Source organism: Variovorax beijingensis, from assembly GCF_003951285.1.
Classification (GTDB): Bacteria; Pseudomonadota; Gammaproteobacteria; order Burkholderiales; family Burkholderiaceae_C; genus Variovorax; species Variovorax beijingensis.
The window spans coordinates 111,195-222,284 of the sequence record NZ_RXFQ01000009.1; the positions used below are offsets into that span (position 1 = coordinate 111,195).

Sequence of the window (111,090 nt, forward strand, 5' to 3'; positions counted from 1 at the left end):
CGTGCTCGCCGATGGTGGCCGTCATGCGGCCGGGCTGGAAGGTCACGTAGCGCCGGTAGACGCGCACGCGCTTTCGGAGTGCGCGCGTCTGCTCGGCCAGGTAGTGGGTGTTGGAGGCCTCGTACAGCGCGTCGTGGAAATCCTGGTTCACGTCGTAGAAGCGCGAGTGGTCGCCCGAAGCAAGAATGCTCGTGAGCTCGTCGTGCAGCGCGCTCATGCGCGCCTTCTGCGCCTCGGTGGCGCGGCGCGCCGCGAACTTGGCGCACAGGCCTTCCATCACGGCCATCATCTGGAACATCTCGATCAGCATCGGCAGCGAGATGCGCGCCACGCACACGCCGCCCTGGCGGCTGCGCAGGTCCACCAGGCCGGTGGCGGCCAGCGCCTTGAGCGCCTCGCGCACGGGCGTGCGCGACACCTTGAAGCGCTCCGACAGCTCGGCCTCGTCGAGCCGCGTTCCGGGCTTGAGCACGCCGCTCACGATCAGGTCTTCGAGCGTGTCCTTGAGTTCGTCGGACAGCGTGGCGCCGCCCTTCACGCGCTGCCGGTCGCGGCCGCGCAGCGCCGCGGGCTGGGTGGTATCGGATTCGTCGGGTTCCATGCTGCTCATGTCTTCTTTCTTGTGGTTGTCGTCGGGAGATGCCGCCGGACCGCCTGCCATCGCCGGCTTCAGAAGGGACGGTCGCCGGCCACGGTGGTGCGGTGCATCACGCGGCGGTAGGCCGTGTCGTCATAGGGTGTGGCGCGGTGCATGGTGCAGCGGTTGTCCCAGATCAGCAGGTCGCCGGCGAGCCACTTGTGGCGATAGCTGAACTCGGGCGAGATGGCGTGGGCATTGAGCTCGGCCAGCAGCGCGGCGCTTTCCTCCGGCGGCAAGCCGTCGATCTGCTTGACCACGTCCTCGCCCACGTAGAGCGACAGGCGGCCCGTCTCGGGATGCGTGCGCACCAGCGGATGCACCACGTCGGGCGTGGCGGCAAGCTGCTCGGGCGTGAGCGGGTTGCGGTCTGCAAAGGCCTTGCCGTAGTAGTTGGCGTAGCTGTGCGTGGCCGTCAGGTGGCGGATGCGCGCCTTCATGCCGTCGTCGAGCGCATCGTACGCGGCGTGCATCGAGGCAAAGAAGGTGTCGCCCTCCACGGGGGGCACTTCGAGCGCGTAGAGCAGCGCGCCCATCGAGGGCTCAGCCTTGTACGAGAGATCGGAATGCCAGTTCCAGCCCTCCTTGTGGTTGCCGATGGGCTTGCCGTTCTCCGACACATTGGACAGCACGTACACCTCGGGATGCTCCTTCTTCAGGAACTGGGTGAGCACATGGCCCAGCAGCGGGCCGAAGCGGCGCGAGAACGCGACGTGCTGCGCCTCGTTGATGCGCTGGCCGCGGAACAGCAGCAGCGAGCGCTGGTTGAGCGCATCGCGCAGCACGGCAAAGTCGCTGTCGCTCACCGGCTCGCGCAGGTCGATGCCCTTCACTTCGGTGCCGATGAATGAGGTGAGATTCTCGAGTTGCATGGAAAGAAAAACGTCTCGGGGATTGAAGAAAAGAAGGAACAGGCCTCAGAGCCTGTAGTCGGGTTGGGTGCGCTCCAGCATGCGCAGGAACGCAGGCCATTCGCGCGTGCCGGGCGGCAGGATGTCGCCGGCAAATTCGGTGAACTGGCGCGCGGCCAGCGCACTCACTTCGGGCCGCGGAAGCACCAGCGCTTCGCCGGGCGCGATCCCGCCCTGGGCCAGCAGCTGCACCTTGGCGGCCTTCTCGAAGTAGTACATGAGGATGAAGGCCTCGGGGATCGTGCGGCCCACCGTCAGGATGCCGTGGTTGCGCAGCACCAGCGTGTTGTGCGGGCCGAGGTCGCGCACCAGCCGCCCGCGTTCTCCGGTCTCCAGCGCCACGCCTTCGTAATCGTGGAAGGCCGTGTGGCCCTGGTAGCGCATCGCGAACTGGCTCAGCGGTGCCAGGCCGCTGGGCATGGCCGCGATCGCGGTGCCGGCGTCGGAGTGGGTGTGCAGCACGCACAGCGCGTCGGGCCGTCCCGCATGGATGGCGCTGTGGATCACGAAGCCGGCCTGGTTGACCTCCGCATCGGTGTCGTCCACCTTGTTGCCGTCGAGATCGATCTTCACCAGCGACGAAGCGGTCACTTCGGAGAACAGCAGTCCGTAGGGATTGATGAGGAAGTGGTGCGCCGGCCCCGGCACGCGCGCCGAGATGTGGTTGTAGATGAGGTCGTCCATGCCGAAGTGCGCCACCAGCCGGTAGCACGCCGCGAGCTGCACGCGCAGTGCGGCTTCGGTCGCCGGATACGCCGCGGGATTTGTCTTCGTCGTCATCACCGCCACCACACCAGTTTCTGATCGATCCAGACGAGCACGCCGTAGAAGGCCATGCTCGCCACCGAAGCGACCAGCACCGCCGACCACACGCTCAGCAGGTCGACCTGCTGGGTCGATTCATAGATCATTCGCCCGAGCCCCGCATAGGCGCCGAGCATCTCGCCGACGATGGCCACGATCATGCTGCGCGGCACGCCGATGCGCAGCGCCGTGACCACCGACGGCATCGCCACCGGCAGGCGCAGCCGCCACACGATCTTGAGCGGCCCCGCGCCGAAGCTGCGCATCAGGTTCACGGCGGCCAGGTCGGCCTGCTTGAGTCCGTGCAGCGCATTGACCAGCATCGTGAAGCCGACAGCCAGCGCGACCAGCGCGATCTTCGATGCGGCGCCAAGGCCGAACCAGATCAGGAACAGCGGCGCATAGGCCACGGTCGGCACCGCGTTCACGGCCACGGCCAGCGGCATCACGACGCGCTCGAGCGGCGGCGCGAGCAGCAGCACCACCGCCACCAGCAGGCCGAGCACGCTGCCCAGCGCATAGCCGCCAAGCGCCTCGCCGAGCGTGGCCAGCAACGCCGCCATGAGACGGCCGGCGTCGGTGAAGGCATGCTGCACGATCGCGCCCAGGCTCGGCAGCACGAAGGGCGGAATCCTGAAGAGCAGGATCGCGCCTTCCCACGCCGCGAGCAGCACGATGACGCTCAGCACCACCGGCACCACGGGCGATGCACTCAGCTTTCGCTTCGCCACCATACGAGCCTCCTTTCCACGAAGGTGAGCAGCCCGTAGAGCAGCGCCCCCATCAGCCCGCAGGCAAACATCACGACCCACAGGCGCAGCACCAGGTCGGCATTCATCGCCTCCATCAGCATCACGCCCAGGCCCACGGTCTCGCCGAACCATTCGCCCACCACCGAGCCGATCAGGCTCAGGCCGATGGCCACGCGCAGGCCCACCATGATCTGCGGCAGCGCCGAGGGCACGGCCAGCTTGAAGAACATGACGAGGCGGCCGGCGCCGAAACTCTTCATCAGCGCGATGCGCTGCGGGTCGCACGACTTGAGGCCGCGCAAGGTGTTCACAGTCACCGGGAAGAAGGTGAGGAAGAACGCGGTCATCACCTTGGCGAGCAGCGAGTTGCCGAACCAGATGACGATCAGCGCGCCGAAGGCCACCACCGGCACGGTCTGCGACACCACGAACAGCGGGAACACCGAACGCTCCATCCAGCGCGAGTAGGTGAACACGGTGCCGCAGAGGCAGCCGAACACCGCGCCCATCGCAAAGCCCAGCACGGTTTCGAGCAGCGTGCGGCCGAAGCCCCGCATGAGCTGCGGCCACACCGACCACGCATCCTGCGCAATTGCACTCAGCGCCGGCAGGTAGCGAGGCGACGGCGCGAAGGCATGCACCGCGATCTCCCACACGATGGCGAGCCCGACGAAGGCCAGCACGGGCGAGCGCAGGATGCGTTGCATCGGCGAGCTCACGAGGCGCGCTCCTCCTGGGCGAAGGTCTTGCGGCTTTCCTCCTCGATCTCCGCGAGCAGGCGCTGCTTGAGGCCGATGAACTCGGGCGACAGCACGATCGACGGATCGCGCGGGCGCGGCAGGTCAACCACCGTCTCGCTCTTCACCGTGCCGGGCCGCGCCGTCATCACCAGCACCTTGTCGCCGAGCACGATGGCTTCGTCGATGTCGTGCGTGATGAAGAGCACCGTGCGGCGGTGGCGCGCCCAGATCTCGAGCAGCCAGTGCTGCATGCGGCTGCGCGTGAGCGCGTCGAGCGCGCCGAAGGGTTCGTCGAGCAGCAGCAGATCGCGCTCGAACAGGAAGGTGCGCATCAGTGCCACGCGCTGGCGCATGCCGCCCGAGAGCTGGTGCGGATAGTGGTCGGCAAAACCGGTGAGGCCGAACTCCGGCAGCATGGCGCGCGCACGCTCGCGCGCCTCCTTGCGCGGCACGCCCTCCACTTCGAGCGCGAGGATGGCGTTGTCCAGCACGGTGCGCCACGGAAACAGCAGGTCGCGCTGCGGCATGAACGACACCTTGCCCAGCAACTGGCCGTCGCGCTGCGGCGTGCCGCCGAACAGCAGCGAGCCGTCGTCGTCGGGCGGCAGCAGCCCCGCAATCATGTTGAAGAGCGTCGACTTGCCGCAACCCGAAGGGCCCACGAGCGTGACGAACTCGCTCTTCGCGATCCGCAGGTCGACGCCGGACACCGCCACCGTCTGCGCCTGGCCGTCGCCGAAGCGCTTCCACACGTTGACGAGCTCGAGCATCGGCGGTGCCGGCGTGCCGGCGGCGGCGGGCGGCATCACTTCGTGAGGCATGAACTTCATGATCGCGCGGCGGCTCAGAACTTCTTGTCGGTGGCCGGCACCTGCGTCCAGAAGCTCGGGTCGTAGGCCTTCGACAGGTCGGCCGGTGCCTTCAGCGCCTTGTAGCCCACCAGCTGGGCCTGCATCTTCTCGACCGTCGGCAGGTCGATGGCGAGGATGCCGTCGGTCGTGCCCCTGCCGGCCTTCACGAGCTTCTCGAACTCGTCGAGCATCGCTTCCTGGTGCGCGCGGTTCAGGCTGGGCGACGCGGCCATGACGATGTCGATGGCTTCCTTCTTGTTCTGCAGCGCGTACTTCCAGCCCTTGATGGTCGCGTTCATGAAGGCCTGCACCTGCTGCGGCTTCTCGTTGCGGTATTTCTCGGACACGAGCACCGTGTCCTGCTGCACGATCACGCCGTAGTCGTCGGGCTTGATGAGCGTGAGCTTGTCGCCCAGGCCCTGCGCCTTGAGCACGTTGAGCTCGTTGTAGTAGGTGGCGGCGGCGACATCGAACTGCTTCTCGACGAAGGGCGCCATCGAGCCCGACTGCGGCACGATGGTCAGGTCTCCCTGCTTCATGCCGGCCGAAGCCAGCATCGAATAGAGCGTGTACTGCGTGCCGGTGAACCACGTGGCCACCTTCTTGCCCGCGAAGTCCTTCACCTGGGTGATGCCCGAATCCTTGTAGGCGACATAGGTGAAGGGCGTGGTCTGCACGGTCACGCCGATGCACACCAGCGGCAGGCCCTTCTCGCGCGCCAGCAGCACCGTCTCCGTGCCGCCGGCGAGGCCGAAGGTGTCGTTGCCCGACGCGACGAGGGTCTCGACGTTGAGGTTGGGCCCACCCGGATTGATCGTCAGGTCGAGGCCGCCCTGGTCGTAGAAGCCCTTGGCCTTGGCCACATAGAAGCCGGCGAACTGCGCCTGTGCCAGCCATTTGAGGCGCAGCGACACCTTCTCCGCAGCGGATGCGGGCAGGCTCGCAAGAAGCGCCATCGACGCTGCGGCGAGAGTCAGGAAACGCAAGGACTTGAAAGACATGTGGAAGGCCTCATGGATACAAAAAACTCTTTAAGCAGTATCCATGCCATGCAATTTCAGACGGTTTACGGCCTCTGGGGCGGCGAATTGGCCCGGAACATGCACTCCCGCATGGCCCCTGCCCCAATTTGAATCCTCCATGAACCGAATCCATGCGCTCACCGCTCTCTCCGCCCGCGAAGCCGCCGAGCAGATGGCGCGAGGCGGCCTCCGCACCGCGGACTATGTGGATGCGCTGTTGCGGCGCAGTGCCGCAGCCGACTCCCTCGGTGGCCTGCTGCACCAGGACGCGCAGCGCCTTCGCGGCGAAGCCACGGCCCTCGACACGGCGCCCCGGCCCGCCGCGGGCACGCGCCCGCTGCATGGCGTGCCGCTCGCGTTCAAGGACAACATCGACGTGGTCGGCTTTCCCACCACCGCCGGCAGCCCGTGGATGGCGGACCACCGTCCGCGCCGGGCGGCGGGCGTGACGCAGCGCCTGCTGGCTGCGGGTGCGCTGGTGTTTGGCAAGACGAATCTGCACGAGTGGTCGCAAGGCGTCACCGGCCACAACCACGCTTTCGGCCCGTCGCGCAACCCCTTCGATCCCTCGCGCATTTCAGGCGGCTCGAGCGGTGGCAACGCAACATTGCTCGGCATGCGCGCCGTTCCCGCGGCCATCGGCACGGACACGGGCGGCTCGGTCCGGGTGCCGGCCGCGCTGTGCGGCCTGGTCGGCTTCAGGCCCACCATCGGCCGCTGGCCTGGGGACGGACTGGTGCCGATCTCGCCCACCTTCGACGCCGCAGGCGCCATGGCGCGCAACGTAGACGACTGCGTGCTGATCGACCATGCCGTCGCCGATGGCCCGCTGCGGCTGGCGCCGGCACCGCTCGCCGGCATGCGCCTGGGCGTGCCGCAGCGCTACTTCTGGGAGGAGATCGATCCGCCGGTGGCCGCGTTGGCGCAGGATGCGCTCGAGCGGCTGCGGGGCGCCGGCGCGGTGCTGGTGCCCTGCGAGCTGGGAGAAGCCGGCGCGCTGTTCCAGCAGGGCTCGATGTCGATCTCTCTCCATGAGATCCTGCCTGCGCTGCAGGCCTACTTCGCGCGCCACGAGCGTCCCTTCGATGCCCGCGCACTCGCCGATGCCGTCGTGAGCCCCGACGTCCGGCCGCTGTTCGAGCGCCTGTTCGGACCGGGCGCGATCGGCACGCCGGCCTACCGCCACGCGCTCGGCGTGCTGCGCCCGCGCATGCAGCAAGCGTATCGCCGCTGCTTCGCGCAGAACGCCATCGCCGCGCTGGTGTTCCCGACCAGCCCGCTCTGCGCGGCGCGCATCGGCGAAGACGTGGAGGTCATGCTGTGCGGCCGGCCGGTATCGGCCTTCTCCGCCTACATCCGCAACACGGGTCCGGCCGGCATGGCGGGACTGCCCGCGCTGAGCCTGCCGATGGGCCTCGCGCGCGGCGGCCTGCCCGCGGGAATGGAACTGACAGGCCCGGCCGGATCGGACAGTGCGCTGCTCGCGCTGGCGCTCGCCATCGAAGCCGTTCTTCCGCCCGCGCCGGTGGCGCCCGCCATCGCCTGAAGGCTTACATCGCTTCGCGCGAGCGGCTGTCGCAGCATGCCACGGCCCTCTGCAATCGTTGCGGCATGCACACCATGGACACCCGACCGATCTTTCCTTCCTGGTGGCGCATCGGCGCGCTTGCCTATACGGCCGCGGGCGTGGTGTGCGTTGTTTCGAGCGCGGCCTTTCCGGGCAGCGAGATGGCCATGCTGGCGGCGATCGCCGGGGCCTTGCCCTGGTCGCTCGCCCTGCTGACGCTCGACCTGGCGCCGGGCGTGGCGCAGACCGCGCTGCTCCTGCTGGCCGGAAGCTGGGCCGTCAACGCGGGGCTCTTCTGGTGGCTGGCGCTGCGGCGACCGGCGCACCGGCTGCCGGCCCGGGACGACTGACGAAGCATCGCCGAAGGCCTTTCGGTGCGATCATTTCGCCATTCGTTCATCGCGCCCGATGCGCGCCCCCGTACTCCGAAGGTTTCCCATGCTTCCTGATACGCAAGTCAACAAACCGCTGATCGGAATTGCCGGCGGCCGGCAATCGCTCGACACGCCGGCGCTGCTGCTCGATCTTGGCGCCATGACGCGCAACATCGAACGCATGGCCGCCTTTGCCAAGGCGCGCGGCATCGGCCTGCGGCCGCACGTGAAGACGCACAAGTCGGTGGAGATCGCGCGCCGCCAGGTGGCCGCCGGCGCCATCGGCGTGAGCTGCGTCACGCTGGGCGAGGCCGAGGTCATGGTCAAGGCCGGCATTCCGGACGTGCTGATCACCTCCCCGGCCGTCACACCGAGCAAGATCGCGCGCGTGGTCAAGCTGGCCAGGCTGGCCGGCCCCGGCGGAATGATGGTGGTGGTGGACGACCCGCGCAATGCCGCGGACCTGGCCGCAGCCACGCTCGGCCTGCCGCATCCGCTCGAGGTGCTGGTCGACTACGGCGCCGGCTACAACCGCACGGGCGCGGCCAGCGAAGCGCAGGTGCTCGAACTCGCGCGCTGCATCGCGGCCGAGCCGCGCCTGAAGCTGCGCGGATTGCAGGCCTACGCCGGCAACCTGCAGCACATCGTCGACCGCCAGCAGCGCAGCGCCGCCGCGGCCAGCCTGCGCGAAACCATCGCGCGCATCGTCGCGGACGCCAGGCGCAGCGGCATTCACTTCGAGATCGTCACGGGCGCGGGCACCGGCACGCACGACCTCGATGCACAGCGCGACGCCTTCACCGAACTGCAGGCCGGCTCCTATGTGTTCATGGATGCGGAATATGCACAGGTGCTGCAGGACAGCCCGGGGCAGCCTTCACCGTTCGAGGTGTCGCTGTTCGTGCAGACGGCGGTGGTGAGCACCAACGCGGCGGAATGGGTCACCGTGGACGGCGGCACCAAGTGCTTTGCGACCGACTGCGGCGTGCCGCTGGTGGCACGCGGCGCCGATCCGGCGAGCCGCTACGCCTTCTTCGGCGACGAGCACGGCAAGCTGTTTTGCGCCGGGCAGCGGCCCGCGCTCGGCGGCCGGGTGGAGTTCATCACGCCGCATTGCGACCCGACCGTCAACCTGCACGATGCCTACCACGTGGTCGACGGCGACACGCTGGTTGCCATCTGGCCGGTGGACGCGCGCGGCAGGCACTGAAAAAACCCGCATCGGGGCCTGCGGCCGGTTCCCCGCGGCCGTCAGGCGCGCGGCAAGGCTGCAAGAAAGGTCGATACGACGATGGCGGCCGCACGGTCCAGCTGGAGGACATCGGCCACCTCGAAGGAGTGCAGCGCACTGCGTACGCCCCCACCGGCCGGCTCGCGGATTTCCACAAGCACTTCCGCCGCCAATTCGCGGTCGCTGCGCGGCTGGCCGTCGGGAAGCATCACCCACTCGTCCACCTGGTCGAACGGAATGCTGCGGAAGACCGCGACGACGGGCAAGTACCTGTAGCGATCCTCGCCCACCAGCACGGGCAAGCTGAGGTTGCAGAAAAAAGTGGTCGACATGCAGAGCGCCGTCGCAATCAAAAGGATTAATTGTTAGGGAATGTGACCAAGACATCCACCTTTCCCGGCCCTTTTTCCTTTGCGAGACGTGATCTTCCTCACACAATGTGAAGCTTTGTGGTGGAGATCGAACACCCTACAAGGATACTTAATTCTTACATATCGCACGCCGAGTGTGTCGGTTTGCCTGTTTTCTGCACCAAGAAGGCAAAAAAAGAGGCCGGAACCCGGCCTTTGGGGCACTGCCGGGCCGCTCAGGCCGGTGCGTTGAATCTCGGCGGCCGCCGCTCGATGTTGGCCTGCACGGCCTCCGTCTGGTTCGCGCTTCCGATCAAGGCCTGCTGTTCCACCGATTCGGCAATCAGCAGATCGGCCGCGCTGTGCGACAGCGCCGCGTTGAGCAGGCGCTTGCCCGCCCGGATGGCGTCGGGGCTCTTGCCCGCGATGCCGTGCGCCATCTGAAGCGCCTCTGCCAGCGGATCGGCCACCAGCCGCGTGGCAAAGCCGAGCTGCAGCGCTTCCTCGCCCGAGAAGATGCGGCCCGTGAAGGTGAGCTCGCGCACCACGTCGCTGCGGGCGAGTTCGCGCATCAGCACCATGCCGCCCATGTCGGGCACCAGGCCCCACTTGATTTCCATCACCGACAGTTTGGTGTCGGGCGCCACGATGCGGATGTCGGCCCCCAGGGCCACCTGGAAGCCGCCACCGAAAGCCACGCCGTGTACGGCGGCAATGACGGGCACCGGCACCTCGCGCCAGGCCATCGCGACGTACTGGGCTGCATTCGAAATGCCGTGCGTGCGCGCGGACAGGTCGGTGCCGCCCGCGGCCGTGCCCAGCACCGCGCTGGCGGCGCCCTGCCCCATGCGCTCGAAGGAGGCCATGTCCAGGCCCGCGCAAAAAGCCTTGCCCTGGCCCGAGATGACCACCGCGCGCACCGCGGCGTCGCCGTGCAGGGCTTCGCCCGCTTCGATCAGCGCGTCGAACATCGCGGGATCGAGCGCGTTCATCTTGTCCGCGCGTGCAAGCTGCAGTTCCACCACGCCGTCGGGGTGGCGGGTCCATTCGATTCGCTCGGCCATGGCAGTGTCTCCTTCGATTCTTGCGCCAGTATCGCCCGGTACGGGCGCTCGGCGATGATGGCGCCTGTCGCCTACCCAACACCCCTGGACCCATGCCCCTGGACCGCCGGATCTTTCTGCAATCGGGTGCCGCCGCCGTGGTGGCGCTGCTCCATTCCCCTGGCGCCAGCGCACCCGGCGGCCCGGGCCGGCCCGTGCTCGGCTTCACCGCGGTGCCGGCGTCGCTGCGCGATGCGGTGGTGGTGCCGCCGGAATACGAATGGCAGCTGCTCTATCCCTGGGGTACGCCCACCGGCATCGCCGGGCATCCCATGCCGGCCTTCGCGCCCGACGGCAGCAACAGCGCCGCCGACCAGGCGCTGCAGGCCGGCATGCACCACGACGGCATGCACTTCTTTCCGCTCGCGTCGCCGGACCGCGGCCTGCTCGTGATGAACCACGAATACACCGACGAGCAACTGCTCCATGCGGGCGGCAGCAAGGAATGGACTGCCGAGAAGGTGCGCAAGTCGCTGCATGCGATGGGCGTCTCGGTCATCGAGGTCCGCCGCACGCGCGATGGCTGGCGCCAGGTGAGGCCCTCGCCCCACGCACGGCGCGTGCACGGGCAGACACCCATGCGCATCGCAGGCCCCGCCGCGGGCGCGGCGCCGATGCGCACCGCCGCCAATCCGGCCGGCGACGAAGTGCTCGGCACCTTCGCCAACTGCGCGATGGGCGTCACGCCCTGGGGCACCTACCTGACCTGCGAGGAAAACTTCCATGGCTACTTCGGCGGCCCGAAGGAATCGGCGAAGGACATCACGCCCGCGCAGCGCCGCTACGGCACGGTGCCGGGCTCGCAATGGGTGGAGTACTGGCGCTTCGAGGAACGCTTCGACATGAGCCGGCATCCGAACGAGCCCCACCGCTTCGGCTGGGTGGTGGAAATCGATCCCTTCGACCCCGCGGCCAAGCCGGTCAAGCGCACCGCGCTCGGGCGCAAGCGCCAGGAAAGCGCGACCTGCACGCTGGCCAGGGACGGACGCGTCGTCGTCTACATGGGCGACGACGCGAGGTTCGAATACATCTACAAGTTCGTGAGCCACGGCAAGGTCTCGATGGCCGGCGACGGCTCCCGGGCCTGCGCCAACAGCCGACTGCTCGACGAAGGCACGCTCTACGCCGCACGCTTCGATGCCGACGGCCGCGGCCGATGGCTCGAACTCGTGCATGGCCGCAACGGGCTCGACGCGGACAGCGGCTTCGCCGACCAGGCCGAGGTGCTGATCCACGCCAGGCTGGCCGCCGACGCGGTGGGCGCCACCAAGATGGACCGCCCCGAATGGATCGCGGTGCATCCGCAGACGGGCGAGGTGTATGTCACGCTCACCAACAACAGCCAGCGCGGCGAGCCGGGCAAGCCCGCGCCCGATGCGGCCAACCCGCGTGCCGGCAACCGCTTCGGCGGCATCCTGCGCTGGCGCGAGGACGGCAGCGACGCCGGCAGCGCGGGCTTCGGCTGGGACCACTTCGCGCTCGCTGGCGACCCCTCGCAGGCGGGCAGCGGCGCGCACTATCCATCGGACGATGCCGACGTTTTCGGCAGCCCCGACGGCCTGCACTTCGACGGCGGCGGCCTGCTCTGGATCCAGACCGACATGAGCGGCCAGTTCATCGGCAAGCCGCCCCATGCCTCGCTCGGCAACAACCAGATGCTGTGCGCCGATCCGGCCACGGGGCGCATCAAGCGCTTTCTCACGGCACCCAGCGGCAGCGAGGTCACGGGCTGCGTGGTGACGCCGGACCGGCGCACGCTGTTCGTCAACATCCAGCACCCGGGCGAATCGCGCGACGACGGCAGCGCCACACCCAACAGCGCATGGCCCGATGGCGCGGCACCCGGCAGCGCGCGGCCGCGATCGGCCACGCTGGCGATCCGCCGGCGCGACGGCGCTATCGTTGGCACCTGAAGCCAAGGAAGCACAGGAAAGGAGACCTTGCATGAGCATCCGCATCGTTCGCCTCGGCACGCCGCGCACGGCCGGCGAAGGCCTGCGCATCGGCACCGTGCGCCGCCCGCCGCGCGGCGTTCCGAAGACCGAGTTCGCATCGCAGGACTGGTATGACGTGTGGTATCCCAATCTCGCGCCTTCCGCAGAAACCATGAAGCTGGGCCAGGAGGCGGAAACCCCCGCACAGTGGAACGCCTTCATGCGCAAGTACAAGTCCGAGATGGCCGAGGCCGATGCGAGCCGCAGCATCGACCTGCTGGCTGCCCTGTCGCACACCGCGGCGTTCTCGGTCGGCTGCTACTGCGAAGACGAGTCGCGCTGCCACCGCTCGCTGCTGCGCGGCCTGCTGGCCGAGCGCGGGGCGGACATCGCGAACTGATTCGTTCAGACCGGCGGCAGGGCCACGAAGGCCGGCAGCTTTTCCGCATCGGCGGCAAAGGCTGCGAGCGACGGGCAGTCGGCGGGTGCGACAAATTCGGGGACCATCATTTGCGTGAACCCCCACGCGACGGCGCTGGTCAGGCCGGCCTGCCCGATGGCGGTTTCACCGGCCGGTACCGGCAGCTTCGCAATCTCGCCCTCGAGCCCCGCGTAGGCGACGGCCAGCTGGCCCCGCACCCGGTCGACCCACGGCGCATGCTGCTTCTCGGGCGGGCGCAGCTTGCGCTCGTAGACGATCTGCACCGTTTTCTCGCAGGCCGCGAGCGCGAGCCCCAGCACCCGCAGCGCATGCAGCCGCTGGGTGCCACCGGCCGGCATGAGGCTGCGGCCCGCGATGGTTTCCGCGTGGTCGATGATCAGCGTGGAATCCATCAGCAGCGTGCCGTCGTCGCAGACCAGCGTCGGCGCCTTGACCACGGGATTGATCGCCTGGAACTGTTCGAAGGTGCTGAAGACCGAGATCGACCGGTGTTCGAACGCAAGCCCCAGCAGGCGCAGCGAAATGGCCGTGCGGCGCACGTAGGGGGAATCGAGCATGCCGATGAGTTGCATCTTGTTTTTTCCTGAGGGATGAGGCGCAACGATAACGCCTGTCAGCGCTGCGCCTTGTCCTTCTGGTTCTGCGCCTCGATGCGTTCGCGCGCGGCCTGCCAGTCGTCGTCGCTCCACTGCCGCAGCTCGTAGAAGTTGCCGCCCGTGGCCAGCGCGTTGCCGCCGTCCATCATGATGCTCTGGCCGGTGAGCCAGTCGCACTGGCCCGGCGCCATGAGAAAGGCCGCGAGGTTCTGCAGCTCGCTCATGCGGCCGGTGCGCGCCATCGGGTTGGTCTTCTTGCTGCGCGCGCCCGGCTCCTCGCCGGGATTGAGGCGCTTGCTCATGCCTTCGGTCGGAATCTCGCCCGGCCCGACGGCATTGAGGCGGATGCCATGGCGCGCCCACTCCACCGCGAGCGACTTGGTCATGACCTCGATACCGGCCTTGCTCATGGCCGACGGCACCACGTAGGGGCTGCCGTTGTCGACCCAGGTGACGATGATGCTCATCACGCTGCGCATTGCATCGCCCTGCTTCCACTTGCCCGCCTTGGCCTCGGCCACCCAGCGCTTGCCCACCGCCTGCGTGACGTAGAAGCTGCCGTGGAAGACGATGTTCGCAATGGCGTCGAAGGCGCGCGGCGAGAGGCTCTCGGTCGGCGCGACGAAGTTGCCGGCGGCATTGTTGACGAGCCCGGTGAGCCCGCCGCTCTGGAACAGGCTCTCGACCATCTCGTCGACGCTCTGCGCCACGCGGATGTCCACGCCGAAGGTATCGATGCGGCGCCCCGGAAACTGCTGGCGCCACTCGGCCGCGGTTTCCTCGCAGACCGACTGGCGCCGGCCGCAGATGGCCACGTCGGCGCCCAGGCCCAGAAAGCGCTCGGCCATCGCGCGGCCCAGGCCGGTGCCGCCGCCGGTCACGAGAATGCGCTGGCCGCTCATGAGGGAAGGTTCGAACATGGTGGTCTCCTTGGTCGTTGCGGCAGCGCCAAGGCAGGGAGCGCCGCCAACGCACATGCTACGCGCGCTGCCGGTGCCGCGGCTTGCGAAATCCGGCTCCCGGCACCGAGTGAGAATGGCAGCCGACCTGTTTCCTGGAATCCGCCCATGCCAACTTCCACAGCTCCCCCCTTCCAGCCGCTTGCCGGCGTGCGCGTGCTGAGCCTTGCGCTCAACCTTCCGGGCCCCGCGGCGCTGCTGCGCTGCCGGGCCATGGGCGCCGCCTGCGTGAAGCTCGAGCCGCCCGCCGGCGACCCGATGGCGCACTACAACAAGACCGCGTACGCCGCGCTGCACGAAGGCATCGCCGTCCGCACCGCCGATCTCAAGAGCGAGGCCGGGCGGCAGCAGCTGCACGCCGAACTCGCGCAGACCGACGTGCTGCTGACCTCGTTCCGCCCTTCTGCGCTGGCCAAGCTCGGACTCGACTGGGCCGCGCTGCAGGAGCGGCATCCGCGGCTGTCGCAGGTGGCGATCGTCGGTGCGCCCGGCGCGCGCGCCGAGGAGCCGGGGCACGACCTGACCTACCTCGCCGAAAGCGGCCTCGTCACCGGCACCGAGTTGCCGGCCACGCTCTTTGCCGACATGGGCGGCGCGCTGCTCGCGAGCGAAGCCGTGCTGCAGGCCACCCTGCATGCGCGGTCCTCGGCCGGCGCGAACGGGCTGTACCTCGAGGTGGCGCTCAATGCCTCGGCCGACTGGCTGGCACTGCCGCGCACCTGGGGCCTCACGCAGCCCATGGGCACGGTCGGCGGCGCGCATGCGGGCTACCGCGTCTATTCCTGCGCCGACGGCCGCGTGGCGGTGGCGGCGCTGGAGCCGCATTTCGCGGCCCGGCTCTGCGAGGCCGCGGGCGTGTCGCCGCCCGACATGATGGCGCCGGCCACGCACACCGCGCTGGCCGCCTGGCTCGCAACGCGCACGCGCGCCGAGCTCGACGCCATGGGCCGCGAGCGCGACGTGCCGCTGCTCACGCTGGCCGCCTGACGGGGCGGCTGGCCGGCGCGGCCTGCGTCCTCAGGACGCCGGCAGGCGCAGCTCGCCGAGCTTGCGGTCGAGCTTGATGAGCCAGATGCGCGTCGGCCGCTCCAGGTCGGAGCCGCGCGTGATGCGCGCGCCGGTGGCGCCGGCGGGGCAGCCGCTGAGCAGGCCGCTGGTGTCGGCCGTGCAGTCCTCGACGCTGCCGGCCACGGTCTTGCCGTCGGCATCGAGCAGCACCGTACCCAGGCCGAAGTCGTTGTCGTTCACCAGCGCCAGGGTCTGGTCGTCCACGATCGTCAGGCCCTCGGCCTTCTCGGCCAGCCAGCCCAGTGCGTTCAGGTCGAGCAGCTCGGTCTTGCGCATCGCCACCACGCTCGAATAGTCGGCGCCATTCGACGGCGCCTGCGTGATGCTGCTGATCTCCAGGTCGTAGTCGAAGGCCTTGATGTCCGTCGCATTGGCCGGAAGCTCGACCAGCATCAGCTTGTTGAACACCTTGCCGTCGCCCTTGCGCGCGCCCTGCTCGATCACGATGAAGCGGCCGTTGCCCAGGCTCACCACGTCGCCGAGCTTGGCGTTGCCGGTGCGGTCCTTGTCGTACTGGCTGCCGTCGATCGGGTAGGCGTAGAGCTTCGAGGTCTCGGTGGCCGGATCGAAGGCCAGCCAGCGCGTGAATTTCGCGATGTGGCGCACGTCGGTGTTGCTGCCGCCCGGCGGCCTGGCCTTGATCGACTTGCCGCTGGCGTCGCGCGGGTCGATCGGGCTCTGCAGGAAGCCGTGCAGCACGCCGCTCGCCGCATCGATCGTCAAACCTTCCATGCCGCGGTTGGGCCGGCGCCGCGCCAGCACCAGCGGCAGGTCGGCGGCGCCGCTGCCGGGTGCATATTTCTTCTCGACCACGCCGGTCGCCATGTTGATGCGCGCGATGAAGGGGCCGTACTCGTCGCTGGTCCACAGCACGTTGCGCGCCTTGTCGAGCACCAGCGTCTCCGGGTCGAGGCCATTGGCGTCGAAGTTGGCCTTGGCGGCATCGAACACGTAGCGGTCGGTCAGCGGCGTCTCGCCGGTCGAGCCCACGCCCGACTGCGGCGGCAGGCCGCTGATCTTCTTGCCGGCATCGAGCCTGAGCGGCAGGCTCGAGGCGAGCACGGCGCCCGTCTTGCCAACGCGCACGATGCCGAAGCTCGGCGCGAACGACGGCGCCGGGAACACCTTGCTGATGCTGGTGGCGCCATTGCCGCCGGGCACGGGCGCGGTCGGGCCGTCACCGTTCGGGCCGCGGTCCGTGATGGCATAGAACTCGAGCGTGCCGTCGTCCGCCTTGCCCTTGAACGCGAGCCCCGAGCCGTAGGCCGGCAGGAAGCCCTGGGGAAAGTCGGCCTTGATGCTGGCGTTGTCGCCTTCATAGGGCACGTTGAAACTGGCGTCGGCCTGCAGCTGGTAGCGCGTCACGCCGATGCCGATGGCGCCGAGCTGGTTGGTCTGCGTGGCGGTTTCGGTCACGGGGGCGGCCAGGCGCGAGGCCAGGGTGTCCTCGAAGTGCTCGCGCGCCAGCATGCGGCGGGCAGCATCGACGGTGCGCGTGGCGTACGGCGCGGGCAGCGTGGCGAGCACGGCATTGAGCGCGGTGTCGAAGGCGTCGGCCGAGGCGCCGAAGTCGAGCGTGCCCGCCGTCAGCGCGGCCTTGAGCGCAGGCGCCAGCCGGATGCCGTTCGAGGGGTCGCGGTCCTCGTCGAAGCTCTGCAGCGCGAGCAGGCGGTTGACGACCGCATCGGCCTTCACGTCAGTGCCGCCGGCCAGGGTCAGCGGCGTGATCGCCGTGCCGCAGGCCGCGCTGCCGAGCGCGAGCGCGCCGACGCTGAAGGCCACGGTCTCGCCGTCCTTGCAGGTGAATTCGCCATTCGCGTTGGTGCTGGCCGCGGCGCTGCCGCCCGCGGCGTAGTCGAGGCCCTCGACGGCCGCGTCGAGGAAGGTGCCGGTCTTCGATTGCACGGCCGGCGGATTGGTGGTGCCGCCACCGCCCGCCACGGGAAATGCCCACCCTCCTCCTCCACCACCGCCGCTGCCGCCACCGCAGGCGGCCACCAGCGCACCGGCACCCGCGAGCGCCAGCCAGCCCATCCTCGATCCTCTTGTCTTCTTCGCCATCACTTGTCCTTGTTTTGCGCCTGCGCAACAGGCACAGGCCCTGGCGATTAGCGCCGTGGCATGTGACAAGCCAATGAAACCAGGAAGACGGGGTGTGCGTGCTCAGCGGCCGGCGCCGTCGCGCTGCCGGTCCTCGCGCTTGATCGCGAGGTAGGTGTCCAGTTCGATCTCGTGCAGCTGCCGCGGATACCGCTCGGCCGCGGCGAACCAGGAGCGCTCCCGCCGCTCGGCCGGCGCGCCGGCTTCCGAAGAGAGATAGGCGTCGAGCGTGAGGAAGTAGCGCATCGCATTGCGCTCCACCAGCCCGCGCGTGCCGCGGATGTAGTCGGGCTGCCCGTCGGCCTCCTTGCCCACCACGGTGAAGCCCACCTTGTTGCGGCCGAAGGTGGCCAGGTACGCCTGGGTGGCCATGCGAACCATCATGTTGTGGTCGTAGCTGTAGCCGAAATGCAGGAAGCTCCTCTGCGCGTCGAGCGCCACCGCCTCGAGCATGACGCGGTAGTTGCTGGTTCCCAGCGGTCCGTTGGGCGCGTTCATCTCGACCGACAGGTACTCCGGCGTCGCGCTGGCCACGCGATAGGCAAAGGGCAGCTGGAACGCCTGCTCGACCGGCTTGTCGTAGCGCCGCACCACGAACAGCGTCAGCATCTCGCCCCCTTGCGGCGCGGCGCCGGTGCGGCAGCGGCGATTGTTGACGTGCAGCGTGAGCAGCTCGCACCAGCGGGAGGGTTCCTTGAGCGCAGCGCTGATCTCCGGCAGCGAGTGGTCCACCACCGCGTAGATGTCGCCCTGCAGCCCGTTCGGCGTCTCCACCGAGTCGAGCTGGATGGGCCGCCCGAAACCGCTCTGCGCAAGCTTTGCACCCATGCGCTGATGCGTGGCGCGCAACGCCTGCGCCGCGGCCGAGGCCGGTGCGGGCACGGAGTCGGGCGACGCCCCCAGGACATGCGCAGAAGCCGCGAGCAGGACGGCGCCCGCCAGTGTGCGCAACCATGAAGCCGGCAAGTGGAACGGACTGCTCATGGACCACACCATACACAAGAGACGGCCGCCGCCCCGGCAAGGGAGAATCGCGGCCATGTGTCCTCCGATTTCCCGTACGCCATGAAGCGCCACGGCCGGCTCGTCCGCTGGGAGGTCGACCGGGGGTTCGGTTTCATCCGGAGTCCCGAAGTCCCGGCCGATGTGTTCGTGCACCTGCGCGACTTTGTCGACCGGCAACTGAAGCCGGAGGTCGGCATGGAACTGGGCTTCGACGAGATCCACGTGGGCGGCAAGGGGCCGCGCGCGATGGCGGTCCACGCCGTAGGTGCCGCTCAGCCGCGGGCGCGACGGCCTTCCATGTCGCCGCAGGTACGTCGCACCCCAGCCGGTCCGGGCCGGCGCCACGAGCCGGCAACCCCCTCCTCTTCCTCGTCGATGCTGCCCATCGGCGTGCTGCTCCTCGGCTATGCGGGGCTGCTCGGGTATGGCCTGTGGACCGCACGCCTGCCGCCCATCGCCCTGGGCGTGCTGCTGCTGGTCAGCCTGCTGACCTTCGCCGTCTACGGCTTCGACAAGAGCGCCGCGCAGGCCGGCCGCTGGCGCACCGCGGAGAGCACGCTGCACCTGCTGTCGCTGGCGGGTGGCTGGCCGGGCGCGTGGTGTGCGCAGCGGCTCTTTCGCCACAAGTCGCGCAAGGCGAGCTTCATGGCGGTGTACTGGGCCACCGTGCTGCTGAATATCGCCGCCGTGGCGGCCTGGGTCGGCAAGCTGCTGCCGGCGAGCCTGCTCGCGGGCTGAACTCAGCGCGGCTTGCGGATGCTTCCGCGCACCGGGCCGGCCGATGCCTTGCGCGGCGGCGCCGAACCGTTGTCCCGCGGCGGCAGGCCGGTGTGCTGCGTGAGGATGCGGCCCTTCGAGGGCTTCACGGGCGCCAGCCGGACCGGCGCCGACGCCTTGGCTGCCACCGGCGCGGAGGTCGAGTTCTTGCGCCGCGCGCTCGTGTAGCCACCATCGGTCAGCGGCTGCCACGTCGGGATCAGGTGGTGCTTGCCATTGCCGATCAGGTCGGCGCGGCCCATGCTCTTCAAGGCCTCGCGCAGCAGCGGCCAGTTGTTGGCATCGTGGTAGCGCAGGAAGGCCTTGTGCAGGCGGCGGCGCTTGTCGCCGCGCACGATGTCCACCGTCTCGCTCTCGCGCGTGATCTTGCGCAGCGGGTTCTTGTTGGTGTGGTACATCGTGGTGGCCGTGGCCATCGGGCTCGGGTAGAACGTTTGCACCTGGTCGGCGCGGAAGCCGTTCTTCTTGAGCCAGATCGCGAGGTTCATCATGTCCTCGTCGCTGGTGCCCGGATGCGCGGCAATGAAGTACGGAATCAGGTACTGCTTCTTGCCCGCCTCGGCCGAGAACTTCTCGAACATCTGCTTGAACTTGTCGTAGCTGCCGATGCCGGGCTTCATCATCTTGGTGAGCGGGCCCTGCTCGGTGTGCTCGGGCGCGATCTTCAGATAGCCGCCGACGTGGTGCTGCACCAGTTCCTTCACGTATTCGGGCGACTGCACGGCCAGGTCGTAGCGCAGGCCGGAGCCGATCAGGATCTTCTTGATGCCCTTGAGCGCACGCGCGCGGCGGTAGATCTTGATCAGCGGATCGTGGTTGGTGCCCAGGTTCGGGCAGATGCCGGGGTACACGCAGCTGGGCTTGCGGCACGCCGACTCGATCTCGGGGCTCTTGCATCCCAGGCGGTACATGTTGGCCGTGGGCCCGCCGAGGTCGGAGATGGTGCCGGTGAAGCCGCTCACGCTGTCGCGGATGGCCTCGACCTCCTTGATGATCGATTCTTCCGAGCGGCTCTGGATGATGCGGCCCTCATGCTCGGTGATCGAGCAGAAGGTGCAGCCGCCGAAGCAGCCGCGCATGATGTTCACGCTGAAGCGGATCATTTCCCACGCGGGGATCTTGGTGGCGCCGTCGTGGCTGCCGTTCTCGTCGGCGTAGCGCGGATGCGGGCTGCGCGCATACGGCAGGTCGAACACGTGGTCCATCTCGGCCGTGGTGAGCGGAATGGGCGGCGGGTTGATCCACACATCGCGCGCGGTGGCGCCCTCGCCGTGCGCCTGCACCAGCGCGCGGGCGTTGCCAGGGTTGGTCTCCAGGTGCAGCACGCGGTTGGCGTGGGCATAGAGCACCGGGTCGGCGCGCACCTGTTCGTACGACGGCAGGCGGATCACGCTGCGGTCGCGCGGCGGCACCTTGATTCTTGCGCGCTGCTGGAGCGCGGGGTTCGGCATGAAGGTCAGCGGCTTGATGGCCGGGTTCACCGGATTCGCCGCCGCAGCACCTGCCTCGGCGGCCTGCGCCACGGCCTGGGCCTCGTCTTCCTTCGCGCAGGTGGCGCCGTTGGCCTTGGCCTGCTCGGACACCATCAGGTACGGGTTGACGTGGGCCTCGACGCGGCCGGGTTCGTCCACGCTGGTGGAGTTGATCTCGAACCAGTCCGCGGGCGTGTCGCGCCGAACGAAGGCGGTGCCGCGCACGTCGGTGATCTCGTGCACCGGTTCGCGGGCCGCCAGCCGGTGCGCGATCTCGACGATGGCGCGCTCGGCGTTGCCGTACAGCAGCAGGTCGCACTTGGCATCGACCACGATCGAGCGGCGGACCTTGTCCTGCCAGTAATCGTAGTGGGCGATGCGGCGCAGCGACCCTTCGATGCCGCCGAGGATGATCGGCACGTCGTTCCAGGCTTCCTTGCAGCGCTGCGAATACACGATGGCCGCGCGGTCGGGCCTGGCGCCGCCGACATCGCCGGGCGTGTAGGCGTCGTCGCTGCGGATCTTCCGGTCCGCCGTGTAGCGGTTGATCATCGAATCCATGTTGCCGGCGGTCACGCCGAAGAACAGGTTCGGCTTGCCCAGCGCCTTGAAGGGCTCGGCACTCTGCCAGTCGGGCTGGGCAATGATGCCCACGCGGAAGCCCTGCGCCTCGAGCATGCGGCCGATCACGGCCATGCCGAAGCTCGGGTGGTCGACGTAGGCGTCGCCCGTCACCACGATGATGTCGCAGCTGTCCCAGCCGAGCGCGTCCATTTCCTTGCGCGTGGTCGGCAGGAATTTGGCCGTGCCGAAACGGGCCGCCCAGTACTTGCGGTAGCTGGTCAGCGGCTTGGCGGCACGCGCAAAGAAGGAGACGTCGACGGGGGCGTTCATCAGTGGGGAAGTTGGCAGCGGACGGCTTGGCGGGCACGGCGCGGCAGTGGGCAACCCGCGATTTTAGGGTTTTCCACCACTTCTGTCGCGCTGGCGGCTGTTGACGCGCCTGAAGCAAGGCCTTTAAATAGTTGCTTCAGTCAATCAATAACATGACAACAGCAACCATTTCAGGCAATTTGCCCGCACCCGACGCCGCCGCGGTCAAGGCGGTCCGGCGCTTCAACCGCTTCTACACGAGCCGCATCGGCGTGCTCGACCCCTACCTTGGCAGCGACATGTCGCTCACCGATGTCAGGGTGCTTTACGAGCTGGCCCACCGGGAAACGCCCGTGGCCAGCGAGATCGGCCGCGACCTGCGGCTCGACGCCGGCTACATGAGCCGCATCCTGCGCCGCTTCGAGGCCGCCGGCTGGCTCACGCGCTCGCCCCATCCGCGCGACGCTCGGCAAAGCGTGCTGCACCTCACCGAAGCCGGCCACGCAGCCTTTGCGCCGCTGCAACAGAAATCGCGCGACGAGGCCGCCGCCCTGCTTGCGCCGATGCCTGCGCACGACCGCCAGCAGGTGATCGATGCCATGGCCCGCATCGAGCGCGTGCTCGATCCGGCTGCGGCCCCTGCGGCGCGCACGCGCACCATCGTGCTGCGCGGCCCGCTGCCCGGCGACATGGGCTGGGTGGTGCAGCAGCACGGCGAGCTCTATGCACGCGAGTACGGCTGGAACAGCGAGTTCGAAGCGCTGGTGGCCGACATCGTGGCCCAGTTCGTGCGCAAGTTCCAGCCCGCGTGGGAGAAGTGCTGGATCGCCGAGCTCGACGGCGAACGCGTGGGCGCGGTCTTCGTGGTGCGCAAGTCGGCCTCCACGGCCCAGCTGCGCCTGCTGCTGCTCTCGCCATCGGCGCGCGGCCTGGGCCTGGGCGCGCGCCTGACGGACGAATGCATTGCCTTCGCGCGCGCCAAGGGCTATCGCAAGATGGTGCTCTGGACCAACAGCTGCCTCGCGGCCGCGCGCGCCATCTACGCCAAGCGGGGCTTCAGGCTCGACAAGGCCGAGCCCTATGAAGGCTTCGGCCAGCAGCTCGTGGGCGAGACCTGGTCGCTCAAGCTGCAGTAGACGAAGCGGTGCGCCGCCCCCTGAGCCACAGCTTCCTGAGCAGGGGCGCGAGCCACACCAGCAGCACCACGGCCGCCAGCGAAGCGGCAATCGGCCGCGACACGAAGCCGGCCAGGTTGCCGTCCGACTTGATCATCGAGGTGATGAAGTTCTCCTCGAGCATGCCGCCGAGCACCACGCCGAGGATCGCCGGCGCAACCGGAAAGCCGTTCTCCTCGAGCAGGTAGGCCACGATGCCGGCCGCAAGCATCACGCCCACGTCGAACAGCGAGTTGTTGATGGCGAACGCACCGACGATGCAGAACAGCAGGATGAGCGGCATCAGCACGTTGCGCGGCACCCGCAGGATGCGCTTGGCCACCTTGATGCACAGGATGCCCATCGGAACCATGATGATGTTGGCAATGATGAACAGCATGAACACCGCATAGATGTTCTGCGGGTTGGTGGTGAAAAGCGTCGGCCCCGGATTGAGGTTCTTCATGTAGAGCACGCCGATCACGATGGCCGTGATCGAGTCGCCCGGAATGCCGAACACCAGCGCCGGGATCCACGCGCCGGCGAGCGCGCTGTTGTTGGCCGAACCCGACTCGACAATGCCTTCGACATGTCCGGTGCCGAACTTCTCGGGCTCCTTGGAGAACTTCTTGCTCGTGGCATACGACATCCACGCCGCGATGTCGGCACCCGCTCCGGGCAGCGCACCCACTGCGGTGCCCAGCACGCTGCCGCGCAGTATCTGCACCGGGTATTTCTTGGCCAGCGCCCACTGCCCCGCAAGCACGCGGCCCACTTTCTCGACCACGATCTCGCCCGGCGGCAGCGTGTCGACTGCGAAGCGGATCACCTCCGAGACGGCGAACATGCCGATCATCATCGGGATCATGCCGATGCCGCCGGTCATCTCGGCATTGCCGAAGGTGAAGCGTGGAAAGCCCGCCGGATTGCCGAGCCCCACGCACGCCACCAGCAGGCCGAGCAGCAGCGTGACCATTCCCTTCAGCGGCCGGTCGGAGGTGATGAACACCGCGCAGGTCAGGCCCAGCAGCACGAGCCAGAAGTACTCGAAGGAACTGAAGTTGAGTGCGAAGTCGGCCAGCGCGGGCGCCGCCACGATCAGCACCACCGTGCCGAAAAGGCCGCCCACGGCCGAGAACACGAGCCCCGCGCCCAGTGCCGTCTCGGCCATGCCCTTGCGCGTCATCGCGAAGGCTTCGTCGGTGTAGGCGGCAGATGCGGGCGTGCCCGGAATGCGCAGCAGGCAGCCCGGAATGTCGCCGGAAAAGATGGCCATGGCAGTGGCCGTCACCATGGCTGCAATGGCCGGAATCGGCTGCATGAAGAAGGTGACCGGCACCAGCAGCGCCACCGCCATGGTGGCGGACAGCCCCGGCACCGCGCCGACGAACAGGCCATAGAGCGAGGCCAGCACCATCACGAGGATGGTGTAGGGCTCGAAGACCATCGAGAAAGCCTGCAAGAGTGCTGCGGACATGGATGGATGTTTCCGGTTACCAGGCGATGGGCGTCAGGACGCCCCAGGGAAGCGGTACGCGCAGCAGCTTGTAGAACGCGGTATGGATCACCAGCGTGGCAATCAGCGCGATCAGCAGTGCGCGGCCCGGCGGCACGCGCATGGCGAGCATCAGCGCCAGCAGCGAGACGGCCGCAGTCGGCAGGAAGCCGAGCCGCTCGGAGGCGAACATGTAGAACAGCACCGCTCCGATGACCAGTGCGGCGGCCAGCACGTGGCGCGGCGAAGCCGCCCAGTCGCCGAGCCGCACCCAGGCCGCGGCGCGGCGCTCGCGCCAGCCCTTGGCCAGCAGCATCGCGCCGCAGATGCACAAGCCGATGGCCAGCAGCCCCGGAAACAGCGCCGGCCCCACCTGCTGGCCCGGTATGCCGGGATAGCCCTGCACCACGGCAAGCACCACGATACCGAGCGCCAGCAGGATCGCGCCGAAGATCGCGTCGTTGAATTTCATCGCACCGCACCTCCGCCGGGCGCGGTCGCGCGCCGTCCGGCGCTCACTTGACGATACCCACGGCCTTCATCGTTGCGCCGAGCTCGGCATCGGACTTGGCCATGTAGGCGGCGAAGTCGTCGGGGCCCGCATAGATCACGCCAAAGCCGCGCGAGGCCATGAAGTCGGTGTACTCCTTGCTTGCCACCACTTTCTTGAGCGCGCCCGCGAGCTTGTCGCGCACGTCGGCGGGCAGCCCCTTGGGCGCGACGATGCCGCGCCAGGCCGCCATCGACCAGTCGCTGCCGACGGCAGCCTTGAGCGTGGGCACGCTGGGATACAGCGCCGAGGGCTTGTCGCTCATGATTGCAAGGCTCTTGACCTTGCCCGCATCGATCAGCGAACGCGCCTCGGGCAGCGAGACCGGCGCGATGTCCACACCGCCCGCCACCACGTCCTGCAGGCCCGGCGCGGCGCCATTGCTCGGCACCCACGGCACGGCCGCGGGGTCGATCTTCTGGTCGCGCAAGAGGCCCGCGATGGCCAGGTGCCAGATGCCGCCCTGCCCCGTGCCGGAGGCCTTGAGCTTGCCGGGACTGGCCTTGATGGCCGCCAGCAGTTCGGCCACGGTCTTGTAGGGCGCGTCGGCGCGCACCTGGATGCCGGCCGGGTCGAGATTGGCCAGGCCGATCGGCGTGTACGAGGCACTGGTCAGCGGCGTCAGCCCCTGCCAGTGCATCATGCCGATCTCGACCGTGGCCATGCCGATGGTGTAGCCGTCAGGCGGCGCGGCGGCAATGGCCGCATGGCCCACCACGCCGTTGCCGCCGGTACGGTTCACCACCGTCATCGGCTGGCCGAGTTCCTTTTCGAGCAGGCTTGCGATGATGCGCGCCGTGGCATCGGTGCCGCCGCCCGCGCCCCATGGAACGATCAGCGTGACGGGACGGCTGGGATACGCCTGGGCAGCCGCGGGCGCCGCCGCGGCCAACATGGCAAGCCCTGCTGCGAGGCCTGCGGCATGGGCCACGAAGGAGCGGCGCGAAAAGAAGCCGGCTGAACGAACACGCATGGTTTTGTCTCCTGGCGGAAGTCATTGGTATGACGATTGAACGGCAAACAGGTTTTTCTCACAGTTCGCTCGCCAGAGACATTAGGGTGAACCATCGTGCGCCGCATGCGGCGAGGTGGTTTCGCTACTGCATGAACCAGCCATGGCTCACCACCAGCGACTGGCCGGTCAGCGCATTGGTCGGGAAGGCCGCGAACAGCAGCGCCACGCGCGCCACGTCGTCGGTGGTGGTGAATTCGCCATCGACCGTTTCCTTCAGCATCACGTTCTTGACGACCTGTTCCTCGGTGATGCCGAGCGTCTTCGCCTGCTCGGGAATCTGCTTCTCGACCAGCGGCGTGCGCACGAAGCCCGGGCAGATCACGTTGGCGCGCACGCCGTGCTTCGCGCCTTCCTTCGCCACCGTCTTGGCCAGGCCGATGAGCCCGTGCTTGGCTGTGACGTAGGGCGCCTTCAGCAGCGAAGCTTCCTTGGAGTGCACCGATCCCATGTAGATCACACTGCCGCCGCGGCCCTGGGCATACATGTGCTTGAGACAGGCCTTGGTGGTGAGAAAGGCGCCGTCGAGGTGGATCGCGAGCATCTTCTTCCAGTCGGCAAAACTGAATTCCTCGACCGGATGAACAATCTGCACGCCCGCGTTGCTGACCAGGATGTCGATGCCGCCGAAGGCCTTGGCGGCCTCCTCGACCGAGGCATCGACCTGCTCTTCGCTGGTCACGTCCACCGCCACGCCCATGGCCTGTGCGCCCGTCGCCTGGAGCTCGGCCGCGGTGGCGTCGGCGGCCTGCTTGTTGAGGTCGGCAATGACGACCTTGGCACCCTCGCGCGCGAACAGAATGGCAATCTCCTTGCCGATGCCGCTGGCCGAACCGGTGATGTAGGCGACCTTGTCCTTGAGTTGCATGGTGAATGTCCTTGAGGTTGAAAAAAGGAAAACGGGATTGCAGTAATCAGGCGAGCGCTGCCTGCATTCAGCGCGACAGCCCGGGACGCTTGACGCGCCCGACGCCGGGCTCGCCGAGGTCGAAGGTGGTCACGCCGTTCACGGTGGCGTCGCTGCGCAGCGTCTCGGGGTGCGCCAGCGTGCGCCGCATGTCGCGTGCGCCGGCCTCCCAATGCTCTTCGACGGCGGCGCGCGAGAACTCGTAGTCCTTCGATTCGACCTCGTAGGGCTTGTCGCGGTAGATCAGGTGAAAGATGTCGATCGGGTGGTGCGTGAGCTCGGCCTGCACCGCCAGCACCGAAGGGTCATTGCGCAGGTGCGCCGGCAGCTTGGAGATCAGGTCCGCAATGGCCTGCTGCAGGTTCAGGTTGGCGGCCAATGCATCGGTGTTCATGCGGGTGCGGCTCGAATAGGTGATGTCCTTCTGCCGCTCCATCACGCCCGACAGCGTGCGCGGCATCTCGCCGCGCGCATTGAAAAGATCGACCTGCAGCACCACCAGCGGCTCGGAGCGCGGATGGATGTCGAGCACGTACTGCAGCGGCGTGTTCGAGACGATGCCGCCGTCCCAGTAGTCGTCGCCGTCGATGCTGACCGGCGCAAAGCCCGGCGGCAGCGCGCCGCTGGCCATGATGTGCTCGGGGCCGATGCGCTGGCGCGTGTTGTCGAAGTACACCGAGTTGCCGGTGCGCACGTCGACCGCGCCCACGCTGAAGCGCGCCTCGCAGGCGTTGATGCGGTCGAAGTCGATCAGGCGCTCGAGCGTGAGCCTGAGCGGCGTCGTGTCGTAGTAGCTCAGGAGCGGCGCCGCGGCGCCCATCAGCAGCGTGGGCGAATAACGCGGCTCGAAGAAGCCCGGAATGCCCACCAGCATCGCCATGCTGGCGCTCCACTGATTCTGCGTCGCGCGGTCGCCCAGCCATGACGGCAGGCGCTGCGCCGGTCCGGAAGACACCAGGTGCCAGAACTCGCGCAGCCGTTCGACCCGCTTGTCGGGCGCGTTGCCCGCGATCAGCGCCGCGTTGATGGCGCCGATGGAGACGCCGGCAATCCAGTGCGGCTGCAGGTCGGTCTCGCTGAGCGCGGCATACACGCCGGCCTGGTAGGCGCCGAGCGCGCCGCCGCCCTGCAGCACCAGCGCCTTGCGCGCGGCGCGCATGTCCTCGCGGCGGGCCTCGAAAGTGTTGAGGGTTTTCCTGCTTGCGGCACTTGGCTTCCTGGGCGTCTTCGTCGTCATATGGCGTCATTTGACACCAGCCCGGCTGCCGCAAGCTGACCACGGCGCCTTACATCTTGGGCAGCATCTGTCCCCGGATCTCGCCGGCCGGGTTGGCGGCGGTGTGGATGTTGGCGTACCACTTGCCGGCGCTCAGGTCGGCCGCCTGCGCCGGCGTGAGCGTGGCCTGGCCCTCGATCGGGCTGGCGGCATTGGCAAAGGGCAGCACCACGCCGGCATTGGCGCCCGCGGCCGCAGGGCCGTGGAAGTGCGCGCCCGTGGCCGGGCCGCTCAGGCCGCTGTAGGTGATCTTGTACTTCAGGACATTGGTGTCCCGGTTGAGCCAGGCCTCCGCCAAGCCGCTGCCGCGCGTCATGTTGGGCGGCACTTCGCTGGCGGCGTTCATCGCGCCACTGAAGCTCGCGGTGTTCGACCTGGACATCATTCCGCAGCCGGCCAGCGCGGCACTGGCCACGCCGGCGATGAGGGTTGCGCGCAAAAAGCTGCCATATCGGGTCATGAGCTTTGTCTCCTGAGTTATGAACACCGTTAAAGCATAGGCAGGCCTTGCCATTCGCCTTGTCGGCCACCACCGCGACTTTGCCGGCCGGCTGCATGCTGAAAGAGAATGCGGCAATGAGCCTTGCCGACCTTCCCCCCGCCCGCGACATCGTCGACTTCTGGCGCAATGCCGGACCCGAACGATGGTTTGCCAAGAACGAAGCCTTCGACGCCGAATTCGGCGGGCGCTTTCTCGCCGCCCACGAAGCCGCCGCGCGCGGCGACCTCGACCATTGGGCGCACGACGCCGAGGGCGCCCTGGCGTTGCTGGTGCTGCTCGACCAGTTTCCGCGCAACACCTGGCGCGGAAATGCCCGCATGCTGGCGACCGACGCCAAGGCGCTGGCCATCGCCCGCCAGGCGATCGAATCCGGCCTCGACCTGAAGGCCGGCGAAGACCTGCGGCGCTTCTTCTACCTGCCCTTCATGCACTCGGAATCGCTGGACGACCAGCAGCGCTCGGTCGAGCTCAACGCCGCGCTCGATGCCAACACCCAGCGCTTCGCGGTGCTGCACCGCGACATCATTGCGCGCTTCGGCCGCTTTCCGCACCGCAACAGGCTGCTCGGACGCGCCAGCAGCGCCGAGGAGCAGCGCTTCCTCGACGAGGGCGGCTTCGCGGGATAGCCAGGGCCTGAACAGGCCCTACCGCTGCGGCAGCGGGTCCGAGCGCGTCGGCGAAGGATTCGCATCGCCGCGGCCCTCCAGGTCCTTGAGCGAGCCATAGGTCTTGGCATACACCCAGGTGAATTCGGCCCCGAGCAGGAAGATCTGCGCCGAGTAGTACACCCACACCAGCACCACCACCAGCGAACCCGCGGCGCCGTAGCCCGAGGCCACGCTGCTCTTGCCGATGTACAGGCCGATGAGGTGCTTGCCGATGGTGAACAGCAGCGCCGTGACCGCCGCGCCCACCCACACGTCGCGCCACTGCACCTTGGTGCGCGGCATGATCTTGTAGATCATCGCGAAGATGACCGTCACCATCGCAAAGCTGAAGACGAAGTTCACCGCCTGCGCCAGCGTGGCCCAGCCGCCGAACACCGGCGCCCACCACTTGCTGAGCGCCGCCAGCGCCGCACTGGCCACCAGCGACACCATCAGCAGGAAGCCGATGGCCATGATCATGCTGAACGACAGCAGCCGCACGCGCAAAAGGTTGAACAGGCCCTTGCTCTTGGTGCGCGCCGGTGCCCGCCAGATGCGGTCGAGCGCGTCCTGCAGTTCGCCGAAGACGGTGGTCGCGCCGATCACCAGCAGGCCGATGCCGGCCACCGTGGCCACGATGCCTTCGGCCGGCTTGTTGACCGCCTGCAGCATGCCCTGCACCGCGGCCGCGCCCTGCTCGCCCATGAGGCCGGAAAGCTGCGCGAAGATCTCGCCGCGCGCGGCTTCCTGGCCGAACACCAGGCCGGCCACCGAGATCACGATCAAGAGCAGCGGCGCAATCGAGAACACCGTGTAGTAAGCCAGTGCGGCGCCCATGCTCGGCGCGTAGTCGTTGGACCAGGAGGCGACGGCCTGCTTGCAGAGATCGAAGAGCGCGCGGATTTGCATGGCGGTGGAGTCTCCCTTTGAGTGATGCAGGGGCATGTCAGCCCGGTGCCCGGCATGTTGCAGGCCTGGCTACGATAATCGCTCCCACATGCATCCGTCTCCTTCAGGCGCGGCAGCGCCGCCAGCCCCTGCACAACCGAAGTCGCCACGCGACCTTTTTGTTTCCTTCACCTGGCTTGCGCTGCAAGGCTTCGGTGGCGTGCTGGCCATCGTCCAGCGCGAGATGGTGGAGAAAAAGCGCTGGCTCACGCCCGAGCAGTTCCTGGAAGACTGGGCCGTGGCCCAGGTGATGCCGGGGCCGAACGTGATCAACCTCGCGCTGATGATCGGCGACCGCTACTTCGGCCTGCGTGGCGCCATTGCCGCGGTGGCCGGCATGCTAGCGATACCGCTCGTGGTGATCCTGGTGCTGGCCGTGCTCTATGCCCACTACGCCGCCAACCCGCAGGTGGCCGCCGCACTGCGCGGCATGGGCGCCGTGTCGGGCGGGCTGATCGCCGCCACCGGCATCAAGCTGATTCCGCAGCTGCGCAAGCACCCGCTGGGCTTTGCCACCTGCCTGGCATTCGTCGCGCTGGTGTTCGGCGCCATCGCGCTGTTCAAGATGCCGCTCGGCTGGGTGCTGCTGGCCGTGGGCGGCGTGGCCTGTGCGTGGACCTGGCGCAGGATTGCCGCATGAGCCAACTGACCATCGCCATGCAATGGCACGACTGGCTCGCGCTCTTCGGCCAGTACCTGCTGCTGTCGCTGCTGTCGATCAGCGGCGCCATCACCACCGTCCCGGACATGCACCGCTACCTCGTCGCGCAGCACGGCTGGCTCACCGAGGCACAGTTCAGTTCCTCGGTGGCCATCGCCCAGGCCGCGCCGGGGCCGAACGTGCTCTTCGTCGCGCTGATGGGCTGGAACGTCGGGCTCAACGCGGGCGGCGGCATCGGCGCGGGGCCGGGTGCCTGGCTGCTGGGCCTGTTCGGGCTCATGGTCACCATGCTCGGCATCATGCTGCCGAGCACCACCCTCACCTACCTGGCCACGCGCTGGGGCCACCGCAACCGCGACCGCCGCGGCGTGCGCGCCTTCAAGCAGGGCATGGCGCCGGTGGTGGTGGGCCTGCTGATCGCCACCGGCTGGGTGCTGGCGGCGGGTAACCATGCCGGCGACGCGCCTGCATGGCATCTGTGGCTGCTGACCGCGGTGGCCGCGCTTATCGTCTGGCGCACGCGCATCCACCTGCTCTGGCTGCTGGGCGCGGGTGCGCTGCTCGGTGCCGTGGGCTTCGTCTGATCCTCGTTCTCTTCCTCAGGAAACAAACTCATGTCGCAACTCCGCTCGCTCGGCCGCTCCGGCCTCCTGGTTTCACCGCTTGCCTTCGGCGGCAACGTGTTCGGCTGGACGGCGGACGAGGCCACGTCGTTCCGCCTGCTCGATGCCTGGGTGGACGCGGGGTTCAACTTCATCGACACCGCCGATGTCTATTCGGCCTGGGTGCCGGGCCACACCGGCGGCGAATCCGAGACCATCATCGGCAAGTGGCTCAAGCAAAGCGGCAAGCGCAACCGCGTGGTGCTGGCCACCAAGGTCGGCAAGCCGATGGGCGAAGGCAAGTCGGGCCTCGCGCCGGCCTACATCCGCGAAGCGGTGGAAGCCTCGCTCAAGCGCCTGCAGACGGACTTCATCGACCTGTACCAGTCGCACGACGACGATGCCGCCACCCCGCTCGAAGATTCGCTGCAGGCCTTCGACGAACTGATCAAGGCCGGCAAGGTGCGCGCCATCGGCGCCTCCAACTACAGCGCGCCGCGGCTGGCGGAGGCGCTCGACGTCTCGGAGCGGCTGGGCATTGCGCGCTACGAGAGCCTGCAGCCGCTGTACAACCTCTACGACCGGGCGGTGTTCGAAGACGAACTGGAGCCGCTGTGCCTGAAGCGCGAAGTGGGCGTGATCAATTTCTATGCGCTGGCGGCCGGCTTCCTGACCGGCAAGTACCGCACCGAGGCCGACGCCTCCAAGAGCGCACGCGGCGCCACCACCACCAAGAAGTACCTGAACCCGCGGGGCCTGCGCATTCTCGAGGCGCTCGACAAGGTGGCCCAGCAGTACAACGCCAAGCCGGGCCAGGTGGCCATTGCGTGGCAGATCGCGCGCCCCTCCATCACGGCGCCGATCGCCAGCGCAAGCTCCATCGCCCAATTGGAAGAGTTGGTGGTTGCCACCCAGTTGAAGCTCGACGCCGGCACTATCCAGATGCTGGACCGGGCCAGCGCCGAAACACCGCTGTGAAACTGAGCGTGGTCTAGCCGTCGACCGGATTCAGCGGCGTCGAGAGAATGCGCTGGTAGAAGGCCACGTCGAGCCAGCGGCCGAACTTGAAGCCGGCCTGCCGCACGGTGCCGGCATGCTCGAAACCCAGGCGCTCGTGCAGCCCGATGCTGCCGGCGTTCGCGGCATCGATGGCGCCGACCATGACGTGCACGTCGCGTGCCACGGCTTCGGCAATGATCGCCTCCATGAGCGTGCGGCCGAGGCCCGCACCGCGGTGGCCCGCCTCGACATACACCGAGTGCTCCACCGTGTACTTGTAGGCCGGGAAGGCGCGAAACGTGCCGTAGCTCGCAAAACCCAGCAGCTTGCCGCTGTCGTCTTCCGCACCGACCACGGGAAAACCGTTGGCGCGCTTGGTGGCGAACCACGCCACCATGCTCTCGGGCGTGCGCGGCCTGTAGTCGTAGAGCGCGGTCGAGTTGGCAATGGCCTCGTTGAGGATGGCAAGAATGGCGCCCGCGTGGGCTTCCTCGGTACAGGGGACCAGGCGCATGTTCGTTCCTTTCAGGCTGTCCAATTTCAATCTGTCCAATATAGGAGAATAATAATCTCATATGAGAAACAATTCATCTCCGCCGGCCGAGCCTTCCGGCATCGACTCGCTCATTGCCAGCCGGCTGCTCGCGCTGCGCCAGGCCAAGGCGCTGAGCCTGGCCGAGCTGGCCGAGCTTTCCGGCGTCAGCAAGGCCATGATCTCGAAGGTGGAGCGCGCGGAAAGCAGCCCGACGGCAGTGCTGCTGGGCCGGCTGGCCGCCGGCCTGGGCGTGCCGCTCGCGCAGCTGCTGACGGAGGACAAGGGCTCGCCGCGCCGGCTGCGCACCCGGGCCGAACAGGAGGTCTGGCGCGATCCCGAGGCAGGCTACCTGCGGCGCCAGGTCGCCGAGCGCGGCGCGAGCGGGGGCGTGGAGATGGTCGAGATCGAATTGCCGCGCTCGGCGCAGGTCGCCTATCCGCGCTGGAGCGGCACGCCATACCGGCAGTGCCTGTGGATGCTCGAAGGCGCACTGCGGGTGGACTATGGCGACGAGCGCTTCGAACTCGCATCCGGCGACTGCCTGGATTTCGGCGTCGACCGCCCGCTGGTCTTCAAGGCGCTCGGGCGCGCGGGCTGCCGCTACCTGCTGGTCGCCTCCCCGGCATAGCCGCGCGAAAGTAGTAGGCAAGTTCCCACAGCGACTGGAGACACCGGCCTGTGCCCGCCGGGGGACCGCCCGGGATACTGCAAGGCATCCAAAGCTTCCGGGGGAACAAGCATGTCCTTTGCGCTCTACATGATCGGTTTTCTGATCTTCCTCGCCGGCGTTGCCTGGGGCGCCTCGGTGGCCGGCGTACCGACGCTCTACATCGGCATCGGTGCGCTGATCATCCTGGGCATCGGCATCTTCAGCGCGGTGGCCCGCACGCGCAGCAAAGACCCTTCCTGATTCGAGCCAGCCGCGCCCCGATCCAGGGGCCGGCGGCCCTGCGTCAGGCGCTGCGCTGCCGCATGGCCTCGTAGAGGCACACGCCGCTGGCCACGGAAACGTTCAGGCTCTCGACCGCGCCCGCCATGGGAATGCTCACGAGTTCGTCGCAGGTCTTGCGGGTGAGCTGGCGCATGCCCTCGCCTTCGGCACCGAGCACCAGCGCCAGGGGCCGCTTGAGATCGCTCTGGTAGAGGGTGCCGGGCGCATCGTCGCTGGTGCCGACGCACCAGATGCTGCGCTCCTTGAGTTCGTTCAGCGTGCGCGCCAGGTTGGTCACCATGAAGTAGGGCACCGTCTCGGCCGCGCCGCTCGCCACCTTGGCGACGGTGGCGTTGATGCCGGCCGCATGGTCCTTGGGCGCGATCACCGCATGGGCCCCGGCGCCGTCGGCCACGCGCAGGCAGGCGCCCAGATTGTGCGGATCGGTCACGCCGTCGAGCACCAGCAGGAGCGGCACGGTGCCGGCCTCCTCGAGGCCTTCGAGCAGCTCGTCGAGCGAACGGATCTGCGCAATGGGCTCGACCCGTGCGACCACGCCCTGGTGGCCATGGCTGCCGCTGAGCTTGGCCAGCCGCAGCCCGTCGGCCTCGACCAGCCGCACGCCGGCTTCTTGCGCGCGTGCGATGAACTGTTTCATGCGCGCATCGCGCCGGCTGGTGTCGAACATCACTTCGAGCACCGATTTCGGTGCGGTCTTGATGCGCACGCCCACGGCATGGAAGCCGAAGATCACTTTGGGGGAAGACATCCCCCGATTATCGAGGTCTGTGCGCCCCGTCCTTCAGGCAATCGGCAATCCGCTGTGCGCGCGGGTGCGTTCGTCGTGCAGCTCCTGCACGGCCAGCGCATTCGGATGCACCCGTGCGCTGTTGCCGGCGCTTTCCAGGTACTGGCAGGCGGCATGGCCTTCGGCGGCCTTTTCGTAGCGCGCGACCCAGGCATCTCGCAGCGGCAGCTTCTCGGGCGACACGGGCCACACGCCCGGCCGCGGCCGCAGGTGCTCGCCGATGCCGATGCGCCAGGGCTTGGCGCTCAGGCGGGCGCGAAAGCAGTTCTGGTTGCGGCACATGCGCGCATAGACCTTGTCGACACCCAGCGCATGGAAGCAGTCGGCCACCGCCATGTCGGCCGGGCTGAAGACGTCGTGCATCGCCAGCACCCGGAGGCCGGCCGGCGTGCGGTAGATGCGCAGGTGCCAGTCGGGGTGCTGGTGGACGAAGCGCCCGATGCGCTCGGCCGCGCGCTTCTCGGGCGCGGGGTTGCCGCTGGCCTCGCCGCGCTTCCTGGCCAAGCCGATGCGGTAGGCGACGGCAAAGACCACGATGGCCGCGATCAGCCCGCCCAGCCAGGTCCTGGCGGTCCAGCCGCCGACGATGCCCGCGATCAACGCAGGCACCAGCGCAAAGCCGAACACGCTGCCGCGCAGGGGTTCGTCGAAATCGATGTCGACGAACAGCACGTCGGGCGTGTTGAGGCAGCGCGCGCCGTAGCTGTTGCGGGTGATGACGGTATCGCCCTGCCGCTCGACGATCTCTTCTCGGATGGGCACGCCTTCGGCCCCGTTGTAGGCCAGCTTGCGCTCGCGGCGGTTGAGCTGTTCGCCCGCGGCGATGCGCTCGAACGCCTCTCGCGTGCGCTGGTCGGCGTGCGCCTGCGCGGCGACCGGGCTCTCGTCGGACCAGCCGTAGCGCCGCACCGTGATCTGCTTGCCGGCGACGTGTTCCTGGATGCGGCCTTCGGCCCAGAACTGGGGAACGATCATGCCTGCAGCGAAGCCACCAGCACCGGCGTCGACTCGTTGAGCGCCATGCGCCCCGCCTCGATGGTGATGCGGCGCTCGCACTGGGCCGCAATGCCGCGATCGTGGGTGACCAGCACGAGCGTGGTGCCGAGTTCGCGGTTGAGGTCGAACATCAGCCGCATGACCTGCTCGCCGGTCGCGAAGTCGAGGCTGCCGGTGGGCTCGTCGGCCAGAAGCAGGGCCGGCTGCACCACGAAGGCCCTGGCCAGCGCCACGCGCTGCTGCTCGCCGCCCGAAAGCACCTTGGGATAGTGGCCAAGCCGCTGGCCGAGGCCGACGCGCCCGAGCATCTCGGTGGCGGCCTTGCGCGCGTCCTTGCGGTCGGCCAGTTCGAGCGGCAGCATCACGTTCTCGAGCGCGCTCAGGTTGCCCAGCAGCTGGAAGCTCTGGAACACGAAGCCCACGCGCTGGGCGCGCAGCGCGGCGCGCTCGTCCTCGTCGATGGCGAAAATGTCGTCGCCCGCGAGCTTGACGGTGCCGCGCGTGGGCGTGTCGAGCCCGGCAATGATCGACAGCAAGGTGCTCTTGCCCGAACCCGAGGCACCGACGATGGCGGCGGTTTCCCGCGCGCCCAGGGTGAAATCGATGTTCTGCAAAATGTCGAGCGTACCGGTCGAGTCGGTCACGGACTTGAACACATGCTCGACAGCGACAATGGCATCAGACGGGGGTTGGGACATGGAAAGGCTTTTCGTTTTGAAACGACGTGACTTTATCTTGAGCGCTGCCGCACTTGGCAGCGCAGGGGCATGGACGGCGGGCCACGCCCAGACCGCACAGGCCGCGGCGCCTCGCAAGCCCGTGATCCTGGTGCTTGGCGATTCGCTGAGCGCCGAATACGGCCTGAAGCGCGGCGAAGGCTGGGTGCCCCTGCTCGAGAAGCGGCTCGCCCAGCAGAAAATCCCGGCCGCGGTGGTCAATGCCAGCATCAGCGGCGACACCAGTTCGGGTGGACGCGCCCGCTTTGCCTCGCTGCTGGCGCAGCACAAGCCCAGCCACGTGGTGGTCGAGCTGGGCGCCAACGATGCGCTGCGCGGCCTGCCGCTGCAGAACACCGAGGAAAACCTGCTGCAGATCACCAAGGCGGCGCAGGCGGCCGGCGCCAAGGTGCTGATCGTCGGCATCCAGGTGCCGCCCAATTACGGCGGCGACTACACGCGGCGCTTCGAGGCCGTGTTCGGCAAGGTGGCCAGCACCACCAAGGCGGCGCTGGTGCCCTTCCTGCTCAAGGGCGTGGCCGACGCGCCCGACGCGCTTGCGCTGTTCCAGGCCGACCGCATCCATCCCACGGCCGCCGCGCAGCCGCAACTGCTCGACAACGTCTGGCCGGAGCTGCGCAAGCTGCTCGCGGCCAAGTAGGCCTGCCGAAACAAAAAAGCCGCTCCAGGCCCGAGGGCCCGCAGCGGCTTTTTTGTCGAGAGCCTTGATTTGGGATCAGCCGTTCTTGGTCGGCAGATCGGGAACCGTCGGCGGATCGCGTTCGAGCGAGGCCACGTCGGTTTCCGGGTCACCCGGGGCCAGGCCTTCGCTGCTCGGGGAGAGCTTGCGATTGGCCTTTTCGCGGAGCTTCTCTTCCTTTTTCTTCTTCTTGGCCAGCTCCTTCTGGCGCTTTTCGTAGCCGTAATTGGGTGTTGCCACTGTTCTCTCCTTGAACGAGGCAGTCAAAGCGACTGCGTGTCATCCAACTGTAAGCGATAACGGTGCACCCGCAGCCGGTGGAGCGGCCGGGCCCTGCGGCCAGAAAACTTCTCTTACATCCGCGCGAGCGCCTGCTGCAGGTCGGCCCGCAGGTCTTCCACGTCTTCCAGTCCGACCGAGAAGCGCACCAGCGTGCCCTTGTGGGGCCACCGCGCCACGCTCGCGTCGCGCATCAGGCCGATATCGTAGGGCACCACCAGGCTCACCGGGCCGCCCCACGAATAGCCGAGGCGGAACAGGTTCAGGCTGTCGCAGAAGCGGTCGACCTGCTCGGTGCTGAAGCTTTCGTCGAACACGACCGAGAACAGGCCCGCGGCCAGGTCCGTGCCGCCGCACAGCGCACGCCAGTTGGCATGGCCAGGCGATCCTTCGAGCGCCGGATGGAGCACCTGCGCGATCTCTTCGCGGCCGGCAAGCCAGCGCGCCAGCTCGCGCGCCGAACGGTCGTGCGCGGCATAGCGCAGCCCGATGCTCGGCAGCGACCGCAGCAGCGTTTCCACGTCGCCGACGCCGACGCCGAAACCCGTGCGCATGTGCGTGAGCTTGAGCGCGCGGTGCAGCCGCTCGTCGCGCGTGACGACGCTGCCCATCAGCACGTCGCCGCCGCCGCTCGGATATTTGGTGAGCGCGTGCACCGAGATGTCGACGCCCTGGCCGCCGCCGTTGAAGTCGAAGGGCGCGAACGCCAGGCCCGCGCCCCAGGTGTTGTCCAGCGCCGTCACCACGCCGCGCGCGCGGCAGGCTTTCACGAGCGCCGGCAGGTCCGGAAACTCCATCGTCACCGAGCCCGCCGCCTCGAGCCAGACCAGCCGCGTGCGGTCCGAGAGCTTGGCGGCCAGGTCGGCGGGATTCATCGCGTCGTACAGGCGGTGCGTGATGCCGAAGTTGGCCAGCTCGCCAGTCGCCAGCGCCTTGTTGGGGCCGTAGGCGTTGTCGGGAATCAGCACCTCGTCGCCGCTCTTCAGGAAGGCAAAGGAAACCAGCGAAATGGCGGCCAGGCCGCTCGGCACCAGCAGGCACTCGGTGCCGCCCTCGAGCGTGGCCAGGCGCTCCTCGAGCGTGAAGGTGGTCGGCGTGCCGTGCAGGCCGTAGGTGTAGCCGGCCTTGGTCTTCCAGTCGCGCGCGCGCATCGCTGCCACGTCGGCAAAGAACACGGTCGAGGCCTTGTAGATGCCAGGCTGCGGCGCGGCGAAGTTGGCGGGCGGCGTGTAGGGGTGGTGGATCAGGGTCGTGGAAGGCTTGCTCATGGCCCGATGCTAGCGCGGCAATCCGCCGCACAATGCGCCGATGGGCAACAGCCGGTTTTTCTCCAGGGCCGCGGCATGCCGCAGCTGACAAGACTCCCCGCCCCCTGCCTGCGTACCTACGTGCGGCTGATGTGGGCCTCGGCCCCCGCGGGCGCGGCCGCCGGGCAGCCGGGCGCGCGCGAACATGTGCTGCCCACCGGGGGCATGCACCTGGTGTTCCGGCTCTCGGGTCCGCCGCTGAAGCTGTTCGGCGGCCCGGGCGACGTGCGCGGCCAGACCTGCGGCCATGCGATCGTCGGCGGTGCGCGTGCCGCCTCCTACATGCGCGACGTTTCGGTGGCCACGCGCTCCGTCGGCGCGCAACTCCAGCCCGGGGCCGCCCGCGCGCTGCTCGGCGCGCCCGAAGACGTGCTGGCCGGCCAGCACACGCCGCTCGATGCGCTGTGGGGTGCGCAGCAGGCCCATGCCGCGCTCGAACGGATCCATGCGGCGGGCAGCCTCGAGGCGCAGCTGGCCGTCTTCGAAGCCTTGCTCGCCCGGCGCGCCATCGATTCGCAGAGCGCCGGCCTGCGCGGCCTGCACCCGGCCATTGCCGCAGCGCTCGGTCCGCTCGCGCGAGAGAACCCGCCGATCGCCGCGCTGGTGGCACGCAGCGGCTACAGCCACCGCCGCTTCATCGCTCTTTTTCGCAGCGGCATCGGCCTCGGTCCGAAGGAATATGGTCGCGTGATGCGTTTCGATCGCGCGCTGGCGCTGGCCGGCGACCCGGGGCAAAGCTGGGCCGACATCGCGCTCGCCGCGGGCTACAGCGACCAGGCGCACCTGAGCCGCGAGTTCTCGGCGCTGGCGGGCGTGTCGCCACAGGCCTGGCGGCAGTCCGGGGCCGTGTCGCCTCGGCATGTGCCGGCGGCCACGGGTCAAATTCCTTCAAGACGCTAGCGGTGCGGCGCCGCAGAATCGGCGCCAGGACATGGCTTCCTTCCTCTCGAAAGACGACCCTCATGGCAATCCACGAACTGTTTCCGTATCTCTGCGTCGACGATGCCGGCGCGGCCATCGACTTCTATTGCAAGGTCTTCGAAGTCAAGGAGATCTTCCGGCTCACCGAGCCGAGCGGCCGCATCGGCCATGCGGAACTCGACTTCCACAACGGCGCGATCCTGATGATCTCGGACGAGTTCGCCGAATACAACATCCGCAGCGCCAGGACGCTGGGCGGCACCGCGGTGACGCTGCACCTGCACGTGGACGATGCCGACGCCGTGGTGGCGCGTGCCGTGGCAGCCGGCGCCACGCTCGACATGGCGCCGCAGGACCAGTTCTACGGCGAGCGATCGGGCGTGTTCCGCGATCCCTTCGGCCATCGCTGGAACGTGGGCCACAGCATCGAGAAGCTGACGCCGGAAGAAATGCAGCGGCGCTATACCGCGATGTTCGATTCCGAAGGCGCCTAGGCGGCCGTCCGGAATATCAGCCCGCGGGCTTCGAGACTTGCCCGCGCACCGGCAGGCGCCGAGGCTCGCCCCTTCTCTTCGCCGCACCGACTTCCTTCGAGATGGACGAGACCACGGTGGCCCATTCCTCCGGACTGAGCAGCAGTGCCGTATGCGAATGCAACAGCGTGTCTTCCTTGTCCAGATGCGCGGACATCAAGTGCCGGTGCTGCTGCAGCAGCGCGTCGGCCGCCGCGGCCGCGCCCGTGTCGCCGGATCCGGCGCGCTCCAGGAGGAGCTTTGACTGTGCAAGGAGGCCGCTGCAGCGCTCGCTCTCCGAATCGAGCTGGTCGAGAAGCCCGTCGGCCTCGCTCGACCTGCCGCGCAGCATGTTCAGCATGACAACGCCCTTGGGACGGTGCGTTGTTTCTTCGAAGGCCTGAAGGCGCTCGATGACGTCGATGGCAGCCCTTGCCCGTTGCCGGACGCTCGCCTCAACCCCCGCCTTCATCGCCGTTTCGAGGCGGGCCAGCAACTCCCGGGTGCGAACGTGCTCGGCGCGCAAGATGGCCCACGCGCATTCAGCCGCCAACATGCTTCACTCCTTCGGAGCCGCGAACGGCCCCAAGCCTTGCCTGTGAACCTAAGCCTTTAACGCTATGGTTCTACGCCGTTGCGGCGGCCGCTGCAAGCCGCGCCGGCGCATATGCGCGCTGCACCTACAGCGCGGCGGCCCGAATGCCGATGAGGCGCTGCCGCAGGCGCAGCGAGGTCAGACCGACCACTTCTCCAGCAGCTTCTCGGCGCCGAGCGAGTCGTAGCCTTCGAAGGGCTGATGGATCCACGGGTTGGTCGGCAGGTACTCGACCGAGTAGTCGGGCGTGAAGGTGGAGAGCGCCTTGGTCCAGATCACCGCGCTGCGCAGTTCGGTGATCGGCTTGTAGTTGTTGCGCAGCATGTCCATCACCGCATGCAGCGTGTGGCCCGAGTCGGCCAGGTCGTCCACCAGCAGCACCCTGCCGGCGATCTCGCCCTTGGGCGTGGTGATGAAGCGCGCGATGTCCAGGTGCCCTTGCACCGTGCCGGCGTCGGCCCGGTACGAGCTGGTCGACATGATCGCCAGCGGCTTGTCGAAGATGCGCGAAAGCACATCGCCCGGCCGCATGCCGCCGCGCGCGAGGCACAGGATGGTGTCGAAGTGCCAGCCCGACTGGTGGATCTTGATCGCGAGCTTCTCGATCAGGTTGTTGTACTCGTCGTAGCTGACGTAGAGATGCTTGCCGTCTTCGGTCAACATGGTGGGGGTTCGCTCCTGTTCAGTCCGCGAGATAGGGGTGGCGCATCATGATCGTGTGGTCGCGATCAGGGCTCGTGGAAACCATGTGGATCGGCACGCCGGTGATCTGCTCGATGCGCTGCAGATAGAGCCGTGCGTTCACGGGCAGCTTGTCGTACTGCGTGACGCCGACGGTGCTCTCGCTCCAGCCTTCGAGGGTCTCGTAGATGGGCGTGCAGCGCTCGATCTCGTCGGCGCCCATGGGCAGGATGTCGGTGATCTCGCCATCGAGCTCGTAGCCGGTGCACAGCTCGAGCTTCTCGAGCCCGTCGAGCACGTCGAGCTTGGTGATGCACAGGCCCGACAGGCCGTTGACCTGCGCCGAGCGCTTGAGCAGCGCGGCATCGAACCAGCCGCAGCGGCGGCTGCGGCCCGTGGTGACGCCCTTTTCGGCGCCCACGGTGCTCATGTGGTAGCCCGGCGTGCCCGGCGTGCCCCAGTCGAGTTCCGTCGGGAACGGACCGCCGCCCACGCGCGTGCAATAGGCCTTGGTGATGCCCAGGATGTAGTGCAGCATGCCCGGGCCCACGCCCGAGCCCGCAGCGGCATTGCCGGCCACGCAGTTGCTCGAGGTGACGTAGGGGTAGGTGCCGTGGTCGACGTCGAGCAGCGTGCCCTGCGCGCCTTCGAACAGCAGGTTGGCGCCGGCCTTGTGCGCGTCGTTCAGCTCGCGCGACACGTCGGCCATCATCGGCTTGAGCAGTACGGCATGGCGCATCGCCTCGTCGAACACCAGGTCGAAGTCGATGGCAGGAGCGCCGAGCACCTGCGTCAGCACATGGTTGTGCAGGTCGAGCAGCACGCGCAGCTTGGTCGCAAAACGCTCCGGGTGCTTCAGGTCCTGCACGCGCAGCGCACGGCGCGCGATCTTGTCTTCGTAGGCCGGGCCGATGCCGCGGCCGGTGGTGCCGATCTTCTCGACGCCGCCCTTTTCGCGATACGTTTCCCGCGCGATGTCGAGCGCCGCGTGGAAAGGCAGGATCAGCGGGCAGGCCTCGCTGATGCGCAGGCGCGAACGCACTTCGACGCCGGCCTTCTCGAGCCCTTCGATTTCCTCGAACAGCTTGGCAGCCGAAAGCACCACGCCATTGCCGATGTAGCACTTGACGCCGGGCCGCATGATCCCGCTGGGAATGAGGTGCAACGCAGTCTTCACGCCGTTGATGACCAGCGTGTGGCCCGCGTTGTGGCCGCCCTGGAAGCGGACCACGCCCTGGGCGCTTTCCGTCAGCCAGTCGACCAGCTTGCCTTTGCCTTCATCGCCCCATTGGGTGCCGACGACGACCACGTTTCTTCCGGTGGTTACGCTCATGCTCGTTCCATTACTTCAAAAATTCAGATGGCTCGGACTTGCCACTGCCCTGCGTGCTCGACGAGCTCGCGGTCGCAATGGAATTCATCGATCTCGCTGCCGTGGCCCGGCAGTGCGCAGACCACGATCTCGCCGGCCCTGCGCAGCCCGGCAATGGCATCTCGCAGGCCGGCCGCGTCGCTCCAGGGCGCGCGGATGGCGGCACGCAGCGGACGCGCCGGCAGCACGCCGACCAGTTCGCGCACGTCGAGGCTGAAGCCGACCGCCGGCCGGTTGCGGCCGAACACGGCGCCGACTTCGTCATAGCGCCCGCCGCGCACCAGCGCATCGGCCGCGCCCGGCACGTAGATACCGAAGCGCATGCCGCTGTAGTAGGCATAGCCGCGCAGGTCGGCCAGGTCGAAGCTGATCTGCCGCGCCGGATCTGCGCCGAGGCTTGCGGCCAGTTGCTTCAATCCGGCCAGCGCCGCGCTCACGGCCGGCGTGCCCTTGAGGGCCTTGGCGGCCTCGTCGAGCACCGCCGCATCGCCATACAGCTGGACCAGCGCGCGCAGGCCGTCGCGCGACGACGCCGGAAAGTTGCGCGTCAGCGCATGCAGCTCGCTCGCGTCCTTGGCAACCAGCGCCGCGTGCACGCGCGCCAGCATGGCGGCGTCGACCGGCACGCCCGCAAACAGCGCCCGCACGATGCGCGCATCCGCCAGGTCGACGATCACGCCGTCCTTCAGGCCCGACGCATGCAGGCAATCGAGCGCCAGCAGCAGCACTTCGGTGTCGGCCTCGAGGCCCGCATGGCCATAGATTTCGGCCCCGAACTGCAACGGCTCGCGCGTGGCGTGCGGCCTGTCGGGGCGGGTGTGCAGCACCGGCCCGCAGTAGCACAGCCGTGCCACGCCTTCGCGGTTCAGCAGGTGGGCGTCGATGCGTGCCACCTGGGGCGTGGTGTCGGCCCGCAGGCCCATGCTGCGGCCGGAGAGTTGGTCGACCAGCTTGAAGGTTTGGAGGTCGAGCGCCTCGCCGGTGCCGGACAGCAGCGACTCGAGGTGCTCGAGCAGCGGCGGCATTACCAGCTCGTAGCCATAGCCACGGGCGGTATCGAGCAGCTGGCGTCGAAGTTCTTCGATGTGGCGCGCCTCGGAAGGCAGCACATCGGCAATGTGATCCGGGAGGACCCAGGCGGACATGGGGATCGGGGGCGTGGTTAAACCGGGATTCTACCGGGCCGCGCTACCCCAGCAGCCAAAGAAGGGCCAAACCCAGCAAGATGCTGCAGAGTCCGAAGAAGCGCAGCTGGCCGTCGCGCAGCTGCATGAGCTGCCCGAAACCGCGCCGCCACCCGCCCGGCGAGACGAAAGGCAGGATGCCCTCGATCACCAGGACGAGCGCCAGCGCACTCCAGAAGATCTCGGCGCTCACGGGCGGCCCGGCGCCGGATCAGCGGCGTGGAGGAGCGTTGCCTGCGGGCGTGCCGGCGCTCTGCATGGCGCGGAAGAAGTCCGACGACGGGTCGAGCACCATCACGTCGCTCTTCTTGTTGAAGCTTTGCTTGTAGGCGTCCAGGCTGCGGTAGAACTGCGCAAACTGCGGATCGCGGCCGAAGGCCTCGCTGTAGGCAGCGGCGGCCTGGGCATCGCCCTCGCCCTTGATCTTCTGGGCATCGCGGTAGGCGTTCGCCACGATCACTTCGCGCTGGCGGTCGGCGTCGGCGCGGATCTTTTCACCTTCCGCAAAGCCGGTCGAACGCAATTCATTGGCCACGCGCTTGCGCTCCGCCTCCATCCGGCGATAGACCGATTCGGTGATGGCTTCCACATAGTCGACACGCGTGATGCGCACGTCGATGACGTCAACGCCCCAGGGCTTGGCACCCTTCACCACGGCCAGCACCTCGCGCTGCACGTCGGCCATCAGCGCCTCGCGGCGCACCGAGATCAGGTCGCGCACGGTGCGCTTGTTGATGTTTTCCTGGAAGGCGTTGCGCACCACGCGGTTGAGCTGCATGGCACCCGCGTTTTCGTCGAGACCCACGTTGCGGATGTAGGCCTGCGGATCGGTGATGCGCCAGCGCACGTACCAATCGATCACCACGCGCTGCTTCTCGGCCGTGAGCATGGGCTCGGTGTCGAGGCTGGAGAGCGTGAGCAGCCGCTTGTCGATGTACGACACGTTCTGGAACGGCGGCGGCAGCTTGAAGTTCAGGCCGGGCTCGGTGATGACCTGCTTGATCTGGCCGAGGGCATACACCACGCCGAACTGGCGCTGGTCGACGACGAAGAGCGTCGAGCTCAGCAGCACCAGCAGCACGAGGATCGACGAAGCGATGAATCCGATTCTGTTCATGTTCTTACTGGCCTTTTCAACGCACGTCGCGATCGCGCGAACGGCCATCGCGGGCGCGGCTTTCGCTCGATGGCGGCGCCACCGGAATCACCGACGACTGGGCTGGCGCGGTACCCGCCACGCTGGGACTGGCCGCATCGACCGGCGTTGCGGCCGGATTGTTGCCGCTCAGCTGCATGAGCTTGTCCAGCGGCAGGTACAGCAGGTTGGAGCCTTGCTTGGTATCGACCAGCACCTTGGTGGTGCTGGCGTAGATCTGCTGCATGGCGTCGGTATACATGCGGTCGCGCGTCACCTGCGGCGCCTTCTGGTACTCGGCCAGCACCGCACCAAAGCGCCCGGCATCACCTTGCGCCTGCGCAACGATGCGCGCCTTGTAGGCCTCGGACTCTTCCTTGAGGCGCGACGAAGTACCGGTTGCACGCGGAATCACGTCGTTTGCATAGGCCTGGGCCTCGTTCTTGGCGCGCTCGCGCTCCTGTCCGGCCTTGAGCACATCGTCGAAGGCGGCCTGCACCTGCTCGGGTGGCCGCACGCCGCCTTGCTGCAGGTTGATGCCGACGACCTCGACCCCGACCTTGTAGCGATCGAGGATGGTCTGCATCAACGTACGCACGCGCGGCGCGATCTGGTCGCGCTCCTCGGCAAGGGCCGCGTCCATCTTCATCTTGCCGACCACTTCGCGCACGGCGGTTTCCGCCACCTGCACCACGGTTTCGGTGGGTGATTTGCTTTCGTACAGATAGGCGCGCGCATCGCTCAGGCGGTATTGCACGGCGAACTTGATCTCGACGATGTTCTCGTCTTCGGTCAGCATGGCCGATTCGCGCAGGCCGGTCGAACGCACGATGGCATCGCGGCCGACGTCAGTCGAGCGGATCTGCGTGACCACCACCACTTCGTGGCGCTGGATGGGGTATGGCAGGCGCCAGTTGAAGCCCGCGCCCACGGTCGACTTGTAGCGCCCGAACTGGGTCACCACGGCCTGCTGGCCTTCATTCACGATGAAGAAGCCGGTACCGAGCCAGATGAGAACGGCAACCGCCGCCACCAGTCCGAGGCCGAAGCCGGCATTCTTCATGTCAGGACGGTAGCCGTTGCCGCCGCCGCCGTTGTTGCCGCCGCTGGGGCGATTGCCGCCGCCCTTGCCGCCGAAGAAGCCCCCCAGCTTGCGATTGAGGTCGCGCCAGAGTTCGTCGAGGTCGGGCGGCCCCTGGTTCGGGCCCTGGCCGCGGGGGCGGTTGCCGTTGCCGTTGTTGTTGCCCGAGGGCGGTGGCGTCGGTGCGCCCGGCGGGTCGCCGTCGGGAGGCCGGTTGCCGGTCGGGCGGTCGCCGTTGGACGACGGCTCGTCACCACGGCCCCATCGGCCATCGTTCAGGTTGAACATGCCCAGAAACCCTCTCCACGCTGGCTTTGCATTCATTCGCTTCGTTCTCTTGTCAGTGGCGGGATTGTGCCCAATCAATTGGCGGTATCGTGCAATTCAGTGTCGGCCTCTGGGGTCATCGTATCGCCCAGGGAGCCCGACCGGCGGGCCAGTTCGGCTCGCAGAAGTGGCAGCCCCTCGCCGCTGCGGGCGCTGAGGAAGATACGCGGAACCCGCACGCCGTCGATTTCCATGTCGTCCTGCAGATGCAGCGGGTGCTGCGCAGTTTCAAGGGCATCGAGCTTGTTGAACACCAGAAGCTGCGGAACTGTGTCGGCACCGATGTCGCGAAGAACGGACTGCACCTCGGCCATCTGCTCCGGGTAATGCGGATTGGAGGCGTCCACCACGTGCAGCAGCAAGTCGGCATCGACGGCCTCCTGCAGCGTGGCCTTGAAGGCATCGACCAGCCCGTGCGGAAGGTCGCGAATGAAGCCGACGGTATCGGAAATCGAAACCTGCCTGCGGGCATCGCCCAGGTAGAGGTTGCGCGTGGTGGTGTCGAGCGTGGCAAAGAGCTGGTCGGCCGCGTACGCGCGAGCCTTGACCAGGGCATTGAACAGGGACGACTTGCCGGCGTTGGTATAGCCCACGAGCGAGATGTTGAAGGTCTCGCGGCGCTCGCGCTGGCGGCGCTGCGTGCCGCGCTGCTTCTGCACCTTGGCCAGGCGCTCGCGCGTGCGCTTGATCGATTCGCTGATCATCCGGCGATCGAGCTCGATCTGCTTTTCGCCGGGACCGCCGCGCACGCCCGCACCGCCCGTCTGGCGCTCCAGGTGGGACCAGCGGCGCACCAGGCGCGTGCTCAGGTACTGCAGGCGAGCCAGCTCGACCTGCAGCTTGCCCTCATGGGAGCGGGCACGCTGGGCGAAGATTTCGAGGATGAGGAAGGTCCGGTCGTACACCGCCACGTCGAGCTGGCGCTCGAGGTTGCGCTGCTGCGCCGGGCTTAGCGACTGGTCGAAGATGACCTCGCTGGCCTGATGCATGGCGGCCAGTTCCTTGATTTCGTCGGCCTTGCCGCTGCCGACGAACAGGGCCGCGTCGGGCGCCTTGCGCTTGCAGACGAGGCGCGCGACAGGCGCAAGGCCCGCGGTCTGCGCGAGCAGGCCGAGTTCCTCGAGTTCGCTGTCGAAATGGGGCAGCCCGAAATCGACGCCGACGAGAACGGCGGCGCCTTCCTGGCGGGAGTTCAGTTCAGACAAGCGGGATCAATATGGAAAAAGCGCGGCGGGGTTACCGCCGCGCTCCGCGCGATCAGGCTGCGGCGTCGTCGTTCTCGGCAGCCGAGAAGTTGACGGCACGACCCGGCACGATGGTGGAGATGGCGTGCTTGTAGACCATTTGCGTCACCGTGTTGCGAAGCAACACGACGTACTGGTCGAAAGACTCGATCTGGCCCTGCAGCTTGATACCGTTCACCAGATAAATGGAGACCGGCACATGCTCGCGACGCAGGGTGTTCAGAAACGGGTCTTGTAGAAGTTGCCCTTTATTGCTCACGATATTCTCCGTGTTCAAGAGTAGTTGTTGGAGAGATGACCTTAACACAGGGTTTCTGCGCTGCAGCAATCGGGGCCAAAAGCCTTTGAAAAATAACGTCTCTCAAAAGGCGGAACTTTCGACCCGGCCACGGCTCATCGGCCGCCATCGGCAGCCAAGCGCGCTCAATCGTCCTTGTCCGCAAAGGGATTTTGCGAGCTTTTGAACTGGATGCGCAAGGGCGTGCCCACAAGATCGAACTCCTTGCGGAAGCGCCCCTCGAGAAAGCGCTTGTAGGCCTCGGTGACGTGCTCCAGCGAATTGCCGTGGATGATGATCACCGGCGGATTCATGCCGCCCTGATGCGCATATCGCAGCTTGGGCCGGAACATGCCCGCGCGCTTGGGCGACTGGAACTGCACCGCCTCCAGCAGCAGCCGGGTCAGCACGGGCGTGGACATCTTCCGCGTGGCCGACTTGTGGGCCTGCGCAATGGCCTGCCACACCGGACCGAGGCCCTGGCGCTTGATGGCCGAGATGAAATGCAGCGATGCGAACTTGAGGAACGGCAACCGGGTCTCGATCTGGCGCTGGATCTGCTCGCGCTGGTAGCTGTCGACCGCGTCCCACTTGTTGATGGCAATCACCACCGCGCGGCCGCTTTCGAGGATGTAGCCGGCAATGTGCGCGTCCTGGTCGGTCACGCCCTGCGTCGCATCGAGCAGCAGCAGCACGACGTTGGCCGACTCGATGGCCTGCAGCGTCTTGACCACCGAGAACTTCTCGATCGCCTCGAACACCTTGCCCTTGCGGCGCAGGCCGGCCGTGTCGATCAGTTCGAAGCGCTGCCCGTTGCGCTCGAACGGCACCGAGATGGCGTCGCGCGTGGTGCCCGGCAAGTCGAACGCCACCAGGCGCTCTTCGCCGAGCCAGGTGTTGATCAGCGTGGACTTGCCAACGTTCGGCCGTCCGGCCACCGCCAGCTTGATGGGCTTGTTGACGTCGTCCTCGTCCACCTCGTCGTCCGGGTCGGGCAGGTTCAGCGGTGCGAGCGCCAGCTCGACCAGGTCGCGCATGCCCTGCCCATGCGCCGCGGACACGCCATGCACGTCGCCGAAGCCGAGTTCGTAGAAATCGACCAGCTTGGTGCCGTCGTGCATGCCTTCGGCCTTGTTGGCCGCCAGCACGCAGGGCTTGCCGAGCCGGCGCAGCTCGTTCGCAATGTCGTGGTCCTGCGCCGAAAGGCCTTCGCGGGCATCGACCACGAAGATCACGACGTCGGCCTCGGCCACGGCCTGCCGCGTCTGCTTGGCCATTTCCTTGTAGATGCCGCTGCCCGCATCGGGCTCGAAGCCGCCGGTGTCGATCACGATGAACTCGTGCTTGCCCAGGCGGCCATTGCCATAGTGGCGGTCGCGCGTGAGCCCGGCAAAGTCGGCGACGATGGCGTCGCGCGTCTGCGTCAGGCGGTTGAAAAGGGTCGACTTGCCGACGTTGGGCCGCCCGACCAGGGCCACGACCGGCTTCATGGCCGGCCTTTCAGGGGCGCGGTTTTCATGGTCGGGCCTTGCAGAGAGTTATTCAGGGCGATATCCAAACACACCGCCGTTGGCGGTCACCACGACCACCGTGTTGCCGGCCATCACCGGGGTGACGCCAATGGCGGAGCCATCGGGCGTGACGCGATTGAGCAGCGCACCATCCTCGCGTGAAACGAAGTGCAGCGTTCCGGTGCTTTCGCCGATCACCAGCGAACGGCCCACCGCCAGCGGCCCGGTCAGGACGCGGTTCTTGAAACGGGTCGATTGCCAGGCGCGCTCGCCGTCGGAACGGCGCCAGGCCGTGACGCTGCCATCGGCCTCGGTGCCGTAGACGAAACCCTCGTCGCCGCTGACGCCCTCGGCGCCCACGGCAGGCTTGCTCCAGAGCAGCTGGCCGCGCAGCGTGTCGACGCAGCCGACATTGGCGTAGTAGGCACGGGCGCACACGGTGTCGCCGACGCGGCTCACGCTGCCGGTCAGGTCGACCAGGCGCTCCACGTCGTTGGTGCCGCGCGGCGCCGCAATGGGGGCTTCCCAGCGCGAGGTGCCATTGGCCGGGTTGATGCCGACCAGCCGGCCACCGATGCCCGAGATCAGCGTATCGCCCACGGCGGTCAGCACGCCCGACTTCTTGAGCACGAGGTTCTCGGCTGTGCGCTGCTGCAGCCAGAGGCGGCGGCCGCTCTGGCCATCCCAGGCGCTGATGCTGCGGTCGGCGGTCTGAACGAAGACGCGGCGGCCGGCCACCAGCGGCGCGGTGAAGGCCTGGGCCGAGAGCCGCTGCTTCCACAGGACCTTGCCGCCTTCGATGGCCACGAGTTCGTTGTCGGTGGTGACCACCGCGGCCAGCGAGCCGTCGCTGCCGACGCCGGCAGCCAGCTTGGCGCCTGCATTCGCGCGCCAGGTTTCACGGCCGGCACGCGCGTCGATGGCGACCACGGTGCCGTCGGTGCCGGCCACGGTGACGATGTCGCCGCTGACGTCGGCGGCCAGCGGGAAGCCCACGGCCGGGATGCGCACGCTCCAGGCCTGGCGCACGCCGAACAACGCGGGGTTGGCGGGCAGTTCGGCCGGCTTGGGCTTGCTGGTGCCCGAACAGGCAGCCAGCATTGCGGCCAGAACAATGGCCGAACCTGCACGCAGGGCGGACGACTCAGGCATGAAACGCTTGAAATTCATAGTGCGATCAGGAATTTTTGGGGGCTGCCGGCGTGACCGTGATCACAGGTGCCAGGCTCTTCGGATCGACGCCGGCGGCGTTGAGCTTGAATTCGACGAGGCGCCGGTAGTCGGACGCCGGACCGAGGCCGGTCCAGGCCTTGCGGTATTCGGCCTGCGCTTCGGCGCGCTTGCCCTGGGCCATGTAGATGTCGCCCTTGCGGTCGGCCACGAGCGGCTCGAACTCCTTGGGCACGTCGCCGGAGAGCTGCTTGAGCGCATCGTCGTATGACTTGTTGTCGAGCAGTTCAGCCGCCAGCCGAAGCTTGGCAACGGCCTTGTAGCCCGGATCGACAGCGCTTTGCGCAACCCAGCCGAGCGCCGCCTGCGAGGCCTCGCGGTTGCCCTTCTCGTACAGCGCCTTGGCGGCCAGCAGGCCCGCCTGCTGTGCATAGGCGGTGCCGGCGAAGCGTTCCTTCATGTCGCCCAGCACGCGCTGGATGCGCTCCACGTCGCCGGACTGCGTGCTGCGCTCCACCTCGTCGTAGAGGGCAGCGGCCTGCGCCGCCTTGTTGCGCTGGAAATATTGCCAGCCGTTCCAGGCCACGAAGGCCCCGGCCGCAAGCAACACCACCCAGGTGATCAGGGTGCCGTAGGTGTTCCAGAAATGCTTGAGCTGGTCGAGCTGTTCCTGTTCGTCGAGATCGAGATGGGTTGCCATGCGTGTCAGATGTTGGGAGCCGGCGATTGTAGGGTGGCGGCCCAGGTGGCCACCTCGGAGAGCGGCCGCGCCACCTGTTCACCGCCGCCCTCGCGCAGCGATTTGACGGTGACTTCGCCGCGCGAGAGCTCGTCTTCGCCAAAGATCAGCGCATAGCGCGCTCCGCTCGCGTCGGCCTTCTTGAACTGCGCCTTCATGCTGCCGCCGCCCGCATGCTGCAGCACGGCCACACCGGCGGCGCGCAACTGCTCGAGCACGGCCATGACCTGCGGCAGCGCGGTGGCCGAGGGCACGACGGCGTAGGCCGCGGGCGCCGCGGCGGGCACCGGCAGGCGGAGTTCCTGGATCAGCAGCAGCAGCCGCTCGATGCCCAGGCCGAAGCCGACGGCCGGCGCAGGCTTGCCGCCCATCTGGCCGATGAGGCCGTCATAGCGCCCTCCTCCGCAGACGGTACCCTGCGAGCCGAGCTGGTCGGTGACCCATTCGAAGACGGTCAGGTTGTAATAGTCCATTCCGCGCACCAGGCGCGGATTGACGCGGTAGGCCAGCCCTGCGGCGTCGAGCACGGCGCGCACCGCATCGAAGTGCGCGCGCGACTCCTCGCCGAGGAAGTCCATCAGCTGGGGAGCGGCCTCCACCACTGCCTGCATGGCGGGATTCTTGGTATCGAGGATACGCAGCGGATTGCTGTGCAGGCGCCGCTGCGCATCGGCATCGAGCACGTCGGCATGCGCCTCGAAATGGCGGATCAGCGCTTCACGGTGCGCCTGGCGCTCGGCCGGCTGGCCCAGGCTGTTGATCTCCAGGCGCACATGCTCGCCTTCGACCAGCCCGAGCTCGCGCCATAGGGCCCGCACCATGAGGATCAGCTCGGCGTCCACGTCCGGACCGGGAAAGCCCAGCGCCTCGACGTCGAGCTGGTGGAACTGGCGGTAGCGGCCCTTCTGGGGACGCTCGTGGCGGAACATCGGCCCCATCGTCCACAGGCGCAGCGGGCCGTTGTAGAGCGCGTTGTGCTCGACCATGGCGCGCACGATGCCGGCGGTGGCCTCGGGGCGGAGCGTGAGCTTGTCGCCGTTCATCGCATCGGTGAAGGAGTACATCTCCTTCTCGACGATATCGGTCACCTCGCCAAGTCCGCGTACGAACAGCGCCGTGGGTTCGACCACCGGCGTCAGCATGTACTGGTAGCCGTAGCGGGCGAGGAGGCCGCGCACCGTCTGCTCGAACCACGACCAGAGGGCCGAATCGGGCAGGCGGTCGATGCGCGGCACGCTCGCCGGCAATATGTCGTTCATGCCTTTGACGGCATTGATCTTGTCAGCCATGGGAGAAAGTGGTCAGGCGACGTCGGCAGCCTGCTGCTGGCCGAAGCGCTTTTGAATGTAGTTTTCGACGAGCTGGTGAAACTCGTTGGCGATATTGTCGCCGCGCAGCGTGAGCGCCTTTTCGCCGTCGATGAAGACCGGGGCGGCGGGCGCCTCGCCGGTGCCGGGCAGGCTGATGCCGATGTCGGCATGCTTGCTCTCGCCCGGGCCGTTGACGATGCAGCCCATCACGGCCACCTTCAGCGTCTCGACGCCCGGGTACTTCTTGCGCCAGACCGGCATCTGCAGGCGCAGGTAGTCGTCGATCTGCTTGGCCAGTTCCTGGAAGGTGGTGCTGGTCGTGCGGCCGCAGCCCGGGCAGGCGGTGACGCTCGGCACGAATACGCGCAGGCCCAGCGCCTGCAGGATCTCGTTGGCAATCAACACTTCCTGCGTGCGCGACTCGCCCGGCTGCGGCGTGAGCGACACGCGAATGGTGTCGCCGATGCCCTCTTGCAGCAGGATGGAAAGCGCCGTGGCCGATGCCACCGTGCCCTTGGTGCCCATGCCGGCTTCGGTGAGCCCCAGGTGCAGCGGATAGTCGCAGCGCTTGGCGAGTTCGCGGTAGACCGAGATCAGGTCCTGCACGCCGCTCACCTTGCACGACAGGATGACCTGGTTGCCGGCCATGCCCATCGATTCGGCCAGCTTGGCGGATTCGATGGCCGAGGTGATGAGCGCCTCGTACATCACCTGCTTCGCATCCCAGGGCTCGGCGCGCTGGCTGTTGGTGTCCATCAGGCTGGCCAGCAGTTCCTGGTCGAGGCTGCCCCAGTTGACGCCGATGCGCACCGGCTTGTTCCAGCGCATGGCCGCATCGATCATCTGGCCGAACTGGCGGTCGCGCTTGTCGCCCTTGCCCACGTTGCCGGGATTGATGCGGTACTTGCTCAGCGCTTCGGCGCAGGCTGGATAGTCGGTGAGCAGGCGGTGGCCGTTGTAGTGGAAATCGCCGATCAGCGGCACGTCGATGCCCATGCGGTCGAGCTGCTCGCGGATGTAGGGCACCTGGGCCGCCGCCTCCGGCGTGTTGACCGTGATGCGCACCATCTCCGACCCGGCAATCGCGAGCTCCTTCACCTGGATGGCCGTGCCGACGGCATCGACGGTGTCGGTGTTGGTCATGGACTGCACCCGCACGGGTGCATCGCCGCCCACCGTCACGGTGCGCGGTCCCCAGACCACCTGGGCCTGGCGCGAACGGCGCGCCCTGGGCGCTGCCGATTCGATGGGTTGGGGAGTGCAGTCGGTCACGATTTCACCTCGAAACGCGCCACGCCGCCGCCGCGCGTGACAGGCTTCAGATCGTAGGGCTTTCCGTGCACCTGCACATCGACCGCCGATGCACGCCCCACCACCACCGACAGCGGCAGCGTTCCCGACAATGCCACCGTTTCGCCGGCCTGCAGGCTGCGGCGCAGCAGTTGCTTGCCGCCAGCTTCCGTGACGGTGATCCAGCATTCCTCGCGCGCGACGAAGACCAGCTGCTGGCTGCTGGCAGGTGCCGCAGCAACAGCAGCAGGCGAAGCCGCCGCCGCAGCGGTCGCGCTGCCCGCCGGCAGGGCTGCCGCGGAAGGCGCGCCCGGCGCCGCGGGTGCAGCCGATGTTGGGGGTGCAACCGGCGACACCGGCGCGCTCTCGACCACGACGGACGGCCCGCCCGAAGCCGGCGCAGCCGCCGGCGCCTCGGCCGCTGCACTGGTGTCGCCACCGCCACGCGACGTCCAGCGCGACACCGAGGCCCCGATCTGGTCGAACACCGATTGGGGCAGCCAGAACAGCACGGCCGCGCCGACCAGCAGCAGACCCACGACCGTCAGCAGCGCGCGCGACGGCAGCCCGCTGGAGCGCCCGCCGTTCCAGCGCGGCGTTCCGGAAACGATGTTGCTCTTGAGCGTGCGGTCGGCCAGTGCCAGCGCCGCGCGCTGTGCGCCCGGCAGCTTCGCGAGCACCGGACCGGGATCGATGCGCAGCGCTCGGCAGACACTGCTGGCCAGGGCCCGCGCAAAGACCGGATCAGGCAGCGAAGCGATGTCGTCCGCCTCGAGCGCAATGAGCTTCTGCGGCGGCACCTTGAGCGCCGCGGCCACCATTTCGATGTGCAGACCGTGCGCTTCGCGCGCTTCGCGGAGCATGTCGCCGGCTGTCTTGTGCGTGATGTCGCCTTCCTCGATCGGCAGTGCCGCGGAAGTGCCGAACTCCGAAACCCGTTCAGTCATTGAAATTCCCGCGCTCGTACGCTATTGCCTCCCGGGACTGCGGAAAGCGCCGTTGCAGTTGCCCTCCCAACTGCGCCACTGCTTCGCGGTTGTTGAGCCGTCTTTCGATCTTGATGCCGAGCCAGAGCGTCTCGGCGCTGGCCGAAGGGCTGTTGTTGACGCGGCGGATGTAGAACTGCGCACGCGACCACTCTTCGCGCTGCGCCAGCAGCGAAGCCAGGTTGAATCCGACCACCGGGTTTCCGGCGTCGATCTCGTAGGCCTTCATGAGGCTGCGCTCGGCCTCGGCACGCTGGCCCGCCCTGAGCTGGCAGACGCCCTGCGTCATGAGCGTCTTGGCACGGTCGGTATAGCTCGGCACCGCCAGTGCCTCGGTGAACTGCTGGGCCGCATCGCCATAGCGGTTCTGCTGGCACAGCAGCCAGCCGTAGTTGTGCCGCACATTGGGATCGCGCGGGTTGATGGCAATGGCGCGGCGGAAGCTGTCTTCCGCCAGGCCCGCATTTTCGAGCCGCATGTAGACCAGGCCGCGCAGGTTGTAGGCGTCCGCATAGTTGGGATCGGCAACCAGCGCCTGCTTGATCTCGTCGAGCGCGACAGTGGTCTGGCCGTGCTCGAAGTAGCCGGCGGCGAGTTCCATGCGCAGGCGCGCGCGGCGTTGCCGGCTGCTTTCGTCGGATTCGGTCACCATCTCGGCGCCCTGGCCCGAACTGGTGTCGGCCAGGCTGGTGGTGGTGGTTCGGGTGTTGACGCAGCCCGCGAGCAGAAACGCCACGGCGACGCCGGCAAAGCCTGCAGCCACCAGTCGCTGCGCGCTCGCGGTCGTCATCGGAAAGGCCATCCTCATTAGGTCAATGCTCCTGGGGGGTGGTCTTGCGAACCGGGTGCAGAACAACGGTGCGCTCGGAGACACGGCGCTGGGCCATGCGTTCGGCCGCGCGGGTACGGTCCTTGACGTCGCCGGCCAGCTGTCCGCAGGCCGCATCGATGTCGTCGCCGCGCGTCTTGCGCACGGTGGTCACGAGGCCGGCCTCGCTCAGCGCCTTGGCAAAGGCCAGCACCTGCGGCTGCGGCGAACGCAGCAGCCCCGAGGCCGGAAACGGATTGAACGGAATCAGGTTGAACTTGCACGACACGCCATGGGCGCGAACGAGTTCAACCAGCTGCCGCGCGTGCTCGGGCTGGTCGTTGACGCCATCGAGCATGCAGTACTCGAAGGTGATGAAGTCGCGCGGCGCATGCGCCAGGTAGCGCTTGCAGGCCTCGAGCAGTTCGGCGATCGGATACTTGCGGTTGAGCGGCACGAGGTCGTCCCGCAGCGCATCGTTGGGCGCATGCAGCGATACGGCCATGGCCACCGGGCAATCGGCGCCCAGGCGGTCGATCATCGGCACCACGCCGGAGGTCGACACGGTCACGCGGCGGCGCGACAGGCCGTAGGCGTTGTCGTCGAGCATGGTGCGCAGCGCCGGCACCAGCGCCGTGTAGTTCTGCAGCGGCTCGCCCATGCCCATCATCACCACGTTGGAGATGACGCGCTCGTCGCGTTTCAGGTGCTTGCGCAGGAAGTGTTCGGCAAACCAGAGCTGGGCGACGATTTCGCCGGTGCTCAGGTTGCGGCTGAAGCCCTGGTGCCCCGTGGAGCAGAAGCGGCAACCCACCGCACAGCCGGCCTGGGACGACACGCACAGGGTGCCGCGGTCGTCCTCGGGAATGAATACGGCTTCGACGGCATTGCCGTCGCCGACGTCGAACAGCCACTTGATCGTGCCGTCCTTGGATTCGTGCTGCGTGACGACCGGCAAGGCCTCGACGCGAGCGGTGGTGGCGAGCTTTTCGCGCAGCGACTTGGCCAGATCGGTCATCTGGGCGAAGTCGCTGGCGCCACGCTGGTGGATCCAGCGGAACAGCTGCGTGGCGCGGAATCGCTTCTCGCCGAGCTTTTCGCAGAACGCAGCCAGCCCCTCGAGATCGAATTCGAGCAGGTTGGCCGTGGTCATGAAATCAGCTGGCGTGCGGCTTCAGCGCGCGTAGACGTTGAGGCCGGCGAAGAAGAACGCCACTTCGTTGGCGGCGGTTTCGGGAGCATCCGAACCGTGCACGGCGTTGGCATCGATGCTGTCGGCGAAGTCGGCGCGGATGGTGCCCGGGGCCGCCTTCTTGGGGTCCGTGGCGCCCATCAGGTCGCGGTTCTTGGCGATGGCGTTCTCGCCTTCGAGCACTTGCACGAACACCGGGCCGGAGATCATGAAATCGACCAGGTCCTTGAAGAACGGACGCTCCTTGTGGACCGAGTAGAACTGCTCGGCTTCGTTGCGCGAGAGATGCACGAGCTTGGCGGCAACGATCTTGAGGCCGGCAGCTTCGAAGCGGGAGACGATCTTGCCGATGACGTTCTTGGCGACGGCGTCGGGCTTGATGATGGAAAGAGTACGTTCGATAGCCATTGAAGTGCTTCCTGAGCTTTGATTTTGAAGTGATTTGTCACAACTGCAACGAATATGTTGCATCGTAAGTCGACAAAGCCTCTGATTTTAACCGGCGCAGTCCCCGGGATTGGTGAAAACCCCGCGAAAGGCTGCGCTGGGGAACTGGCTTTCAGCGCCCGCGGCGCCGGTTTCCGCCGGGGCCGCCCTGGCCGCCAAAGCCGCCGCCGGCCGGGCCGCCTCCGCGCCGTCCCGGACCCTGACGCTGCTCCTTGCGCTGGCGCGAGAAGCTGTCGGCGCCGATGTAGCCGAGCGAGGTCTTCATCGGATCGGGCTGGTTCGCCCCGCTCGGCGGACGCTCCTCGCCCTGGCGGTTGCCGCGGTTGTTGCTGTTGCCGCGGCGCCCTTGCGGCGGCATGCCGGCGTTGCCACCGCCACCGCCGCGGTTGCCACGCCCCCCGCGCTCGCCGCGCGGCGGCCGGCCGTCGCCGAGCGGATTGGGAATGGGCGCCTCGCGGCCGTCATCGCGCATGTCGCGCGGCTGCTGTTGCTGTCCGCCGCCGGCGTTGCGGTTGCCGCGCCGCTTCTTGTTGCGTCCGTTGCGCCCGCCGCCGGCACCTTCCTGGCCCGGCCCGCGTTGCTGCTGCGGACGCGGCGCGCCGCCGCCCGAGGCCTGGAACAGCGCATTGATGTCGCGCTCGTCGAGCTCCATCCAGGCGCCGCGCTTCAGGCCGCGCGGCAGCACCATGGCGCCGTAGCGGATGCGGATCAGCCGGCTGACCGCATGGCCCACCGATTCGAACAGGCGCCGCACTTCGCGGTTGCGGCCTTCGGAGATGGTGACGCGGTACCAGTGGTTGGAGCCCTCGCCGCCGCCCTCCTCGATGGTGCCGAACTGGGCCATGCCATCGTCGAGGCGAACGCCTTCGAGCAGCTTCTTCTTTTCCTCGGCATTGAGCGCACCCAGCACGCGCACGGCGTACTCGCGCTCCAGGCCGAAGCGCGGATGCATCAGCTGGTTGGCCAGGTCGCCGGAACTGCTGAACAGCAGCAGGCCTTCGGTGTTCAGGTCGAGCCGGCCGACCGATTGCCACTTGCCCTGCTGCAGGCGCGGCAGCTTGCGGAATACCGTGGGGCGGTTCTGCGGATCGTCGTGCGTCACGACCTCGCCCACCGGCTTGTGGTAGGCGATCACGCGCGGCGGAGGCGGCGCAATGCGATAGCGGATCGGCTTGCCGTTGATCTTGACCTGGTCGCCGTACTGGATGCGCTGGCCGATGTGGGCCGGCTCGTTGTTGACCGAGATGCGGCCCTGGAGAATGAGCGCTTCCATTTCGAGCCGCGAGCCCAGGCCCGCCTGCGCCAGCACCTTGTGCAGCTTGGGCGAGTCGGCCTCCGGCAGCAGCACGCGCTTGAGGGGCGGGACTTCGGGGCTCTCTTCATCGGCGTCGAACTGGCCCGAGATGACGTCCGCGAAACGGATCGGCTCGGGCGGCAGTGCGTTGCGCTGCTCGCGCTCGGCGGCGCGGCGCGCGCGGTCGAGGTCGTCCTCTTCCTCGTCGGGTTCTTCTTCCTCTTCTTCGTCGTCGTAGGCAGGTGCGCGCGCAGCATCCTCTTCGGCGCGATCTTCCACGCGACGTTCCTGGGGTTCGACGCGTTCGACTGGCGTGGACGGCGCGGCGGCGGCGGCGGTGGCGGGTTCGTCGACGACGACGGGTGCGGCGGCAGGCGCCGCATCGGCCACCTGGGCCACGGGTTCGGAAGTGTCAGTTGCCGCAGCAGGCACCGCTGCGGACTCGCTCTCCCCGGCCGCCGGTTCCACGGCCTTCTTTCGGCGGGGGGCGCGCGGCTTCTTTGGAGCCTCGCCCTCGGCTGCGGCTGCCGTGGGCAGGCCCGCTTCGGCGTCGGCAGACGGGCCGGAGACGGCCGCCTTCGCCTTCTTTTTCTTGGGTTCGGGCTGGGCCGGCACGATTGCCGCGTCGTCGATGTCGGAGGAGCTCATGAGGTTTTTCCGGGGGGAACAGCGTGGGGATCGGTCTCGTCGGGCGACGGGGCTTCGGTTTCGAGCTCGACGGATTGCTCGACTTCCGTGGGGGCCGGGATGTCGGCGGGCTCGTCGGGAGAGGCCGCGTCCTCGGCGAACTGCGCAGCGGCGGCTTCGGCGGCAGCCAGGGCGGGAGCTGCATCTGCTTCGGAGTCCGACATGGCCGAGGCATCGGCATCGGATTCGTTCGGCACGTCCATCGGCAACCCTGGCTGGTTGCCCGAGGCCTGATCGAGCGCGTCGACCAGCGCCGCCTGCTGGGCCGGCGTCTCGATCAACGGCAGCTGGTCGAGCGATGCAAGGCCGAGATCGTCGAGGAACTGCCGCGTGGTGGCGTACAGCGCCGGCCGGCCGACGGTTTCACGGTGGCCGATGACCTCGACCCAGCCGCGGTCCTCGAGCTGCTTGAGGATGAGGGAGTTGATGGTGACGCCGCGGATGTCTTCCATGTCGCCGCGCGTGACCGGCTGACGGTAGGCAATGATGGCCAGCGTTTCGAGGGCGGCGCGGGTGTAGCGCGGCGGCTTCTCGGGATGCAGGCGGTCGAGGTGGTCGCGCATCTCGGGCCGGCTCTGGAAGCGCCACCCGCTGCCGACGCTCACCAGTTCCAGGCCGCGCTGCGCCCAGTCTTCCTGCAGTTCGAGCAACAGCACCTTGATCGTGTCCACGCCCAGTTCGTCGTCGAACAGCACGCGCATGTCGCGCACCGGCAGCGGCTGGCTCGAACAGATCAAGGCGGTTTCGAGAATGCGCTTGGCATCCGCCGTATTCATGGTTTGCGTTATCCGGGAAAAGGCGTCTCGGGGACGCTTGTTCAGAAGGATGGAAGGAAGGCGCTGCCGGCACGCGGCGAGTGCAACGCAAGGCCGGCATCGGGGTGGCCGGCGCGGCCCTCGGGCCGTCAGGCGCGATTGTAATCCAGCCCCAGGGCCTGGAACGCCTGAACCAGATCGGCCGGCGGAAGTGAACGCAGTTCCAGAGCGGCTTGTGTGACGGGGTGCACGAATGCGAGCCTGAAGGCGTGCAGCGCCTGCCGCCCCAGCCCCGCGGCCGGAGCCCCGCCGTAGAGCGCATCGCCGATCAGCGGATGCCCGATGGACGCCATGTGAACGCGGATCTGGTGGGTCCGGCCCGTTTCGAGCGTGCACCGCACGGCACAAGCCTGCGCGTTGCTGTCCAGACGCTCGATGAGCGTGCGTGCCGTCTTGCCCGCATGGCGCTCGAGGTCGACCACGGCCATGCGCAAACGGTTGCGCGGATCGCGGCCGATGGGCGCGTCGACCTGCCGGGCTGCCGCGCCGGCCCAGGGCTTGTGTCCGAGCGCGAGGTACTGCCGCTTGACCTCGCGCGCGGCGATCAGCGCCACCATGGCATCCATCGCGGCCCGGGTGCGCGCCACGACCATGAGCCCGCTGGTGTCGCGGTCGAGCCGGTGGACGATGCCCGCGCGCGGCAGCAGCGCGGCCTTGGGGTCGAGCGCGAGCAGGCCATTCAGCAGCGTGCCGCTCCAATGGCCCGGCGCCGGGTGCACCACCAGGCCGGCCGGCTTGTCGACGATGCGCAAGTGCTCGTCCTCGTGCACCGTGACGATGTCCATCGCCTCGGGCCGGAAGGCCTGGCTCTGGGGCGTCGGCCGCAGTTCGATGCGCCCGGTCTGCCCGACGCGCACCGTGGCGGAAGCCTTCAGCAGCGTACGCCCCTGCAGTTCCACGGCGCCGGCTTCGATCAGCTGTTGCAGATAGTTGCGAGAAAATTCCGGCACCAGGGCGGCCAGCGCGCGGTCCAGCCGCTGGCCATGCTCGGCCTGGCCCACCGTGAAAGGCCGCAGTTCGCTGGATTCGACCGGGTCGGCGCCCTCGTCGGCCTCGGCGGAGTCGGGGGCCATGTCCAGGGGGTCGGTCGATATAATTGAGGGCAACTGTTTCACGAAAGCCGTATGTGATGTTTCGCGCCAAATTATCGGTCCCCTCCTGGATCGCGCTCAGCGCGGCAGCGCTGCTTGCAGCCGGCTGCTCCTCCACCTCCGTCGACAAGACCGCCAACTGGAGCCCCAACCGCATCTACGCCGAAGCCAAGGACGAAGCGGGTTCCGGCGCCTACGACAAGGCCGTGCCGCTGTACGAGAAGCTCGAGGGCCGCGCCGCCGGCACGCCGCTCGCGCAGCAAGCCCAGCTCGAGAAGGCCTACGCCCAGTACAAGTCCGGCGAAAAGGCCAATGCCGTCGCCACCATCGACCGCTTCCTGAAGCTGCATCCGGCCAGCCCGGCGATCGACTACGCGCTCTACCTCAAGGGCGTGATCAACTTCAACGACGACCTCGGCATGTTCGCGTTCCTGACGCGCCAGGACCTGTCCGAGCGCGACCAGAAGGCCGCCAAGGAATCGTTCGAGTCCTTCAAGGAACTGGCAACGCGCTTCCCCGAGTCGCGCTACGCGCCCGACGCGCGCCAGCGCATGAACTACATCGTGAACTCGCTCGCGCAGTACGAGGTGCATGTGGCACGCTACTACTACTCGCGCGGCGCCTACCTTGCGGCCATCAACCGCGCGCAGCTTGCGCTGTCCGACTATCGCGAAGTGCCCGCGCTCGAAGAAGCCCTGTACATCATCGTCCGCTCCTACGATGCGCTCGGCATGAAGGACCTGCGCGACGACGCCCAGCGCGTGCTGACCACCAACTACCCGCACAGCGAGTATCTGGCGCGCGGCTTCAAGGGCAAGGACGACCCATGGTGGAAAGTCTGGTAATCCGCTGAAACGACAAGAAGCCCTTCGGGGCTTTTTCTTCGTCTGCGGAGCCTGCTGCGGCAACGGCTCCGCGGCCCTTCAGGCCGAGAGCGAATTCCTGAGTTCGCCGATCGCCGCCTCGAAGTCCGCTTCGCTCTCCAGCCTGCGCATCGGCGGCAGCGCAGCCAGGAGCCGCCGGCCATAGCCCATGGCGACCAGGCGGGTGTCGCAGATCGCAAGCACGCCGCAGTCCGTTTCGCGGCGAATCAGCCGCCCTGCCCCCTGCTTCAGCGCCACGGCCGCCTCGGGCAGCGAATAGTCGCTGAATGAACTGCGCCCCTGGGCTTCGAGCCGCTGCGAGCGCGCCTCCACCAGCGGATCGTTGGGCGGCGGGAACGGCAGCTTGTCGATCACCACCAGCTGCAATGCATCGCCGGGCGCATCGAAGCCCTCCCAGAACGATGCGGATGCCACCAGCACGCAGCCGGCGCGCCCGGCGTCCGCGCCTTCGCGGAAACGGTCCATGAGCACGCGCTTGGGCAGCTCGCCCTGCACCAGCACCTCGGGCCGCAGGTCCGACTCGAGCCGTTCGAACTGCTGCTTCATCTCGTCGCCGATCGCACGCAGCGCGCGCAGCGTGGTCGTCAGCACCAGGGTCCGGCCGCCGAGCTCGGCGGCACCGCGCGCGGCCAGCTGCGCGACCCGTGCGCTGTGGGCGGCGTCGTTGGGCTTGGGAAAGGCACGCGGCACATAGAGCCCGGCCTGCGCGGCATAGTCGAAGGGGCTCTGCACCCGAAGCACCTGCGCGTCGCCCAGGCCGCACGGCTCGGTGAACCAGCGCAGCGTGGGTTCGTCGCCCAGCGTCGCGGAAGTGAAGACCCAGGCGCGTCCGTTGTCTTCAGGCACCGCGCGGCCAGCCTCCTCGTCATCGTCCTCAGGGGCCGTGCCGCTGCCGATCTTGAGCACGCGCGTACGCATGGCCTCGGCAATGTCGAGCGGCGATTCGACCAGGCGCAGCTGCGTGCCCACGTCGACCCAGCGCACCGAGTCGGTTTCGCAGGGCAGCGCGAAGCGTGCCGCGCGCTTGGCGAGCTGCTGCGCCCGTTCATAGAGGCGCACGAAATCGGGCGATATCTCGCTGACGGTGTCGAGCCCTTCGGCGGCCATTTCGAAGGCCTGCTGCAGAGCTTCGAGTGCGTCCTGCCAGACCTGCGCATCGATGCCTTCCGGCGACGGCCCCACCCAGCGCAGCTTGGTGCCGGGCCACTGCTTGCCGACCGCAAGGCGCAGCTCGCGCGCGGCGCGCTCGACGGCCGCCACCAGCTGCTGCCAGTCGACCAGTCCCCGCGCATGCTGCAAGCCGGCACCGAGCAGGTCGCGCGCGAAGTCCAGGGCCTGTCCGCTGCCGAGCTGCGCGCCCAGGAACTGCACGCCGGTTTCGTTGAGCTGGTGCGCCTCGTCGAACACGACCACGCTCACGGTCGGAAGCAGTTCCGCCATGCCGGTCTCGCGCACCGCGAGGTCGGCGAAGAACAGGTGATGGTTGATGACCACCACGTCGGCCGCCAGCGCTTCGCGCCGCGCCAGGTTGACGTGGCAGGGCTTGAACTGCGGGCACTGCGCGCCCAGGCAGTTCTCGCGCGTGGAGGTGATGAGCGGAATGAGCGGCGAGCGCTCGTCCAGGCCGGGCAGCTCGGCCAGGTCGCCGGTTCGCGTGGCCTTGGACCATTGCTCGATCTTGGCGAGCGTGCGCAGGCTGCCGCGTTCGGGCAGCGATGCATCGTGGCGCGCCAGGTCGAGCCGGTGCAGGCACAGATAGCTCGCACGCCCCTTGAGCAGCGCCGTGCGCACCGGCAGCTCGAGCGCCTCGACCAGGCGCGGCAGGTCGCGGCCGAACAGTTGGTCCTGCAGGGTCTTGGTGGCGGTCGACAGCAGCACGCGCTCGCCGCTCAGCAATGCCGGCACGAGGTAGGAAAAGGTCTTGCCCACGCCGGTGCCGGCCTCGACCACCAGCACGCCGCCGTCCTCGATCGTTCGGGCGACGGCCAGTGCCATTTCGGTCTGTCCCGAGCGCTCGCGGAACTGCTCGGCGGCACGCGACAGGACGCCGCCCTGCGCGAAGGCGTCGCGCACCTTGTCCTCGAGTGTTTCGCTCACGCGGGTTCTTTCGGATCGAGCACGTTCTCGAGCCGCGTGATCTGGTCGCGCAGCGCAAGCCGGCGCTTCTTCAGGCGACGCAGCAGCAGCTCGTCCTGCGGCGAAGCTTCGGCCAGGCGGTCGATGGTGGCGTCGAGGTCGGCGTGTTCGATGCGCAGCTCGATCAATTGGCGGGAAAGGGAGTGAAGATTGGAGTCCAACGTTGGCGCTGCGAACGTATTCCGCCCGCAGCTCGTGTTCACTCGATAATACGTCCTGGTACGAATCCACGAGAAGACACAAGGCGCGCCATTGGCGCATTTGCGCTCATGACACAAGGCTTTCGGCTTGCCGCCGCCACCGGTCTCCACAAGGGAGACCGCCCTTATCAGCAGGACCAGGTCCTGATGATGAGCCATCCGCGCGTGCCCGGCTGCATGCTGGGCATCATTGCCGACGGCATGGGCGGGCGCAGCGGCGGGCGCAAGGCCTCCGACCAGGTGCTGATGACGGCGCGCCAGCTGTTCACGCGCTACCACCCCGACCGCGACAGTTCCGCGGCCGTGCTGCGGCAGCTGCTGGAAGACGCGCACACGGTCATCAAGCTCACGGCCCTGTCGAGCGAGCAGGAGCCGCACAGCACGCTGGCGGCCTTTCTGATGAACCCCAGGGGCGACTGCGCCTGGATCCATGCCGGCGACTCCCGCATCTACCACTTCCAGAACGGCGAGCTCGTCACACGCACGCGCGACCATTCCTATGTCCAGGTGCTCATCGACCGCGGCGAAATCACCGAGGCCGAGGCCAATGTCCATCCCAAGGGCAACATCCTCCTCGGATGCCTGGGCATGACCACCACGCCCCCGCCCGTCGAGCCGCATTACATTCCCGCGATGCAGCCTGGCGACCTGCTCATGGCCTGCAGCGACGGGCTCTGGCACTACTTCAGCCCCGAAGAGCTGGCCAGCGTCCTGTACGCGGAGCCGCCGCGCGAAGCGGTGGAAATCCTGGTGGGAGAAGCGCGCCGCCGTGCGCGCGGCACGGGCGACAACATCTCGATCGTGGTGCTGAAGCTCGAAGCGCTTCCGCAAGATTGACCGCGCCGGGCGCTCGCCCGGCGAGGTGGCTCAGCGGCTGGGCGCTGAAGCCGGCGATGCCGGCGGCGTCGGCAAGGGTGCCCCGCGCGGCTTGGTGCGCTCGGCGTTCTGCCGTTCGCGGCTGGCCCGGTGCTCGGCCGCCTTTTGCTGCTTGCTTTCGAAGCGTTCGACCGCCGCGGGCGCCTCGGCGCGCCGCTGGGCGGCCTTGGCCTGCTCGTCGGCCTGCGCCTTCTGCTTGGCCTCGAACTGGCGCCGGCGCTCGTCGGCCTCGGCCGCCGTTGCGGCGCGGCTCGCAGCATGGTCGGCCGCGCGCTGCTCGCGGTCTTTCTGCGCCTGGCGAGACTCGTCCTGCTTCTCGGGCGTGTCCTGCGGGCGCCGCGTGGCGGCCTTCTGGTCGAGCTTCTCGAGTTCGGCCGCACCGCGCCGCTGGCGCTCGATGTCGTTGATGGCCGATTCCTGGCGCTTGATGTGATCGGTCTCGGCGCGCCGGCGCCGGCGGCTGTCGCGCAGGCAGTCTTCGACCGCGAACTTCTGGTAGCAGGCGGCGCGCTCCTTGTCGAAGCGCGCCTCGATGGCGGCGCGCTCGGCGGCCAGCCGGCTGCGTTCCGCTTCGAAGTCTGCATTGCCTGCGGCCGCGTTGGACTGCGCCCACAGCGGCAGGCTGCCCAAGGCCATCAGCACGGCGAGAACGATATTTTTCATGTCAGTCGCGTGTCCACGATGCGGCGTTCCAGGGAGAGGAACTCGCTCGATTGCATTTCGGTGAGCCTGGAAACCGTCCGCGGGAATTCATGCGCGAGCGGCCCCTCGGTGTACAACGCCTCCGGCGGTACCTCGGCCGACATGATGAGCTTGACGCGCCGGTCGTACAAGACGTCGACCAGCCAGGTGAAACGGCGTGCTTCGGAGGCCATGCGCACCGGCATGTGCGGCACGTCGGACAGCAGCACCGTGTGGAACTGGCTCGCGATCTCGAGGTAGTCGTTCTGCGAGCGCGGTCCGCCGCAGAGCGTCTTGAAGTCGAACCAGACCACGCCGCCGGCCTTGCGCCTGGCGCGGATCTCGCGCTGCTCGATGTGCAGGACCGGGTTTTCGTCGGCAGTTTCGGCCAATCTGTCGAAGGCCTTGCGCATCTCCTTTTCGGCCGAGGCATCGTTCGGCGTCAGGTACATGCGCAGTTGCTCGAGCGTGCGGCGCCGGTAGTCGGTGCCGTTGTCCACGCTCAGCACCTCGAGCTTCTCGTTGAGCAGCGCGATCGCGGGCAGGATGCGGTCGCGGTGCAACCCGCCGGGGTAAAGGTCGTCGGGCCTGAAATTGGAGGTGGTGACAAAGCCCACGCCGTTCTCGAACAGCGCCACCAGCAGGCGATGAAGAATCATCGCGTCGGTGATGTCCGCCACGTGGAACTCGTCGAAGCAGATCAGCTTGTAGCGCTTGGAGATGCGCAGCCCGAGCTCGTCGAGCGGGTTGACCGTACCCTGCAGCTCGCGCAGTTCGCGGTGCACCTCGCGCATGAACTCGTGAAAGTGCAGCCGCGTCTTGCGCCGCAGCGGCACCGCATTGAAGAACAGGTCCATCAGGAAGCTCTTGCCCCGCCCGACGCCACCGTACATGTAGACGCCGCGCGGCAGCTCGGGCCGGTTGATGAACTTCTTCAGCGCGTTGGAGCGCTGGGCCTTGTAGTCGCCCCACTCCCGCGCGCAGCGATCCAGCGCTTCCACGGCGCGCAGTTGCGCGGGATCGCTCTGGAACCCGCGCACCGCGAGTTCCGCCTCATAGGCCTGTTTGACGCTGGTGGTCAATGGATCAGAAGTTCAGCGTACGCTTGTCCACGGCAAGTGCCGCTTCCTTGGTGGCTTCCGACAGCGACGGGTGCGCATGGCAGATGCGCGCGATGTCTTCGGCGCTGGCCTTGAACTCCATCGCCACCACGGCTTCGGAGATCAGCTCGCTGGCCTGCGGGCCCACGATGTGCACGCCAAGGATCTCGTCCGTGGCCGCGTCGGCCAGGAACTTGACCATGCCGGTCGTGTCGCCCAGCGCGCGTGCGCGGCCGTTCGCGAGGAACGGGAAGGTGCCGGCCTTGTAGGCGCGGCCCGCGGCCTTGAGCTGCTGCTCGGTCTGGCCGACCCACGCGATCTCGGGGTTGGTGTAGATCACCCACGGCACGGTATTGAAGTTGACGTGGCCGTGCTGGCCCGCAATGCGCTCCGCCACGGCAACGCCCTCTTCCTCGGCCTTGTGCGCGAGCATCGGGCCGCGCACCACGTCGCCGATGGCCCAGACGTTGGGCAGGCTGGTCTTGCAGTCGTCGTCCACGGCGATGGCGCCGCGCTCGTCGAGCTTCAGGCCCACGGCTTCGGCGTTCAGGCCGATGGTGTTGGGCACGCGGCCGATCGAGACGATCAGCTTGTCGACTTCCAGCGTCTGGGCTTCGCCCTTGGCGTTGGTCCAGGCAACGCTCACGCCCTTCTTGGACGACTTGATCTCGCCGACCTTCACGCCGAGTTCGATCTTGAGCTTCTGCTTGTCGAAGGCCTTCTTGGCTTCCTTGGCGATCTGCTCGTCGACCGCGCCGAGGAAGGTCGGCAGTGCTTCGAGCACCGTGACTTCGGCGCCGAGGCGGCGCCAGACCGAACCCATTTCAAGCCCGATGACGCCCGAGCCGATCAGGCCCAGCTTCTTGGGCACCGCGCCGATGCGCAGCGCGCCGTCGTTCGAGAGGATGTTCTCCTCGTCGAACGGCGCACCCGGCAGCGCGCGGGCGTTGGAGCCCGTGGCCACGATGATGTGCTTGCCCTCGATCGACTCTTCGGCGGCGCCCGCCACCTTGATCTCGTAGCCGGCTTCGCTCGCCTTCACGAACGAGCCGCGGCCATGGAAGAAGGTGATCTTGTTCTTCTTGAACAGGTACAGGATGCCGTCGTTGTTCTGCTTCACGACCTGGTCCTTGCGGGCCAGCATCTTGTCGAGGTCCAGCCCCAGGCCTTCGACCTTGATGCCGTGGTCGGCAAAGTGGTGACCGGCCTGGTCGAAGTGCTCCGACGATTGCAGCAGCGCCTTCGACGGAATGCAGCCGACGTTGGTGCAGGTGCCGCCCGGTGCGGGGCCGCCCTTGCCGTTCTTCCACTCGTCGATGCAGGCCACGTTGAAGCCGAGCTGCGCCGCACGGATCGCAGCGATGTAGCCGCCGGGGCCACCGCCGATGACGATGACGTCGAATTGTTTGTTTGCCATCTGATTCTTTCTCCTCAGATGTCGAACAGCAGGCGCGACGGGTCTTCGAGCGCTTCCTTCATGGCCACCAGGCCCAGCACGGCTTCGCGGCCGTCGATGATGCGGTGGTCGTAGCTCATGGCAAGGTAGTTCATCGGGCGGATGACGATCTGGCCGTTCTCGACCACGGCGCGGTCCTTGGTGGCGTGCACGCCCAGGATGGCCGACTGGGGCGGGTTGATGATCGGCGTCGAGAGCATCGAGCCGAAGGTGCCGCCGTTCGAGATGGAGAAGGTGCCGCCGGTCATCTCTTCGATGCCCAGCTTGCCGTCCTGCGCCTTCTTGCCGTATTCGGCGATCTTCTTCTCGATGTCGGCAAAGCTCATCTGGTCGGCGTTGCGCAGGATGGGCACCACCAGGCCGCGCGGCGAACCGACGGCAATGCCGATGTCGAAGTAGCCGTGGTACAGGATGTCGTTGCCGTCGACCGAGGCGTTGATCACCGGGTACTTCTTGAGCGCATGCACCGCGGCCTTCACGAAGAAGCTCATGAAGCCGAGCTTCACGCCGTGCTCCTTGGTGAAGCTGTCCTGGAAGCGCTTGCGCAGTTCCATGACGGGCGCCATGTTGACTTCATTGAAGGTCGTCAGGATGGCGTTGGTCGATTGCGACTGGATCAGGCGCTCGGCGATGCGGGCGCGCAGGCGGCTCATCGGCACGCGCTGTTCGGGGCGCTCGCCCAGGTCGGGCGCACCCGCGGGCGCGGCGACTTGCGGCAGCGCCGGCTTGGCAGCCGGTGCGGCCACGGCGGCCGCGGGCTTGGCACCCGAGGCCACGGCGCCGAGCACGTCGCCCTTGGTGACGCGGCCGTCCTTGCCGCTGCCGGCCACGTCGCTGGTCTTCAGGTTGTTGTCGGCCAGCAGCTTGGCGGCGGCGGGCATGGCAACGTCGGACTTCGAACCGCCGGTGGCGGCAGCAGCCGCTGCGGGCGCAGCTGCCGGGGCCGGCGCGGCGGCAGGTGCTGCTGCGGGCGCAGCGGCGCTTGCCTTGCCTTCGGTGTCGATCTTTGCGATCAGTTGATCGGCCACCACGGTGGCGCCATCGGGCTGCACGATTTCGGCCAGTACGCCAGCCGAGGGCGCAGGCACCTCGAGCACGACCTTGTCGGTCTCGATCTCGATCAGGATTTCATCGACGGCGACGGCTTCGCCGGCCTTCTTCTTCCAGGTGAGCATGGTGGCTTCGGCCACGGATTCGGAAAGCTGGGGGACTTTGACTTCTACGATAGACATTTGGAGTGAGCTCCGTTTTGTTCTTCAGGTGTTCGTGTGAAAAAGAGGCTTGGAATTACTTGGTCAGCACGAAGCCCTTGAGCTTGCCAAATGCGCCATCGACCAGCGCCTTCTGCTGTTCCTGGTGCAGGTGCGAGTAGCCGACTGCAGGCGATGCCGAAGCGGCACGGCCGGAGTAGCCGAGCTTCTGGCCTTCCTGCATGTTCTCGTGGATGTAGTGCTGCACGAAGAACCAGGCGCCCTGGTTCTGCGGCTCGTCCTGGCACCACACCACGTCGGCGAGGTTCGGGTACTTCTTGATCTCGGCCGCGAAAGCCTTGTGCGGGAACGGATAGAGCTGCTCGACGCGAATGATCGCCACGTCGTCGCTGCCCTGTTCTTCGCGCTTCTTGGCCAGGTCGTAGTAGACCTTGCCCGAGCAGGCGATCAGGCGCTTGACCTTCTCGGCCTTCAGGCCCTTGCTGTCCGGAATGACCGTCTGGAAGCCGCCCTTGGTGAACTCGGACAGCGGCGAGGTCGCATCCTTGTTACGCAGCAGCGACTTCGGCGTCATGATGATCAGCGGCTTGCGCAGGTTGCGCACCATCTGGCGGCGCAGCACATGGAAGATCTGGCTGGCCGTGGTGGGCTGCACCACCTGCATGTTGGTGTCGGCGCTCAGCTGCATGAAGCGCTCCAGGCGGGCCGAACTGTGCTCGGGGCCCTGGCCTTCGTAGCCGTGCGGCAGCATCATCGTGAGGCCGTTGACGCGGCCCCACTTCACTTCGCCCGAGGCGATGAACTGGTCGATCACCACCTGCGCGCCGTTCACGAAGTCGCCGAACTGGGCTTCCCAGATCACGAGCGTGTTCGGGTCGTTCGAGGCGTAGCCGTATTCGAACGCGAGCACCGCTTCTTCCGACAGGATCGAGTCGATGACGACGAAGGGCGCCTGGTTCTCGGCGACGTTCTGCAGCGGCGTGTAGGTGCCTTCGTCGAACTTCTCGCGGTTCTGGTCGTGCAGCACGGCGTGGCGGTGCGTGAACGTGCCGCGGCCCGAGTCTTCGCCCGACAGGCGCACCGGGTAGCCGCTGGCCACCAGCGAGGCAAAGGCCATGTGCTCGCCCATGCCCCAGTCGACGTTGACGTCGCCGCGGCCCATGGCGGCGCGGTCGTCCAGCACCTTCTTCACGAGCGGGTGCACCGTGAAGCCGGCCGGCACCGTGGTGATCTTCTCGGCCAGGCGCTTCCACTCGCTGGACGGAATGGCGGTGTCGCCGGCGTCGGTCCACTTCTTGTTGAGGTAGGGATTCCAGTCGACGGCGTACTTGCTCTTGAAGTTCGTGAGCACCGGGTCGACCGTGTTGCGGCCTTCGTCGAAGGCGGCGCGCTGGGCCTTGACCATGTCGTCGCCGAGCGTGGCGCCCAGGCCCTGCGTCGCCAGCTTGTCGGCGTACAGCTTGCGCGTGCCGGGGTGCTGGGCGATCTTCTTGTACATGAGCGGCTGCGTGAGCGAGGGGGTGTCCTGCTCGTTGTGGCCCAGCTTGCGGAAGCAGATGATGTCGACCACCACGTCCTTCTGGAACTCCATGCGGAATTCAAGGGCGAGCTGGGTGGCGAGCACCACGGCTTCGGGATCGTCGCCGTTCACGTGCAGCACCGGCGCCTCGATCATCTTGACGATGTCCGAGCAGTACAGCGTCGAGCGGCTGTCGCGCGGGTCGCTGGTGGTGAAGCCGATCTGGTTGTTGATGACGATGTGCACCGTGCCGCCCGTGAAGTAGCCACGGGTTTCGGCCAGCGCCAGCGTTTCCATGACGACACCCTGGCCCGCGAAGGCGGCGTCGCCGTGCACGAGCACGGGCAGCACCTGCTTGCCCTGCGGGTCGGCACGGCGGTCCATGCGGGCGCGCACCGAGCCTTCGACCACGGGGTTCACGATCTCGAGGTGCGAGGGGTTGAACGCCAGGCTCAGGTGCACCGGGCCGCCGGGCGTGGTCACGTCCGAGCTGAAGCCCTGGTGGTACTTGACGTCGCCGCTCGGCAGGTCTTCGGGTGCGGTGTGGTCGAACTCGGCGAACAGGTCGGCCGGCATCTTGCCGAGCGAGTTGACCAGCACGTTGAGGCGGCCGCGGTGGGCCATGCCGATCACGATTTCCTGCACGCCCTTGATGCCGGCCTGATTGATCAGCTCGTCCATCGAGACGATGAAGCTTTCGCCGCCTTCGAGCGAGAAGCGCTTCTGGCCCACGTACTTGGTGTGCAGGAAGCGCTCGAGGCCTTCGGCCGCGGTCAGGCGGTTGAGCACGTGCTTCTTCTGCTCCGCATTGAGCTGCGGGTTGGTGCGTGCGCTTTCGAGCTTCTGCTGCCACCAGCGCTTGTGGTTCTGGTCGGTGGTGTACATGTACTCGGCGCCGATGGTGCCGCAGTACGTTTCGCGCAAGGCATTGAGCAGGTCGCGCAGCGACATGGTCTCCTTGCCGAAGAAGGTGTTGCTGGTGTTGAACACCGTCTCGAGGTCGGCATCGGTGAAGCCGTAGAACGAGGGCTCCAGTTCCGGAATGGCCGGGCGCTCGGCGCGCTTGAGGGGGTCCAGGTCGGCCCAGCGGGCGCCGACGTTGCGGTAGGCGGCAATCAGCTGCTGGACGGCGGTGCGCTTGCGGCCGAGCTCGGAATCCGCGCCGCTGGCCTGCACGACCTTGGTGGTGCCCTGCTTCGCGCGTTCGGCAAAAGCGTTGATGACTGGCTGATGCGGGACGTCTCGCGTGTTGGAACCATCGACCGCGGGCACGTTCTGCAGGGCGTCGAAATACGAGCGCCAGTTGTCAGGCACGCTGCCGGGATTGGAGAGGTAGTTTTCGTACATCTCTTCGACATAGGGCGCATTGCCGCCGAAGAGGTACGTGTTGCCCTGATACGCGGCATATGCCGTGGGCTTTGAGGAATCGCTCATGATCCGCTGACCTTCGCTTCCCTGAAGGAAGCACTAGCTGGTTAAGAAACCTTCCGCGACACGGCTGAACCGGTTGGCGGATGCGACTGTGGCTGGGGAAGGGCCTGAGTACCTTCGCATTGTGCCACGTCAAACATATGACGGCTCGGCGCGGCTTCGCAAGGCACGGTTTCGCTCATTCAGGCGGAAGAAACCAGCTGCCTGATCTGCTGCAGGGTGGCGGGGTCGTCGATGGTGGTCAGGTCGCCCGGATCGCGCTGCTCGCACACGGCCTGGATGGCGCGCCGCAGCAGCTTGCCGCTGCGGGTCTTGGGCAGGCCCGAGACGAAGCGCACCCGGGCGGGCCGCGCCAGCGCGCCGAGCTGGTCGGCCACCACCTTCATGATCTCGCCTTCGAGCTTGCGCGCCGCGTCGGCATCGGTCACGGCGATGCCGTCCTTCGGCACGACGAAAGCCATCGCCACCTGACCCTTGAGCGCATCGGCCACGCCGACCACCGCGACCTCCGCCACGTTGGCGTGGCCCGAGATGCTCTCCTCGATCTCGCGGGTGCCCAGGCGGTGGCCGGCCACGTTGATCACGTCGTCGGTGCGCCCGAGGATGTAGAAATAGCCGTCCTCGTCGCGAATGCCCCAGTCGAAGGTCGAATAGACCATCTTGCCCGGCACGCTCTTCCAGTAGGTGCCGACGAAGCGCGCGTCGTCCTTCCACACGGTCTGCATGAAGCCGGGCGGGGTCGGGCCTTCGACCACGACCACGCCCTTTTCATTGGGGGCGGTCAATTCTTCGCCGGTCGATTCGTGCAGTATCTTGATGCGGTAGCCGTACATCGGAACACCGGGGCTGCCGAACTTGCTGGGCTTGGCCTCGACACCGTTGGCAATGGTGATCATCGGCCAGCCCGATTCGGTCTGCCAGTAGTTGTCGATGATCGGCACGCCCAGGCCCTCGCTGATCCAGCGCGCGGTGGGTTCGTCGAGCGGCTCGCCCGCCAGGAACAGCGCGCGCAGGCTCGACAGGTCGTATTTCTTCAGCAACGCCGGGTCCTGCTTCTTGAGCACGCGCACCGCGGTGGGCGCGCTGAACATCACCGTCACCTTGTATTTCTCGACCAGGCGCCACCAGATGCCGCCATCGGGCTGCCTGTCGATGCCCTGCGTGGGCAGGCCCTCGTACATGAGGGTGGCCATGCCGGCGATCAGCGGGCCATAGACGATGTAGCTGTGGCCCACCACCCAGCCGATGTCGCTGGTCGAGAAATAGGTTTCGCCGGCGCGGCCGTCGAAAATGTGCTTCATGCTCGCGGCCAGCGCCACGGCATAGCCGCCCACGTCGCGCTGCACGCCCTTGGGCTTGCCGGTGGTGCCGCTGGTGTAGATGGTGTAGCTGATGTCGGTGGCGGCCAGCCAGGCGCAGGGCACCTGGGCGTCGAGGTGCTTGCGTCGAAGTTCGCCTGCCAGGTGGTCGCGGCCGGCCGTCAGGTCCATCGGTGCCAGGCCGCGGTCGGTGAGCAGCACCGCGGCCGGCTTGTACTTCGACAGCCGGATCGCCTCGTCGAGCAGCGGCTTGTACGCAATGACCTTGCCGCCGCGCGAGCCGGCATCGGCGCTCACGACCACCTTGGGTTCGGCGTCCTCGATGCGCGTGGCCAGCGAGCCGCTCGCGAATCCGCCGAACACCACGCAGTGGATGGCGCCGATGCGCGCACAGGCCAGCATCGCGAAGGCGGCCTCGGGAATCATCGGCATGTAGATGAGCACGCGGTCGCCCTTCCCCACGCCCAGCTCCACCAGGCTGGCGGCGGTGCGCTGCACCTCGGCGTGCAGCTCCTTGAAACTGTAGGTCTTCTCGACGCCGGTTTCGGTGGAAACGAATATCAGGGCGGGCTGGTCGCCGCGCGCAGCCAGGTGCCGGTCGACCGCGTTGTGGCACAGGTTGGTGGTGCCGCCCACGAACCAGCGCGCAAACGGCGGCTGGCTGGCGTCGAGGATCTGCTCTGCGGGGGCCTGCCAGTCGATCAGCTGCGCCTGCTCGGCCCAGAAGGCCTCGGGCGCATCGACGGACTGGCGATAGAACTCTTCGTAGCGGCTCATCTGGATATGTCTCCGTTCATTCGTTCGGCTCTGGCGGCATCGCCAAAACTGAATTCATAATTATGGAGACCGATCTTGCAGCAAGCTGACGGCCGGAACAATCCGGCCGAGCCCTTGTGGCGCGCCGCCGGTTTCGGCTATCGGATCAGGGTGAGCAGCTCGGAAAACGCGGGGTGCTCCGCCGTGCGCAGCCATTCGAAGCCGACCATCTCGGTCGTCACGAGTTCGGCCCCGGCACCGGCCAGCCGGTCGAAGGCGGCGTCGCGGTTGCGCTCGGTGCGCGAGCTGCAGGCGTCGGTGACGACCCAGACTTCGAATTCGTCCTCCAGCAGGTCGAGCGCGGTCTGCAGCAGGCAGACATGGGCTTCGCAGCCGGCAATCACGATGGAATTGCGCTCTTCGGCTCCCGCCGCGGGCTTCTGCAGGTGCTTGGGCAGGCTGCGTGCATTGCCCTGCGGTGCCTTCGCCGGCACGCGCAGCCATTCGCCGAGGCCCTCTTCCACACCGCTGAAATGCATCTTCGACAGGGTGCGCTGGCACAAGGCGCGGATGTCAGGCACGTTCTCGCCCAGCTTGGAGGGGTTGTGCTCGGTGCCCCACACCGGAACCTGGAACAGCTGGGCCATCTTGCCGAGCCGCACCGCGTTCTGCGCGACCGCTTCGCCCTCGAAGATCGACGGCATCAGCCGCGCCTGGTAGTCGACCAGGACGAGTTGGGAGAGCGAGGCATCGAGCAGCATGAACCGGTTCTTTCATTCAGATGGAATTGATGGGGCCAGACCGTACCACCGAAAGGGCGCGTATCTCTCTAGACTCCGGACGAATGCGGATCTTCTTTTCGGCCCGGCGCCATTTGCCGATTCTGGCCCTTGGCGCGGCGCTCGGGGTGACCGGGTGCGGCGGCTTGCGCACCGCCAAGGCGCCGCTGGACCGCACGCTCGAAAAGAGCAGTTGTACGCCGAATGCCGACACGCTGATCGTGATGCTGCCTGGCGCGTACTCGCACCCGGACGAATTCGAGCGCGAAGGCTTCGTCAAGGCACTGGACGACAACAGGCTCGCGGTGGACGTGATGCGGGTCGACGCGCACCTTGGCTACTACAACGGCAAGACCATCCTCGAGCGCCTGCACCGGGACGTGATCGCGCCGGCGCGCGGCCAGGGCTACAAGGCCATCTGGATCGTCGGCATCTCGGTCGGCGGCTTCGGCGGACTGCTCTACGCGCAGACCCATCCCGGCGAACTCGCGGGCCTCGTGGCCATCGCGCCCTACCTCGGGGAACGCGCGCTCGGCGCCGACATCGCCAATGCCGGCGGCCTCGCCCGCTGGACCGGGCCATTGGGCGATCCGCCGGGCAGCGACCCGCGAACGCCGAACGAGACCCAGCTGTGGCAGTGGCTGCGCGGCCATGTCGGCGCCACCGCCACCTTCGGCGCACGGCCGCCGCTCTACCTGGGCTATGGCATCGATGACCGCTTTGCGTTCAGCCATCGGCTGCTGGCGGCCGCACTGCCTGCGGGCCGCGTCTTCACGACCGAAGGCGGCCACGACTGGCCCGAGTGGACGCGGCTCTGGCGCCGCATGCTGCCGACATTGCCGCTGCCGGGCTGCCCCGGCTGAAGGCGCGCCCCCTCAGTTCGGCCGCAGGCGCAGCAGCTTGCCGTCCGATTCGTCGGTCAGCACGTAGAGCAGGCCGTCCGGCCCCTGCTTCACATCGCGAATGCGGGCCCGGTCGTCGGCCAGCAGCCTGTGCTCGGCCACCACCTTGCCGTCCTTCAGCTCGATGCGGTCGAGATAGCCGAACTTGAGCGATCCGACGAACAGGTTGCCCTTCCATGCCGCACCGTAGCGGTCGCTGGCGAGGAAAGCCATGCCCGAGGGCGCGATCGACGGCACCCAGTAGTGCAGCGGCTGCTCCATGCCGCCCCTTTCGGTGATGCCCTCGCCGATCTTTCCGCCGCCGTAGTTCTCGCCGTAGGTGATCACCGGCCAGCCGTAGTTGCGGCCGGCCTGCGGAATATTGATCTCGTCGCCGCCCTGCGGGCCGTGCTCGGTCATCCAGAAGCGGCCATCGGGCGCGAGCGCCGCGCCCTGCCCGTTGCGGTGGCCATAGCTCCAGATCTCGGGCAGCGCGCCCACCCGTCCGACGAAGGGATTGTCCCGGGGCGCCGAGCCGTCCTTGGCGATGCGCACCACCTTGCCAATGTGGTTGTCGAGCTTCTGCGCATCTTCCTTGCGGCCGAACCGGTCGCCCAGCGTGAGAAACAGCGTGCCGTCGCGCGCCTCGACGATGCGGCAGCCGAAATGGTGGCGGCTGGCCACCTTGGGCTGCTGGCTGAAGATGATTTTCAGGTTCTCGAGCCGCGTGCCGTCGGCCGAAAGCTGCGTGCTGGCCAGTGCCGTGCTGTTGCCCGAACCGCCGCCGGCTGCGGGTTCAGAGAAGCAGAAATACAGCGTGCGGTTCTTGTCGAAGCCCGAATCGGCCAGCACGTCGAGCAAGCCGCCCTGGCCGCCGGCCGCGATGGCCGGCAGGCCGGCGATGGGCGCGCCGGTCTTGCCGTCCGCAGCGATCAGCCGCAACCGGCCGGCCCGCTCGGTGACCACGAAACGCCCCCCCGGCAGAAAGGCCACGCCCCACGGGTTCTCGAGGCCGGCCGAAATGGTTTCCGGCCGTATCTGCGCCATGGCGGCACCCCAGACGGCCAGACCCGCCACGACGGCAGCCCTTCCTAGGAGGCGCCCAGCTTCCTGAATTCGCAGGTTCATGTCTTTTCCGGTTAGTTGATGCGATCTTGACGCGAAATGGGGTGTGAATCCAGGCTGTTCGCCTCTTCAATGCGAGTACAAAAGTTCACTTCCAGCCAATCGCTTATGGTTCATAAAGATCGGCCGTTACATTTTTTCTTCGATCGAATCAAAAAAAATCAAACAAATCAAAGACTTGAAGAAACATTCACCAATTCGGATGAGGTTGACATAACCGTGCGTCATCAATATCCTACGCGCCATGCGTTTTTTCGTCCTACCCGCGTCTCTCCTGTTTGCCGTCGCCGTCCAGGCCGCCCCCCAACAGGACCGAACCGACGACGAACTGGCCCGGTTGCTGGCCGACAAGGGCATCATCGGACAACTCAGGCAGGTCCGCCAAACCGTCGCTGAACGAACTTCCGACCTCGTGGTGACCGCCATCGGCTTCCTCGGCGTGCCCTATCGCCGCGGCGGCAACTCCGCCGAATCCGGCTTCGACTGCAGCGGTTTCGTTCGCGCGATGTACAACCAGACGCTCGGCCACGTGCTGCCGCGCCGCGCCGAAGAACAGGCGGCCGCCACAGAGAAGATCGACCGCAGCCAGCTCAAGCCCGGCGACCTCGTCTTCTTCAACACCATGCGCCGCGCCTTCAGCCATGTCGGCATCTATGTCGGCGAAGGCAAGTTCATCCACTCGCCGCGCACGGGCGCCCAGGTGCGCGTGGAAGACATGAACGGCAGCTACTGGAGCCGCCGCTTCGACGGCGCACGCCGCGTGCTCGGCGGCGCCCAGAACGACGAGATCAAGGCCGCGGCAACTGCTGCAACCCACACCGGCAACTGAGCCTCCTGCGAATCCGGCGTCCTCAATCAGGACAAAAAAAACCCGCCGCGGCGGGTTTTTTTGTGGCCGGTCGAACCCCGGTCAGGCCGCCTTCTTGGCCGGCGGCAGATCGGTACAGGTCCCGTGCGCCACCTCGGCCGCCATGCCGATGCTTTCGCCCAGCGTGGGGTGCGGGTGGATGGTCTTGCCGATGTCGATCTCGTCGGCGCCCATCTCGATGGCCAGCGCAATCTCCCCGATCATGTCGCCGGCATGCGTGCCGACGATGCCGCCGCCCAGGATCCGGTGCGTCTCGGCGTCGAACAGCAGCTTGGTAAAACCCTCATCGCGGCCGTTGGCGATGGCGCGGCCCGAAGCGGTCCACGGGAAATGGCCCTTCTTGATCTTGATGCCTTCGGCCTTGGCCTGGTCTTCGGTGAGGCCCACCCACGCCACCTCGGGGTCGGTGTAGGCCACGCTCGGGATCACGCGGGCATTGAAGGCGGCGCTCGAGAGTTCCTTGTCGCCCTTCTGCTCGCCGGCGATCACCTCGGCCGCCACATGCGCCTCGTGCACCGCCTTGTGGGCCAGCATCGGCTGGCCGACGATGTCGCCGATGGCGAAGATGTGCGGCACGTTGGTGCGCATCTGGATGTCGACCGGAATGAAGCCCCGGTCGCTCACCGCGACGCCGGCCTTCTCGGCGCCGATCTTCTTGCCGTTCGGGCTGCGGCCCACGGCCTGCAGCACCAGGTCGTAGACCTGCGGTTCCTTGGGTGCCTGCTCGCCCTCGAAGGTCACCTTGATGCCCTCCTTCGTGGCCTCGGCGCCCACCGTCTTGGTCTTGAGCATGATGTTGTCGAAGCGCGGCGCGTTCATCTTCTGCCAGACCTTGACCAGGTCGCGGTCGGCGCCCTGCATCAGGCCGTCGAGCATCTCGACCACGTCCAGGCGCGCGCCCAGCGTGGAATACACCGTGCCCATTTCGAGGCCGATGATGCCGCCGCCCAGGATCAGCATGCGCTTGGGGTCGGTGCCCATCTCGAGCGCGCCGGTGGAATCGACCACGCGCGGGTCCTTCGGCATGAACGGCAGGCTCACGGCCTGCGAGCCGGCCGCGATGATCGCGTTGCGGAACTTGACGGTCTGCTTCTTGCCGGTGGTGTCCCAGCTGGTGCCCGAGGTTTCTTCCACCTCGAGGTGGTACGGGTCGATGAAATTGCCGACGCCGCGCAGCACCGTCACCTTGCGCATCTTGGCCATGGCCGTGAGGCCGCCGGTGAGCTTGCCCACCACCTTGTTCTTGTGGCCGAGCAGCTTGGCGCGGTCGACCGTGGGCGCGGCAAAGCTCACGCCGAGGTCGGCGAAGTGCTTCACTTCGTCCATGACCGAGGCCACGTGCAGCAACGCCTTCGAAGGAATGCAGCCGACGTTCAGGCACACGCCGCCGAGCGTGGCGTAGCGCTCGATCAGCACCACCTTGAGGCCCAGGTCGGCCGCGCGGAACGCGGCCGAATAGCCCCCGGGGCCGGCGCCGAGCACGATCACGTCGCACTCGACGTCGACCTTGCCGCCGTAGCTGGAGGCCGCGGGCGCTGCTGCCGGGGCTGCCGCTGGAGCAGCAGCCTTGGGTGCGGGAGCCGCCGCGGCGGGTGCAGGCGCGGCCGCCGCCGGTGCGGGCGCAGCGGCGCCGTCCACCTCCAGCGTCAGCACCACGGAGCCTTCCTTGACCTTGTCGCCCACCTTGACGGCGAGCGCCTTCACCACGCCGGCCGCCGACGACGGAATCTCCATCGAGGCCTTGTCCGATTCGACCGTGATCAGCGACTGCTCGGCCTTGACCGTGTCGCCGACGTTGACCAGCACCTCGATCACCGCGACTTCGTCGAAGTCGCCGATGTCGGGCACCTTGATTTGTTGTTCGCTCATTTGGACACTTTCAGTTTGAGTGTGAGAACGTCGACCGGTGGGGCCGAATTGCGATCGAATTCGCAGGCGGCGGCGATGCCCGCCTCCGCCACGTCGCGCGAGGTGCGCGACTTGATGTCATAGGCCGCGTGCATGGCGCCGAGCGCAAAGCTGCGTCCCGAGCCGATGCTCCAGAACTGCTTGAACTCGAACACCTCTCGGTAGCTGTAGATGCCGTAGATGCCGCTCTGGTTGGCCATCAGCATCGTGAACTGGCTCGACTCGTAGGGCTCGTGCTCGTCTTCCTTGGTCTGCATGAAGAACGAGTCCTTCAGCACCGGATGCAGCAGCGTGAAGGTCCGGAAGATCTCGTGCTTGCTGCCGAACAGCAGCGCCTCGCGCGGCTGCGCGGCCAGCGCATGCTGCAGCACCAGGAAGTGCGCAGCGGCGCCGGCCACGGCAAACAGGCTCTGGCCCGCCGCGTCCTCGACGGTGAAGATCTTCTGGTTTGCCTCGGCGCGATGCGAAAGCCGCGTGTCGCCGAAGGTCACCAGCGAATCCGCCGCCATCGTGACCTGGCCGCCTTTGCGGACGGCCACTACAGTCGTCATAGCAGGATGCGACGGTAATCCGCGAGCACCTGGCCCAGGTAGGCGTTGAAGCGCGCAGCCAGGGCACCATCGATCACGCGGTGGTCGTACGACAGCGACAGCGGCAGCGTCAGGCGCGGCACGAACTGCTTGCCGTCCCACACCGGCTTCATCTGGCCCTTGGAAAGGCCGAGGATGGCCACTTCGGGGGCGTTGATGATGGGCGTGAAGTGCGTGCCGCCAATGCCGCCGAGCGAGCTGATCGACATGCAGCCGCCCTGCATGTCGGCCGAGCCGAGCTTGCCGTCGCGCGCCTTCTTGGCGAGTTCGCCCATTTCCTGGCTGATCTGCAGGATGCCCTTCTTGTCGGCATCCTTGAGCACCGGCACCACGAGCCCATTGGGCGTGTCGGCCGCGAAGCCGATGTGGAAGTACTGCTTGTAGACCAGCTGGTCGCCATCGAGGCTGGCGTTGAAGTCGGGGAATTTCTTCAGTGCCGCAACCACCGCCTTGATCACGAAGGCCAGCATCGTGACCTTGATGCCCGACTTCTCGTTCTCCTTGTTGGTGGAGACGCGGAAGGCCTCGAGCTCGGTGATGTCGGCTTCGTCGTTGTTGGTGACGTGCGGAATCATCACCCAGTTGCGGTGCAGGTTGGCGCCGCTGAGCTTCTTGATGCGCGAGAGATCCTTGCGCTCGACCGCGCCGAACTTCGTGAAGTCGACCTTGGGCCAGGGAATGAGGCCCAATGCAGCGCCGTCCGCGCCTCCGCCACCGGCCGGCGCCTTGGCGGCCGAGGCCTTGGTGCTGGCCTGGCCGCTCATCACGGCCTTGGTGAAGCCCTGGACGTCTTCCTGCGTGATGCGGCCCTTGGGACCGGAGCCCTTGACCTCTTCGAGCGGCACGCCGAGCTCGCGTGCGAACTTGCGAACCGAGGGCGAGGCATGCGGCAGGTTGCCGGTGGGCGCGACCGTCGGCTCGTGCGGCGCGGCTGCGGCAGCCGGGCTTGCAACAGGTACCGGCGATGCGGCGGCTGGCGCGGGTGCGCTGGCGGTTGCCGCAGCAGCTGCCTGCGCAGGCGCGGGTGCCGCGGCACCTGCCGCACCTTCCACTATCGCGATCAGGTCGCCGATGTTGACCGTGTCGCCCACCTTGACCTTGAGCTCCTTGAGCACGCCGGCCGCCGACGATGGAATCTCCATCGAGGCCTTGTCCGACTCCACCGTGATCAGCGACTGGTCGGCCGCGATCGTGTCGCCGGGCTTCACCAGCAGCTCGATGACCGCGACGTCCTTGAAGTCGCCGATGTCGGGCACCTTGACCTCGACCGGACCCGAGGCCGCAGGCGCGGCAGCCGGTGCAGGCGCCGCGGCTGCGGGTGCAGGAGCAGCCGCCGCAGGGGCGGGAGCCGCTGCCGGCGCCGGCGCCGGTGCCGGCGCGGCAGCGGCACCTTCGGCCTCGAGCACGAGCACCACCGAGCCCTCCTTCACCTTGCTGCCGACCTCGACCTTCAATTCCTTGACCACACCGGCGGTCGACGACGGGATCTCCATCGACGCCTTGTCCGATTCCACGGTGATGAGCGACTGCTCGGCCTTGACCGTGTCGCCCACCTTCACAAGCACCTCGATCACCGCGACTTCATCGAAATCGCCGATGTCCGGCACCTTGACTTCCACTGCTGCCATATTGTTCGTCTCCCGCCGTGAGGCGCCGTTCGTTCGTTGGTTGTTGATTGATGTTCAGGCGTAAAGCGGGTTGACCTTGTCGACATTGATGCCGTACTTCTTGATCGCCTCGACCACCTTGGCTACCGGCACCGTGCCATCTTCGCTCAATGCCTTGAGCGCGGCCACCACGATGTAGTGGCGGTTGATCTCGAAGTGCTCGCGCAGCTTGTTGCGGAAGTCGCTGCGGCCGAAGCCGTCGGTGCCCAGCACCTTGTAGGTGCGGCCCTTCGGGATGAAGGGGCGGATCTGTTCGGCATACGCCTTCATGTAGTCGGTCGATGCCACCACCGGACCGGCCGTGGGTGCGAGCTGCTCGGCCACGAAGGGCACGCGCGGCGCCTGGTCCGGGTGCAGCAGGCTCCAGCGGTCTGCGTCCTGGCCGTCGCGCGTCAGCTCGTTGAAGCTCGGGCAGCTCCACACCGAGGCCGAAACGCCCCAGTCCTTTTCGAGCAGTTCCTGCGCCGCGAAGCTTTCGCGCAGGATCGTGCCGCTGCCCAGCAGTTGCACGGTCGGCGACTTGGCCTTCAGCGCCGGGCCCTGCCTGGACAGGTACATGCCCTTGATGATCTGCTCCTCGGTGCCGGGCTGCAGGCCTGGCATCGCGTAGTTCTCGTTGAGCAGCGTGAGGTAGTAGTAGACGTTGTCCTGCTTCTCGACCATGCGCTTCAGGCCGTGGTGCAGGATCACGCCCACTTCGTGCGCGAAGGTCGGGTCGTAGCTCACGCAGTTCGGAATGGTGTTGGCCAGGATGTGGCTGTGGCCATCTTCATGCTGCAGGCCTTCGCCGTTGAGCGTGGTGCGCCCCGACGTGCCGCCCAGCAGGAAGCCGCGCGCCTGCATGTCGCCGGCCGCCCAGGCCAGGTCGCCGATGCGCTGGAAGCCGAACATCGAGTAGTACACGTAGAACGGCACCATGATGCGGTTGTTCGTGCTGTACGACGTGGCCGCCGCGATCCAGCTCGACATGCCGCCGGCCTCGTTGATGCCTTCCTGCAGGATCTGGCCGGCCTTGTCTTCCTTGTAGTACATGACCTGGTCCTTGTCGACCGGGGTGTACTGCTGGCCTGCCGGGTTGTAGATGCCGATCTGGCGGAACAACCCTTCCATGCCGAAGGTGCGCGCCTCGTCCACCAGGATGGGCACCACGCGCGGACCCAGCGCCTTGTCGCGCAGCAACTGCGTGAGGAAGCGCACGTAGGCTTGCGTGGTCGAGATCTCGCGGCCTTCGGCCGTCGGCTCCATCACCGACTTGAAGGTGTCCAGCGAGGGCACCGTGAAGCTCTCGTCGGCCTTGGTGCGGCGGTGCGGCAGGTAGCCGCCCAGCGCCTTGCGGCGCTCGTGCAGGTACTTCATTTCCGGCGTGTCGTCGGCCGGCTTGTAGAACGGCAGGTCGGCGATCTTGCTGTCGGGGATCGGGATGTTGAAGCGGTCGCGGAAGGCCATGATGTCCTCGTCGCTGAGCTTCTTGGTCTGGTGGACGTTGTTCTTGCCCTCGCCGATCTTGCCCATGCCGAACCCCTTGACCGTCTTGATCAGGAGCACCGTGGGCTGGCCCTTGTGCTTCACGGCCGCGTCGAAGGCCGCGTAGACCTTCTGCGAATCGTGACCACCGCGGCGCAGCTGCCAGATGTCGTCGTCGCTCATCTTGGACACCATCTCGAGCGTGCGCGGATCGCGGCCGAAGAAATGCTTGCGGACGTAGGCGCCGTCGTTGGCCTTGAAGGCCTGGTAGTCGCCGTCGTTGGTCTCCATCATGATCTTGCGCAGCGCACCTTCCTTGTCGCGCGCGATCAGCGGGTCCCAGTTGCTGCCCCAGATCAGCTTGATGACGTTCCAGCCCGAACCGCGGAATTCGCCTTCGAGCTCCTGGATGATCTTGCCGTTGCCGCGCACCGGGCCATCCAGGCGCTGCAGGTTGCAGTTGATGACGAAGATCAGGTTGTCCAGGCCTTCGCGCGCGGCCAGGCCGATGGCGCCCAGCGATTCGACCTCGTCCATTTCGCCGTCGCCGCAGAACACCCAGACCTTGCGGTTCTCGGTGTTGGCAATGCCGCGGGCGTGCAGGTACTTGAGGAAGCGCGCCTGGTAGATCGCCATCAGCGGGCCGAGGCCCATCGAGACGGTCGGGAACTGCCAGAACTCGGGCATCAGCTTGGGGTGCGGGTAGCTGGAGAGGCCCTTGCCGTCGACTTCCTGGCGGAAGTTGAGCAGCTGCTCTTCGCTCAGGCGGCCTTCGAGGTAGGCGCGGGCATAGATGCCGGGCGAGACGTGCCCCTGGATGTAGAGACAGTCGCCGCCGTGGTTTTCGCTCTCGGCGTGCCAGAAGTGGTTGAAACCGGCACCGAACATGTTCGCCAGCGAGGCGAAGGAGCCGATGTGGCCGCCGAGGTCGCCGCCTTCGGCCGGATGGTGGCGGTTGGCCTTGACCACCATTGCCATGGCGTTCCAGCGCATGTAGGCGCGCAGGCGCTCCTCGATCTCGAGGTTGCCGGGGCAGCGCTCTTCCTGGTCGGGCTCGATGGTGTTGACGTAGGCCGTGTTGGCGGAGAACGGCTTGTCGATGCTGTGCTGCCGCGCATGTTCGAGCAGCTGCTCGAGAAGGAAGTGGGCCCGTTCAGGTCCCTCGCTTTGAATGACGGAGGACAGTGCATCCATCCATTCACGGGTTTCCTGGGCGTCCGCGTCATTCGCGGCCGAGCCGAACAGGTTCTCGGGATTTGCCGACATGCTTGTCTCTCCTTTAGGGCTGTGGCTGTAATTTAGTGCGCTCTTCGATCACCGCGCGGGAGTTTCTCATAGAAATACTTCCATTTCAAATAGTGCATGTTGATTTCTTAATGTGATATTTCAGAAACAATGTCGCCCGCGCCGGAATCAATGGCACTGCGGCCCTTCTCTCCTTGGTGCAGGGGCCATCCCCTAAACTCGCAGGATGCCCTTTTCCTCTCCGCTGTCGGTTGCCCGCAGCGCCGTGAATGCGTCTCCGCTCTCGTGGTGGCGCCGCTGGTGGCGCCAGCAAACGCCAGTGCTGCAAGACGCGGTCGCCATGCTGGCGCCGATTGCGGCGGTCCTGCTGTTCCTGGCGGCCATCGTTTCGGCGTTCTGGTATCTGCGCACCGAGGAAGTCGAGCGCGAGCAGGAATCCGTGCGGCGCGACGTCGAATACGCGCAGCAGCGCATGCGCCTGCGCCTGCTCGAGCGCCAGGAACAGCTGATGCGCATCGCGCGGGACGCCTCCAACCGCGAGATCGACCCGGTCGAATTCGCGAGCCGCGCCGAATCGCTGGTGAGCCAGTTCCCCGAGCTGCAGACCGTCACCTGGATCGACGACCGGCGCCGCTTCAAGGCCGGCTATTCGGCGCCGAGCGTGCATCCCGCGCAGCAGCACCTGATCGGCGATGTGCTGCGCCCGGGGGACGTGGAGAGCAACTACGCGCTGGCCCGCGAACTGCGCCAGCCGGTTTTCTCCCAGCCGGTGGCGGGCGGCGATCCCGCGGCGATGCTGCAGCTGCACATTCCGCTTTTCGACCAGGGCCTGTTCGCGGGCGTGGTGCTGGGCGAGTTCTCGGTCGATGGACTGCTGCGCTACGGCATGCCGTCGGAAGTGCAGGCGCGCTATGCGGTCTCGCTGCTCGACGCCAAGGGCAACGTCCTCGCGGGCAACACGGCCAGCCTGAGGGAAGGCGGCACGCGGCTCCTCCCCTGGCCCGAAAGAACCAATGAGTACGAGGTGCCGGTTTCGCCCGTGGGCAACGCGCTGGTGTTGCGCGCCCAGGCCTACCGCACTTCGCAGGGGGTGGTCGGCAACGGCCTGTTCTGGCTGGTCTGCGCGCTCAGCGTGCTGACCAGCTGGATGCTGATCGGCACCTGGCGGCACACCCGGCGGCGCCAGCAGGCCCAGCAGCGGCTGGTCGCCGAGACCAACTTCCGGCGCGCGATGGAAAACTCCATGCTCACCGGCATGCGCGTGCTCGACCTGCAAGGCCGCATCACCTACGTGAACGCCGCCTTCTGCGCGATGACGGGCTGGAGCGAAGCCGAGCTGGTGGGCCAGTCGCCGCCCTTCCCCTATTGGCTGGAGTCGGACCGCGAAGTGATGAACGAGCGGCTCGAGGAAGAACTGCACGGTCGTGCCCTGCCCGGTGGCTTCCAGGTGCGCGTGAAGCGCAAGAACGGCAGCGTGTTCAACGCCCGGCTCTATGTGTCGCCGCTGATCGACGCGCGCGGCCATCAGACCGGCTGGATGACGTCGATGACCGACATCACCGAGCCCACGCGCATCCGCGAGCAGCTGTCGGCTTCTTACGAGCGCTTCACCACGGTGCTGGAGGCGCTCGATGCCGCCGTGTCGGTCGCGCCCATCGGCAGCGAGGAACTGCTGTTCGCGAACAAGCTGTACCGGCTCTGGTTCGGCTCCGACACCGTGGGCCACCTGGGCATGGTGGCGCAGGCCGGCGTGCCCACCTCCAATGCGCACGACGAGGGCCTGGACGACGTCGACCCCTACGCCGGCCTGCCGATCGACACCCTGACCGCCGCCCAGACCGCCAACAACGAGATCTTCGTGCCGCACCTGGGCAAGTGGCTCGAAGTGCGCTCGCGCTATCTCACCTGGGTCGACGGCCGGCTGGCCCAGCTGGTGATCGCCACCGACATCACGCCGCGGCGCGACGCCGAGGAGCAGGCCGCCGCGCAGGCCGACCGCGCGCAGGCCGCGAGCCGCCTGATCACGATGGGCGAGATGGCGTCCAGCGTGGCGCACGAACTCAACCAGCCGCTGACGGCCATCACCAACTACTGCAACGGAATGATGTCGCGCCTCAAGGGGCAGGCCATCGACACCGAGGCGCTGCTCGCGGCGCTGGAGAAAACCTCCAAGCAGGCGCAGCGCGCGGGGCAAATCATCCAGCGCATCCGTTCGTTCGTGAAGCGCAGCGAGCCCAACCGCACGGCCGCCGACGTGTCCACCATGGTCAGCGAAGCGGTCGAACTCGCAGGCATCGAGCTGCGGCGGCGCAACGTGCGGCTCAACCACTACGTGGCCGCGCGGCTGCCGGTGGTGCAGGTGGACCCGATCCTGATCGAGCAGGTGATGGTCAACCTGCTGAAGAACGCGGCCGAGTCCATCGACATTGCCGAGCGTCCGCTCGCGCGCCGCAGCGTCGAGCTGCGCGTGCTGCCCAAGGTGATCGAAGGCCACAACGCCATCGAATTCTCGGTGCAGGACACCGGCAAGGGCCTGGCCCCCGAGGTGATGGACCGCCTGTACGAAGCCTTCTTCTCCACCAAGCCGGAAGGCATGGGCATCGGGCTGAACCTCTGCCGCACCATCGTGGAGTCCCACCGCGGCCGGATGCAGGCGGAGAACATCTACAATGGCCCGGATGTGATCGGATGCCGTTTTTCCTTCTGGATTCCGGTGTTGGACGCTCCCAGTTCCGTAGCAAGCGACGAGGCAAAGGTACCTGCATGAGTTTGATTCCGAAGAAGGGCACTGTCTATGTCGTCGACGACGACGAAGCCGTGCGAGATTCGTTGCAATGGCTGCTCGAGGGCAAGGACTACAGGGTTCGCTGCTTCGATTCGGCCGAGTCCTTTCTCTCCCGATACGACCCGCGCGAAGTCGCCTGTCTGATCGTCGACATCCGCATGGCCGGAATGACCGGCCTCGAGTTGCAGGATCGGCTGATCGAACGGCGCTCCCCGCTGCCGATCGTGGTGATCACCGGCCACGGCGACGTGCCGATGGCGGTCGACAGCATGAAGAAGGGCGCCATGGATTTCATCCAGAAGCCCTTCAACGACGAAGAGCTCGTCACGCTGGTCGAGCGCATGCTCGAGCACGCGCGCGGCGCCTTCACCCAGCACCAGCAGTCGGCCAGCCGCGATGCGCTGCTGTCCAAGCTCACCGGCCGCGAGGCCCAGGTGCTCGAGCGCATCGTCGCCGGCCGCCTGAACAAGCAGATTGCCGACGACCTGGGCATCAGCATCAAGACGGTCGAGGCGCATCGCGCGAACATCATGGAAAAGCTCAACGCCAACACCGTGGCCGATCTGCTCAAGATCGCGCTCGGGCAGGCGGCGCCAGCGGCCAAGGCCTAAGAGCCAGCTATCTCTCCGATAGCGACGAATGTCCCCCACGCCTGCGCAAGCGGGCGTTTTTACTTGGAAAATCGAAACCGATGACCGCCCAACTGATCGACGGCAACGCCCTCGCCAAAACCATTCGCGCCGAGGTCGCCGGCCGCACCGCCGCACTGAAGGCCCGGGGCGTGGACCCGGCCCTCTCCATCATCCTCGTGGGCAGCGACCCGGCCAGCCAGGTCTACACGAAGCACAAGGTCAACGACAGCACCGAAACCGGCCTCGCGGCCACGCTCGAGACCTACCCGGCCGACATGAGCGAGGCCGCGCTGCTCGACCGCATCCGCGCCCTCAACGACGACCCCAAGGTGCACGGCATCCTGGTCCAGCTGCCGCTGCCAAAGCACATGGACAGCCAGAAGGTCATCGAGACGATCTCGCCGGCCAAGGACGTGGACGGCTTCCACGTGGCCAGCGCCGGCGCGCTCATGACCGGCGCACCGGGCTTCTGGCCCTGCACGCCGTACGGCTGCATGAAGATGCTCGAATCCATCGGCTACGACCTGCGCGGCAAGCATGCGGTGGTCATCGGCCGCAGCAACATCGTCGGCAAACCCATGGCCATGATGCTGCTGGCCAAGAACGCCACCGTCACCATCTGCCACAGCGCCACGCAAGACCTGGCCGCCCTCACGCGCCAGGCCGACGTGATCGTTGCCGCGGTGGGCAAGCGCAACATCCTGACGGCCGGCATGGTGAAGCCCGGCGCTGTCGTGATCGACGTGGGAATGAACCGCAAGGAAGACGGCAAGCTCGCGGGCGACGTCGACTTCGACGGCGTCAAGGAAGTGGCCGGCTGGATCACCCCCGTGCCCGGCGGCGTCGGCCCCATGACGCGCGCCATGCTGCTCGTCAACACCCTTGAAGCGGCCGAACGCGCCGCCAAGTGATTCACATGGCCATGACGAACAACCCCCTCCTCGACTTCACCGATCTCCCGCTGTTCGATCGCATCGAGCCCGAACATGTTGCGCCCGCGGTCGACATCCTGCTGGCCGAAGCCGAGGCGGCGCTGCAGACGGTGACGGCGGCCGACTTTCCGGCCGACTGGAACGCGATCTCCAAGGTGCTCGACGTGGCCTCCGAACGCTTCAGCCGTGCCTGGGGTGCCGTGGGCCATCTCAACGCCGTGGCCGACACGCCGGAGTTGCGCGCCGCCTACAACGAGGCCATGCCGCGCGTGACCGCCTTCTGGACCCGGCTGGGTTCCGACGAGCGCCTCTACGCCAAGTACAAGGCCATCGACGCGGCCACCCTCAACCCCGAGCAGCGCCAGGCGCACAAGAATGCCGTGCGCAACTTCGTGCTGGGCGGCGCGGAACTGCAGGGCGATGCGAAGAAGCGCTTTGCCGACATCCAGGAGCGCCAGGCCGAACTGAGCCAGAAGTTCAGCGAGAACGCGCTCGATGCCACCGACGCCTTCTCGTACTACGCGGCGCCGGGGGAGCTCGAGGGCGTGCCCGAAGACGTGGTGAGCGCGGCCCGCGCAGCGGCCGAAGCCGAAGGCAAGCAGGGCTGCAAGCTCACGCTCAAGATGCCCTGCTACCTGCCCGTGATGCAGTTCGCCAGGAGCAGCGCACTGCGCGAAACGCTCTACCGCGCGTATGTCACCCGCGCCAGCGAGCTCGGCGATCCGGCCTTCGACAACACGGCCTTGATCAACGAGATCCTCGCGCTGCGCGAAGAAGAAGCCAGGCTGCTCGGCTACCGGAATTTCGGCGAACTCTCGGTCGTGCCCAAGATGGCCGAGTCGCCCGAGCAGGTGATCAAGTTCCTGCGCGATCTCGCGGCCAAGGCCAAGCCTTACGGCGAACGCGACCTGGCCGACCTGCGCGTCTTCGCCTCGGAGCAGCTGGGCATCACCGATCCGCAGGCCTGGGACTGGAGCTACATCGGCGAGAAGCTCAAGGAAGCGCGCTACGCCTTCAGCGAGCAGGAGGTGAAGCAGTACTTCCCGGCGCCCAAGGTCATGGCCGGCCTGTTCAAGATCGTCGAGACGCTGTTCGAGGTTTCGATTCGCCGCGACAGCGCGCCCACCTGGCACCCGAGCGTCGAGGTCTACCGCATCGAGCGGACCGGCCAGAAGGTCGGCCAGTTCTACCTCGATCCTTCCGCCCGTGCCGCCAAGCGCGGCGGCGCCTGGATGGACGACGTACGCGCGCGCTGGCTGCGCCCTGACGACGGCGTGCTGCAAACACCCGTCGCACAGCTCGTGTGCAACTTTGCGAGCGGCGTCGACGGCAAGCCGCCGCTGCTCACGCACGACGACGTGACCACCCTCTTCCACGAATTCGGCCACGGCCTGCACCACATGCTCACGCAGGTGAACGAGCGCGACGTGTCGGGCATCAGCGGCGTCGAGTGGGACGCGGTCGAGCTGCCGAGCCAGTTCATGGAAAACTTCTGCTGGGAGTGGGATGTGCTCAGGCACATGACGGCCCACGTCGATACCGGCGAGCCGCTGCCGCGCGCGCTGTTCGACAAGATGACCGCCGCCAAGAACTTCCAGAGCGGCCTGCAGACACTGCGCCAGATCGAGTTCTCGCTGTTCGACATGCTGCTGCACACCGAATACCAGGCCGCCGCCGCGCAGCCGGACGGCGTGCTCGCGCTGCTGGGCAAGGTCCGCACCGAGGTGGCCGTGATGCCTTCGCCTCCTTTCAGCCGCACGCCGAACACCTTCAGCCACATCTTCTCTGGCGGCTACGCGGCCGGCTACTACAGCTACAAGTGGGCCGAGGTGCTGAGCGCCGACGCCTATGCCGCCTTCGAGGAAACCGTGGGCGCCGACGGCCAGCCGAACATCGAAACCGGCCGCAGGTACCGCCAGGCGATCCTCGAAGCCGGCGGCAGCCGCAGCGCCATGGATTCGTTCAAGGCCTTTCGCGGCCGCGAGCCCCAGCTTGATGCGCTGCTGCGACACCAGGGCATGGCGCAGGCCCAGCCCGCTTGATGCAGGCCTGAAGCTTGCGATACTCGGGCGATGCATCCGACCCACAAGAAATCCTCCTTGCATCGCCTGTCCGGCGCCGCCCTGCTGCTGATTGCCGCAGGAGCAATGGCACAGCCGATCTACCGCAACGTCGACAAGAACGGCAAGGTCACCTTCTCGGACCGCGCGCCCACCGCGAGCACGGAACCGGCCGCAGCGCCGCAGGCCGGCATCACGCCTCCCGCCAATGCCGGGCTGCCCTACGAACTGCGGCAAGTGGCGCAGCGCTACCCCGTGACGCTCTACAGCAGCGAGGAATGCGCGCCCTGCGGCACGGCCCGTTCGCTGCTCGTCACGCGCGGCATTCCCTTCGAGGAGCGCACCGTCAAGAGCAACCAGGACGTCGAGGCGCTGCAGCGCCTGAGCAACCAGGCCTCGCTGCCGCTGCTGACGATCGGCTCGCAGCAGCTCAAGGGCTACTCGGACGCCGAATGGTCGCAATACCTCGACGCCGCGGGCTATCCGAAGAGCAACAGCCTGCCCGCCGGCTACCGCAATCCGCCGGCGCGGCCGCTGGTTGCGCTGCAGCCGGCGCCCGCTGCGCGCGAGCCCGCGCAACCGGCACCTGCACCGCAGCCGCCCGCGCCCGCCCCCAGCGGTCCGAGCCCGAGCAACCCGGCCGGCATCAAGTTCTGACCCAGCCGGCCGCCAGCCAAGGCTGGCAGCCCTTTTTCTTCAGTCGAAATGCATCGTCTGCACGCCCGCGGGCGTGCCCAGCAGGCACACGTCGGCCTTCTGATGCGCAAACACGCCGACCGTGACCACGCCCGGCCACTGGCTCACCTCGGATTCGAAGGCGAGCGGATCGCTGATCCGCAGCCCCGTCACGTCGACGATATGCTGGCCGTTGTCCGTCACGAGCGGCAATCCGTCCTTCTCGCGCACCTGTGCGATGCCGCCCATGGCCTCGAACTGCCGCATCACGCGGCGCGCCGCCATCGGAATCACCTCCACCGGCAGCGGAAAGGCGCCGAGCGTGTCGACCAGCTTGGACGCATCTGCAATGCAGACGAAGCGTCGCGACTGCGCCGCCACGATCTTTTCGCGTGTGAGCGCCGCGCCGCCCCCCTTCACCATGAAACCATGGTGGTCGATCTCGTCCGCGCCGTCGATGTAGACCCCGAGTTCGTCGACCTCGTTGCTGTCGAACACCGGAATGCCCAGGGCGCGCAGGCGCTCGGTCGAGGCCACCGAGCTGGACACCGCGCCCTTGATCTGGTCCTTGATGGTGGCCAGCGCGTCGATGAACTTGTTCACCGTGGAGCCCGTGCCCACGCCAACGATTTCACCCTTGGCCACGTAGGCCAGCGCGGCGCGGCCGACCTGGGCCTTGAGTTCGTCCTGGGAGATGGTGCCCGCGCCGTTCGCGGCGCCGGCGGCGGAAGAAGGGGAAACGGGTGCAGTCATCGCGGAGAATCCTTGGCTCATTGAAGTCGAGAATTATCCGATGCCCCTGCTCCCCTCTTCGCTCTACGGCCTGGCCCGGCCCTTTCTGTTCGGCTTCGACCCGGAGCATGCCCACGAACTCACGCTCGACGGGCTGGCCCGCACGCAGAACACGCCGCTGGCCTGCGCCTACGCCGCGCCGCGCGTCGATGATCCGGTCACGCTTGCGGGGCTGGAATTTCCCAACCGCGTGGGCCTGGCCGCGGGTCTCGACAAGAACGCCCGCTGCATCGACGCCTTTGCCGCCATGGGCTTCGGCTTTGTCGAAGTCGGCACGGTCACGCCCAAGGCGCAGCCGGGCAACCCCAAGCCGCGCATGTTCCGCCTGCCCCAGCGCGACGCGCTCATCAATCGGCTCGGGTTCAACAACGAAGGGCTCGATGCCTTTCTTGCCAACGTGCAGAAGGCGCGCTTCCGCAAGAGCGGCAGCGGCGGCAGCAAGAAGCCGATGCTGCTCGGGCTCAACATCGGAAAGAACGCCGCCACGCCCATAGAAAGGGCGGTGGACGACTACCTGGCCTGCCTGGACGGCGTGTACCCGCATGCCGACTACGTGACCATCAACATCTCTAGCCCCAACACCGCCAACCTGCGGACGCTGCAGAGCGACGAGGCGCTCGACGCCCTGCTGGGCGCCATCGCCGAGCGCCGCCAAGCGCTGGCCGAGCGCAGCCATCGGCGCGTGCCGCTGTTCGTGAAGATCGCTCCCGACCTGGACGAGGATCAGGTCGCGGTGATCGCCGCCACGCTGCAGCGCCACGGCATGGACGGCGTGATCGCCACCAACACCACGCTGGCGCGCGATGCGGTCGCCGGCCTGTTACATGCCAACGAAGCGGGCGGGCTCTCGGGCGCTCCCGTGCGCGAGGCGAGCAACCGCGTGGTCTCGCAGCTGCGCGCGGCGCTGGGGCCGGATTTTCCGATCATCGGGGTGGGCGGAATCCTGAGCGCGGCCGATGCCAGGGCCAAGATTGCCGCGGGTGCGGACGTGGTGCAGATCTACACCGGCCTCATCTACCGCGGCCCGGCGCTCGTGCGCGAAGCGGCACAGGCGTTGCTGCAAAGCCGCAGCGCCGCCTGAGCCTTCGCTCTCTTCTTCCTCAGCGCATGCGCCAGAGCACTGGCGCAATGAACGCGGCCCAGCGGAGCAGCCGCTTGGGACGGATCACCACCACGGCCACCGCAGCGGCTACGCCGGTGGCCACGGGGTGCTCCCGCGCAATGCGCAATGCCGCGGCTGCCGCCGATTCGTCAGCCGGAGGTGCCTCGGAAGAAGCACCCGTTGCACCGGCGGGCCGCGCCGGGCCTGCGCCCTGCATCGTGGCAATTCGTTCGCGCTGGCGCTCCATGCGGGCGAGCAGTTCCTCGCGCGTGGCGGGCCGCCGGGGGCGCGGCGCTTCTTCGTCCTCGTCGGGATCCTTGCCGAGGCCGAAGCTGTCCTGCACCCAGGCCCAGTCGCGTTCGAATTCGCGGCGTGCCGGAGTGAAGCTGTTGGAGGCATTGCGAAGGGTCAGGAACAGCCCCAGCGCAGCGCCCAGCCAGAGCAGCATCCACACGCCGGCCACCGACCACGCCGCCGCGATGCGGTGCGGCGTTTCCCAGAAATGCACCACCACCGCCATGGAGAGCAAGGCCACCGCCACCGTGGTCAGGCCGAGCACGGCCACCACCAGCACCAGCATCAGCTTGAGACGCTGCTTCTCGTCCTCCCACGCCATGCGCAGGAGTTGCACGCGGTCCTCGGCCGCCAGCGCGCCTTCGGCCGCAGCGATCCTCAGCCGCCGCAAACGGGCATCGAGCCCGAACAGGGACAGCAATCTCATGCGCCGACTCCGGCTCGGCGAGGAACGGCGCGGCGGCTTGCGTTCAGGTCAGCGGCGGCCAAGCAGCAGGCCCACCAGCACGCCGACGGCCAGCGCAGCGCCGGCGATCTGCCACGGTTCGTCGTGGGCGTAGGCGTTGGCAGAGTTGGCCGCTTCGCGGGCCTTCTTGGCGGCCAGCTTGCTCTTTTCCGCGGCAAGCTCGCGCGCAATGGCGAGCTTGGTGTCGATGCGCTGGCGCAGCGCCTTGATGTGGGGAACCGAATCCAGGTCCTTGCTGGCCAGCACGCCGCGCACGTCGCTTGCGATGTCTTCGGCTGCCGCTTCGATATTGTTGGATGCACTCATTGGAATCTTTCCTCCGTGATGACACCGGCACCGCGCCGGCGGCTTCACGCCAGCAAATGGCGTGGTGTCATGTTACAGGCACAAAAGCCCCTCATGCACAGCAGTTATGCAGACTTCTGCACGCGATGGGCTCCGCATTGCGTCCGCGGTCAGCCCGCCGCGAGCAGGCGCTCGACGTGCCGCCCGATCGCCAGGCTGCTCGTGAGCCCGGGCGACTCGATGCCGAAGAGATTGACCAGCCCGCGCACGCCGTGCGAATCGGGTCCGTCGATCATGAAGTCGCGCGCCGGCTCGTCCGGGCCCGAGATCTTGGGCCGCATGCCCGCGTAGCCGGGAATCAACGCCCCGTCGGGCAAGGCAGGCCAGTACTTGCGCACCTCGGCGTAGAAGCCATTGCCGCGCGCCGGGTCCACCACCAGGTCATCGGCCGATTGCACCCATTCCACGTCCGGCCCGAACTTGGCTTGGCCGCCCAGGTCGATCGTCAGGTGCACACCCAGTCCGCCGGGTTCGGGCACCGGATAGACGAGGCGGCTGAAGGGCGCGCGGCCCGACAGCGTGAAATAGCTGCCCTTGGCAAAGTAGGCGGTGGGCACGGCCGCGGGCGGCAAGCCTTCGAAGCGGCGGGCCAACTCGGGCGCGAGCAGGCCGGCCGCGTTGACCACGGTGTTGCAGCGCAGCGCCGTTCCGTCCTCAGCCACCAGGACGATAGCGTCCCGGCCGCATTCGGCACGGGCAATGGGCGATTTCAGCGCCAGCATGCCGCCCGCGTTCTCCAGGTCGCCGAGGAGGCTCAGCATCGAGGCATGGCTGTCGACGATGCCGGTGCTCGGCGAATGCAATGCCGCCACGCAATGAAGCTGCGGCTCCATGTCCATGGCCTGCTGCGAAGTCAGCAGCACGAGGTCCCCGACACCGTTGGCGGCCGCCTTGGCACGGATGACTTCGAGCTGGGCCACCTGCTCGGCAGAGGTGGCGACGATCAGCTTGCCGCAGCGCCGGTGGGGCACGCCGCGCTCCGCCGCATAGGCATAAAGCGCCTCCTTGCCCTCGACGCAAAGCCTGGCCTTGAGCGAGCCCTGCGGGTAGTAGATGCCCGCGTGAATCACCTCGCTGTTACGCGAACTGGTGCCGGTGCCAATGGCACCTTCGGCTTCCAGCACCACCACCTCCCGGCCTGCGAGCGCCAAGGCGCGCGCCACTGCCAGCCCCACCACACCGCCGCCGATGACGGCGCAATCGAGTTCATCCATCGTGCGAGCTTATCGCGGCTCGCCGGATTTCATCAGGACGTGGTGGGGGGCGGCTCGGGATCGGTCGGTTCGTCCGGCGGCGTGCTCGGCCCTTCGTCGGGCTCCACGGGCAGATCCGGCGTGATCGGGGACGGAAGATCGGGATGGGTGGCCATGGTGCTCTCCTTTGCCCCCGGTTCTATGCCGTTGCTTCAGGATTGCAGCCGGCGCGCGGCGGCAGTTGGCGTCAGCACGAGCCGACAGTGCGTGCGCGCAAAACAAAAAGCGACTTGGGCAAACCAAGTCGCTGATCATCTGGAGGAAATTGGTGGGCGGTGGAGGCTTCGAACCTCCGACCCCAGCAGTGTGAATGCTGTGCTCTACCCCTGAGCTAACCGCCCTTTCAACCCCTTGGCACCGCTGCTGCAGTGCCTTGGAATTAATCGCGTTGCGCGAAGCCTTCGATTATGCCACAGGATTTCAGCCGTTTTGGCGAAACAGCGTGCGCCCGTTGCTGGATTTGTCGAGCTGCGACAACACGGCTTCGTGCGCCGCGAGCTCCTGCTCGGCGGCCATGATCACCGGCAGGTCGAACTGGCTCAGGTCGATGGCCAACACCGTGGTGCCCTGCGCCGGCTCGTTCGAGGCCACGTCGATCAGCAGGGCGTCCTGGCCGCGCGTGAGATTGATGTACACGTCGGCCAGCAGCTGCGCGTCGAGCTTGGCGCCGTGGAAGGTGCGGTTCGAGCGGTCGACGCCGAAGCGGTCGCACAGGGCGTCAAGCGAATTGCGCTTGCCCGGGTAGACCTGCTTGGCCATGGCCAGCGTGTCGGTCACCTCGCCGACGAAGCTGCGCAGCGGCGGCAGGCCGGCCAGCTCGAGCTCCTTGTTGAGGAAGCCGACGTCGAAGGCCGCGTTGTGGATGATCAGTTCGGCGCCGCGCAGGTATTCGACGATGTCGTTGGCCAGCGTGGCGAACTTCGGCTTGTCGCGCAGGAAGTCGGTCGTCAGGCCGTGCACCTTGAGCGCGTCTTCGTGGCTCTCGCGCTCGGGGTTGAAGTAGATGTGCAGGTCGTTGCCGGTGAGCTTGCGGGCGAACAGCTCCACGCAGCCCAGCTCGATGATGCGGTCGCCGTTCTCGGCGGACAGGCCGGTGGTTTCAGTGTCGAGGACGATCTGGCGCGACATGCGGTGGCCCTTTCAATGGTTCTCTTTGGCGTGGTTGATCGAGTACTTGGGAATCTCGATCGTCACGTCTTCCTGCGCCAGGATCGCCTGGCAGCTCAGGCGCGATTGTGGCTCCAGGCCCCAGGCGCGGTCGAGCAGGTCTTCCTCGCCCTCCTCGGCCTCGTTCAGCGAATTGAAGCCCTGGCGCACGACCACGTGGCAGGTGGTGCAGGCGCAGCTCATCTCGCAGGCGTGCTCGATATTGATGTGGTTGTCCAGCAGCGCCTCGCAGATCGAGGTGCCGGCCGGCGCCGTGATTTCTGCACCCTGCGGGCAGTACTCGGGATGCGGAAATATCTTGATGGTGGGCATGTGGTTCTCAGAGGGATTCGAGCTTGCGGCCCGACAACGCACGCGCAATGCCTGCGTTCATGCGCTGGGCGGCAAAGGCTTCGGTGTCGTTGGCAAGCGCCTTGGTGGCGCCTTCGATGGCCGCGGCATCGTTGCCCTTGGCGGCTTCGCGCAACTTCGCCATCGACGCATCGATGGCTGCGCGATCTTCTTCGCCCAGCAGATCGCCGTCGGCGTCGAGCGCGCTCTGCGTGGCCAGCAGCATGCGCTCCGCATCGACGCGCGCCTCCACCAGCGCGCGCGCCTGCATGTCCTGCTGCGCGGTGGAAAAGCTCTCCTGCAGCATGCGCGCGATCTGGTCGTCCGAGAGCCCGTACGAAGGCTTGACCGTCACGCTGGCCTCCACGCCGCTGCCCTGCTCCTTGGCGCCGACGCTCAGCAAGCCATCGGCATCGACGGTGAAGGTCACGCGGATGCGCGCCGCGCCCGCCGCCATGGGCGGGATGCCGCGCAGCGTGAAGCGCGCCAGGCTGCGGCAGTCGGCGACCAGGTCGCGTTCGCCCTGCACCACGTGCAGCGCAAGCGCCGTCTGGCCGTCCTGGTAGGTGGTGAAGTCCTGCGCCATCGCGGTGGGGATGGTCTGGTTGCGCGGCACGATGCGCTCGACCAGCCCGCCCATGGTCTCGATGCCCAGCGACAGCGGGATCACGTCGAGCAGCAGCAGATCGCCCGCGCCGTTGTTGCCGGCCAGCTGGTTGGCCTGGATGGCGGCGCCGAGCGCCACGACTTCGTCGGGGTTCAGGTTGACGAGCGGTTCGCGGCCGAAGAATTCAGCGACGGCGCGGCGGATCTGCGGCATGCGTGTGGAGCCGCCGACCAGCACGATGCCCTGCAGGTCGTCGGGCTTGAGCTTCGCGTCGCGCAGCGCCTTGCGAACCGCTGCGATCGTGCGGTCGGTGAGCGGTTGGGTGGCGGCATCGAAATGCGCGCGCGCCAGGTCGAACCGGGCGCTGCCACCGGCAAGCTCGGCGTGGAACGCCACGGAATCGGCGTCGGTCAGCGCCTCCTTGGCCGCACGCGCCGCCACCAGCACGGCGGCCTTGTCGGCGTCGCCGTCCACCTGCAGGCCGGTTTGCGCGAGCACGAAATCGGCGAGCGCGTGGTCGTAGTCGTCGCCGCCCAGGGCCGAGTCGCCGCCGGTGGCAATGACCTCGAACACGCCCTGCGTGAGCCGCAGGATCGAGATGTCGAAGGTACCGCCGCCCAGGTCGTAGACCGCGTAGACGCCTTCGCTCGCGTTGTCCAGGCCGTAGGCGATGGCCGCGGCCGTGGGCTCGCTGATGAGGCGCAGCACGTTGAGGCCGGCGAGCTGCGCGGCGTCCTTGGTGGCCTGGCGCTGGCCTTCGTCGAAGTAGGCCGGCACGGTGATGACGGCGCCGTAGAGCTCGTCGTCGAAGGTGTCTTCGGCGCGATAGCGCAAGGTGGCCAGGATCTCGGCGCTGATCTCCACCGGCGACTTGATGCCCGCGGCCGTCTGCACCTTGACCATGCCGCCCTCGTCCACCAGCCGGTAGGACATCGACGCGCGGTTGGCGATGTCGGCCAGCCCGCGGCCCATGAGCCGCTTGACCGAGGTGATGGTGTTCGCGGCATCCTGCGCACGCGCGGCCAATGCATCGAAGCCGATCTGGCGCCGCTCGTGGTCGAGATAGCGCACGGCCGAAGGCAGGATCACGCGGCCCTGGTCATCAGGCAGGCATTCGGCCACGCCGTTGCGCACCGCGGCCACCAGCGAATGCGTGGTGCCCAGGTCGATGCCCACGGCAATGCGGCGCTGATGCGGATCGGGCGCCTGGCCGGGTTCGGAAATTTGAAGAAGAGCCATAACGGACTATTGTCCCAACTGATCGAATTTGGCTTCGACGTCCTGTCCGAAGCGCTCAATGAACATGAGGGCTCTCACCTGCTGCGCGGCGGCCGGGTAGTCGCCCTTCTCGTCGATCAGCCAGTCGAGCGACGACAGCGCGCGGGCACGGCCGGCCTCGACTTCGGCCTGCAGCTGCTCGACCGCGGCAATGTCGCCGGCCTCGTCGAGCGCCTCGCGCCATTCCATCTGCTGCATCAGGAAATCGGGCGGCATGGCGGTGTTGTTCTCGGCATTCAGCGGTGCACCGTTGAGTTCGCAGATGTAGCTGGCCCGCCGGATCGGGTCCTTGAGCCGCTGGTAGGCCTCGTTGATGCGCACCGACCATTGCATGGCCACGCGCTGCGCCGCGGCACCCTGCGCGGCAAAGCGGTCCGGATGGGCCTCGCGCTGCAGTTCCTTCCAGCGCGCGTCGAGCGCGGCGCGGTCCTGCGCGAAGGTCGCGGGGACGGCGAACAGTTGAAAGTCGGTGTCGTTCAGGTTCATGGCAAGAAAAAACCGCCAGCACATGACATGGTGGCGGCTGTGGTCGCTGTCAGCGACGGCGCGTCAGATGCGGAAACTCTCTCCGCAGCCGCAGCGATCGCGCTCGTTCGGATTGATGAACTTGAAGCCCTCGTTCAGGCCTTCGCGCACGAAGTCGAGCTGCGTGCCGTCGATGTAGGCCAGGCTCTTGGGGTCGACCAGCACCTTCACGCCGTGGTCTTCGAACACCACGTCTTCAGGCGCGAATTCATCCACGTACTCGAGCTTGTAGGCCAGGCCGGAGCAGCCAGTGGTCTTCACGCCCAGCCGCACACCCACGCCCTTGCCCCGTTTGCCGAGGTAGCGGGTGACGTGGCGCGCAGCGGCTTCGGTCAGCGTAACGGCCATGTCAGTGGACTGCCGAGGGTTCGGCTTCTGCCGCCTTGGCGCCGTGCTTGGCCTTGTAGTCGCTCACGGCAGCCTTGATGGCGTCTTCGGCCAGGATCGAGCAGTGGATCTTGACGGGCGGCAGCGCCAGTTCTTCGGCGATCTGCGCGTTCTTGAGCGCCGCCGCTTCGTCGAGCGTCTTGCCCTTGACCCATTCGGTCACGAGCGAGGACGAGGCAATGGCCGAGCCACAGCCATAGGTCTTGAAGCGCGCGTCTTCGATCACGCCGGTTTCGGGGTTGACCTTGATCTGCAGCTTCATGACGTCGCCGCAGGCCGGCGCGCCGACCATGCCGGTGCCGACCGAGTCGTCGCCCTTTTCGAAGGAGCCGACGTTGCGGGGATTTTCGTAGTGGTCGATGACCTTGGATGAATATGCCATGGTGTACCTCTCAAACTTTGTTCAATGCGTCAGTGGGCGGACCACTGGATCGTGCTGATGTCGACGCCGTCCTGGAACATCTCCCACAGCGGGCTCAACTCGCGCAGCTTGGCGACGTTGTGCTTGATGGTCGAGATGGCATAGTCGATTTCTTCCTCGGTCGTGAAACGGCCGATGGTCATGCGCAGGCTGCTGTGGGCCAGCTCGTCGCTGCGGCCCAGGGCGCGCAGCACGTAGCTGGGCTCGAGGCTTGCCGAGGTGCAGGCCGAGCCCGACGACACCGCCAGGCCCTTGATGCCCATGATCAGCGACTCGCCTTCGACGTAGTTGAAGCTCATGTTCAGGTTGTGCGGCACCCGCTGTTCGAGGTCGCCGTTGATGAACACCTGGTCCACATCCTTCAGCCCGTCGAGCAGGCGCTTCTGCAGGCGGGCGGCCTGGGCGATGTCTTCCTTCATTTCGAGCTTCGCGATGCGGAAGGCCTCGCCCATGCCCACGATCTGATGCGTCGGCAAGGTACCCGAGCGCATGCCGCGCTCGTGGCCGCCGCCGTGCATCTGTGCCTCGAGCCGCACGCGGGGCTTGCGGCGCACGTACAGCGCGCCGATGCCCTTGGGGCCGTAGGTCTTGTGCGAGGCCAGGCTCATCAGGTCGATGGGCAGCTTGGCGATGTCGATTTCGACCTTGCCGGTGGCCTGGGCCGCATCGACGTGGAAGATCACGCCCTTTTCGCGGCAGGCATTGCCGAGCGCGACCACGTCCTGGATGACGCCGATCTCGTTGTTGACGTACATCACGCTCGCAAGGATGGTGTCGGGGCGGATCGCCGCCTTGAACTTGTCCAGGTCGAGCAGGCCGTTTTCCTCGACGTCCATGTAGGTGACTTCGAAGCCTTGGCGCTCGAGTTCGCGCATGGTGTCGAGCACGGCCTTGTGCTCGGTCTTCACCGTGATGAGATGCTTGCCCTTGCCCTTGTAGAACTGGGCCGCGCCCTTGAGCGCGAGGTTGTTCGACTCGGTGGCGCCGGAGGTCCAGACGATCTCGCGCGGGTCGGCTCCAATCAGCTCGGCCACGTAGCCGCGCGCCTTCTCGACCGCTTCTTCAGCCTCCCAGCCCCAGGCGTGGCTGCGCGACGCCGGGTTGCCGAAGTGCTCGCGCAACCAGGGGATCATGGCGTCGACCACACGCGGGTCGACCGGCGTGGTGGCGCCGTAATCGAGATAGATCGGGAAATGAGGAGTGACGTCCATGGCTGGCTCGGGCTGGCGTGGGGTTGTTTCTTTGATCTGGGCTTCTCGTGGCAGCGCCCGCAGGCGCTCCACGGCTTCAGGACTTCGCGAAGGCGTTGCCGAGGGCAAACACCGAATTCGGCGCGTTCACGCGAATCGGCTTGACCACCGGCTGCGCGGAAATCGCGCGCTTGACGACTGGCTTGTTCTCGATCTGCACGCCCTTGGCGATCTGGTCGTCGACCAGCTTCTGCAGCGTGACGGAATCGAGGAACTCGACCATGCGCTGGTTCAGCGAGGCCCAGAGCTCGTGCGTCATGCAGCGGCCGGCTTCGCCCAGGCAGTTTTCCTTGCCGCCGCATTGCGTGGCATCGATGGGCTCATCGACGGAAACAATGATGTCTGCGACGGTGATATCCGCAGCCTTGCGGCCGAGGCTGTAGCCGCCGCCGGGGCCGCGGGTCGACTCGACCAGCTCGTGGCGGCGCAGTTTGCCGAACAGCTGTTCGAGATACGACAACGAAATCTGCTGCCGCTGGCTGATCGCAGCCAGCGTGACCGGACCGGTGTTCTGACGCAGCGCCAGATCGATCATTGCTGTGACCGCAAAACGGCCTTTGGTAGTGAGACGCATCGCAAGCTCCTTCAAGTGCTTACCGTTGAAATGACACCGTGGCCCAAGGCCGCGGTGACTTCGTCTCCGCCCTGCCCGACCCCTGGCACTGGTGAACCAGCCGGTGGGATCGGTTCTTCATCGCGAAGTTCTTTTTTTGTTGTTGAGTATTTCGCTCAAGTATAGCAGAAGACCTTGAGGTCTGCTCGGGTAAACCCCAGCGGGAATCGCTTGAAGAAACCGGAACCCCGTCCTAGGACGGCAGAACGGCGATATTGTCCCCGCCGGAGGCGCCAAAAGCCTGCTCCCGCAGCAGCGCCAGCTGGTCGCGCACCCGGGCCGCCTTCTCGAATTCAAGGTTGCGGGCGTGCTCCATCATGAGCTTTTCGAGCCGCTTGATCTCGCGGGCGATGTCCTTTTCGCTCATGTCCTCGACCTTCGCGCGTTCCAGGTCGAGCTTGGCCATTTCCTTGCCCGTCTTTTCGCTGTAGACGCCGTCGATCAGGTCGCGCACCTGCTTGACGATGCTGCGCGGGGTAATGCCATTGGCCTCGTTGTAGGCAATCTGCCGGGCACGGCGGCGCTCGGTCTCGCCGATGGCCTTCTTCATCGAGTCGGTCATCCGGTCGGCATAGAGGATGGCCTTGCCGTTCAGGTTGCGCGCCGCGCGGCCGATGGTCTGGATCAACGAGCGCTCGGCGCGCAGGAAGCCCTCCTTGTCGGCATCGAGGATGGCCACCAGCGACACCTCGGGAATGTCCAGGCCCTCGCGCAGCAGGTTGATGCCCACCAGCACGTCGAAGCTGCCCAGACGCAGGTCGCGCAGGATTTCGACCCGCTCGACGGTGTCGACGTCGCTGTGAAGGTAGCGCACCTTCACGCCGTTGTCGCCCAGGTAGTCGGTCAGCTGCTCGGCCATGCGCTTGGTCAGCGTGGTGATGAGCACGCGCTCGTTCTTGTCGACGCGGATGCGGATCTCGCCCAGCACGTCGTCCACCTGGTGGGTTGCGGGGCGCACCTCCACCTCGGGGTCGATCAGGCCGGTCGGCCGCACCAGCTGCTCGACCACGTTGCCGGCATGGTCCTTCTCGTACTGCGCCGGCGTGGCGGAGACGAAGATGCACTGGCGCATGCGCGTCTCGAACTCCTCCAGCTTGAGCGGGCGGTTGTCCAGCGCGCTCGGCAGCCGGAAGCCGTATTCGACCAGCGTGGTCTTGCGCGCCCGGTCGCCGTTGTACATGGCGCTGAGCTGGCCGACCATCTGATGGCTCTCGTCGAGGAACATCAGCGCGTCCTTCGGCAGGTAGTCGGTCAGCGTGGCCGGCGGTTCGCCCGGCGCGGCCCCCGAGAGGTGGCGCGTGTAGTTCTCGATGCCCTTGCAGTGGCCGATCTCGGCCAGCATCTCCAGGTCGAAGCGGGTGCGCTGCTCCAGGCGCTGCGCCTCCACCAGCTTGCCCTGCGAGACGAATTCCTTGAGCCGCTCGGCCAGCTCGATCTTGATGGTCTCGACCGCGTTCAGCACCTTGTCGCGCGGCGTCACGTAGTGGCTCGACGGGTACACGGTGAAGCGCGGGATCTTCTGGCGGATGCGGCCCGTGAGCGGGTCGAACAGCTGCAGCGTCTCGATCTCGTCGTCGAACAGCTCGATGCGGATGGCCAGCTCGCTGTGCTCGGCCGGGAACACGTCGATGGTGTCGCCGCGCACGCGGAAGGTGCCGCGCGAGAAGTCCTGCTCGTTGCGGGTGTACTGCATGCGGATCAGCCGCCCGATCACGTCGCGCTGGCCGATCTTGTCGCCCACCCGCATGATGAAACGCATCTGCGTGTAGTCCTCGGGCGTGCCGATGCCGTAGATGGCGCTCACCGTGGCCACGATGACCGTGTCGCGCCGCTCCAGCACGCTCTTGGTGGCCGACAGCCGCATCTGCTCGATGTGCTCGTTGATCGACGAGTCCTTCTCGATGAACAGGTCGCGCTGGGGCACGTAGGCCTCCGGCTGGTAGTAGTCGTAGTAGCTCACGAAATACTCGACCGCGTTCTTCGGGAAGAACTCGCGGAATTCGCTGTAGAGCTGCGCCGCCAGCGTCTTGTTGGGCGCGAACACGATGGCCGGGCGGCCCAGCCGCGCGATCACGTTGGCCATGGTGAAGGTCTTGCCCGAGCCCGTGACGCCCAGCAGCGTCTGGAACACCTCGCCGTCGAGCACGCCCTCGACCAGCCCGTCGATGGCCTTCGGCTGGTCCCCGGCCGGCGGATAGGGCTGGAAAAGTTCGAAAGGCGAACCGGGGTATTTGATGAATTCGCCCTGCTTGGCCGGACCGATCGGGTCCAGTTTCTTCAGGTCTGCTATGGCTTCGTTGTTCTCTGGCATGGCTGTTCCCGACAGGTGGCGGTGGCGCCGGTAAAATTCAAGGCAACCGGAAAGCGTAGCGCAAGTCCGGTTGCCAGCGAAGCTTTCATCCCAAAGGACTTTCTCCATGTCTATGTTCACCGCGGTCGAAATGGCACCGCGCGACCCGATCCTCGGCCTCAACGAGCAGTTTGCAGCCGACACCAACCCCAACAAGGTCAACCTCGGCGTCGGCGTCTACTACGACGACAACGGCAAGCTGCCGCTGCTGCAGTGCGTGCAGGCCGCCGAACAGAACATGATGAAGGCGCCCACGGCGCGCGGCTACCTGCCGATCGACGGCATCGTGGCGTATGACAACGCGGTCAAGGCACTGGTCTTCGGTGCCGACAGCGAGCCGGTGCAGTCGGGCCGCGTGGCCACCATCCAGGCCATCGGCGGCACCGGCGGCCTGAAGGTCGGCGCCGACTTCCTCAAGAAGCTCAACCCCCAGGCCAAGGTGCTGATCAGCGACCCGAGCTGGGAAAACCACCGCGCCCTCTTCACCAACGCGGGCTTCGAGGTCGAAAGCTACCCCTACTACGACGCCGCCAAGCGCGGCATCAACTTCGACGGCATGCTGGCCACGCTCAACGCGGCGCCCGCCGGCACCGTCGTCGTGCTGCACGCCTGCTGCCACAACCCGACCGGCTACGACATCACGCCCGAGCAGTGGGACCAGGTCGTCGCCGCGGTCAAGGCCAGGGGCCTGGTGCCCTTCCTCGACATGGCCTACCAGGGCTTCGGCTACGGCCTGAAGGAAGACGGCGCGGCCGTCGCCAAGTTCGTCGATGCGGGCCTGACCTTCTTCGTCTCGACTTCATTCTCGAAGAGCTTCAGCCTCTACGGCGAGCGCGTGGGTGCCCTCTCGGTGCTGTGCGAGAACAAGGAAGAAGCCGGCCGCGTGCTGTCGCAGCTCAAGATCGCGATCCGCACCAACTACAGCAACCCGCCGATCCACGGCGGCGCCGTGGTGGCCGCGGTGCTCGGCAACCCCGAACTGCGCGCCCTGTGGGAAAAGGAACTCGGCGAAATGCGCGTGCGCATCAAGGCCATGCGCCAGAAGCTGGTCGATGGCCTGAAGGCCGCCGGCGTGAAGGAAGACATGAGCTTCATCACCACGCAGATCGGCATGTTCAGCTACTCGGGCCTCAGCAAGGACCAGATGGTGCGCCTGCGCAACGAGTTCGGCGTGTACGGCACCGACACCGGCCGCATGTGCGTGGCCGCGCTCAACAGCAAGAACATCGACTACGTCTGCGCGTCGATCGCCAAGGTCATCTAGGCGGCAACAAGATGTGAGGGAGTCTGCGTTTTACGATTCCTTCACATTCTTGGCTTAAAAACGGCCCTCTCGGCAGGGCCGATGTAGGGGTTAGGCCCCCTGCAAGTCAGCGAATGCGCTGATATATTGCATTGCAACATTCCACTCCAAGACCAGCGATGCTCTATCAACTCTACGAAGCCCAGCGTTCCCTCATGGAGCCGTTTTCGGACTTCGCGCAAGCGGCTTCCAAGCTCTATGGCCAAGGCGCGGTGTGGGGCCAGTTGCCCATGGCCCAGCGCATGGCGGCGGGCTACGACCTGCTCTACCGCCTGGGCAAGGACTACGAGAAGCCCGAGTTCAACATCAAGTCCGTGAAGGTCGAGGGCGAAGACGTGGTCATCCAGGAGGCCGTCGAGCTCGACAAGCCGTTCTGCGAGCTGCGCCGCTTCAAGCGCTTCACCGACGAACCGCACATCCTCAAGACGCTCAAGAGCCAGCCCGTGGTGCTGATCGTGGCGCCGTTGTCGGGCCACTACGCCACGCTGCTGCGCGACACCGTGCGCACCATGCTGCAGGACCACAAGGTCTACATCACCGACTGGAAGAACGCGCGCCTCGTGCCCATGTCGGAGGGCGAGTTCCACCTCGACGACTACATCAACTACGTGCAGGAGTTCATCCGCCGCCTGCAGGCCGAATACGGCAACTGCCACGTGGTGAGCGTGTGCCAGCCGACCGTGCCGGTGCTGGCGGCCGTGTCGCTGATGGCCAGCCGCGGCGAGCCGCTGCCCCTCACGATGACGATGATGGGCGGCCCGATCGACGCGCGCAAGTCGCCCACCGCGGTGAACAACCTCGCGATGAACAAGAGCTTCGAGTGGTTCGAGAACAACGTGATCTACCGCGTGCCCCAGGGCTTCCCGGGTGAAGGCCGCCGCGTGTACCCGGGCTTCCTGCAGCACACGGGCTTCGTGGCCATGAATCCCGACCGCCACGCGTCGAGCCACTACGACTACTTCAAGGACCTCATCAAGGGCGACGACGCGAGCGCCGAGGCCCACCGCAAGTTCTATGACGAGTACAACGCCGTGCTCGACATGGACGCCGACTACTACCTGGACACCATCCGCACCGTGTTCCAGGAATTCGAACTCGTGAACGGCACCTGGGACGTCAAGAACCCCAAGGGCCAGATCGAGCGCGTGCGCCCGCAGGACATCCATTCGACCGCCCTGCTGACCGTCGAGGGCGAACTCGACGACATTTCGGGCTCGGGCCAGACCGAGGCCGCGCACAGCCTGTGCACCGGCATTGCCGATTCGCAGCGCGAGCACTACGAAGTCAAGGGCGCGGGCCACTACGGCATCTTCAGCGGCCGCCGCTGGCGCGAACTGGTCTACCCCAAGGTGCAAAAGTTCATCGCGGCCCACGACCAGCCCCAGCGCCGCGCCGGCGCGCGCGAAAGCCTGCCGGCCGAAGACCGGATCAAGCCGGGCCGGAACACGGCGGCCGCTGCAGCCAGAAAGAATGTCGCAGCCAGGAAAGCCGTGGCGGCCGCCCCAGCCAAGAAGCCCGCGGCACGCAGGAAGTGAACGCACTGGCCGCACGCATCCACGATGCACTGCCGCAGACGCAGTGCACACGTTGCGGCTACCCCGACTGCGCCGGCTATGCCCAGGCCGTGGCCGACGGCCAGGCGGACATCAACCAGTGCCCGCCCGGCGGCGCCGAAGGCGTGGCCAGGCTGGCGCGGCTCACCGGCCGCGAGCCGCTCCCGCTCGACCCGCAGTTCGGCACCGAAGGGCCCCGCGCCATGGCGGTCATCGACGAAGCCTGGTGCATCGGCTGTACGCTCTGCCTCGATGCCTGCCCCACCGACGCCATCGTGGGCATCAACAAGCGCATGCACACCGTGATCGAAGCGCACTGCACGGGCTGCGAGCTCTGCATTCCGGTCTGCCCTGTCGATTGCATCTCGCTCGAGGTCGAGACACCGGGCCGCAGCGGATGGCAGGCCTGGTCGCAGGTGCAGGCGGAGGCCGCACTGCAGCGCTACAAGCTGCATGGCGAGCATCGCCGCGCGGACAGGCGCAAGAGCGAGCGCGACGCGCCCGCCATTGCCGAACCGCAGGCCGCCGACACGCGCAAGCGATCCATCGTCGAGGCTGCGCTGGCGCGTGCCCGTGCTGCCTCACCACAACAACGTCCGCCCGCCGCCAAGCCATGACCCTCGACACCCTGCTGATTTACGTCGTTGCCTCGCTCGCCCTGGCCGTGATCCCCGGCCCGACGATGCTGCTGGCGCTGTCCAACGGCATCGACGGCGGCATGCGCCGCGCGAGCTGGGGCATTGCCGGCGCGTCGCTCGGGAGCATCACGCTGATCGCGGTGGTTGCGCTCGGGCTCGGTTCGCTGCTGGCCGCATCCGAACTGCTCTTCAATGCGATCCGCGCCGCGGGTGTCGCCTACCTGGTCTGGCTCGGCGTCAAGCTGTGGCGCAGCGAAGAGGCCGACCTCGGCGCGGCGCTGGCCAAATCCGCCATCGAGGTTCGCCCGCATGGCCGCGTCGCGCTCATGCGCAGCCTGCTCGTGGCGCTGTCGAATCCCAAGACGGTGCTGTTCTTCGCCGCTTTCCTGCCGCAGTTCATCGACATCGCCAAGCCGCAGGGCACGCAGTACCTGCTGCTCGGCTCGATCTTCGTGGCGCTCGACACCTGCGTGATGCTGGCCTATGCGGCGGCCGGAACGCAGGCCGTGCGCTGGCTCTCGCGCCGCGGCCTCAAGATGCTGAACCGCAGCTGCGCCGCCGGCATGTGGCTGCTGGCCGCAACGCTCGCCTTCTGGCGCCGCCCGGGCACCTGAACGGCGCGGGGCTCAGCCCTCTTGGCTCTCTTTCGCCTTCTGCGGGCGCTGGAAGAGCAGCAGCAAAACACCGGCCAGCACCACCGCCACCGCATACCACTCGAAGCTTGTCACGGTCTCGTTGGCAATCCACACGCCCAGCAGCATGGCGATCACCGGATTGACGAAGGTGTAGCTCGCGGCCAAGGCGGCGGGCGCCTTCGCGAGCAGCACCATGTAGGCGTTGAAGGCAATCAGCGAGCCGAACACCACGAGGTAGAGCCAGGCGGCAGCGGCCACGGGTTGCGGCGGCCACGCCAGCTGCTCGCCGGAGAGGGCCGCGAGCACCAGCAGCACCACGCCGCCGCAGATCATTTCGCTCGCGAAGCCCATCGCGCCGGGCGCGAGCGGCAGGCTGCGCTGGCTCAGCACGCTGCCCATCGACCAGCAGATGCAGGCAATCGAGATCGCCGCCAAGCCCGCGGGCGACGACTGGAAGCCGCTGCCCTGCGTCAGCATCAGCACGCCGATGAGCCCGAGTGCAATGCCCGCCGCCTCCAGCCGCGTCGGCTTCACGCCCCAGATCAGGTTGAGCAGCGCAATCAGCAGCGGCACCACCGCGATGAAGGCCACCACCAGCCCGGAGCCGATCGACACTTCGGCATGGGCCGTGCCGCCCATGCCGCCACCCAGCATCAACGTGCCGACCACGAGGGCATTGCGCCACTGCAGGCGCGAAGGCCAGGCCACACCGCGCCAGCGCATCCAGGCGGCGAGCAGCACACCCGCGAACAGGAAGCGCGAGCCCATCTGAAGAAACGGCGCAAAGCTGATGAGCGCGTACTTGATCGCAAGATAGGTCGAGCCCCAGACCACCCAGGTGGCGGCCAGGCAGAGCCACAGCAGCGGCGGCAGTGCGGTGCGCGCGGGACCGGACGCGGCTTGGGCGGGGGATGCGAGCGTGGGCATGTCGGTGTTGTCTTGTTGGTATGGAAACGCCGTCCATGGTATGAAAGCAATCTTCTCGCAACCATGCATATCTCATGGTTCTTTGCGTTTCATATCGTCGATTTGAAGGAGTTGCATGGACTTCAGCTTGAACCCTGCGCTGGATGCGCACGACACCCGCATCCTGGCCGAACTGCAGGCCGATGCGCGGCTCACCATGGCCGAGCTCGGCCGCCGCGTGCACCTGAGCCAGCCGGCCGTGACGGAGCGCGTGAAGAAGCTCGAGGCCGCGGGCGTGATCAGCGGATACCGCGCGACCGTGAACCTCGGCAAGCTCGGCTACGGCATCCGCGCGATCATCCGCGTGGGCCGCGCCGACTATGCGCGCGTGGTGGAACTGGTGCAAGAGACGCCCGAATGCGTCAATGCCTAC

The 111,090-nt window shown here is 67.3% G+C and carries 109 protein-coding genes and 1 tRNA gene (2 of these 110 running past the window's edge); 32 read left to right on the forward strand and 78 right to left on the reverse strand.

The window, feature by feature from the left end; translation table 11 throughout:
* The 7 genes in view from EJO66_RS17390 to EJO66_RS17420 are tightly spaced (at most 59 nt apart) and all read right to left on the reverse strand, a layout consistent with a single transcriptional unit that may run on beyond the window.
* Positions 1-610 carry the 5' portion of a GntR family transcriptional regulator gene (locus EJO66_RS17390; protein WP_240648596.1) on the reverse strand. Its footprint begins 137 nt before the window's first position, so 610 of the gene's 747 nt are visible here — the first part of the coding sequence; the start codon lies at positions 608-610; its stop codon lies beyond the left edge, outside the window.
* A gap of 59 nt (positions 611-669) precedes the next feature.
* The gene (locus EJO66_RS17395; protein WP_124957718.1) at positions 670-1,509 is read right to left on the reverse strand and encodes a TauD/TfdA dioxygenase family protein; all 840 of its coding nucleotides are present in this window, start codon (positions 1,507-1,509) and stop codon (positions 670-672) included.
* Positions 1,510-1,554: 45 nt separating this feature from the next.
* Positions 1,555-2,328, reverse strand: coding sequence for a class II aldolase/adducin family protein (locus tag EJO66_RS17400; protein ID WP_125965686.1), 774 nt, complete (start codon positions 2,326-2,328; stop codon positions 1,555-1,557).
* Positions 2,328-3,086 (reverse strand): ABC transporter permease, encoded by a 759-nt coding sequence (locus EJO66_RS17405; protein ID WP_124957716.1) that lies wholly within the window; start codon positions 3,084-3,086, stop codon positions 2,328-2,330. Before EJO66_RS17405 ends, EJO66_RS17400 begins: the two co-directional genes overlap by 1 nt.
* Positions 3,065-3,811, reverse strand: a complete 747-nt coding sequence (locus EJO66_RS17410) for an ABC transporter permease (protein ID WP_240648597.1) — start codon at positions 3,809-3,811, stop codon at positions 3,065-3,067. The genes EJO66_RS17405 and EJO66_RS17410 overlap by 22 nt, the downstream gene beginning before the upstream one ends.
* Positions 3,812-3,819: 8 nt before the next feature.
* The gene (locus EJO66_RS17415) at positions 3,820-4,674 is read right to left on the reverse strand and encodes an ABC transporter ATP-binding protein (RefSeq protein ID WP_124957714.1); all 855 of its coding nucleotides are present in this window, start codon (positions 4,672-4,674) and stop codon (positions 3,820-3,822) included.
* Positions 4,675-4,688: 14 nt separating this feature from the next.
* Entirely contained in the window at positions 4,689-5,696 is a 1,008-nt protein-coding gene (locus EJO66_RS17420) for an ABC transporter substrate-binding protein (RefSeq protein ID WP_124957713.1), read from the reverse strand.
* Between the two features lie 139 nt (positions 5,697-5,835).
* Here EJO66_RS17420 and EJO66_RS17425 point away from each other — a divergent pair, with 139 nt between their 5' ends.
* From EJO66_RS17425 to EJO66_RS17435, 3 genes are all read left to right on the forward strand, one after another.
* Positions 5,836-7,263: an amidase family protein gene (locus EJO66_RS17425; RefSeq protein ID WP_164547846.1), complete on the forward strand. Its 1,428-nt coding sequence runs from the start codon at positions 5,836-5,838 to the stop codon at positions 7,261-7,263.
* Positions 7,264-7,337: 74 nt separating this feature from the next.
* The gene (locus tag EJO66_RS17430) at positions 7,338-7,634 is read left to right on the forward strand and encodes a hypothetical protein (protein WP_223262203.1); all 297 of its coding nucleotides are present in this window, start codon (positions 7,338-7,340) and stop codon (positions 7,632-7,634) included.
* 88 nt (positions 7,635-7,722) lie between these two features.
* On the forward strand, positions 7,723-8,868 hold the full coding sequence (locus EJO66_RS17435) for a DSD1 family PLP-dependent enzyme (protein WP_125965688.1): 1,146 nt from the start codon (positions 7,723-7,725) through the stop codon (positions 8,866-8,868).
* Positions 8,869-8,909: 41 nt separating this feature from the next.
* On the opposite strand, the gene EJO66_RS17440 is transcribed toward EJO66_RS17435, so the two are convergent.
* Together EJO66_RS17440 and EJO66_RS17445 are read right to left on the reverse strand one after the other, a co-directional pair.
* Entirely contained in the window at positions 8,910-9,221 is a 312-nt protein-coding gene (locus EJO66_RS17440) for a hypothetical protein (RefSeq protein WP_125965689.1), read from the reverse strand.
* A gap of 254 nt (positions 9,222-9,475) precedes the next feature.
* Entirely contained in the window at positions 9,476-10,303 is an 828-nt protein-coding gene (locus EJO66_RS17445) for a crotonase/enoyl-CoA hydratase family protein (protein WP_125965690.1), read from the reverse strand.
* 92 nt (positions 10,304-10,395) lie between these two features.
* Here EJO66_RS17445 and EJO66_RS17450 point away from each other — a divergent pair, with 92 nt between their 5' ends.
* Complete coding sequence (locus EJO66_RS17450; RefSeq protein ID WP_125965691.1) at positions 10,396-12,255, forward strand: PhoX family protein; 1,860 nt, start codon at positions 10,396-10,398, stop codon at positions 12,253-12,255.
* A 31-nt stretch (positions 12,256-12,286) separates the two neighbouring features.
* Entirely contained in the window at positions 12,287-12,676 is a 390-nt protein-coding gene (locus tag EJO66_RS17455; RefSeq protein WP_125965692.1) for a DUF488 domain-containing protein, read from the forward strand.
* Positions 12,677-12,681: 5 nt separating this feature from the next.
* Here EJO66_RS17455 and EJO66_RS17460 read toward each other — a convergent pair whose 3' ends face one another.
* Positions 12,682-13,290, reverse strand: a complete 609-nt coding sequence (locus EJO66_RS17460; protein ID WP_124957706.1) for a glutathione S-transferase — start codon at positions 13,288-13,290, stop codon at positions 12,682-12,684.
* A gap of 41 nt (positions 13,291-13,331) precedes the next feature.
* Positions 13,332-14,234 (reverse strand): SDR family oxidoreductase, encoded by a 903-nt coding sequence (locus EJO66_RS17465; RefSeq protein ID WP_124957705.1) that lies wholly within the window; start codon positions 14,232-14,234, stop codon positions 13,332-13,334.
* Between the two features lie 147 nt (positions 14,235-14,381).
* On the opposite strand from EJO66_RS17465, the gene EJO66_RS17470 reads away from it, so the two are divergent.
* Positions 14,382-15,260 carry a CoA transferase gene (locus EJO66_RS17470; RefSeq protein ID WP_125965693.1) on the forward strand — a complete coding sequence of 293 codons (879 nt, stop codon included), beginning with the start codon at positions 14,382-14,384 and terminating at the stop codon, positions 15,258-15,260.
* A 30-nt stretch (positions 15,261-15,290) separates the two neighbouring features.
* Here the strand turns inward: EJO66_RS17470 and EJO66_RS17475 are convergent, their stop codons facing one another.
* Both EJO66_RS17475 and EJO66_RS17480 read right to left on the reverse strand, forming a co-directional pair.
* Positions 15,291-17,402, reverse strand: coding sequence for an esterase-like activity of phytase family protein (locus tag EJO66_RS17475; RefSeq protein WP_240648598.1), 2,112 nt, complete (start codon positions 17,400-17,402; stop codon positions 15,291-15,293).
* A 102-nt stretch (positions 17,403-17,504) separates the two neighbouring features.
* Positions 17,505-18,425: a hypothetical protein gene (locus tag EJO66_RS17480; protein WP_223262201.1), complete on the reverse strand. Its 921-nt coding sequence runs from the start codon at positions 18,423-18,425 to the stop codon at positions 17,505-17,507.
* Positions 18,426-18,482: 57 nt separating this feature from the next.
* Between EJO66_RS17480 and EJO66_RS17485 the strand changes: the two genes are divergently transcribed.
* Positions 18,483-19,184 carry a DUF1294 domain-containing protein gene (locus tag EJO66_RS17485; RefSeq protein ID WP_125965694.1) on the forward strand — a complete coding sequence of 234 codons (702 nt, stop codon included), beginning with the start codon at positions 18,483-18,485 and terminating at the stop codon, positions 19,182-19,184.
* A 2-nt stretch (positions 19,185-19,186) separates the two neighbouring features.
* Here the strand turns inward: EJO66_RS17485 and EJO66_RS17490 are convergent, their stop codons facing one another.
* Positions 19,187-21,589, reverse strand: a complete 2,403-nt coding sequence (locus tag EJO66_RS17490; protein WP_124957701.1) for a YgiQ family radical SAM protein — start codon at positions 21,587-21,589, stop codon at positions 19,187-19,189.
* Positions 21,590-21,741: 152 nt separating this feature from the next.
* Here EJO66_RS17490 and EJO66_RS17495 point away from each other — a divergent pair, with 152 nt between their 5' ends.
* Complete coding sequence (locus EJO66_RS17495) at positions 21,742-22,704, forward strand: bifunctional helix-turn-helix transcriptional regulator/GNAT family N-acetyltransferase (protein WP_124957700.1); 963 nt, start codon at positions 21,742-21,744, stop codon at positions 22,702-22,704.
* On the opposite strand, the gene EJO66_RS17500 is transcribed toward EJO66_RS17495, so the two are convergent.
* The 6 genes from EJO66_RS17500 to EJO66_RS17525 form a co-directional block, all read right to left on the reverse strand.
* Positions 22,691-24,199, reverse strand: a complete 1,509-nt coding sequence (locus tag EJO66_RS17500; RefSeq protein WP_124957699.1) for a tripartite tricarboxylate transporter permease — start codon at positions 24,197-24,199, stop codon at positions 22,691-22,693. The genes EJO66_RS17495 and EJO66_RS17500 overlap by 14 nt on opposite strands.
* Positions 24,200-24,215: 16 nt before the next feature.
* Positions 24,216-24,689 carry a tripartite tricarboxylate transporter TctB family protein gene (locus EJO66_RS17505; protein WP_124957698.1) on the reverse strand — a complete coding sequence of 158 codons (474 nt, stop codon included), beginning with the start codon at positions 24,687-24,689 and terminating at the stop codon, positions 24,216-24,218.
* Positions 24,690-24,732: 43 nt separating this feature from the next.
* Positions 24,733-25,740, reverse strand: coding sequence for a tripartite tricarboxylate transporter substrate binding protein (locus tag EJO66_RS17510; RefSeq protein WP_124957697.1), 1,008 nt, complete (start codon positions 25,738-25,740; stop codon positions 24,733-24,735).
* Positions 25,741-25,864: 124 nt separating this feature from the next.
* The gene (locus EJO66_RS17515; protein ID WP_124957696.1) at positions 25,865-26,647 is read right to left on the reverse strand and encodes a 3-hydroxybutyrate dehydrogenase; all 783 of its coding nucleotides are present in this window, start codon (positions 26,645-26,647) and stop codon (positions 25,865-25,867) included.
* 67 nt (positions 26,648-26,714) lie between these two features.
* A complete protein-coding gene (locus EJO66_RS17520) occupies positions 26,715-27,923 on the reverse strand; it encodes a patatin-like phospholipase family protein (protein ID WP_125965695.1) in 1,209 nt (402 codons plus the stop codon).
* A gap of 49 nt (positions 27,924-27,972) precedes the next feature.
* Positions 27,973-28,422, reverse strand: coding sequence for a CHRD domain-containing protein (locus tag EJO66_RS17525; protein WP_124957694.1), 450 nt, complete (start codon positions 28,420-28,422; stop codon positions 27,973-27,975).
* Between the two features lie 116 nt (positions 28,423-28,538).
* Here EJO66_RS17525 and EJO66_RS17530 point away from each other — a divergent pair, with 116 nt between their 5' ends.
* Positions 28,539-29,090, forward strand: a complete 552-nt coding sequence (locus EJO66_RS17530) for a DUF924 family protein (protein ID WP_124957693.1) — start codon at positions 28,539-28,541, stop codon at positions 29,088-29,090.
* Between the two features lie 18 nt (positions 29,091-29,108).
* Here the strand turns inward: EJO66_RS17530 and EJO66_RS17535 are convergent, their stop codons facing one another.
* On the reverse strand, positions 29,109-30,020 hold the full coding sequence (locus EJO66_RS17535) for a YihY/virulence factor BrkB family protein (protein ID WP_124957692.1): 912 nt from the start codon (positions 30,018-30,020) through the stop codon (positions 29,109-29,111).
* 88 nt (positions 30,021-30,108) lie between these two features.
* Here EJO66_RS17535 and EJO66_RS17540 point away from each other — a divergent pair, with 88 nt between their 5' ends.
* The 3 genes from EJO66_RS17540 to EJO66_RS17550 are packed head-to-tail and all read left to right on the forward strand — an operon-like array spanning position 30,109 to position 32,300.
* A complete protein-coding gene (locus EJO66_RS17540; protein ID WP_124957691.1) occupies positions 30,109-30,699 on the forward strand; it encodes a chromate transporter in 591 nt (196 codons plus the stop codon).
* Positions 30,696-31,304: a chromate transporter gene (locus tag EJO66_RS17545; protein ID WP_185738275.1), complete on the forward strand. Its 609-nt coding sequence runs from the start codon at positions 30,696-30,698 to the stop codon at positions 31,302-31,304. The genes EJO66_RS17540 and EJO66_RS17545 overlap by 4 nt, the downstream gene beginning before the upstream one ends.
* Positions 31,305-31,334: 30 nt before the next feature.
* A complete protein-coding gene (locus EJO66_RS17550; protein ID WP_125965696.1) occupies positions 31,335-32,300 on the forward strand; it encodes an aldo/keto reductase in 966 nt (321 codons plus the stop codon).
* Between the two features lie 13 nt (positions 32,301-32,313).
* Here the strand turns inward: EJO66_RS17550 and EJO66_RS17555 are convergent, their stop codons facing one another.
* The gene (locus EJO66_RS17555; protein ID WP_124957689.1) at positions 32,314-32,835 is read right to left on the reverse strand and encodes a GNAT family N-acetyltransferase; all 522 of its coding nucleotides are present in this window, start codon (positions 32,833-32,835) and stop codon (positions 32,314-32,316) included.
* A gap of 61 nt (positions 32,836-32,896) precedes the next feature.
* On the opposite strand from EJO66_RS17555, the gene EJO66_RS17560 reads away from it, so the two are divergent.
* Positions 32,897-33,484, forward strand: coding sequence for a helix-turn-helix domain-containing protein (locus tag EJO66_RS17560; protein ID WP_124957688.1), 588 nt, complete (start codon positions 32,897-32,899; stop codon positions 33,482-33,484).
* Positions 33,485-33,595: 111 nt separating this feature from the next.
* Positions 33,596-33,766, forward strand: coding sequence for a hypothetical protein (locus tag EJO66_RS32580; protein WP_021006995.1), 171 nt, complete (start codon positions 33,596-33,598; stop codon positions 33,764-33,766).
* A gap of 43 nt (positions 33,767-33,809) precedes the next feature.
* On the opposite strand, the gene rlmB is transcribed toward EJO66_RS32580, so the two are convergent.
* The 3 genes from rlmB to EJO66_RS17575 are packed head-to-tail and all read right to left on the reverse strand — an operon-like array spanning position 33,810 to position 36,289.
* Positions 33,810-34,556, reverse strand: a complete 747-nt coding sequence (gene rlmB / locus EJO66_RS17565) for a 23S rRNA (guanosine(2251)-2'-O)-methyltransferase RlmB (RefSeq protein ID WP_124957687.1) — start codon at positions 34,554-34,556, stop codon at positions 33,810-33,812.
* A 33-nt stretch (positions 34,557-34,589) separates the two neighbouring features.
* Positions 34,590-35,570, reverse strand: a complete 981-nt coding sequence (locus tag EJO66_RS17570) for a hypothetical protein (protein WP_124957686.1) — start codon at positions 35,568-35,570, stop codon at positions 34,590-34,592.
* On the reverse strand, positions 35,567-36,289 hold the full coding sequence (locus EJO66_RS17575; protein ID WP_124957685.1) for an ABC transporter ATP-binding protein: 723 nt from the start codon (positions 36,287-36,289) through the stop codon (positions 35,567-35,569). Before EJO66_RS17575 ends, EJO66_RS17570 begins: the two co-directional genes overlap by 4 nt.
* Between EJO66_RS17575 and EJO66_RS17580 the strand changes: the two genes are divergently transcribed.
* On the forward strand, positions 36,288-36,968 hold the full coding sequence (locus EJO66_RS17580; RefSeq protein ID WP_164547847.1) for an arylesterase: 681 nt from the start codon (positions 36,288-36,290) through the stop codon (positions 36,966-36,968). The genes EJO66_RS17575 and EJO66_RS17580 overlap by 2 nt on opposite strands.
* A gap of 75 nt (positions 36,969-37,043) precedes the next feature.
* On the opposite strand, the gene EJO66_RS17585 is transcribed toward EJO66_RS17580, so the two are convergent.
* Positions 37,044-37,247 (reverse strand): hypothetical protein, encoded by a 204-nt coding sequence (locus EJO66_RS17585; protein WP_047785064.1) that lies wholly within the window; start codon positions 37,245-37,247, stop codon positions 37,044-37,046.
* 113 nt (positions 37,248-37,360) lie between these two features.
* Positions 37,361-38,554: a PLP-dependent transferase gene (locus EJO66_RS17590; protein WP_125965697.1), complete on the reverse strand. Its 1,194-nt coding sequence runs from the start codon at positions 38,552-38,554 to the stop codon at positions 37,361-37,363.
* Between the two features lie 75 nt (positions 38,555-38,629).
* On the opposite strand from EJO66_RS17590, the gene EJO66_RS17595 reads away from it, so the two are divergent.
* Positions 38,630-39,493: a helix-turn-helix domain-containing protein gene (locus tag EJO66_RS17595; RefSeq protein WP_124957683.1), complete on the forward strand. Its 864-nt coding sequence runs from the start codon at positions 38,630-38,632 to the stop codon at positions 39,491-39,493.
* A 62-nt stretch (positions 39,494-39,555) separates the two neighbouring features.
* Positions 39,556-40,008 carry a VOC family protein gene (locus EJO66_RS17600; protein ID WP_124957682.1) on the forward strand — a complete coding sequence of 151 codons (453 nt, stop codon included), beginning with the start codon at positions 39,556-39,558 and terminating at the stop codon, positions 40,006-40,008.
* A gap of 16 nt (positions 40,009-40,024) precedes the next feature.
* Here EJO66_RS17600 and EJO66_RS17605 read toward each other — a convergent pair whose 3' ends face one another.
* From EJO66_RS17605 to EJO66_RS17705, 21 genes are all read right to left on the reverse strand, one after another.
* Positions 40,025-40,582, reverse strand: coding sequence for a hemerythrin domain-containing protein (locus EJO66_RS17605; RefSeq protein WP_125965698.1), 558 nt, complete (start codon positions 40,580-40,582; stop codon positions 40,025-40,027).
* Between the two features lie 177 nt (positions 40,583-40,759).
* On the reverse strand, positions 40,760-41,284 hold the full coding sequence (locus tag EJO66_RS17610) for a phosphoribosyltransferase (RefSeq protein ID WP_124957680.1): 525 nt from the start codon (positions 41,282-41,284) through the stop codon (positions 40,760-40,762).
* A 19-nt stretch (positions 41,285-41,303) separates the two neighbouring features.
* Positions 41,304-42,635 carry an adenylosuccinate synthase gene (locus EJO66_RS17615; RefSeq protein ID WP_124957679.1) on the reverse strand — a complete coding sequence of 444 codons (1,332 nt, stop codon included), beginning with the start codon at positions 42,633-42,635 and terminating at the stop codon, positions 41,304-41,306.
* 23 nt (positions 42,636-42,658) lie between these two features.
* Complete coding sequence (locus EJO66_RS17620; RefSeq protein WP_124957678.1) at positions 42,659-43,819, reverse strand: ATP phosphoribosyltransferase regulatory subunit; 1,161 nt, start codon at positions 43,817-43,819, stop codon at positions 42,659-42,661.
* 43 nt (positions 43,820-43,862) lie between these two features.
* Positions 43,863-44,051, reverse strand: a complete 189-nt coding sequence (locus EJO66_RS17625) for a DUF2065 domain-containing protein (RefSeq protein ID WP_012747315.1) — start codon at positions 44,049-44,051, stop codon at positions 43,863-43,865.
* A gap of 18 nt (positions 44,052-44,069) precedes the next feature.
* Positions 44,070-44,975: a protease modulator HflC gene (gene hflC / locus EJO66_RS17630; RefSeq protein ID WP_124957676.1), complete on the reverse strand. Its 906-nt coding sequence runs from the start codon at positions 44,973-44,975 to the stop codon at positions 44,070-44,072.
* Positions 44,976-44,991: 16 nt separating this feature from the next.
* Positions 44,992-46,362, reverse strand: coding sequence for an FtsH protease activity modulator HflK (gene hflK / locus EJO66_RS17635; protein ID WP_124957675.1), 1,371 nt, complete (start codon positions 46,360-46,362; stop codon positions 44,992-44,994).
* Between the two features lie 74 nt (positions 46,363-46,436).
* Entirely contained in the window at positions 46,437-47,606 is a 1,170-nt protein-coding gene (gene hflX, locus EJO66_RS17640; RefSeq protein ID WP_124957674.1) for a GTPase HflX, read from the reverse strand.
* A gap of 52 nt (positions 47,607-47,658) precedes the next feature.
* Positions 47,659-47,904: an RNA chaperone Hfq gene (gene hfq, locus EJO66_RS17645; RefSeq protein ID WP_012747311.1), complete on the reverse strand. Its 246-nt coding sequence runs from the start codon at positions 47,902-47,904 to the stop codon at positions 47,659-47,661.
* A 164-nt stretch (positions 47,905-48,068) separates the two neighbouring features.
* Complete coding sequence (gene der / locus EJO66_RS17650; protein ID WP_124957673.1) at positions 48,069-49,412, reverse strand: ribosome biogenesis GTPase Der; 1,344 nt, start codon at positions 49,410-49,412, stop codon at positions 48,069-48,071.
* A 48-nt stretch (positions 49,413-49,460) separates the two neighbouring features.
* Positions 49,461-50,603 (reverse strand): outer membrane protein assembly factor BamB, encoded by a 1,143-nt coding sequence (gene bamB / locus EJO66_RS17655; RefSeq protein WP_124957672.1) that lies wholly within the window; start codon positions 50,601-50,603, stop codon positions 49,461-49,463.
* A gap of 7 nt (positions 50,604-50,610) precedes the next feature.
* Positions 50,611-51,303 carry a YfgM family protein gene (locus EJO66_RS17660; RefSeq protein WP_124957671.1) on the reverse strand — a complete coding sequence of 231 codons (693 nt, stop codon included), beginning with the start codon at positions 51,301-51,303 and terminating at the stop codon, positions 50,611-50,613.
* Positions 51,304-51,308: 5 nt separating this feature from the next.
* The gene (gene hisS / locus EJO66_RS17665; RefSeq protein ID WP_124957670.1) at positions 51,309-52,631 is read right to left on the reverse strand and encodes a histidine--tRNA ligase; all 1,323 of its coding nucleotides are present in this window, start codon (positions 52,629-52,631) and stop codon (positions 51,309-51,311) included.
* Between the two features lie 12 nt (positions 52,632-52,643).
* A complete protein-coding gene (ispG, locus tag EJO66_RS17670) occupies positions 52,644-53,924 on the reverse strand; it encodes a flavodoxin-dependent (E)-4-hydroxy-3-methylbut-2-enyl-diphosphate synthase (protein WP_124957669.1) in 1,281 nt (426 codons plus the stop codon).
* Complete coding sequence (locus EJO66_RS17675) at positions 53,921-54,889, reverse strand: helix-turn-helix domain-containing protein (protein WP_124957668.1); 969 nt, start codon at positions 54,887-54,889, stop codon at positions 53,921-53,923. The genes ispG and EJO66_RS17675 overlap by 4 nt, the downstream gene beginning before the upstream one ends.
* Complete coding sequence (gene pilW / locus EJO66_RS17680; protein ID WP_124957667.1) at positions 54,882-55,736, reverse strand: type IV pilus biogenesis/stability protein PilW; 855 nt, start codon at positions 55,734-55,736, stop codon at positions 54,882-54,884. Before pilW ends, EJO66_RS17675 begins: the two co-directional genes overlap by 8 nt.
* A gap of 4 nt (positions 55,737-55,740) precedes the next feature.
* Positions 55,741-56,889, reverse strand: a complete 1,149-nt coding sequence (gene rlmN / locus EJO66_RS17685; protein WP_125965699.1) for a dual-specificity RNA methyltransferase RlmN — start codon at positions 56,887-56,889, stop codon at positions 55,741-55,743.
* 21 nt (positions 56,890-56,910) lie between these two features.
* On the reverse strand, positions 56,911-57,336 hold the full coding sequence (gene ndk, locus EJO66_RS17690) for a nucleoside-diphosphate kinase (RefSeq protein WP_012747302.1): 426 nt from the start codon (positions 57,334-57,336) through the stop codon (positions 56,911-56,913).
* 151 nt (positions 57,337-57,487) lie between these two features.
* On the reverse strand, positions 57,488-59,317 hold the full coding sequence (locus EJO66_RS17695; RefSeq protein WP_124957665.1) for a pseudouridine synthase: 1,830 nt from the start codon (positions 59,315-59,317) through the stop codon (positions 57,488-57,490).
* Positions 59,314-60,132 carry an SMC-Scp complex subunit ScpB gene (gene scpB, locus EJO66_RS17700; protein WP_124957664.1) on the reverse strand — a complete coding sequence of 273 codons (819 nt, stop codon included), beginning with the start codon at positions 60,130-60,132 and terminating at the stop codon, positions 59,314-59,316. The genes EJO66_RS17695 and scpB overlap by 4 nt, the downstream gene beginning before the upstream one ends.
* Before the next feature lie 128 nt (positions 60,133-60,260).
* The gene (locus tag EJO66_RS17705) at positions 60,261-61,244 is read right to left on the reverse strand and encodes an RluA family pseudouridine synthase (protein WP_125965700.1); all 984 of its coding nucleotides are present in this window, start codon (positions 61,242-61,244) and stop codon (positions 60,261-60,263) included.
* Between the two features lie 56 nt (positions 61,245-61,300).
* Between EJO66_RS17705 and EJO66_RS17710 the strand changes: the two genes are divergently transcribed.
* Complete coding sequence (locus tag EJO66_RS17710) at positions 61,301-62,107, forward strand: outer membrane protein assembly factor BamD (RefSeq protein WP_125965701.1); 807 nt, start codon at positions 61,301-61,303, stop codon at positions 62,105-62,107.
* 78 nt (positions 62,108-62,185) lie between these two features.
* On the opposite strand, the gene EJO66_RS17715 is transcribed toward EJO66_RS17710, so the two are convergent.
* Both EJO66_RS17715 and EJO66_RS17720 read right to left on the reverse strand, forming a co-directional pair.
* Complete coding sequence (locus EJO66_RS17715; protein WP_124957661.1) at positions 62,186-64,243, reverse strand: DNA repair helicase YoaA; 2,058 nt, start codon at positions 64,241-64,243, stop codon at positions 62,186-62,188.
* Positions 64,240-64,443 (reverse strand): YdcH family protein, encoded by a 204-nt coding sequence (locus EJO66_RS17720; protein ID WP_012747296.1) that lies wholly within the window; start codon positions 64,441-64,443, stop codon positions 64,240-64,242. The genes EJO66_RS17715 and EJO66_RS17720 overlap by 4 nt, the downstream gene beginning before the upstream one ends.
* Positions 64,444-64,551: 108 nt before the next feature.
* Here EJO66_RS17720 and EJO66_RS17725 point away from each other — a divergent pair, with 108 nt between their 5' ends.
* Positions 64,552-65,319 carry a PP2C family protein-serine/threonine phosphatase gene (locus EJO66_RS17725; protein WP_021006965.1) on the forward strand — a complete coding sequence of 256 codons (768 nt, stop codon included), beginning with the start codon at positions 64,552-64,554 and terminating at the stop codon, positions 65,317-65,319.
* A gap of 30 nt (positions 65,320-65,349) precedes the next feature.
* On the opposite strand, the gene EJO66_RS17730 is transcribed toward EJO66_RS17725, so the two are convergent.
* The 7 genes from EJO66_RS17730 to EJO66_RS17760 form a co-directional block, all read right to left on the reverse strand.
* The gene (locus EJO66_RS17730; protein WP_124957660.1) at positions 65,350-66,021 is read right to left on the reverse strand and encodes a hypothetical protein; all 672 of its coding nucleotides are present in this window, start codon (positions 66,019-66,021) and stop codon (positions 65,350-65,352) included.
* Positions 66,018-67,121, reverse strand: coding sequence for a cell division protein ZapE (gene zapE, locus EJO66_RS17735; RefSeq protein WP_124957659.1), 1,104 nt, complete (start codon positions 67,119-67,121; stop codon positions 66,018-66,020). The genes EJO66_RS17730 and zapE overlap by 4 nt, the downstream gene beginning before the upstream one ends.
* Before the next feature lie 4 nt (positions 67,122-67,125).
* Entirely contained in the window at positions 67,126-68,556 is a 1,431-nt protein-coding gene (gene lpdA, locus EJO66_RS17740; protein WP_124957658.1) for a dihydrolipoyl dehydrogenase, read from the reverse strand.
* Positions 68,557-68,570: 14 nt separating this feature from the next.
* The gene (gene odhB / locus EJO66_RS17745; protein WP_124957657.1) at positions 68,571-69,827 is read right to left on the reverse strand and encodes a 2-oxoglutarate dehydrogenase complex dihydrolipoyllysine-residue succinyltransferase; all 1,257 of its coding nucleotides are present in this window, start codon (positions 69,825-69,827) and stop codon (positions 68,571-68,573) included.
* Between the two features lie 55 nt (positions 69,828-69,882).
* On the reverse strand, positions 69,883-72,759 hold the full coding sequence (locus EJO66_RS17750) for a 2-oxoglutarate dehydrogenase E1 component (RefSeq protein ID WP_124957656.1): 2,877 nt from the start codon (positions 72,757-72,759) through the stop codon (positions 69,883-69,885).
* Positions 72,760-72,938: 179 nt separating this feature from the next.
* A complete protein-coding gene (locus EJO66_RS17755) occupies positions 72,939-74,906 on the reverse strand; it encodes a propionate--CoA ligase (RefSeq protein WP_420856695.1) in 1,968 nt (655 codons plus the stop codon).
* 83 nt (positions 74,907-74,989) lie between these two features.
* Positions 74,990-75,592, reverse strand: a complete 603-nt coding sequence (locus EJO66_RS17760; RefSeq protein WP_125965703.1) for an isochorismatase family protein — start codon at positions 75,590-75,592, stop codon at positions 74,990-74,992.
* An 83-nt stretch (positions 75,593-75,675) separates the two neighbouring features.
* On the opposite strand from EJO66_RS17760, the gene EJO66_RS17765 reads away from it, so the two are divergent.
* Complete coding sequence (locus EJO66_RS17765) at positions 75,676-76,473, forward strand: alpha/beta fold hydrolase (protein WP_124957653.1); 798 nt, start codon at positions 75,676-75,678, stop codon at positions 76,471-76,473.
* Positions 76,474-76,485: 12 nt separating this feature from the next.
* Here the strand turns inward: EJO66_RS17765 and EJO66_RS17770 are convergent, their stop codons facing one another.
* Complete coding sequence (locus EJO66_RS17770) at positions 76,486-77,619, reverse strand: PQQ-dependent sugar dehydrogenase (RefSeq protein ID WP_420856694.1); 1,134 nt, start codon at positions 77,617-77,619, stop codon at positions 76,486-76,488.
* A 241-nt stretch (positions 77,620-77,860) separates the two neighbouring features.
* Here EJO66_RS17770 and EJO66_RS17775 point away from each other — a divergent pair, with 241 nt between their 5' ends.
* Positions 77,861-78,445: a C40 family peptidase gene (locus EJO66_RS17775; RefSeq protein WP_124957652.1), complete on the forward strand. Its 585-nt coding sequence runs from the start codon at positions 77,861-77,863 to the stop codon at positions 78,443-78,445.
* Between the two features lie 81 nt (positions 78,446-78,526).
* Here EJO66_RS17775 and lpdA (EJO66_RS17780) read toward each other — a convergent pair whose 3' ends face one another.
* From lpdA (EJO66_RS17780) to aceE, 4 genes are read right to left on the reverse strand one after another with little or no spacing between them, the layout of a single operon-like run.
* Entirely contained in the window at positions 78,527-80,353 is a 1,827-nt protein-coding gene (lpdA, locus tag EJO66_RS17780; protein ID WP_124957651.1) for a dihydrolipoyl dehydrogenase, read from the reverse strand.
* On the reverse strand, positions 80,350-80,943 hold the full coding sequence (locus EJO66_RS17785; protein ID WP_124957650.1) for an Ntn hydrolase family protein: 594 nt from the start codon (positions 80,941-80,943) through the stop codon (positions 80,350-80,352). The genes lpdA (EJO66_RS17780) and EJO66_RS17785 overlap by 4 nt, the downstream gene beginning before the upstream one ends.
* Positions 80,940-82,610, reverse strand: coding sequence for a dihydrolipoyllysine-residue acetyltransferase (aceF, locus tag EJO66_RS17790; RefSeq protein ID WP_124957649.1), 1,671 nt, complete (start codon positions 82,608-82,610; stop codon positions 80,940-80,942). Before aceF ends, EJO66_RS17785 begins: the two co-directional genes overlap by 4 nt.
* Before the next feature lie 54 nt (positions 82,611-82,664).
* Positions 82,665-85,379: a pyruvate dehydrogenase (acetyl-transferring), homodimeric type gene (gene aceE / locus EJO66_RS17795; protein WP_125965704.1), complete on the reverse strand. Its 2,715-nt coding sequence runs from the start codon at positions 85,377-85,379 to the stop codon at positions 82,665-82,667.
* A gap of 205 nt (positions 85,380-85,584) precedes the next feature.
* Between aceE and EJO66_RS17800 the strand changes: the two genes are divergently transcribed.
* From EJO66_RS17800 to EJO66_RS17820, 5 genes are all read left to right on the forward strand, one after another.
* Complete coding sequence (locus EJO66_RS17800) at positions 85,585-88,125, forward strand: PAS domain-containing sensor histidine kinase (RefSeq protein WP_124957647.1); 2,541 nt, start codon at positions 85,585-85,587, stop codon at positions 88,123-88,125.
* Positions 88,122-88,754, forward strand: a complete 633-nt coding sequence (locus EJO66_RS17805) for a response regulator transcription factor (protein WP_012747279.1) — start codon at positions 88,122-88,124, stop codon at positions 88,752-88,754. The genes EJO66_RS17800 and EJO66_RS17805 overlap by 4 nt, the downstream gene beginning before the upstream one ends.
* Before the next feature lie 80 nt (positions 88,755-88,834).
* Positions 88,835-89,686 (forward strand): bifunctional methylenetetrahydrofolate dehydrogenase/methenyltetrahydrofolate cyclohydrolase FolD, encoded by an 852-nt coding sequence (folD, locus tag EJO66_RS17810; protein WP_124957646.1) that lies wholly within the window; start codon positions 88,835-88,837, stop codon positions 89,684-89,686.
* 5 nt (positions 89,687-89,691) lie between these two features.
* Complete coding sequence (locus EJO66_RS17815; RefSeq protein ID WP_125965705.1) at positions 89,692-91,749, forward strand: M3 family metallopeptidase; 2,058 nt, start codon at positions 89,692-89,694, stop codon at positions 91,747-91,749.
* 30 nt (positions 91,750-91,779) lie between these two features.
* Positions 91,780-92,424: a glutaredoxin family protein gene (locus EJO66_RS17820; RefSeq protein WP_125965706.1), complete on the forward strand. Its 645-nt coding sequence runs from the start codon at positions 91,780-91,782 to the stop codon at positions 92,422-92,424.
* Between the two features lie 39 nt (positions 92,425-92,463).
* Here the strand turns inward: EJO66_RS17820 and rpiA are convergent, their stop codons facing one another.
* On the reverse strand, positions 92,464-93,195 hold the full coding sequence (rpiA, locus tag EJO66_RS17825; protein ID WP_124957643.1) for a ribose-5-phosphate isomerase RpiA: 732 nt from the start codon (positions 93,193-93,195) through the stop codon (positions 92,464-92,466).
* 40 nt (positions 93,196-93,235) lie between these two features.
* Here rpiA and EJO66_RS17830 point away from each other — a divergent pair, with 40 nt between their 5' ends.
* On the forward strand, positions 93,236-94,315 hold the full coding sequence (locus tag EJO66_RS17830) for a quinone-dependent dihydroorotate dehydrogenase (RefSeq protein WP_124957642.1): 1,080 nt from the start codon (positions 93,236-93,238) through the stop codon (positions 94,313-94,315).
* 19 nt (positions 94,316-94,334) lie between these two features.
* On the opposite strand, the gene EJO66_RS17835 is transcribed toward EJO66_RS17830, so the two are convergent.
* The 14 genes from EJO66_RS17835 to uvrB all read right to left on the reverse strand — a co-directional run bounded on the left by EJO66_RS17835 (position 94,335) and on the right by uvrB (position 105,583).
* Complete coding sequence (locus tag EJO66_RS17835) at positions 94,335-95,057, reverse strand: phage holin family protein (RefSeq protein WP_124957641.1); 723 nt, start codon at positions 95,055-95,057, stop codon at positions 94,335-94,337.
* 48 nt (positions 95,058-95,105) lie between these two features.
* Positions 95,106-95,402, reverse strand: coding sequence for a glycine zipper domain-containing protein (locus tag EJO66_RS17840; RefSeq protein WP_012747272.1), 297 nt, complete (start codon positions 95,400-95,402; stop codon positions 95,106-95,108).
* A gap of 149 nt (positions 95,403-95,551) precedes the next feature.
* On the reverse strand, positions 95,552-96,655 hold the full coding sequence (locus EJO66_RS17845) for an NAD(P)/FAD-dependent oxidoreductase (protein WP_125965707.1): 1,104 nt from the start codon (positions 96,653-96,655) through the stop codon (positions 95,552-95,554).
* Positions 96,656-96,687: 32 nt separating this feature from the next.
* Positions 96,688-96,810 (reverse strand): hypothetical protein, encoded by a 123-nt coding sequence (locus EJO66_RS17850; protein ID WP_018902816.1) that lies wholly within the window; start codon positions 96,808-96,810, stop codon positions 96,688-96,690.
* Positions 96,811-96,960: 150 nt separating this feature from the next.
* Positions 96,961-97,035: transfer RNA gene (locus EJO66_RS17855), tRNA-Val, on the reverse strand.
* Positions 97,036-97,114: 79 nt separating this feature from the next.
* Positions 97,115-97,822 (reverse strand): DNA polymerase III subunit epsilon, encoded by a 708-nt coding sequence (dnaQ, locus tag EJO66_RS17860; protein ID WP_125965708.1) that lies wholly within the window; start codon positions 97,820-97,822, stop codon positions 97,115-97,117.
* A gap of 12 nt (positions 97,823-97,834) precedes the next feature.
* A complete protein-coding gene (gene fdx / locus EJO66_RS17865; protein WP_124957638.1) occupies positions 97,835-98,173 on the reverse strand; it encodes an ISC system 2Fe-2S type ferredoxin in 339 nt (112 codons plus the stop codon).
* A 7-nt stretch (positions 98,174-98,180) separates the two neighbouring features.
* Positions 98,181-100,037 carry a Fe-S protein assembly chaperone HscA gene (gene hscA / locus EJO66_RS17870; RefSeq protein ID WP_125965709.1) on the reverse strand — a complete coding sequence of 619 codons (1,857 nt, stop codon included), beginning with the start codon at positions 100,035-100,037 and terminating at the stop codon, positions 98,181-98,183.
* A 6-nt stretch (positions 100,038-100,043) separates the two neighbouring features.
* A complete protein-coding gene (gene hscB / locus EJO66_RS17875; RefSeq protein ID WP_124957636.1) occupies positions 100,044-100,562 on the reverse strand; it encodes a Fe-S protein assembly co-chaperone HscB in 519 nt (172 codons plus the stop codon).
* A gap of 63 nt (positions 100,563-100,625) precedes the next feature.
* Positions 100,626-100,949, reverse strand: a complete 324-nt coding sequence (gene iscA, locus EJO66_RS17880) for an iron-sulfur cluster assembly protein IscA (protein ID WP_012747263.1) — start codon at positions 100,947-100,949, stop codon at positions 100,626-100,628.
* A gap of 1 nt (position 100,950) precedes the next feature.
* Complete coding sequence (gene iscU, locus EJO66_RS17885) at positions 100,951-101,370, reverse strand: Fe-S cluster assembly scaffold IscU (protein ID WP_021006925.1); 420 nt, start codon at positions 101,368-101,370, stop codon at positions 100,951-100,953.
* Positions 101,371-101,399: 29 nt separating this feature from the next.
* A complete protein-coding gene (locus tag EJO66_RS17890) occupies positions 101,400-102,620 on the reverse strand; it encodes an IscS subfamily cysteine desulfurase (protein ID WP_124957635.1) in 1,221 nt (406 codons plus the stop codon).
* A gap of 76 nt (positions 102,621-102,696) precedes the next feature.
* Entirely contained in the window at positions 102,697-103,233 is a 537-nt protein-coding gene (gene iscR / locus EJO66_RS17895; protein WP_007828186.1) for a Fe-S cluster assembly transcriptional regulator IscR, read from the reverse strand.
* A gap of 232 nt (positions 103,234-103,465) precedes the next feature.
* On the reverse strand, positions 103,466-105,583 hold the full coding sequence (gene uvrB, locus EJO66_RS17900; protein WP_240648599.1) for an excinuclease ABC subunit UvrB: 2,118 nt from the start codon (positions 105,581-105,583) through the stop codon (positions 103,466-103,468).
* A 106-nt stretch (positions 105,584-105,689) separates the two neighbouring features.
* Here uvrB and EJO66_RS17905 point away from each other — a divergent pair, with 106 nt between their 5' ends.
* The 4 genes from EJO66_RS17905 to EJO66_RS17920 all read left to right on the forward strand — a co-directional run bounded on the left by EJO66_RS17905 (position 105,690) and on the right by EJO66_RS17920 (position 109,730).
* Positions 105,690-106,886, forward strand: coding sequence for an amino acid aminotransferase (locus EJO66_RS17905; protein ID WP_125965710.1), 1,197 nt, complete (start codon positions 105,690-105,692; stop codon positions 106,884-106,886).
* 158 nt (positions 106,887-107,044) lie between these two features.
* On the forward strand, positions 107,045-108,460 hold the full coding sequence (locus EJO66_RS17910; RefSeq protein ID WP_125965711.1) for a polyhydroxyalkanoate depolymerase: 1,416 nt from the start codon (positions 107,045-107,047) through the stop codon (positions 108,458-108,460).
* Entirely contained in the window at positions 108,457-109,095 is a 639-nt protein-coding gene (locus EJO66_RS17915; protein ID WP_125965712.1) for an RnfABCDGE type electron transport complex subunit B, read from the forward strand. The genes EJO66_RS17910 and EJO66_RS17915 overlap by 4 nt, the downstream gene beginning before the upstream one ends.
* The gene (locus EJO66_RS17920; protein ID WP_124957631.1) at positions 109,092-109,730 is read left to right on the forward strand and encodes a LysE family translocator; all 639 of its coding nucleotides are present in this window, start codon (positions 109,092-109,094) and stop codon (positions 109,728-109,730) included. Before EJO66_RS17915 ends, EJO66_RS17920 begins: the two co-directional genes overlap by 4 nt.
* A 12-nt stretch (positions 109,731-109,742) precedes the next feature.
* On the opposite strand, the gene yedA is transcribed toward EJO66_RS17920, so the two are convergent.
* Complete coding sequence (gene yedA / locus EJO66_RS17925) at positions 109,743-110,678, reverse strand: drug/metabolite exporter YedA (protein ID WP_125965713.1); 936 nt, start codon at positions 110,676-110,678, stop codon at positions 109,743-109,745.
* Positions 110,679-110,793: 115 nt separating this feature from the next.
* On the opposite strand from yedA, the gene EJO66_RS17930 reads away from it, so the two are divergent.
* Positions 110,794-111,090 carry the 5' portion of an Lrp/AsnC family transcriptional regulator gene (locus EJO66_RS17930; RefSeq protein ID WP_124957629.1) on the forward strand. Its footprint extends 201 nt past the window's final position, so the window shows 297 of its 498 coding nt (coding positions 1-297); its start codon is at positions 110,794-110,796; its stop codon lies off the right edge, out of view.

Coding starts and splice junctions, on each gene's coding strand:
- EJO66_RS17395 (WP_124957718.1), bottom strand. CDS start 1,509: ATGCAACTCGAGAATCTCACCTCATTCATCGGCACCGAAGTGAAGGGC.
- EJO66_RS17400 (WP_125965686.1), bottom strand. CDS start 2,328: ATGACGACGAAGACAAATCCCGCGGCGTATCCGGCGACCGAAGCCGCA.
- EJO66_RS17405 (WP_124957716.1), bottom strand. CDS start 3,086: ATGGTGGCGAAGCGAAAGCTGAGTGCATCGCCCGTGGTGCCGGTGGTG.
- EJO66_RS17410 (WP_240648597.1), bottom strand. CDS start 3,811: ATGCAACGCATCCTGCGCTCGCCCGTGCTGGCCTTCGTCGGGCTCGCC.
- EJO66_RS17415 (WP_124957714.1), bottom strand. CDS start 4,674: ATGAAGTTCATGCCTCACGAAGTGATGCCGCCCGCCGCCGCCGGCACG.
- EJO66_RS17420 (WP_124957713.1), bottom strand. CDS start 5,696: ATGTCTTTCAAGTCCTTGCGTTTCCTGACTCTCGCCGCAGCGTCGATG.
- EJO66_RS17425 (WP_164547846.1), top strand. CDS start 5,836: ATGAACCGAATCCATGCGCTCACCGCTCTCTCCGCCCGCGAAGCCGCC.
- EJO66_RS17430 (WP_223262203.1), top strand. CDS start 7,338: ATGGACACCCGACCGATCTTTCCTTCCTGGTGGCGCATCGGCGCGCTT.
- EJO66_RS17435 (WP_125965688.1), top strand. CDS start 7,723: ATGCTTCCTGATACGCAAGTCAACAAACCGCTGATCGGAATTGCCGGC.
- EJO66_RS17440 (WP_125965689.1), bottom strand. CDS start 9,221: ATGTCGACCACTTTTTTCTGCAACCTCAGCTTGCCCGTGCTGGTGGGC.
- EJO66_RS17445 (WP_125965690.1), bottom strand. CDS start 10,303: ATGGCCGAGCGAATCGAATGGACCCGCCACCCCGACGGCGTGGTGGAA.
- EJO66_RS17450 (WP_125965691.1), top strand. CDS start 10,396: ATGCCCCTGGACCGCCGGATCTTTCTGCAATCGGGTGCCGCCGCCGTG.
- EJO66_RS17455 (WP_125965692.1), top strand. CDS start 12,287: ATGAGCATCCGCATCGTTCGCCTCGGCACGCCGCGCACGGCCGGCGAA.
- EJO66_RS17460 (WP_124957706.1), bottom strand. CDS start 13,290: ATGCAACTCATCGGCATGCTCGATTCCCCCTACGTGCGCCGCACGGCC.
- EJO66_RS17465 (WP_124957705.1), bottom strand. CDS start 14,234: ATGTTCGAACCTTCCCTCATGAGCGGCCAGCGCATTCTCGTGACCGGC.
- EJO66_RS17470 (WP_125965693.1), top strand. CDS start 14,382: ATGCCAACTTCCACAGCTCCCCCCTTCCAGCCGCTTGCCGGCGTGCGC.
- EJO66_RS17475 (WP_240648598.1), bottom strand. CDS start 17,402: ATGGCGAAGAAGACAAGAGGATCGAGGATGGGCTGGCTGGCGCTCGCG.
- EJO66_RS17480 (WP_223262201.1), bottom strand. CDS start 18,425: ATGAGCAGTCCGTTCCACTTGCCGGCTTCATGGTTGCGCACACTGGCG.
- EJO66_RS17490 (WP_124957701.1), bottom strand. CDS start 21,589: ATGAACGCCCCCGTCGACGTCTCCTTCTTTGCGCGTGCCGCCAAGCCG.
- EJO66_RS17495 (WP_124957700.1), top strand. CDS start 21,742: ATGACAACAGCAACCATTTCAGGCAATTTGCCCGCACCCGACGCCGCC.
- EJO66_RS17500 (WP_124957699.1), bottom strand. CDS start 24,199: ATGTCCGCAGCACTCTTGCAGGCTTTCTCGATGGTCTTCGAGCCCTAC.
- EJO66_RS17505 (WP_124957698.1), bottom strand. CDS start 24,689: ATGAAATTCAACGACGCGATCTTCGGCGCGATCCTGCTGGCGCTCGGT.
- EJO66_RS17510 (WP_124957697.1), bottom strand. CDS start 25,740: ATGCGTGTTCGTTCAGCCGGCTTCTTTTCGCGCCGCTCCTTCGTGGCC.
- EJO66_RS17515 (WP_124957696.1), bottom strand. CDS start 26,647: ATGCAACTCAAGGACAAGGTCGCCTACATCACCGGTTCGGCCAGCGGC.
- EJO66_RS17520 (WP_125965695.1), bottom strand. CDS start 27,923: ATGACGACGAAGACGCCCAGGAAGCCAAGTGCCGCAAGCAGGAAAACC.
- EJO66_RS17525 (WP_124957694.1), bottom strand. CDS start 28,422: ATGACCCGATATGGCAGCTTTTTGCGCGCAACCCTCATCGCCGGCGTG.
- EJO66_RS17530 (WP_124957693.1), top strand. CDS start 28,539: ATGAGCCTTGCCGACCTTCCCCCCGCCCGCGACATCGTCGACTTCTGG.
- EJO66_RS17535 (WP_124957692.1), bottom strand. CDS start 30,020: ATGCAAATCCGCGCGCTCTTCGATCTCTGCAAGCAGGCCGTCGCCTCC.
- EJO66_RS17540 (WP_124957691.1), top strand. CDS start 30,109: ATGCATCCGTCTCCTTCAGGCGCGGCAGCGCCGCCAGCCCCTGCACAA.
- EJO66_RS17545 (WP_185738275.1), top strand. CDS start 30,696: ATGAGCCAACTGACCATCGCCATGCAATGGCACGACTGGCTCGCGCTC.
- EJO66_RS17550 (WP_125965696.1), top strand. CDS start 31,335: ATGTCGCAACTCCGCTCGCTCGGCCGCTCCGGCCTCCTGGTTTCACCG.
- EJO66_RS17555 (WP_124957689.1), bottom strand. CDS start 32,835: ATGCGCCTGGTCCCCTGTACCGAGGAAGCCCACGCGGGCGCCATTCTT.
- EJO66_RS17560 (WP_124957688.1), top strand. CDS start 32,897: ATGAGAAACAATTCATCTCCGCCGGCCGAGCCTTCCGGCATCGACTCG.
- EJO66_RS32580 (WP_021006995.1), top strand. CDS start 33,596: ATGTCCTTTGCGCTCTACATGATCGGTTTTCTGATCTTCCTCGCCGGC.
- rlmB (WP_124957687.1), bottom strand. CDS start 34,556: ATGTCTTCCCCCAAAGTGATCTTCGGCTTCCATGCCGTGGGCGTGCGC.
- EJO66_RS17570 (WP_124957686.1), bottom strand. CDS start 35,570: ATGATCGTTCCCCAGTTCTGGGCCGAAGGCCGCATCCAGGAACACGTC.
- EJO66_RS17580 (WP_164547847.1), top strand. CDS start 36,288: ATGGAAAGGCTTTTCGTTTTGAAACGACGTGACTTTATCTTGAGCGCT.
- EJO66_RS17575 (WP_124957685.1), bottom strand. CDS start 36,289: ATGTCCCAACCCCCGTCTGATGCCATTGTCGCTGTCGAGCATGTGTTC.
- EJO66_RS17590 (WP_125965697.1), bottom strand. CDS start 38,554: ATGAGCAAGCCTTCCACGACCCTGATCCACCACCCCTACACGCCGCCC.
- EJO66_RS17595 (WP_124957683.1), top strand. CDS start 38,630: ATGCCGCAGCTGACAAGACTCCCCGCCCCCTGCCTGCGTACCTACGTG.
- EJO66_RS17600 (WP_124957682.1), top strand. CDS start 39,556: ATGGCAATCCACGAACTGTTTCCGTATCTCTGCGTCGACGATGCCGGC.
- EJO66_RS17605 (WP_125965698.1), bottom strand. CDS start 40,582: ATGTTGGCGGCTGAATGCGCGTGGGCCATCTTGCGCGCCGAGCACGTT.
- EJO66_RS17610 (WP_124957680.1), bottom strand. CDS start 41,284: ATGTTGACCGAAGACGGCAAGCATCTCTACGTCAGCTACGACGAGTAC.
- EJO66_RS17615 (WP_124957679.1), bottom strand. CDS start 42,635: ATGAGCGTAACCACCGGAAGAAACGTGGTCGTCGTCGGCACCCAATGG.
- EJO66_RS17620 (WP_124957678.1), bottom strand. CDS start 43,819: ATGTCCGCCTGGGTCCTCCCGGATCACATTGCCGATGTGCTGCCTTCC.
- hflC (WP_124957676.1), bottom strand. CDS start 44,975: ATGAACAGAATCGGATTCATCGCTTCGTCGATCCTCGTGCTGCTGGTG.
- hflK (WP_124957675.1), bottom strand. CDS start 46,362: ATGTTCAACCTGAACGATGGCCGATGGGGCCGTGGTGACGAGCCGTCG.
- der (WP_124957673.1), bottom strand. CDS start 49,412: ATGAAGCCGGTCGTGGCCCTGGTCGGGCGGCCCAACGTCGGCAAGTCG.
- bamB (WP_124957672.1), bottom strand. CDS start 50,603: ATGAATTTCAAGCGTTTCATGCCTGAGTCGTCCGCCCTGCGTGCAGGT.
- EJO66_RS17660 (WP_124957671.1), bottom strand. CDS start 51,303: ATGGCAACCCATCTCGATCTCGACGAACAGGAACAGCTCGACCAGCTC.
- hisS (WP_124957670.1), bottom strand. CDS start 52,631: ATGGCTGACAAGATCAATGCCGTCAAAGGCATGAACGACATATTGCCG.
- EJO66_RS17675 (WP_124957668.1), bottom strand. CDS start 54,889: ATGACTGAACGGGTTTCGGAGTTCGGCACTTCCGCGGCACTGCCGATC.
- pilW (WP_124957667.1), bottom strand. CDS start 55,736: ATGAGGATGGCCTTTCCGATGACGACCGCGAGCGCGCAGCGACTGGTG.
- rlmN (WP_125965699.1), bottom strand. CDS start 56,889: ATGACCACGGCCAACCTGCTCGAATTCGATCTCGAGGGGCTGGCTGCG.
- ndk (WP_012747302.1), bottom strand. CDS start 57,336: ATGGCTATCGAACGTACTCTTTCCATCATCAAGCCCGACGCCGTCGCC.
- EJO66_RS17695 (WP_124957665.1), bottom strand. CDS start 59,317: ATGAGCTCCTCCGACATCGACGACGCGGCAATCGTGCCGGCCCAGCCC.
- scpB (WP_124957664.1), bottom strand. CDS start 60,132: ATGAATACGGCGGATGCCAAGCGCATTCTCGAAACCGCCTTGATCTGT.
- EJO66_RS17705 (WP_125965700.1), bottom strand. CDS start 61,244: ATGGCCCCCGACTCCGCCGAGGCCGACGAGGGCGCCGACCCGGTCGAA.
- EJO66_RS17710 (WP_125965701.1), top strand. CDS start 61,301: ATGTTTCGCGCCAAATTATCGGTCCCCTCCTGGATCGCGCTCAGCGCG.
- EJO66_RS17725 (WP_021006965.1), top strand. CDS start 64,552: ATGACACAAGGCTTTCGGCTTGCCGCCGCCACCGGTCTCCACAAGGGA.
- EJO66_RS17730 (WP_124957660.1), bottom strand. CDS start 66,021: ATGAAAAATATCGTTCTCGCCGTGCTGATGGCCTTGGGCAGCCTGCCG.
- lpdA (WP_124957658.1), bottom strand. CDS start 68,556: ATGGCAAACAAACAATTCGACGTCATCGTCATCGGCGGTGGCCCCGGC.
- odhB (WP_124957657.1), bottom strand. CDS start 69,827: ATGTCTATCGTAGAAGTCAAAGTCCCCCAGCTTTCCGAATCCGTGGCC.
- EJO66_RS17750 (WP_124957656.1), bottom strand. CDS start 72,759: ATGAGCGATTCCTCAAAGCCCACGGCATATGCCGCGTATCAGGGCAAC.
- EJO66_RS17760 (WP_125965703.1), bottom strand. CDS start 75,592: ATGCTGCTCGATGCCTCGCTCTCCCAACTCGTCCTGGTCGACTACCAG.
- EJO66_RS17765 (WP_124957653.1), top strand. CDS start 75,676: ATGCGGATCTTCTTTTCGGCCCGGCGCCATTTGCCGATTCTGGCCCTT.
- EJO66_RS17770 (WP_420856694.1), bottom strand. CDS start 77,619: ATGAACCTGCGAATTCAGGAAGCTGGGCGCCTCCTAGGAAGGGCTGCC.
- EJO66_RS17775 (WP_124957652.1), top strand. CDS start 77,861: ATGCGTTTTTTCGTCCTACCCGCGTCTCTCCTGTTTGCCGTCGCCGTC.
- lpdA (WP_124957651.1), bottom strand. CDS start 80,353: ATGAGCGAACAACAAATCAAGGTGCCCGACATCGGCGACTTCGACGAA.
- EJO66_RS17785 (WP_124957650.1), bottom strand. CDS start 80,943: ATGACGACTGTAGTGGCCGTCCGCAAAGGCGGCCAGGTCACGATGGCG.
- aceF (WP_124957649.1), bottom strand. CDS start 82,610: ATGGCAGCAGTGGAAGTCAAGGTGCCGGACATCGGCGATTTCGATGAA.
- aceE (WP_125965704.1), bottom strand. CDS start 85,379: ATGTCGGCAAATCCCGAGAACCTGTTCGGCTCGGCCGCGAATGACGCG.
- EJO66_RS17800 (WP_124957647.1), top strand. CDS start 85,585: ATGCCCTTTTCCTCTCCGCTGTCGGTTGCCCGCAGCGCCGTGAATGCG.
- EJO66_RS17805 (WP_012747279.1), top strand. CDS start 88,122: ATGAGTTTGATTCCGAAGAAGGGCACTGTCTATGTCGTCGACGACGAC.
- folD (WP_124957646.1), top strand. CDS start 88,835: ATGACCGCCCAACTGATCGACGGCAACGCCCTCGCCAAAACCATTCGC.
- EJO66_RS17815 (WP_125965705.1), top strand. CDS start 89,692: ATGGCCATGACGAACAACCCCCTCCTCGACTTCACCGATCTCCCGCTG.
- EJO66_RS17820 (WP_125965706.1), top strand. CDS start 91,780: ATGCATCCGACCCACAAGAAATCCTCCTTGCATCGCCTGTCCGGCGCC.
- rpiA (WP_124957643.1), bottom strand. CDS start 93,195: ATGACTGCACCCGTTTCCCCTTCTTCCGCCGCCGGCGCCGCGAACGGC.
- EJO66_RS17830 (WP_124957642.1), top strand. CDS start 93,236: ATGCCCCTGCTCCCCTCTTCGCTCTACGGCCTGGCCCGGCCCTTTCTG.
- EJO66_RS17835 (WP_124957641.1), bottom strand. CDS start 95,057: ATGAGATTGCTGTCCCTGTTCGGGCTCGATGCCCGTTTGCGGCGGCTG.
- EJO66_RS17840 (WP_012747272.1), bottom strand. CDS start 95,402: ATGAGTGCATCCAACAATATCGAAGCGGCAGCCGAAGACATCGCAAGC.
- EJO66_RS17845 (WP_125965707.1), bottom strand. CDS start 96,655: ATGGATGAACTCGATTGCGCCGTCATCGGCGGCGGTGTGGTGGGGCTG.
- EJO66_RS17850 (WP_018902816.1), bottom strand. CDS start 96,810: ATGGCCACCCATCCCGATCTTCCGTCCCCGATCACGCCGGATCTGCCC.
- dnaQ (WP_125965708.1), bottom strand. CDS start 97,822: ATGTCGCGCCAGATCGTCCTCGACACTGAAACCACCGGCCTGTCCGCC.
- fdx (WP_124957638.1), bottom strand. CDS start 98,173: ATGCCCACCATCAAGATATTTCCGCATCCCGAGTACTGCCCGCAGGGT.
- hscA (WP_125965709.1), bottom strand. CDS start 100,037: ATGGCTCTTCTTCAAATTTCCGAACCCGGCCAGGCGCCCGATCCGCAT.
- hscB (WP_124957636.1), bottom strand. CDS start 100,562: ATGAACCTGAACGACACCGACTTTCAACTGTTCGCCGTCCCCGCGACC.
- iscA (WP_012747263.1), bottom strand. CDS start 100,949: ATGGCCGTTACGCTGACCGAAGCCGCTGCGCGCCACGTCACCCGCTAC.
- iscU (WP_021006925.1), bottom strand. CDS start 101,370: ATGGCATATTCATCCAAGGTCATCGACCACTACGAAAATCCCCGCAAC.
- EJO66_RS17890 (WP_124957635.1), bottom strand. CDS start 102,620: ATGGACGTCACTCCTCATTTCCCGATCTATCTCGATTACGGCGCCACC.
- iscR (WP_007828186.1), bottom strand. CDS start 103,233: ATGCGTCTCACTACCAAAGGCCGTTTTGCGGTCACAGCAATGATCGAT.
- uvrB (WP_240648599.1), bottom strand. CDS start 105,583: ATGCCAGAGAACAACGAAGCCATAGCAGACCTGAAGAAACTGGACCCG.
- EJO66_RS17905 (WP_125965710.1), top strand. CDS start 105,690: ATGTCTATGTTCACCGCGGTCGAAATGGCACCGCGCGACCCGATCCTC.
- EJO66_RS17910 (WP_125965711.1), top strand. CDS start 107,045: ATGCTCTATCAACTCTACGAAGCCCAGCGTTCCCTCATGGAGCCGTTT.
- EJO66_RS17920 (WP_124957631.1), top strand. CDS start 109,092: ATGACCCTCGACACCCTGCTGATTTACGTCGTTGCCTCGCTCGCCCTG.
- yedA (WP_125965713.1), bottom strand. CDS start 110,678: ATGCCCACGCTCGCATCCCCCGCCCAAGCCGCGTCCGGTCCCGCGCGC.